Origin of the sequence: Nannocystis punicea (assembly GCF_026965555.1) — a bacterium.
GTDB classification, from domain to species: Bacteria; Myxococcota_A; Polyangia; order Nannocystales; family Nannocystaceae; genus Nannocystis; species Nannocystis punicea.
Genome location: NZ_CP114040.1, coordinates 5,059,010 through 5,174,352 on the forward strand (window position 1 = coordinate 5,059,010; position 115,343 = coordinate 5,174,352).

Here is a 115,343-nt window from a genome sequence, read left to right on the forward strand (position 1 = left end):
CAAGCAGGCGGCCCTGCGATCGATCGCGCGGAACGAGCTGGGGCTCGAGACCTTCGGCTACCCGGCGCGGTGCCGTAGCGAGTACGCGCGGATCTTGCGAGAGAAGTACAAGGTGGAGCTGCACACAGTCGCGGGCTGCGTGATCGACGAGACGATCCTCGAGCACGCCCGCGGCTACAACGAGGTGATGGAGGCCGAGATCACGCGCCGCTACGGGGCGAGCGTGTTCAACAAGGTGAGCCGTCAGGCCGGTTGCTCCGAGGCGTGACGGGCGTTCGGGCCCGGCCACGAGCTGCCTCGGCGGCGACGACGAGGAGGCATCGCCGAGGTTCGACGGCGCCGAGCCGCTGGCGCTGGCAACGACGAGGACGGGAGTCGGCGAGCGAGCGGGTTCACGTCGGCCGCCGGCGAGGCGCTGACGTGGCTCGAGGGCAGGAGTCCCTACGGCGCCGACCCGCCGGTGAGCGGGAGGGCGGGCGAGCGTGCATGTCGCATTCGACATGCTCGATGAGACATGCGTGAAAGAACATGCCCTCTCGGGCATGTCCTTCCGGTCATGCCGGTGCGAGGACCAGGAGGAGGTCGCCGGCGTCGAGGTTGTCGCCGACGGCGACGGCGAAGCGGCGGACCACGCCGGGGTGCGGGGCGGCGACGACGGTCTCCATCTTCATGGCGGAGAGGACGACCAGCGGGGCGCCGGCGGCCACGCGGTCGCCGACGGCGACGCGCAGCTCGGTGACTGCGCCGGGCATGGGGGCGGCGACGGCGGCGGGGTCGTCCGGGGCGGCGCGCTCGCGCTGCTTGACCGTCTGGGCGGCCGACTTGTCGGGGATCCGCAGCGAGCGCGGCTGGCCGTTGAGCTCGAAGAAGACGTCGCGCTGGCCGTCGGGGCCCAGCTCGCCGACCGCCATCATGCGCACGATCAGCGTCTTGCCTTGCTCGATCTCCACGCTCAGCTCCTCGCCGATCTGCAGCGGGGCGAAGAACGCCCGCGTGGGCAGGCGCGAGACGTCGGCGAACTGGGTGCGGAACGCGAGGTAGTCGCGGAACACCGCCGGGTAGAGCGCGGCCGAGACGACGTCGACGTCGCGCAGGGGCATGGTGGTGAGCTTCTTCAGCTCGGCGGCGAGGGCGTCGAGGTCGAGGTCGGGCAGCTCGGCGCCGGGCCGGCCCTCGAAGGTCGGACGGCCGCGCAGCACCTTGGTGCGCAGCGGCTCGGGGAAGCCGCCGTGGGGCTGGCCGAGGTGGCCCTGGAAGAACTCGACGACCGAGCTGGGGAACGAGAGCGTGTCGGCCTGCGCCTGCACCTGGGCCTCGTCGAGGTCGTTCTGGACCATGAACTGGGCGAGGTCGCCGACGACCTTGGAGGACGGGGTGACCTTGATGATGTCGCCGAGCAGGCGGTTGGCGGCCGCGTAGGCGCGCTTGATCGCGGGCCAGCGCGAGGCGAGGCCGAGGGCGTTGGCCTGGAACTGCAGGTTGGTCAGCTGGCCGCCGGGCATCTCGTGCAGGTACACGTCGGCGCTGCCGCTGAGGTTGCCGGCCTCGAACGGGGCGTAGAGGCCGCGCGCCTGCTCCCAGTAGGTGCTGAGCGGCTGGATGTCGGCGATCGAGAGGCCGGTGTCGCGCTCGCTGCCGTGCAGGGCGGCGACGAGGGCCCCGAGAGCCGGCTGCGAGGTGACGCCGGCCATGGCGGTGATGGCGGCGTCGACGATGTCGGCGCCGGCCATCGAGGCGGCGAGCATGGAGGCGACGCCGGTGCCGGCGGTGTCGTGGGTGTGGACGTGGATCGGGACGTCGGGGTGAGCGGCGCGCAGGGCCTCGACCAGCAGCTTGGCGGCGCGCGGGCGCAACAGGCCGGCCATGTCCTTGATCGCGAGCACGTGGGTGCCCATCTCGACCAGCTCGCCGGCGAGGTCGACGTAGTACTGCAGCGAGTACTTGGTGCGCCCGGGGTCGGCGACGTCGCCGGTGTAGCAGAGCGCGGCCTCGATCACGCCGCCGGCCTCGCCGACGGCGTCGACGCCGAGCTTGAGGTTCTCGGTGTAGTTGAGGCAGTCGAAGATCCGGAACACATCGACGCCGCGTTCGGCCGACAGGCGGACGAACCGGCGCACGAGGTTGTCGGGGTAGTTGGTGTAGCCGACGGCGTTGGCGCCGCGCAAAAGCATCTGGAACGGGATGTTGGGGACGAGCGCGCGCAGGCGCTCGAGGCGGTCCCACGGGTCCTCGCGGAGGAAGCGGAGGGCGACGTCGAAGGTGGCGCCGCCCCACATCTCGAGGCTGAAGGCGGGGGCCAGCATGCGGGCGGTGGCCGGGGCGATGGCGAGGAGGTCGATGGTGCGGACGCGGGTGGCGAGCAGCGATTGATGGGCGTCGCGCCAGGTGGTGTCGGTGAGGAGCAGGCCGGGGTGGGCGCGCACGGCCGCGGCGAAGGCCTTGGGCCCGCGCTGGCGCAGGAGGTCGCGCCAGCCGGCCAGCGGGGCGTCGCCGCGGGTGTCGGGGAGCTCGGGATCGAGGCGCGCGGGCGGGGTCTGGGTGGCCCACGGGGTGGTGGGGCCGTTGACCGCGACCTCGGCGAGGAAGCGCAGCAGTCGCTGGGCCCGGTTGCGTCGCGCGGGCAGGTCGAACAGCTCGGGGGTGCCGTCGACGAAGCCGGTAGTGAGGTCGCCGGCGACGAACTTGGGGTGCGTGAGGACGTTCTGGAGGAACGGGATGTTGGTCTTGACGCCGCGGATCCGGAACTCGGCCAGCGCGCGCAGGAGCTTGTGCCGCGCGCCGTCGAAGGTGTTGCCGCGGGCGGTGACCTTGACCAGCAAGGAGTCGTAGTGCGGGGTGATGACGGCGCCGCTGTAGCCCGAGCCGCCGTCGAGGCGGATGCCCATGCCGCTGGCCGAGCGGTAGGCCTCGATCCGGCCGGTGTCGGGGCGGAACTGGGCCCGCGGATCTTCGGTGGTGATCCGGCACTGGATGGCGTGGCCGCGCGCCGCGATCGCGTCCTGGTGGAGGCCGAGGTCGTCGAGGGTGGCGCCGCCGGCGATCCGGATCTGCGCCTGCACGAGATCGACGCCGGTGATCTCCTCGGTGACCGTGTGCTCGACCTGGATCCGCGGGTTGACCTCGATGAAGTAGTGCCGACCTGTCTCATCGACCAGGAACTCGACGGTGCCGGCGTTCTCGTAGCCGACGGCGCGCGCGAGCGTGAGCGCGTCGGCGTGCAGGCCGGAACGTGTCTCTTCGGTCAGGCCGAGCGCGGGCGCCATCTCGACGACCTTCTGGTGGCGGCGCTGGACCGAGCAGTCGCGCTCGAACAGGTGCACGACCTCGCCGGTGCGATCGCCGAGGATCTGGACCTCGACGTGGCGGGCGGCGCCGATGTACCGCTCGAGGAAGACCGTGCCGTCGCCGAAGGCGGCCTTGGCCTCGCTGGCGGCGCGGGTGAAGGCCTCGTCCAGCTCGTCCTCGCGGCGGACGACCCGCATGCCGCGGCCGCCCCCGCCCATGGCGGCCTTGACGATGATCGGGAAGCCGTGCGCGGCCGCGAACGCGCGCGCCGCCGGGAGATCGGGGACGGGGCCGTCGCTGCCGGGGACGACCGGGACGCCGCTGGCGACGGCGAGGGCGCGCGCGGCGGTCTTGTCGCCGAAGCGGTCGAGGGCGTCGGCGGAGGGCCCGACGAAGGCGATGCCGGCGGCCGTACAGGCGCGCGCGAGGGCGCTCTTCTCCGAGAGGAAGCCGTAGCCGGGGTGGATGGCGTCGACGCCGTGGGCGGCGGCCAGGGCGACGATGGCGTCGACGTCGAGGTAGGCGCCGACGGGGCTCTTGCCCTTGCCGACCAGGTAGGCCTCGTCGGCCTTGTAGCGGTGGAGGTGGACGCGATCTTCGTGGCTGAAGATCGCCACCGTGCGGATCCCGAGCTCGGTAGCGGCCCGGAACACCCGAATCGCGATCTCGCCGCGGTTGGCACAGAGGAGCTTGCGGATCGGTCGGTTCGTCACGGCCATGGCCGTCGGAGATAGCAGAGCTCGCGCACGCGCGTGGGACGGGGTGCGATGGGGCGGCGCGCGGGCCGGAGAACCGGCCTGCGCGCGTTCTGGCGCGGGGCCTACGCGAGCCGCGCAGGTGGGGCGGCGGGCCGTCCGTGAGGTATGGTGCAGGTGTGACCGAGGAGCCGCTGCCGCGCCTCTACGGCGACTTCGAGCTGGCGCGCCTGATCTGCGCCAACGAGACGGGACGGATCTATCGCGGCTTCTTCCGGGGCTTCCGCGCGTCGAACGTGCGCGTCTTCAGCCGCCAGTACACGTGCGACGAGGCGGCGGTGCACACGTTGCGCGCCGACCTCCAGGCCGACCGCGTGATGCACAAATTCGTGACCGGCGGCTCGTGCTACCACCCGTTCCGGGTCGAACAGACGGTGCTGCAGGCGATGAGCCCGCGCGAGGGCGTCGACCTGGCGACCCGGATCGGCGCGCAGGGGCCGATGCCGTGGCCGGAGGCGCGGTCGGTGCTGCTCGACGTGTGCCGCGGTCTGGCCTACGCCCACGCGCAGCTGATCGTGCACGGGGACCTGAAGCCGGAGAACTGCTTCTGCGAGGAGCCGATGGAGGGCGACCCGGACCCCCACGAGCGCGTGCTGGTGATGGGATTCGGGCTGGCGCGAGCCTACCGCCGCGCGTTCCCGGAGTGGCGCCCCGAGCTGGCCGAGGTGTTCGAGCCGTCGACGGTGTTCCCGGTCTACATGTCGCCCGAACAGGTGGCCGGCGAGCAGCCGACTGTCCGCTCCGACATCTATGCGCTCGGCGTACTGATGATCCACCTGCTGACCGGCCACCGCCCGCGAGCCACCGGCGCACCCCCGGCCGTGGAGCGCGCAGGCACCCCGGGCCCGTACCGCGCCGACGAGGGCAAGTTGACCCGCGCTCAGGCCGAGGTGGCGCTCAAGGCGGTGTCCCGCGAGGCGAGCCGCCGTCACCCGACTGTCTACGAGTTCGCGGCCGCAGTGGTGGCGATCGACGGCGGCGACCCGGCGCAGGAGCTGGCCGACTTCCGCCCGCCGATCGGGCGCTGAGGTCGCGGCTGCGGGCGGGGCTCCGCTCGCGGCGGGTGCGAGCCGCGAGCGCCTGTACTGATGGTAATGTCTATACGGACATGTTTGAAAGAGCATGCCTGAAAGGGCATGTGCTTCGATGGCGAGCGGCCGGGCGCGGCGGGCGACGGAGACGTCGATCCGCGTCGGCGGTGCCGCGGCGCGTCAGAGGGCGAACCAGGCGATGGTGGCCGCGATCCCGCCGACGGCGGCGAGGACGGCGAAGACGAGCAGCGGGTGCGGGCCGACGGCCTGGGCGCGCGCCCGGGGGCCGGGCCGAGGGCTGGCCGAAGCGACAGGTGCGGGCGCGGCCTCGGGGACAGGGATGGCGGTGATCCTGGCGACGGGCGGGTAAACGCCGGAGGGGTTCTTGGGGACCGGGGGGTGGGCGCCGGAGATGTTCTTGGGGACCGGGGGGTGGGCGCCGGAGATGTTCTTGGGGACCGGGGGGTGGGCGCCGGAGATGTTCTTGGGGACAGGCGGGTGGGCGCCGGATGGGCTGGCCTTGGGGACAGGTGGATGCGCGCCGGAGGGGTTTGGGGAGACAGCCGGATGGGCGCCCGAGGGACCGGCGGAGCTGGTCTTGGGGACAGGTGGAAAGGCGCCCGACGACCTGGCCGGCGGGACAGGTAGCGGCGCCGGCTGCTGGGACCTGGCGCTCGGGACAGGCGCCGGCTCGGCGGCGGCGAGGGCCTTCGGGGCCGCGATGCCGCGCGGGAGGGTGTCGACGGTCTGCACGTCGCCGATCGGGGTGGTCGGCAGCAGGCGGGTGCGCGGGCCGGGGCGCTCGAACGGCAGCAGGGCCTCGGCGAGCGCGGCGGCCGAGGGCCAGCGCTGGTCGGGCTGCTTGCGCAGGCAGCGGGCGACGATCTCGGACAGGCCCGACGGGACGTCGGGGGCGAGGCCGTGGACCGGCGGCGGGTCGTAGCCGCGGACGGCGGCCAGCGAGTCGGCGACGGTGTCGCGGGCGAACGCCTGCTGGCCGGCGAGCGCTTCGTAGAGGATCGCGCCGATCGACCACACGTCGGCGCGGCGGTCGACTGCCCCGGCGCCGGTGATCTGCTCGGGAGCCATGTAGTTCGGCGAGCCCATCATGGTGCCGGCGCCGGTGCGGATCGAGTCGTTGAACTTGGAGATCCCGAAGTCCATGAGCTTGACCAGCCACTGGTCCCGGATCGCCCGGCACAGGTAGATGTTCTCGGGCTTGAGGTCGCGGTGGATGATGCCGGCCTGGTGGGCGGCGTGCAGGCCGTCGAGCGCCTGGCGGATGATCCACACCGCGAGGCCGGGCTGCAGGCGCTGGTAGGCGTCGATCAGGTCGCTGAGGGAGCAGCCCGAGAGCAGTTCCATGACGATGTACGGGCCGATGGTGCTGCGGCCGAAGTCGAGGACGTCGCAGATGTGCGGGCTGCCGATCCGGCCGGCGGCGGTGGCCTCGTTGCGGAAGCGGGCCAGCAGGTCGGCGTCCTCGGCGTAGCTGGCGTGCATCAACTTGATGGCGACGGGGCGCTCGACGAACACGTTGGTCGCCTGCCACACGGTGGCCATGCCGCCGTGACCGAGGCGCTTGTCGAGGCGGAACTTGCCGTCGAGCAGGCGGCCCTCGAGCGGCAAGGTGGCGCCGTCGTTCGGACACAAAAGGAGGTCCTCGCGAAAGCTCTCACCGCACGTGCGACACGCGGCTGGCCTCGGCGGGCGCGATACGACCATCTGCGGCGGACTATATCACCGGCGCTCGTTCGGCCAAGTCGAGCGCGTGGTCGCGCGAGGCCGCGAGGCGCGGGGCGTCGGGGCGTCGGGGCGTCGGTGGAGGATGTGTCGGTGAGAGCCGGCCGGGGTGTGAGGCGGGTCCGGCCGGGGCGCCGTGAGGGAATGGGGGCGACGCGCGGCGACACGGGCTGGAAAAACGGCCGCCGGCACGCGCGGCTACGGGGCGACGTCGTAGCGCTGCTGGCGGTGGCGGAACGCCTCGCGGCCGCCCTCCATCAGGCGCAGGATGTGCTGCTTCACCGACTCGACGCTGCCCTGCGCGACCTGCCGGGCGTTGCGGCCGTCGGCCTCGAGCACGATGACCTGCGCGGCCTCGCCGAGGACCGGGAGGTTGGGGTTGTGGGTGATGAAGACGAGCTGCCGCCGGCCGCGGCTGGCCGCCAGCTGCGGGATGATGGCGTCGGTGATGAAGCTGTTGTCGAGGTTGTCCTCGGGCTGGTCGACGAGCAGCGGGGCCTCGCTGTCCATCAGAAGGATCGGCAAGATGGCGGCGCTCTTCTGCCCGGTCGACAGCTTGTCGCTGCTGCGCCAGTCGCCCTGGACCTGCAGCTCGATGCGCGGGACGTCCTCGAGCTCGAGCACGTCGAGCTCGAACCGCTTGTCCGGGGCCTCGCGCAGGGCCTTGAGCAGCGACTCGGCGAACTCGGGGTTGATCTCGGCGGTCGCCGCCAGGGCCGCGTGATCGTCGCGGTCGACGAACTGGCCCAGCTGGACCGGGGTGACCTGGGCGACGAGCCGCTCGATCGGGGCGTTGTACTGCTTGCCCGAGCGGCGCATCACCGCGACCAGGAACTCGCGGTAGGCGGCGACGTCGGCGGCGGCGGCGAGGATGATGCGGACCTTGCCGCCGAGGTGGGCGCTGACGTTGCCGGCGGCGGCGCTGCGGCGGGCGTGACGATCGCCGCGCAGCCGCTGCAGCTCGTCACGCAGCTCGCCGCGGGCCCGCAGGGCCTGATCGAGCTCGGCCTGCAGCTCGCCGAGAGCGCCCTTGCTGGCCGACAGGCGCATGACCTCGCGCGCGGCCTCGTCGCGGGCGGCCAGGCGGGCCCCGCTCTTGGCGGCGACGGCCGCGAGCTCGGCGTAGCGGGCCTCCTGCGGGGCGTGGGCGGCCGCGAGGGCGGCGGTGGCGTCGTCGACCGAGCGCTCGAGCAGGGCCAGCTTGTCGAGCGGGGAGGAGACGTAGAGGTCGATCTCGACGATCTTGCGGTGGATCTCTCGGGACAGGTCCGCGAGGACATGTCCGTTGGGACCTTTGAGGAGGCTCTCCGGCAGCGCGGCGGACAGCGCCTTGACCTGCGGCAGGACGGTGTCGCCGATGAGGCCGCGCAGCTTGCTGGTGGCGGCGCGGACGCGGTCGAGCGCGGCCTTCTCCTGCTCGCGCAGGGCCTTGTGCTCGGCGGCGGCCTGCAGCCCGTCGGCCAGGCCGCCCTCGCCGAGCGCGGCGTTGGCGGCGGCCAGCTTGCTCTCCCAGCTCGAGAGGTCGATGAGGTCGCGCTGGGCGGCGTGCAGGCGGGTGTGGAGGGCGATGATCCGCTGGGCGTTCTCGCGCAGGTGCGAGACGGTCTGCGCCAGCTGGGTCTCGATGGCGTGGCTCTGCTGGCCGCACAGGCGATCGATGAGCTCGCGCTGGGCGACCGGGCTCTGGGCGATGTCCTCGATCTGGTTGTGCGAGAAGATGGCGGCGTCGACGAGGACGGAGGAGCCGAGCACCTCGGGTCGCACGGGCTTGCCGGCGGCGTCGGTGACGTGCGGCGGCTCGTGGGCGCCGCGGCGGATCTGGTAGACGAGGCCCTCCTGGCTCTCGAACTCGAGCTCGACGTAGCCGCTGGTCCCGAGGTTGGCGGCGAGCAGGGTCTTGAGCCGATCCTCGGCCGCCTTGGCGGCGGCGGTGCCCGATCGCGGGGCGCGATCGAGGGCGTGGCGGATGAACTCGAGGACGGTGGTCTTGCCGCTGCCGCGACCGCCGATGATGCAGTTCAGGCCGTCGGCGAAGCGGATGTCGAGCTTGTCGAGGAAGCCGCCGTAGACGCGGAGACGACGCAATTTGTGGTGAACCACGCGGGACCCTCCGCAGCTAGGTTAGGGGCCATGCGCGATCTCGTCCAGAGCGTCGAAGACGCATTCGCTGGGCCGGATTAAGCCCGATCGAGCGCATGCGGCGATGGCGCCCGGGGCGAACCTGGGGGCCGGTGCGGGTAAATTGGCCCGCAAGACGATAGAGATGGGGAGCGTGGGCAGAATCAGGGCGTGCGAGCGAGGAATTGCGGCGACGCGGCCGGGTGCCGGGGCGGCGCGCGGTGCGGGACGTGGTGCGCGGGAGCCCGGGACGGTAGGGTCGGGCGTGCTCCGTGCCGCGCCGTGGCTCGCGCTGTTGCTGTCCGCATGCGAGGCGATGACGGGCCGTGAGCCCGCGCCCACGGCCGCGCCCGTGGCCGCGGCGACGCTGGCGGAGCCCGGGCCGCTGCGGGCCGCGATCGCGGCGGGGGTGCGGCGGCGCAGCGAGAACGAGGCGAGCTACGAGGTCGACGCGTTCGTGGCCGCGCTGGCGGTGGAGGAGCTGGCGAGCGGCACCGGCGGGGTGCGGGTCGAGCCGGCGTTCGAGCGCGGGGCGCAGGTCGGGTACCGGCTGAGCGAGGTGGTGCCCGGCTCGGTGTACCAGCTGGTCGGGCTGCGCACCGGCGACGTGGTCGAGGCGATCGGCGAGGTCCGCCTCGACAGCCCGGGCCGCGCGGCCGGAGCGCTGGCGGGGCTGGAGCGCGGGGCGCAGCTGGCGGTGACGCGCGACGGGGTCGGGTTCTCGCTCGACCTGCGGCTCGCCGGCGGGCTGGCGTGGTCCGAGCTGCTGCGCTCGCGGACAGGTTCGCAAGGACAGGTCGCGGGGGACATGCCCGCAGGGACAGGTCCGTTGGCACAGGCGCTCGGGGACAGGTTGCTGGCGCCGGACGACGGCGAGCTGCCGGCCGGGCCGCGCGACGGGGAGGCCGGGGGGACGCCGGTGGTGCCGTCCGGCGGGGTCGCCGGGGGCTCGCCGGCGGGGCCGACGGGGTCGCGGCCGACGAGCGGGACGAAGGCCGGCAACAACGGCGGGAGCACGGGCGTGGGCGGCGGCGTGACGGGCTCGGCGGGTTCGTCGGGCGGCGCTGCGGGCAAGACGGGGGTGCAGTGCGCGTCGGCGTCGAGCTGCACGCTCGACAAGAAGACGTTCGACGCGGCCATCGCCGACCCGAGCAAGCTCGAGCGGCAGGCGTCGATCTCGCCGGCGCGCGGCGGCTACAAGCTGACCCGCGTGGCGCCCGGGAGCGCCGTGGCGGCGCTGGGGTTCCGCGCGGGCGACCTGATCGTGTCGGTCAACGGGGCGCGCCTCGACGACGACATGGCGGCCCTGGGGCTGTACATGGGCCTCGAGAGCACGCGCAGTTACAACGTGACGTACGAGCGCAACGGGGCGCGGGCGAGCAAGTCGATCGCGGTGCGCTGAGGGGCGGGGCGCGGGCCTGGGTGGGGCGCTGCGAGCGTGCGTGGAGCACTGTGTCGACGCGCTAGTCGCCGCGAAACGCCGCATCGCGGCCGCCTCGGCCGATCGAGGTGCCCGCGCGATCGACGAGCAACGCGGCGAAAATGGCCGGGGTGGGGCCGACGAGCGAGGCTCGAGGGAGCGTCGATAGCGGCCGCTACGGCTGGCCGGCGCGCCGGCGGCGACCGGCGTCGGTGAGGGCGACCCGGAAGCCGCGGGCGAGGTAGTGGGCGGTGGCGAGGCCGCGGTCCTGCATGTCCTCGCACTCGCGCAGCAGCCTGGCGTAGCGCTCGTCGCCGACCTCGCCGGCGGCGACGAGGATGCAGCCGTGCTCCACGCAGAGGTCCAGCAGCTCGTAGTCCCGCTCGGTCATGGCGAGAGGATCGCAGGTGGGCGGGGGAGGTCCATCGGGGAGCCGCCGTGGCGCGGCCGTGCGCGGGCGCGAGCCGGGCGGTTCGGAGCATGGCGTCCGGGACAGGTCGATGAAGACATGTCCGAATCGACAGGCGAGGAGCGGGCGGTCAGCCGAGGTCGCCCTCGCGGCTGGCGAGGACGACGGTGTAGCCGTCGCGGTCGCGCAGCCAGATCTCCCGGTGGCCGGCGTTGGGGTTGACGTGCGGCGCGAGGACGACCTCGGCGCGCAGCTCGGCGGCGCGGGCGACCGCGGCGTCGAACTCGTCGGTCTCGAACCACAGCAGAACGCCGTTGCCGTGGGGGCGCGCGTCGGGGTCGCCGATCGGGCCGTGGTGGTGCTCGACCTCCCAGCGGTGCAGCTGCAGGATCAGGGCGCCGCGGTGGACGAGCTGCTCGTATTCGCGGCCGCCGTGGCCGCTCTCGCAGCCGAGGAGGCGCTGGTACCAGCGGCTGCTGGCCTCGACGTCGGCGACGGCGATCAATGGTTGGGGGCGCATGGGGACGGGATGCCGCGCGCGGATCGGGGCGTCAAGGCGGACGCGGCCGATGGACGGGGGTCGGGTGCCTCGGTGCGAGGCAGAGCGCAGCGGGGTCGGGCGCGGCTCGGCGGATCCGCGGGCGGCGCGGACCCGTGACGGGGATCACGGCTGAGGCCGGTGCACGAATCGCTGGCATCGGCGAGCGTCGCTTTCGTGGGGGGTCGCCCCGAGAGTGCTTATGCCGAAAGCTGCTCGCTGGTTCGCGTCGCTGCCCGTCGCCTTCACGCTGCTGTCCGCCGGTTGCCATGCGCGGATGATGGTGGACCCGGCCCTCACCGCGAAGGCGCCGGAGCAGCCGGTGAGCGGGGTGGCGTTCGCGACGTTCCGCAAGCCGGTGACGTTCGGGGTCTACACGGCGAAGGTGACGAAGGGCGGCTTTCAGACCACCAGCCGCACGTCCCTGGGACCCTACGAGCGGGAGACGAAGAAGCAGGCGTTCGAGTACTCGCTGGCCGGCGGGGCGCCGGCGAGCTGGGCCAACTCGTGCGCGTACGGGTCGAGCAAGCAGGGCGCGCTGTTCGCCATCAGCAACGATGCGGGGCTGGTGTGCACGATGGTGCCCGAGGGCGCGGGCGGGTGGCAGCTCGAGCTCAAGAGCGCGGGCAAGCTGTACGGGCCCAACTCGCTGTCGGGGTCGATGACCGACGGGACGACGACGCTGTCGATCAAGATGGTGCACCAGCTGCAAGGCCGGAGCTTCGCCAGCGCCGAGCCGGTGGGCTACGAGATCCGCGACGCCGGGGGCGCGGCGGTCGCAGCCGTGCAGATCTTCGCGCCGCACCACGTGTGGATCGACCCCGGGCTGCCGGTCGAGCTGCAGACCGCGATCGCGGCCGCGGCGGCCGGCTTGCTGGTGTCGGCGCAGTCGACGTCGGACTTGAACGACCGCCAGCCGAAGACCTCGTTGCGGTGAGGGCTGGGGCCGCGCGGCGAAAGGTCCTCGAGGGCATGTCCTCTGCGACATGTTCTCGAGGCCCTGTCTGGAAGGACATTATCCGGAGAAGCGCGCATGCTCCGTCGCAGGCCGACGGGGCGTCGCCGGAGCGTGCCAGCGCGTGGCCAGCATGCGGTCCTACCTCGCGCGGGCACAGCTCGACCAGCGCTCGCGGCTCAGCGCGACCAGCCGCGGGCGGAACTCGGGGCGGCTCGGTGGTGATGCAGAGCGGCGCGCGGCCTCGTTGGGGTCGAGCGCGCGGGTGAACTGCTCGACCAGGGCACCGAAGGAGCGCCGGAGCTGGTGTCCCGCGGGGCATGTCGCTCACGACATGCCCCGAGGGACATGGCTAGACGAGCATGCCCGTGAAGTCAGGTTCGCCGTCCGGCTCGGGGCGCGGCTTCCGGGGGGCGAAGGTCGGGCCGAGGGCGCGCAGGCTGACGAGGGCGTCGCCGGAGCGGGCGAGCAGGCGCTCGCGGACCAGCTTGTGGTCGGGGACGACGGCGCCGACGAGCGCCTGGACGACCTCGCGCGGGCGGGCGCCGGGGGCGTCGGAGCTGAGGCGGACGCGGAAGCGGAGCAGGCCGGCGTCGACGTCGACGTCGGCGTGGAGCAGGGCGGCGCCGACGTCGACGGCGGTCGCCTCGCCGACCGGGCGCTTGAGGCCGCGGCCCGACTTGGCCTTGCCGGCGCGCTCGACCTGCAGCGGGCCGGCGAGGCGCGCGGGCAGCTCGGCGGCGACGGTCGCGGCCAGCTCGGGGCCGAGGTCGACGGCGTAGTCGGCGGCGGCGACGAGCTCGCCGAGGCGGCGCTCGCCCTGGACGAGGACGCGGACGTCGAGGATGTCGATGCCGGGCGGGGCGGCGACGGCGAACCTGTCGCGCAGCAGCAGGGCCTCGCGCAGGCGGTCGTCGTCGCTCCACAGGCCGGCCATGTCGGCGTCGCTGCGCGGCAGCAGGACGTCGAGGTCGACGACCTCCTCGCGGGCGCCGACGCCGAGGGCCAGAGCTGGCCCGAAGGACATGCGCGGGACCGGGTTGAAGCCGCGCGAGAAGGCGGCCTCGACGCCGGCGCGCCGCAGCATGCGCGGCAAGACGCGGGTGAGGTCGAGGTGGCCCATGAAGCGCATCGGGCCGGTCTTGGCGAAGAACACCCGCACGCGCGTGAACGGGGCCTCGGCCGCGGCCTTGAAGGCGCTGTCGTCGGCCAGCTTGCTCGGGTTGAGGCGGCCGCGCAGGCGCTCGAGCGGGACCAGGTCGGCGGCGACGGCCCGCTCGCGCTCGCGGACGACCTCGTCGTCGCGCTCGCGCTCGTGTCGCTCGACCTTCATGCCGGCGAGCCGGTCGAGGGCGACCATCCGCTCGCCGCGCATCTCGGACATGTCGCAGGCGATCCCGCAGTCGTAGCAGACGAGGCGGCGCGCGTCGGCCTCGGCGGCCTCGCGGCTGATCGGGTGGACCTTGGCGCCGAACGGCTTGCCGCACGGCGGAGAGTTGCGGCCGCGCAGGGCCTTGCGGTACTCCTCGGCGAGGAAGCCAGGCTCGAGGCCGATGTCGATGTGGTCCCACGGGAGGCGGGCGTCGACCGGGATGGTGCGGGTGTAGCGGGCCGGGTCGACGCCGACGGCCGCGATCGCGGCGGTCCAGCGGGCCATCGAGAAGCGCTCGCGCCAGCCGTCGAAGCGGGCCCCGGCGGCGTAGGCGTGGCCGAGGACCTCGCCCATGTCGCGGTCGCCGCGGGCGAACAGGCACTCGAGCCAGCTCTCGGTCTGCGAGTGGGTCTTGAGCTCGAGGCGGTAGCGCCGGGCCAGGTCGCGCAGCATGTTGACCTTTTGGGACAGGTCCGAAAGGCCATCCATGGCCGCCCACTGGAACGGGGTGTGCGGCTTGGGCACGTGCTGCGAGACGCTGACGGTGACGGTCGGCATGCGCTGCAGCTTGAGCTCGCGCGCGACCTCGCGGACCTTGCGGCCGGTCTCGGCGATGCCGACGACGTCGGCCTCCGTCTCGGTCGGCAGACCCATGATGAAGTACATCTTGATGCGGTCGTAGCCGCGCTCGAAGATCCGCCGCGCCGAGGTCAGAATGTCGTCGTCGCTGACGTTCTTGTTGATGACGTCGCGCATCCGCTGGGTCCCGGCCTCGGGCGCGAAGGTGAGGCCGCTGATGCCGACGCTCTTGATCTCGTCGAGCAGGCCCTCGTTCAGGCCGTAGGCGCGCAGGCTGGCGATGCCGAGCTTGATCTTGCGGCGCTTCAGCTCGGGCACCAGCTCCTTGATCAGCGGGTCGATGCACGAGACGTCGGCGGTCGACAGCGCGGTGAGGCTGGTCTCGGAGAAGCCGGCCGCGTCGACGCCGTCGAGCACGGCCTTGACGATCTGCTTGGGGTCGCGCTCGCGGACCGGCCGGTAGATGATGCCGGCCTGGCAGAAGCGGCAGCCCTCGGTGCAGCCGCGGGTGATCTCGACGCTGGCGCGGTCGAAGATCGCCTCGGCGTAGGGGATCGGGAAGCGCGTGGGGAAGGGGAAGCGATCGAGATCGCGCACGTACACGCGGCCCACGCGCTCGGGCACGCCGAGCGCGCGACCCTCGTCGGTGGGGCCGGTGACGACGAGCAGCTCGCTCCGCTCGTCGCGCTCGACGGCGTAGAAGGCGGGCGCGTAGATGCCGGGCGTGCGCGCGGCGGCGGCGAGGATCTCGCGCCGCGATCGGCCCTCGCGGCGCATGCGACCGATCGTGCGCAAGAGGTCGGGCAGGACCTCCTCGGCCTCGCCGACGAGGAAGAGGTCGACGAAGGCGGCCAGCGGCTCAGGGTGCGTGGCCGTGGGGCCGCCGGCGAGGACGATCGGGTCGGCGTCGCCGCGCTCGGCCGAGCGCAAGGGGATCCCGCCGAGGTCGAGGTTGAGGAGGACGTTGGTGTAGCTCAGCTCGTACTGCAGGCTGAAGCCGACGACGTCGAACTCACGCAGCGGGGTGGCGGTCTCGAGGCTGACGAGCGGGAGACCGCGCGCGCGCAGCTCGGCCTCCATGTCGGTCCACGGGCTGAACGCGCGCTCGCACACGAGATCGTCGTGGCCGTTGACGAGGTCGTAGAGGATCCTCGTGCCCAGGTGGCTCATGCCGATCTCGTAGAGATCGGGGAAGGCGAGGACGAAGCGACACGCGAGACCGGCGCCCGACTTGCGGATCTGCTGCTCCTCGCCGCCGAGGTAGCGCCCGGGCTTCTCCACGCGCCCGAGGAATTCGGCGTAAGGATGTTCTTCCATGACGAGCCGCCCTTTTAGCCGAAACAGGGCGCCGGCACCACTGTGGCCGCGCCGGGCGCACCGCCCCCTTGCCGAGGGCCGCGTGTGACCCAAGAATGCCTGCCGTGAAGGACCTGTACTCAGTCCTGGGCGTGCCGCGCACCGCCGACGAGAAAGAGATCAAGCGGGCGTTCCGCAAGCTGACTCAGCAGCTTCACCCGGACAAGAACCCGGGCGACAAGAAGGCGGAGGAGAAGTTCAAGGAGGTGTCCGGCGCCTACGAGGTGCTGGGCGACGCGCAGCGGCGCAAGAACTACGACGAGTTCGGCGACATGAGCCTGACTCAGGGCTTCGACCCGGAGCGCGCCCGCGCGTACCAGCAGGCGACCCGGGGCGGCGGGCGCCGACGCACGGCCGGTCCGGCCGGGTTCGGCGGCGGCGGGTTCGACGCCGACGGGCACTTCAACTTCCAGAACTTCGGCGACGCCCGCGGGGTGTCGTTCGACGACCTGCTGTCGCAGCTGTTCGGCGGCGGCCGCGTCGTCGACCCGGCCGCGCGCGCGGGCCGGCGCCCGGTGAGCACACGCGGCCACGACATCGAGGGCGAGATCACGATCGACTTCTCGCAGATGCTGCGCGGGGCCGTGATCCCGCTGCGCATCGAGTCGCAGGAGGGCGGCTCGCGCACGCTCGACGTCAAGGTGCCGGCCGGGATCGCCGACGGCAGCAAGCTGCGCCTGCGGGGTCAGGGCGGCCCGGGCGACCCGCCCGGCGACATCATCCTCACGGTGAAGGTGGCGTCCCACCCGCGCCTCAAGCGCGAGGGCAACAACCTGCAGATGAGCCTGCCCGTGACCGCGCTCGAGGCGGCGCGCGGCGGACCCGTCGACGTGCCGACCCCCGCGGGGACGGTGACGCTCAAGCTCAAGCCCGGGAGCCAGAACGGGCAGACGCTGCGGCTCAAGGGCAAGGGCATCGCGCCGCCGAGCGGCGAGCCGGGCGACCTGCTCGTGACCCTCGACGTGCGCCTCCCCACCGGGTCCGATCCCGAGCTGGTGGCGGTGCTGGAGCGGCTGCAAGGGCACGAGAACGTCCGCGCCGACCTCGAGCTGTAGAGGCGGCCGCGTGCTATGCCTTGCGCGTGACCGTTCGCCTGCCGATCGTTCAAGCCGAGGCCGAGCCCGCGCCCGCGCCGCGCAAGCGCCACCCCGAGTGGTTGCGCGTGCCGATGCCCGGCGGTGACGGCTATCAGGCGCTGCGCCGCATGGTCAAGGAGCTCGGGCTGCACACGGTGTGTCAGAGCGCGAGCTGCCCGAACATCGGCGAGTGCTGGAACCACCGCGCGCTGACGATCATGATCCTCGGCGACATCTGCACCCGCTCGTGCCGCTTCTGCGACGTGGCGACGGGGCGGCCGCTGCCGGTCGATCACGGCGAGCCGGCGCGGGTGGCGACGATGCTGGCGGCGCTCGAGCTGAACCACACGGTGATCACGTCGGTCGATCGCGACGACCTGCCCGACGGCGGCGCGGGGATCTGGGCCGAGACGCTGCACGCGTGCCACGCGGCGGCCCCGGACATGACGATCGAGGTGCTGGTGCCCGACTTCAAGGGCGACCTCGGCGACGTCGACACTGTCCTCGACGCCGGGCCCGACGTGTTCGCCCACAACCTCGAGACGGTGCCGCGGCTGTCCCGCGAGGTCCGCGTGCAGGCCCGCTACGACCGCTCGTTCGCGGTGCTCCGGCGGGCTCGCGAGCGCGGGGCGCTGGTCAAGACCGGGCTGATGCTCGGGCTCGGCGAGGAGCTGGCCGAGGTCCGCGAGGTCGTCGAGCAGCTGGCCGGGCTCGGCCTGACGATCCTGACGCTCGGGCAGTACCTGCAGCCGAGCAAGAAGCACCTGCCGGTGCACCGCTACGTCCACCCCGACGAGTTCGCCGAGCTGAAGCGCCTCGCCCTGGCCGCCGGCATCGTCCACGTCGAGAGCGGTCCGCTGGTCCGCAGCAGCTACCACGCGGAGGGCCAGGCCGAGCTGATCCGCCGCCTGCAGGCGGGGGCGGGCCAGATCGGGTTCGCCAGCCTGCGCCCGCCGGCGGCCTGAGCATGGTTTTCGGGACATGCGCGAAGGCGCATGTCCTTTCAGACATGTCGTGAGATCCGGAGGAACCCCGATGCAGCTCGAGCTGATCAGCCACGCCCTGTGCCCGTTCGTCCACCGCGCCTGCATCATGCTGCGCGAGAAGGGGGTCGAGTACACCCGCCGCGACGTCGACCTCGAGAACAAGCCGGAGTGGTTCCTGGCCCTGTCGCCGCGCGGCAAGGTGCCGGTGCTGGTGGCCGACGGGGCGCCGCTGTTCGAGTCGGCGGCGATCGTCGAGTTCCTCGACGAGACCCACCCGCCGCCGGTGATCCCCACCGAGCCGTTCACGCGGGCGCGCCAGCGGGCGTGGGTCGAGGTCGCCAGCGACCTGCTGATGGCCCAGTACCGGGTCTACATCGCGGCGACGCAGGCGGACTTCGAGGCGGCGGCGAAGGCGGCGACGGCGGCGCTGGCCCGCTACGACGAGGCGCTGAACAAGGGCGACCTGGCGAGCGACGAGTTCAAGCTGGTCGAGGTGGCCACGGCGCCGGCGATGTACCGCTTCGCGCTGCTCGAGGCCCGCACCGGCTGGGCGTTCTGGCCGGCGGGCTCGAAGGTCGAGGCGTGGGCGCGGCGGTTGGCGAGCCGGCCGTCGGTGACGTCGTCGGTGGCCGAGGACTTCCCGGACAGGTTCATGAAGTTCTTGACCGAGAAGGGCAGCTACATGGCCACAGTGCGGCCGAGCTGAAGGGAGCGCCGGGATGCACATCGACGTCGTGTCCGACATCGCCTGCCCGTGGTGCTTCATCGGCATCGAGCGGCTCGAGCGCGCGCTGGCCGAGACGAAGGCCGCCGCGACCGTGACGCTGCACCCGTACCTGCTCGACCCCGACGGGCCCGACAGCGGGACCGACCTCCGCGCGCGCCTGCGGCAGAAGTTCGGCGGCGACCCGACGCCGGCGTTCGCCAACGTCGAGCGCGCCGCGCGAGAGACCGGCATCCCGCTCGACTTCGAGAAGGTGCGCATGGGCTACCCGACGCTGCGCGCCCACACGCTGCTGCGCCACGCGGAGGCCCGGGGGACCCAGCGGGCGCTGTCGCGGGCGCTGTTCGCGGCGTACTTCCTCGAGGGGAGGAACATCGCCGACCCGGCAGTGCTGGCCGGGATCGCGGCGCCGCACGGGTTTTCGGGCGAAGAGGCGATGAAGCTGACGAGCGACCCGCAAGAGCTGGCGCAGACCCGCCAGGAGGCCGAGCACGCGGCCCGCAGCGGGGTCCGCGGGGTGCCGCTGTTCATCTTCGACGGACGCACTGCGATCTCGGGGGCACAGCCGGAGGCGGTGTTCCGCGAGGCGATCCGCAAGGCCGCGGGCTGAGGGCGAGGCGGCCAATATCGTCGACGGCGGCGGGGTCGCTCGAGCCTTCGGGCGAGGCGGCCGACGGATGCGTCCGCGCCCTGTGACCGGGGCGCTTCGCGCTGCCTCGCTCGTGCACCGCCGCGCGGGCGCCGTCGCGCTTCGTTCACGCCCCGGCGCGCTCGCGGTGCCGGCCGTCGTTTCCGGATGTCCGTGAGAGCATGTCGTTTGGGACATGCTCTCCAAAGAATGTCCGTCGGGACATGCTCTTCAGGTCAGGCCATGCGCTCGAGGTCGCGGCTCAGGGCCGGGTCCAGCGCCGCGGTGACGTCCGGGCGGTGGAAGTCCGGGCGGGTGCCTCCGGCGGGGAGGGCCGAGAGGTAGCGGCGGGCGTCGCCCTGGCCGTGGATCGCGTGGGCGTTCCAGCGGGCGAGGTCTCGCGGCAGGAGGCCGGACGGGACGCGCGCCTCGCCGGTCCAGCGCCCGCTCGCGGGGGGGTCGGCGCGGAAGTCGATCTGGACGGTGGCGACGAGCGTGCGGACGCCGTGGAACTGCAGCGCGAGGGAGTGGCCGTGCGGGCCGAACTCCAGCTCGAGGTAGCGATCGCCGGGCGCGTGCAGGAACAGCTCGACGACCTCGAAATTCCACAGGCCAGGGGTCGAGCCCGGCGGTGATGGCGGCGGAGGATCGCCGTGGAACGGGGCGTCGACGGCGATCTCGAGCGCGCCGTCGCGAGCGCGGAGGTCGAGGGTGATCCGTTCGGCAGGCGCCGCGGGACGGTCGTCCCACAGGCGATCGATGACGATGTGCACGGGGCGAGCGTACCCCGTCGCTCGCCCGTCGAGGACGGTCAGCGAGGCGGCTGTCGAGGACTGAGGCGATCGTCCCACTCGGTACCGCGAGGAGGCCGAGTCGCGGGCGTCAGGCAGGGCACGGCGCTGTGCTCGAGGCGGCGCTCGAAACCCGCGAGCGTCTCGCTCACTCGGCGAGGGCGGCGTCGCCGAGGATCGCCGAATAGAGCGTGGGAGCCGGGTCGAGGGCGGTCGCGGGGGCGGCCAGGAGGAGCACGGCGCGGCCGTCGAGGCGGCGCTCGACGAGCCGCGCGATCGTCTCGCCGTTGCGCTGCAGGGTGTAGTTGACGAAGCCGGCGAACTCGGGGGCGGGGGCGTCCTCGGGGCGGACCACGAGCTCGCGCGCGAGGGCCGGGGCGAGGGCGAACATGGCGCTGCCCTCGGCGGGGGCTTCGGGGACGATCACGAACTGGACCAGGTGACCGCCGCGCAGCGCCTGGGTGTCGAGCCAGCCGGGGAACACCTGCAGCAGCGGGTGGCGGCGGTCGTCGGCGTCGACGCGCTCGAAGCTGGCCGGCAGCGCGAGCGCGACGCCCTGCTCGACGACCCGGCGGTCGCGGTGAGCGACGGCGAAGGCGATCGGATCCTCGCGCGCGACCTGGAAGGCGCCGAGACCGACGAGGCCGATCGCAGCCAGGCACAGGGCGGCCAGCGGCCGGCGGGTCCAGCCGGGCAAGGTCGGCGGCAGCAGCAGGGTGAGCGCGGAGGCGACGAACGCGGCTGTCCCGAGAGACAGGGGCGTGGAGCGCAGGCCGTAGGCCCCCGGGATGCAGGCGAACACGTGCGCGCCGAGCAGGAACAGGAGGGTGAGGACGACGCTGCGGCGGACCGTGGACAGCAGGCCCGGGGTGCGCGCGGGCAGCAGGGTCCACAGGGTCGCGACCAGCACGGAGACGGCGAGGGCGTTGCCGCCGCCGATCACCTGGGCCGGATCGGGGTCGGCGACGGCGGCGGCCCACATGCCGGCGGCGCTGCCGAGGATGGCGATCAGGCCGGTGCGGGCCCAGCCGTGGATGCGCTCGAGGACATGTCCTGCGAGCCAGATCGAGTAGCAGTCGAGCAGCAGGCCGACGAGGTCGGCGTGGACGAACGGGGCGGTGAAGATGCGGCCCCAGCTGCCGGCGCGCCACAGCTCGCCGGTCAAGGCGCCGGCGCGCAGGAGGCCGACGCCGGCCCAGCCGGCCGCGAGCGTGATCGCGTACCACCCGGCGGAGACGGCGATCAGGGCGGTGGTCATGACCAACGGCTGCAGCCGGCGGGTGCCGCTGCGCTCGCGGACGGCGTCGCGGAAGCGTTCGCCGACGGCCTGGACGAAGCCGTGGAGCGCGTCGTCGAACACCGGCGGAGGATCGTCGACGTGGGCGCGGGCGGTGCGGGCGGCGGCGGCGAGGCGCGTCTCGCTGCGCTTCGCCAGCCCGGGGACCTGCTGCAGCAAGGCGTCGGCGCGCAGCGGGTCGCCGGCGCGGGCGGCGGCGATGCCGAGGAACAGCGTGGCTGTCCCCGGGGACAGGCCGAGCCGGCGCCCGCGGTCGCGCGCGAGGGCGTCCTCGACCACGCCCAGCGCGCCGGCGTGGGCGAGGAAGGTGAGGCGCGCCTGGGCCAGCAGCTCGGCGGCGCCGGTCTCGCTGCCGAGCGGGCCGTCCTCGATCGAGCGCAGCAGCGCGGCCGCGGCGTCGTGGCGGCCGAGCTCGCCGAAGGCGCGCAAGATCCCGAGCGCCAGAGTGGGCCGCACCGCCGCGTAGCTCGGGTGGAAGTGGCTCTCGTAGTGCGTGACCGCCTCGCTCCAGCGGTGGTCGAACAGCAGCATGGCGACGATCTGCTCGTGGATCACCGCCAGCTCGGCCGGCTCCTCGGCGGCCGCGACGAGGCCGCGGAAGTAGGCCAGCGCGGCGTCGACGCCGTCGCGGTCGAGGAGGGCGAAGCCGCGGAGGATCTGCTGCTGGCGACCGAGGCCGGCGCCGGGCATCAACATGGCCCGAAGGCCAGACAGGCGCACGGCCAGGCGCGGGCGCCCGAGCGCGAACATCTGCCGGGCCGCGCGCTCGAGCACGGCCGGGGCGATCACCGTCAGCGCGCACAGACAGATCGCGATTGTCCCGAGGTACCTGTCCTCGTAGACGATCGCGGTGAAGGTCAGGACGAGCTGCAGCGCCAGCACCGCCGCGTAGCCGCGCGGGCCGCCGGGGCGGCGGATCGTGCGGAGCAGGACCATCGCGAGGATGAGCCCCGCGAGGACCAGGAGGTTCTGATAGAGCGCCACGCCGACCTTAAGCCTGCATCTCCACGTGACCCATGCGCCGGAACTTGGCGTAGCGCCGCTCGAGCCGGTCCTGGACCGAGAGCGCGGCGAGCTCGCCGTAGTGGCGGCGGAGGGCGTCGTGGAGCGCGGCGGCGGTGGCGGGGAGCCCGCGGTGGGCGCCGCCGAGCGTCTCGGGCACGACCTCGTCGCAGATCCCGAGGCCGACGAGGTCCTGCGCGGTCATCTTGAGCTGCTCGGCGGCGGTGCGCTCGGCCTCGGCGTCCTTCCACAGGATCGAGGCGCAGCCGCGCGGCGAGATGACCGAGTAGACCGCGTGCTCGAGCATGAGGATCCGATCGGTGACGCCGATCGCCAGCGCGCCGCCCGAGCCGCCCTCGCCGATCACGACCGAGATCGAGGGCACGCGCAGGCCGGCCATCAGCTCGAGGCAAGTGGCGATGGCCTCGGCCTGGCCGCGCTCCTCGGCACCGATGCCCGGGTAGGCGCCGGCCGTGTCGATGAGGCACAGCAGCGGCAGGCCGAACTGGTCGGCCATCCTCATCAGGCGCTGGGCCTTGCGGTAGCCCTCGGGGCGGGCCATCCCGAAGTTGCGGTGGAGGTTCTCCTTGGTGTTGCGGCCCTTCTGCTGGCCGAGCACCACCACGGAGCGGCCGTCGAGGCGGGCGATGCCGCCGACGATCGCCGGGTCGTCGCCGAAGGCGCGGTCGCCCTTGAGCTCGACGAAGTCGGTGAGGATCTCGCCGATGTAGTCGAGCGTGTAGGGCCGGTCGGGGTGCTTGGCCAGCTGAAGCTGCTCCCACGGCGTGAGCGCGGCGAACCGCTCGCGCTGCAGCTCGGCCGCCCGCTGCTCGAGCTTGGCGATCTCGTCGGCCATCTCGCCGCTGGCGCTGGACAGATCCTTGAGCTCGCGGATCTTCGTCTCCAGCTCGACGATCGGGCGCTCGAACTCCAATACTTTGCCGCTCATGTCAGGCCCCCCGCGAGGAACGCCGCGGCTTCGGCGGCGATGGTGTCGGCCTCGCGCTCCAGTTCGACCTGGCTCAAAGGCCAGATCGGTCGCGAGACCGCGATCGTCCGCTCCGCGCCCAGCTGGTTGCGGAAGTAGGTGCGCTGGCGCCGGGCGTAGCGCCGCGTCTCCTGCTTGATGGAAGCGACGGCGTCGCCGAGGCTCTGGCCGGCGAGGTGATCGAGGATCTGGCGGTAGCCGAGGCTTCGCATGGATCGATGGCGCGAATCATACCCAGCGGCGACGAGGTTGGACACCTCGGCGACGAGGCCGGCGCGGATCATCGCGTCGCAGCGGTCATCGATCGCGCGGTCCAGAGCGGCGAACTCGGGCTCGAGGACGACTGCGGCGAGGCGAGCTCGCGCACGCTGCGGATCTTCGGCGCGGACGAGGCTCACGGGTCGATCGTGCGCTTCGCACAGCCACAGCGCTCGCAGGGCGCGCACGACGTTGCGCGGGTGAATCGCGGCTGCGGCCTGGGGATCGCGGCGCTGCAGTTCCGCGTGTACGGCGCCCGCGTGCTCGCGCTCGTGTGCTTCCCACTGCGCAGTGAAGGCGGCGCGCCGCGGATCGCTGGCAGGAGCGTCGGCGACCGGATCGGCGCCGCTGTGCGTGTGCGTGACGGCGTGGAGGTAAAAGCCGGTGCCGCCGGTGAACAGGCCCGCGCCGCGCGCGAGCAATTGCCACGCGGCCGACTGGAAGTCTCCGGCGCTGAAGTCTGCGTCGGGATCGACGAGGTCGAGCAGGTGGTGCGGCACTCGCTCGCGCGTGGCGGCGTCGACCTTGGCCGAGCCGATGTCGAGGCCGCGATAGATCTGCACCGAGTCGCAGCAGAAGATCGGCAGGCGCAAGCGCTCGGCCAGGGCGATTGCGAGGCGTGATTTTCCAGACGCGGTCGGGCCGACGACCGCGAGCAGGCGCGGAAGATCGTCCGCGCGATCCGTCGCCGCGACGTCCGCGATCATCATCCCCCTCCGAGCAGCGCGCTCGCGGTCCAGCGGCGGATCCCCGGCACCGCGTCGAGCGCGGCGCCGGCGTCGACGAGCTCGGCGAGCCAGCGGCGGGCGAGGCGGGGCGCCGGATCGCCGCCCGAGGTGGCCGCGATCGCGTCGAGGAGGCCGCGTTCACGCGCGGCCCGGTCGTCGTCGCTCGAGCGGATCCGCAGCCACGGGACGATCCGGGCCACGAGGTCGGCCGCGTCGGCATCGTCGACGCAGTGGCGCAGGTGGGCCGGCACGCCGCGGACGACCACGGCGTCGTCGCCGAACACGTCGAGGTCGACGCCGAGGCCGAGCAGCTCGGTGCGGGCGGCCTGGATCAGCGCGACGTCGGCGGCCGGGCGCTGGACCACGGCGGGCGACAGCAGGCCCTGCACTGCGACGGCGCGCCGTCCGACCAGGTCGCGCTGCAGGCGGAGGTAGACCAGGTGCGAGCGGACGCGCCGCAGGTCGACGGCCAGCAGGGCGTCGCGGTCGGCGAACACGGCCACCGGGCCCGGGAGACAGGCGAGGAGGGCCGGGATGTCGGGGCGCTGCGGCGCGGTCGCCGGGGCCGCCTGTCCGCTGGGACCGGTCTGTTCGCGCATGTCCCGAGGGCCAGGAGCAAGGCCGGGGACGTCGTTCGGCAGCAGCTCGAGCGACCCCTCGCGCTCGGGCTCGACCGGGCGGGGTGCGGCGCCGTCGGGGCGGAGCGCCGCCGCTGCTTCCATGACCGCGCGCTTGTGGCGGTCGTAGCCGTGGTCGAGGGCGCGGGTGCTCAGACGGTAGGCCCCCGGGCGCCGCTCCTCGGCGGGCGCGGGCGGTGGCGGCGGCGGGTCGGGCTGGCGCTCCGACCAGCGCAGCAGCGGGTCGGCGCTGTCGCGCAGATCGGCCGGGAACTCGCCGCCCGCCCGCTCGACCCACGCCGCCGCGCGGTCGCGGGCGGGGTCGTGCTCGCTGACGGCGCCGGCGCGGGTCAGCCAGGCGGCGGAGGCGTCGGTGTCCGGCGAGTCGTGCTCGCCGGCGGGCGAGCGGGCGCGGAGGGACATGTCCCGAGAGACATGCTCACCGGCCCGGAGCTCGGGGGGCGAGGCCGAGTCGGGGTCGAGCGACATGTCCCGAGGGGCAGGTTCTTCGGCGCTCCCGTCGGTCGCCGCGCGGAGGGACATGTCTCGGGGGCCATGTGCGCCGGCGCGGACGGACATGTCCCGAGCTACATGTTCGTCGGCGTCCGAACGAGTCGAGGCGCCGCGGTACGTGTCCCCGGGGCGATCGGACGAGCCGGTGCCGTCGCCTGCGCGATCCGCCGAGGCCGGACCGGGGTCGAAGGACATGCCTTGAGAGTCATGTTCGACGCCCGAGCTCGCCGCGGTCGCTTCGGCGCGGAGGGGCACGCCCCCGGGCGCAGGCGCTCCGGTGGGAGCTCGAGCGGACGCGGGTGAGCCGCCGCTCGTCGACGCCTCTGCCCGCAAGGCCATGTCTGAAGAGGCAGGCGGCCCGCCGCCCTCCGGAGCGGGCGCGAGCGAACCTCCGCGAGAGCGTTGGTGGCCGCTCGTCGGCGCATCTGCCCGAAGGGCCATGTCTGAAGAGGCAGATTGTCCGATGGGCCGAGCGGACGCGGCCGAGCCGCCGCTCGCCGGCGTATCTGCCCGGAGGGCCATGTCTGAAGAGGCACGTTCGCCGCTGCGCGTACGCTCGTCGCCTGCGCCAAGGGACATGTCTCGAGAGGCAGCTGGTGAAGCGGCCAGATCGAGATCCCACCCCGGGTCGCCCGCCGGAGTGGCGGCGGTGAGCGGGCCGGAGCGGGGGCGGGGCGGGGGCGTCGACGGGCTGCGATCCGTCTCGACGAGCGGGCGGCGGGCGGCGTCGATCGAGGCCTCGGCGCGGCTCAGCCAGGCTTCGGCCTCGGCGCGACGGCCGGCCGCTGCGGCTGCGGCCGCCTGCTGGGCGCGACGGACCGCGGGGCCGGGGCCGTCGTCTTCGCCCGGTAGGTCGTCGGCGAAGGCGGGCGACAGGCCGTCCTCGTCGCCCTCGTCGAGCGGTGGCCGGCGGCCCGAGCGGCGCGAGTGGTCACCCTCGTCGTCGAGCGGTTGCTGGCGGCCCGAGCGGCGCGAGTGGTCACCCTCGTCGTCGAGCGGGGGTCGGGGGCTCGCGAGCCGCGCGTCGTCGAGGGGTCGGCGGCTCGCGGGCGGCGCGTCGTCGTCCTCGTCTGCCTCGTCGCGACCGGCGCGACGGCGAGCGCTGGCGGTCGGCCGGGTCGCGCCGCTGGGCTCGTCGTCCTCGCTACCGACACGCGCCGGCTCGCCGACGCGGACCGGCGCGAAGCCGATCGGGATCGCGCCGCCCCGGCCCGGGGGCACGCCGACCGGCGCGCGGGCCTCGTCGGCGGCTGGCCGATCGGACATGTTCGTCGCGCCCTGTCCCGAAAGACCGGCGATCTCGCCGGCCCACGGGGCGGCGGCGACGGCGGCGGCGAGGACCCGGCGGACGGCCGCGTAGACCTGCTGCGGCTCGCTGAAGCGGACCTCGGCCTTCTGCGGGTGGACGTTGACGTCGACCGCGCCGGCGGGCGGCTCGACGAACAGGCAGGCCGAGGGGGCCTCGCCGCCGAGGCCGTAGGCCTGGGTGAGGATCTGCGCGAGGCTGCGCTCCCGCACGACGCGCTGGCGGGTGACGAGGTAAGGGCTGCCGCGACCGCGGGCGGCGGCGGTCGGGTGAGGCAGATGGGCTTCGACGCGGATGCCGTCGTCCTCGCCGGAGAAGACGAAGAACGGGCCGGCGACCCGGCGCTCGAGCACCTGGGCGACGCGACCTTCGCGGGTGGCGCGCGGCAGGTTGAGCAGCTCGCGCTTGCCGTGGCGCAGGGTGAAGTGCACGCCCGGGTGGACGATGGCGAGGCGCAGGAGGGTGTCGCTGCAGTGGCCGACCTCGGTCGCCTCGGCGCGCATGAACTTGCGCCGCGCCGGCAGGTTGGCGAACAGCGCGTGGACCTCGATCTGCGTCCCGACCGGCATGCCCGCCGGGGTGAGGGTGGGGGCCTCGCCAGGGATGCCGTGCAGGTGGACGCCGACGGCCGCGCCGGGCTGGCGGCTGCGGAGGTCGACGCGCGCGACCGCGGCGACGCTGGCGAGCGCCTCGCCGCGGAAGCCGAGGGTGGTGATGTCGGCGATGTCGGCGGCGTGACGCAGCTTGCTGGTGGCGTGGCGGGTGACGGCCAGCAGGAGGTCGTCGGGGTGGATCCCGCGGCCATTGTCGCGGACGGAGATCCGGGCCATGCCGCCGTCCTCGAGCTCGACGTCGATGCGCGTGGCGCCGGCATCGAGGCTGTTGTCGACCAGCTCCTTGACGACCGAGGCGGGCCGCTCGACGACCTCACCGGCGGCGATCTGGTCGATGACCAGGGCCCCGAGCACGGCGATCCGTCCGGAGGCGGCAGGAGCGGGCGAATTCACGCGGGATAGTTAGGCCGACCGGAGGCCGCCGCGCAAGGCCCCGCGCGCGAGCGCGCACACCGCGGCCCGGCAGCGCTATGGTCGCGGACCTGCCTCCGGTGCCCGCCATGGATCTACGCGCGTTCTTTACGACCTTCGGCCTCGTGTTCCTCGCCGAACTCGGCGACAAGACCCAGCTCACCACCATGAGCATGGCCGCGTCGAGCGGCCGGCGCTGGCTGGTGTTCGCCGCCTCGGCCCTGGCGCTGGTGCTGTCGAGCCTGATCGCGGTGCTGGCCGGCGAGTGGCTGCGCGCCCGCGTCGACCCGGTGCTGATCGAGCGCGTGGCCGGCGGCCTGTTCGTCGTCCTCGGCGGCTGGATGCTGGTGTCGACGTTCGTCGGCGAGGGTTGAGCCGCGGCTCCTTGCGCATGCACGGAAGTCGCGGCCGGCCGGTCGGTGCGCAGGCGCGTTCGCGGAGCCGGGCAGGCGACGGCACGCGCTCGTTCGGTGCGCATGCTTCGACGTCGCAGTCGTGGCCGATCGCCCGGCTCGCGTCGGCCGGCCGGTTTCAAGTCAGCCGGCGACGACGCGCTTGCGGACCGGTTTCAAGTCAGTCGGCGACGACGCGGTTGCGGCCGGTCTGCTTGGCCTTGTAGAGGCGCGCGTCGGCCTTCTTGATCAGGTCGTCGTAGGTGGCGATGTCCTGCGTCAGCTCGGCCACGCCGATCGAGATGGTGACCGGGATGTGACGGCCCTCGAACATGAACTTCGACTCCGCGATCATGGCGCGGATCTTCTCCGAGAACTGGGTCGCGCCGCGGATGTCGATCTCGGGGAGGATCATCGCGAACTCCTCGCCGCCGTAGCGCGCCAGGACGTCGACCTTGCGGGCCCGCTCGCGCACGACGTCGGCCACCTCGCGCAGGACGAAGTCGCCGGCGCGGTGGCCGAAGGTGTCGTTGCAGGCCTTGAAGAAGTCGATGTCGAACATCACCAGCGCGAGCGGGCGGTCGTACCGGCGGGCCCGCGACAGCTCGCGCTCGAGCGTCTCGAGGAAGTAACGCTTGTTGAAGATCTGCGTCAGGCCGTCGACCGTGGAGAGGCGGTAAATCTCCTCGTGGTAGAGGCTCTCGACGTTGTCGCCGCTGAGGAACTTGAAGATGGCGCGGCCGATCTTGATGAGGTCGCCGTCCTTGAGCCACGCCTCGTGGATCTTGTGGTCGTTGACGTAGGTGCCGTTGGTCGACTCGTTGTCGCGGAGCTTGACGCCGTGATCCTCGACCCGCAGAGTCGCATGGGTGCGCGAGACGCTGTCCTGGCTGACGCAGATGTCGTTGAGGGTGCCGCGACCGATCGTCATCTCGCGTCCGTCGATGTGGTACTTGCGGCCGAGCTCGGCGCCGTAGATAACGACGAGACAGGCCTCCTTCTTGGGGCCCTTGCCGCCGCCCTCGTCGCTCTTGTTGATGACTGTAACGATCGTCTCGTCCCGCATAAGCCCGCGGCAGTCCTCGAGGGGCGCCCCCTCTGCGCCGGTCAAATTACCAGAGCCGGGGAACGACGCGGAGCGCGGGGGGTGATTCTGGTGCGACGCGGTCCGGAGATGTAGGCTCGTTATGGCGCCTTCAGGCCCGCACCCCCCGTCTCAGGTCACGCTGCGTAAGTGCACGAGATGCTAGAATTTTTCGGCATTCGTCGCGGCTCGCGCGCGAGCTCCGTCGAGGCAGCGATCTCGCGAAATTTTGCCGAGCCCGCAGGGGCGCTGCTATGACCCTCCGACATGTCGGCCCCCAACACCCGACTCAGCGGACTCGGCGCGCTCTTCTTCGTCGGAACTCTCGGCGCCATCGCGTTCTACGTGCAGCGCCAGGAGGTCCCGGAGACGCACGACGTGGTTCGCACCGCGGCGACGGGTACGCAGGCGGCGCCGGAGGAAGCGCCGGTCGCCGCGCTGCCGTGGCAGGACCGACTCGACCTCGCGGCCGCGACGCCGGCCCCGCTCGGGCCCGACGCGCCGACGCCGGCCAAGGCGGCGAAGACCGCGGACCCCGACTTCCCGTCGCTCGCCACGGATCTGGCCCGCACGCGCCTGGTCCAGGAGCTGAGCGACGGCCACCGGATCCTCTACACGCTCGACCCGGTGCTGCAGGACGCGGCGCTGCAGATCTTCCGCAACCGCGAGGTGCCGTACGCGGCCGCGGTGGTGCTCGACGTGCGTGACAACGCGGTGCTCGCGCTGGCCGGCCACTCGAGCATGGACCCCGAGGTCGACCCGCTCGAGATCGTGACGACGGCGTGGGCGCCGGCGGCGTCGACCTTCAAGCTGGTCACCGCGGCCTCGCTGCTGGCGAACAAGCACGTCAACAACAAGACGCGGGTGTGCTTCAGCGGCGGCCTCCACGGCATCACCGACGACCTGCTGCTCGACGACCCGCGCCGCGACGAGCGCTGCGACGACCTCGGCGGCGCAGTCGCCCACAGTCACAACGTCGTGATCGCCAAGCTGGCGCTCAAGCACCTCAGCGCCGACTCGCTGCAGGCGACGGTGCGCTCGTTCAAGTTCGACAGCGACATCCCGTTCGAATTCCCGGTCGAGCGCTCGCCGGCGCTGATCCCGGCCGACGCGAAGGAGCGGGCCAAGGTCGCGGCCGGGTTCTGGCACGTCGACATGAGCCCGCTGCACGGCGCGCTGCTCGCCAGCGTGTTCGCCCGCGACGGCGTGTACCAGGCGCCGCACGTGATCTCGCAGGTGCTCGGGCCCGACGGCACCGACCGCACCCCGTCGCTGCCGAAGACCGAGCGCGTGCTGTCGAAGGACGTGGCCGAGGCGGTCGGCGCGATGATGGTGCGCACGACCACCGAGGGCACCGCCCGCGCCAGCTTCGTCGACCGCCAGGGCAACTCGTACATCGCCGACGTGCAGGTCGCCGGCAAGACCGGGAGCCTCACCGGCAAGCGCGCCCCGGGCCTCAACTACAACTGGTTCGTCGGCTACGCGCCGGCCGACCGCCCGGAGATCGCGTTCGCGGTGCTCCTCGCCAACGAGCCGAAGTGGCAGATCAAGGCCCACTACGCGGCCCGCCGGTTGGTCCAGATCTACTTCCAGCGGCGCGACTCGATCGCCGATCACCGCGTCGCCAAGCTGACGAAGAAGGGCGTCGAGCTGCCGGTCGAGGGCAAGAAGCCGGCGCCCGCCGCCAGCCCGAGCAAGCCCGCGCCGCCCGAGGCCGTGGCCGCGCGCAAGGCCCCGGCCGCGCGCCCCGACCCCGACGCGCTGCCGCCCGTGCCCGGTCCTGTGGCAAGGCCGCAGGCCGCGGGCGGCAAGGCGCCGAGCGGCGTCTGAGCGCGCGACCGCGTGCACGCTTGCGCCCGGGCCCGCCGCGCCCGAAGATGGCGCCGTGCGAGCCAGCGCCGCTGCCGTCTCCCGCGCGTCTCGTACGTGTCGTTCAGGCCATGTCCGATGGGCCCTGTCCCTCGGGCTAGGTCTATCGATCTGTCTCTTGGGACAGGCGGCTCCCGCGGCCCCGGCCCCCGCGGCGACCGAGGCGCGCGCGGCGTTCGAGGCCGGGGCCAGGGCGTTCGCGGCCGGCGACTACGAGCGGGCGCTGGCGGAGTTCGAGCGGGCGATGGCGCTGCGGCCGTCGCCGAAGATCCACTACAACATCGGCGTGTGCCGCCAGCAGCTGATGCTCGCGGCCCGCGACCGCGGCGACGGCGAGGCCGAGTCGCTGCACGCGGCCGCGGCGGTCGAGGCCTACAAGGCCTACCTCCGCGAGCTGCCGGACGCGGAGGATCGCGTCGAAGTGGAGGCGACGATCCGCGACCTCGGCGGGACGCCGCTCACGCAATTTCAGCTCAAAGCGATCCCGTTCCCGAAGGGCGACGCAACACCTGCCGATCGCGAAGATCCGGCGACGTCACCCGCACCTGCACCTGCGCCGCCGCCGGTGCCTGTCCCCGATCCGGAGCCCGTGACTCCGCCGCCGCCCCGGGCGGACGCGCGCGACTCGACGGCGCGAGCGCCCGGCGTAACGCCGTTGTTCCGCGGTCGCGTGGGTGCAACCTTCGGACTTAACGCGCAGCCGCAAGTCGGCACGTCGCGGCTCGACGGCGCGGTGCAGGGCTTCGCGATGGCGCGGCTCGGCGGCTTCGTCGGCGCGCGCCGTCGGGTCTACATCGGCGGCGCCGGGCTGCTCGCGGGCGCGGCGGTCACCTCGAGCGACAAGCTCGCCCTGCAGATGCAAGCGGTGCTGTTCGACCTCGAGTACGGACATCCGGTCGGTCGCGCGCGGCGAGTCGAGATCGTCACCGGCGGCTTCCTCGTCGGCGCGCGCGAGACTCTGCGGATCCGCGCGGATGCACAACGTCCGACCTGTGCCGCGCATTCCAGCGGTGCGCTCGTCAGTCAACGGGGCGGGGCGGGCGCGGGTGGACGCGTCGGTCTTCACGTGCTACTTGGAGCGCGCAAAAACCACGAGATCGGCGTGCGACTCTCCACCGCAATTCTCGGCTTCGGACAGGGCACGGCGGCCACCGGCTGCGAGCCACCGTTCTCTCAGCTCGATGTCCCGAGAGCCAGGTGGCTCGTCCTCGTCGATTCGGGTTACTCGTTCCGATTCTAGGTCGAACATGGTGTACACACCGCGACGGCGTGGCGCCTGGAGGCGGCACGCATGACCGCCTCCGACGCCGGACAGTTCTACCGCTGGCTCGAAGAGGCCGTGCCGCGAGCGGGCAGTCAACGCTCGCTCGACAGCCAGGACACGACGCTCAGCCGCCGCGGCCTCATCATCCGTGCCGACAAGCGGGCGCGCGAGCTGGCCGGCCTCAAGGTCGGGGCCGGCGACGTGGTCGCGCTCAGCATGGGCAACGTGGCCGAGTTCGTGATCCTGCTGCTCGCGGTCAGCAAGCTGGGGGCGATCGCGATGCCCGTCGATCCGGCCAACGGCGACCGCAGCTTGCTCGCGGCGGCGCGGCGGATCCCGATCCGCGCCGTGCTCCGGCGCCCGCGCGGGCTCGAGAACTCGCCGCTCGAGTACCCCGGGGGGTACACGCTGCACTCGCGGCGCAAGCTCAGCGGCTCGCTGCTCGAGGTCGACGTCCTCGATCCGCCGACCGACCTGCGCTCGGCTGTCCCCGGGGACACGGAGTTCATCCTCGAGGCGGTCAGCCCCAACGGGGCGGTCCACGACATCTTCCGCAGCGGCGCGCACCTGCGCTGGATCGGCGAGACCGCGGCCGCGCGGCTCGAGCTCGGCGCCGGCACCCACCTGGCCTGCTCGCAGGCGTTCACCAGCCCGCGCTTCTTCGACGCAGTGGTGCTCGGCTGGCTGGCCTCCGAGGCCCGCCTGGCGATGGCCGACAACCCGACGCTCGAGTCGGTGCTGCCGCCGCTCGGCACCTACGAGCGCCTGGTGGTGGTCGACCTCCTCTACTCGCTGCAACGGACCGCGCGCGCGCTCAAGGCCGCGGGGGCCGAGCGCGAGCTGCTGGCCGTCATCCCGCAGGCGACGATCGCCACCTCGCACGGCAAGCTGCTCAAGCAGGTGTTCGGCGCGCCGCCGGTGCAGCTGCTGTGCCTCGAGGAGATCGGGATCCTCGGCACCCGCGTCATGGCCCGCGGCGAGCGCTTCGAGCCGTCGCCCGGCGTCGAGCTGCGCCCCGGCAAGGCCAACGACGGCGGTCACGAGGTGCTGGCGCGCTCGCCTCACCCGGTGCGCACGCGCCCGTTGCTCGCGGCCGGCGAGCCCGGCGGGCCGGTCGCCGGCGAGACCGCGTGGATCCACACCGGCTACGCCGGCCACTTCGGCGCCGCCGGGTCGCTGGGCGAGGTACCTGGCCGAACGGACAGCCTGGTCAACCTCGAGGGCCGGCGCGCCAGCCTGCGCAGCATCGAGGCCGCCATGCGCAAGCACCGGCGGATCACCGAGGCCGAGGCCGAGGTCGAGTACGACGTCGACGGCAACCCCTTCGTCCACCTCCGCTACCGCGCGACCGGCTCGACCGCCCTCGAAGACCTCGAGGAGTTCATGGTCGCCGAGCTGCCGCCGTACCTGGTCCCGCGCCAGCACACCCGCCTCGACCCCCCGCCGCCCGACGCCGACGACTGAGGCTCATCGCCTCGCGCGCGCGCTATCGCCGGCGAGGTCGACCAGCGACCGGTCGGTCGCCTGCCCGATCGAGCGGTACGACGAACTCCTGCGGCGCTGGACCTCAGGAGCGCGAGTCGTCCATGTCCGATGGGACATGTCGCCTCGGCGAAGAAGCGCGACGTCTCGAGCAGAGAGGCGCGATCAGCCCGCAGCCGGCAGGGCCTTCTCGATGGCCGATGTGACCTCGGGCGCCAGCGGGTCGACCGGCGACTCGAAGCGAGCGACCACGTGGCCGTTCGGATCGATGAGGAACTTCGTGAAGTTCCACTTCACCTCGCCGCGGATCCCCTCGGGGGTCTCTTCGGTCAGCGTCTTGTAGATCGGCGCGATCTCGGGGCCCTTCGCGTGGACCTTGTTCATCATCGGGAAGTCGACCGCGAACTTGCTGGCGACGAAGTCCTTGATCTGGGCCGCGTCGCCCGGTTCTTGCCCGCCGAAGTCGTTCGACGGGAAGCCGAGGACCACCAGGCCGCGATCTTTGTAGCGGCCGTAGAGCTCCTGCAGCTTCGCGTACTGCGGCGTGAAGCCGCACTCCGACGCGGTGTTGACGACCAGGATCGCCTTGCCGCGGAGCTCGGTGAATTTTTGTTGGCCGCCGTCGAGCGTCTCGACCGTGTGCTCGATGACCGGGCCGTCGGCAGCGGCCGGGCTCGGCTTGGGCTCGGCGGGAGCGGCCTTGGCGGCCTCGGCCTGGGCGGGCTTCGCGGGGGTGGTGGAGGACGAGTCGCAGGCGACGGCGACGAGGGCGAGGAGCGCGAGCGAGCGGAGCATGGGAGGCAGCATAGCGGAGGTGTGCGCTAAAGTGATGGGCATGGCAGCCGATCGGCACACGCTCGCGCGGGCCCTCGAATTCGCGGCGGTCGCTCACGGCGACCAGACGCGCAAGGGCACCACGATCCCGTATGTCAGCCACCTCCTGCAGGTCAGCGGGCTCGTCTTGCAGTGGGGTGGCGACCTCGAGCAGGCCGCCGCGGCGCTGCTGCACGACGTCATCGAGGACACGCCGGTGAGGCTCGCCGAGGTCTTCGAGCAGTTCGGCCCCGAGGTCGGCGCCATCGTCGCCGACTGCACCGACACCGGCGCCGACGAGACGCCCGGCGCGAAGCGGCCGTGGGTGGTCCGCAAGCGGGCCTACGTCGCGCGGCTACAGACCATCGGCCCGCGCAGCGCGCTGGTCATCGCCTGCGACAAGCTGCACAACACCTCGACCTTGCTCGTCGACCTCGAGCTCCAAGGGCTCGGCACCCTCGCGCGCTTCAACGCGCCCGCGCCGAAGCAGCTGTGGTACTTCCGCTCGGTCGCCGTGGCCCTGCGCGGGCGCGTGCCCGACGGGCTGCAGGCCGAGCTCAGCGCCCACGCGGAGCGGTTCGCGGCGCTGACGGGGGCGGTCGAGTGGCGCGAAGACCAGGACGCCTGACGCGAGGGCGGCGGGAGGTCGTCGGGTCGACGCCGACTTCGCCGGGCGCGGAGCGGTTTGCGGCGCTGACGGGGGCGGTCGAGCGGCGCGAGCGCGGCGGGAGGTCGTCGGGTCGACGCTAACTTCGCCGGGCGCGAGCCGCTGCCGGGCGTGTACACGGGAGCTACGGGCGGTGCGTGGACAGGAACGAAGAGACATGGTGTTTCATGCATGTCCATGAGAGCATGCTCTTTAGAGCATGTTCGCAAGGCCAGGGCAGGAGAACGAGCTCCGGGCGGGCAGGCGATGCGCCGCGAGCCCGGGCGGCTCTGTCATGGACCCGATGGGCCAGCGATGCCGTCGCCCCCTGGCGGAGCCGGCGCCGGACAGCCGGGCGCGAGCCCGCGAGTCAGCGCTGGAACGCCAGCGCGGGCACGCCGCCGAGCTCCAGCTCGAGGAGTCCGAGCAGGCGCAGCGTGTAGAGCAGGGCCAGCAGCTCGTGCTCGTCGGCGTCGAAGTCGTCGAGCAGATCGGCGAGGGGGCGCGTGCCGTCGAGCCGCGCCAGCCAGGCGGACTCGCTCGGCTCGAGCATGAGCGACGCGGTGAGCTCGGCGCGCCCGTCGTCGGTGCGGTGCTCAAAGGCGAGGCGGGGCAGCTGGTGATGGTCGCCGATGGCGTCCCACAGGCGGCGCAGGGGGATCCGGTGGCGGGCCGCGCTCATGATGATCGCGGCGGTCGAGCGGTCGAGGACGATGCGGTCGGCGCACGACCCCGGCTCGAGCTGCCAGCTGCCCTCGCTCCACGAGAACATCGACTCGATCATGCGCAGGATCTGCTCGCCGAGCGCCTCGTTGAGCTCGCGCTCGCGGATGAGGCCGTTCTCGAGCAAGACCTCGCCGATCCGCTTGCCGCTCGAGCTCGCAAGCAGGTCCTGGGCCTGGTCGTACTGCGAGCGGGTGAGCAGGCCGCGGGCCAGGAGGCGGTCGGTGAGGCGATCGCCGGCCTCGTTGCTGCGGGCGAACACCGGCATGCCGGCCGACAACCACAAGGTCTTCTCGAGCGCGCCCTTGCGCAGGCGCAGGCATCCGCTTCGGCCTTCGCTGTGGAACTGCCACAGCAGCTCGGGCAACGGGAAGTCGCGCAGGCGGCCGCTCTCGGGGGGGCCTTCGAGGCCCGAATCGAGCGCTCGTGCGGGGGAAGCAGACTCTGCGCGGCTCGGATCGTGCGTATCCATGTCTCGGCTTCGTCCGTCTGCGCCGGCGGCGCGTGCTACCAAGATAGATTACCTCGCGAGGTCGGGTGGCGGCAGCAGCGACGGGCCTCGCGGCGCAGGTGGGTGTACAGCGGTGTGCGGGCGCGCACGTGAGTCAGTGCGGGGTTAGCGAAGTCGGCGTCGGGGGGCGCGGCGACGATAGCCTGTCTGAAAGAACAGGTTCCATGCGCTATGTCCGAAGGGACAACCGGGGCGCCGGCGCGCCGGACCGCTCGCGGGTGCAGGCGGCTTGCTGGGCCGCGCGCGACCGGGTTAAAACCGCCGGCCATGAGGCTCGCTCCCGTCGCCGCGCTCGCGCTGTCCGTCGCCGCTTGCACCAAGCCGGAGGCCGAGCCGGTCAAGGAAGCCAGGCCCGAGACTGCGCCTGCGGACGGCGGCGGGCCGCTCAGCGCGGCCGGCGGCGCTGGTCCCGGAGTCACGCGCGTGACCGAGTGCCCGCGGACGCTCGGCGGGGCGGAGTCGCAGATCGATCGGGTGATCTCGAAGGACTGCGGGCCGGTCACGGTGGTCGAGGACTACCGCGTCGACAGCGGCTCGCTCACGCTCGAGGCCGGGGCGACGCTGCAGTTCAAGGACGGCGCGGCGCTGATCGTCGGCGGGTCCGACACCGCGAAGCTCGTGATCGCCGGCACGCCCGAGGAGCCGGTCACGCTGACGTCGGCCAGCGACAAGGCCGCGGGCGCGTGGCGGGGAGTGGAGCTGTGGGACAAGGCCGCTCGCTCGCAGATCAAGGGGGCGGTGATCGAGTTCGCCGGTACGGAGGAGCGCGCGCTGCTGGTCGCCGCGGCCGAGGTCGCGTTCGAGGGCTCGACGATCCGCGAGGCCCGCGGGCCGGCGATCCGCCTCGAGGGCGCGGGCAGCCTGGCCGCGTTCACCGGCAATACGCTGCGCAAGCTCGGCAGCAAGGCTGCGATCGTGGCGCCGCCCGCGGCGGTGGTCGGGATCGCCGGCGGCAATCGCTACGACGGCGAGGCGGTGATCCAGGTCCTCGGCGGCGACCTCGGCCAGGCGACGACCTGGCCCAACCCGGGCGTGCCGCTGCGGCTCAACGAGGAGGTGCGGGTCGACGCGGTCGGCCCCGAGCGAGCGGTCCTCAACCTGTCCCCGGGGACAGAGCTGCGGTTCGGGCCCGACGGCCGGCTGTCGATCGGCGGCAGCGCCCACGGCGGGCTGGTGGCCCGCGGCACCGCCGACGCGCCGATCACGTTCACCGCCGGCGATCGCCGCCAGGCGGGAGGGTGGGGCGGCCTGCGGATCTGGGCCCGCGGCGAGGCCGAGCTCGAGCACGCGGCCTTCGAGTTCGGCGGCGGCGGCGAGGAGGGCAGCGCGGCGCTGGCGGTCGAGGACGGGGCGCTGTCGCTGCGCGAGGCGACGTTCCGCAGCAACAAGGCCGGCGTGGTGGTCCGCGGCAACGCGACGCTGCGAGCGTTCGCCGACAACCGCTTCGCCGCCACGGCGCGGGCGGTCGAGCTGCCGGCGAACCTGGTCGGTACGCTGGGGGAGGGCAACGCGTTCGACAGCGACGGGCGCATCATCGTCACCCCGGGCGCGGTCACCACCAACGCGACGTGGGCGGCCCACGGCGCGCCGCTCGAGCTGACCGGCGAGGTCCAGGTCGGCGCCGAGCTGACCCTCGAGGCAGGTCTGCGCGTGCTCGCCGGGCCCGAGGCGCTGCTCAGCTTCGGCGGCGACGCGCCGGGGACCTTGCTCGCGCGCGGCACCGCCGACGCGCCGATCCGGTTCTCGGCGACCGCCGGGGTCTGGCGGGGCATCAAGCTGTACGGCAAGTCGCTCGCCAGCACGCTGCAGCACGTGCTGCTGTCGCAGACCGGCGCCGAGCCGGCCGTGTGGGTCGACGCGCCCGTCGAGCTCCGCCTCGACAATGTCACCTGCTCGCAGTGCAAGGCGGCGGTGGTCGGCTGGCAGTGCGGCGCCGTCGTGTCGCAGTCGGCCGTGCTGGCGACCGACGGCACGCCGGCGATCGACGCGCCGCCGCAAGGCTGCTAGCGGCGCGACCGGGGCTTCGAGCCGCGTCGCTCGTTCGTCATCACGCTGGCCTGGGCTCTCGGGCCCATGGCAGTCGAGCGCACGACGCTCCGGCGACTCATGACCGCGCGCGTCGCCGGCCTGCCGAAGCTCGGTGCGCCGGCTCGGTCGAGATGCCTTCAGGACATGTTCAATAGAGCATGTCTCATTGGTCATATAAAAGCGCGAGCCGGGAGCCGGCCTCGATCGAGGTGACCGTCAGGACATGTTTGATGGAGCATGTCTAAAAGACATGTCCAGGATCGCGCGCGACTCGGCGCGAGCATGTCTCATAGGTCATGTCTCGGCAGCGCGCGCCTGCGCAGCGTGTCCGAACGAGCATGTCTCATCGGCCATGTCGTTGCGCGCCGGCGTATCGCCGCGGCCGTGCGCGAGCTGCGGAGCGCGGGCTTTCGGCCGGGGGCGGCCGGCGCGGATCACAGGATGCCGAACTTCTCCGGCTGGACTTCGCGCAGGACGTCGCGGATCCGCGACTGGAGCAGGTCGTCCTCGTAGGGCTTCATCACGTAGCCGTGGGCGCCGTTGCGCAGGCCCCAGTAGCGGTCGCTCTCGCGGGCCATGGTGGTGACGAACACGAACGGGGGCACCTGGCCTGGAGGCAAGGTGGCGCGCAGGCGGCGGAGGATCGACAGGCCGCTCAGGCCCTCGAGCAGCACCTCGCTCAGCACCAGCGCCGGCTTGCGCTGCTCGATCAGCGCCAGCGCGACCTGGCCGTCGCTGGCCGCGTGGACCTCGAGCGAGAGCCCCAGCTCCTCCGCGGGCACGCGCAGGAGCTCCTGCACGCGGGCCCGCTCGCGCGGGTCGGGGTCGGCGACGACGACGTGGCGCGGCTCGCTCATGCTCGCCTCACACCGTCACCGGCATGACCCGCTTGCGCACCAGGTTGGCCTTGGCGTGGCGGTAGAGCACGCGGGCGACGGCGAAGGTGCCCGTGCGGGTCTTGCGCGCGATCTCTTTGACGCTGTTGCGACCGTTGACCAGCTCGAGCACCGCGAGCTCGTCGCGCGGCAGCGCCTCGCGGCTCAGCTTGGCGACCTGTTCGTCGATGCGCAGGTACACGTCGTCGACGTCGGGGATGTGCGGGCCCATGAGCGCCTGCTCGTCGAGCAGGCGCAGGCCGTCGAGCAGTGCGTCGGCGATGGTCAGCTCGGCGCGGCCCTGGGCGGCGGCGGCGGTGGCCATCGGGTCGAGCTCGACGGTCGGGGTGAACGTGAACGTGCCCTGCTTCCACGCCAGCAGGTGGGAGATCAGCGCGCGGGCCTGGTCGACGAGGATCTGCGCCAGCTCGGCGGGGCTGAGGAAGCCGCCTTCGACCAGGCGCGAGCCGAGCGGCCGCTGCTCCGGGTCCTTGCCGACGATGAACGCCTCCAGCTGCTCGTCGCGCATGAAACCGCCCTCGACGACGAAGCGGCCGAGCTTGAGGTCCTCCTCGGTGCCCTTGACCTCGGCCAGGCGGATCCGGCCGGCGTCGAGGTGCAGCTTGCCCCACGACGAGCCTTGCTCGACCTTCAGCACCCCGCGCACGCCGGAGTTGCCGAGCATCTCGAGCACCGCCTCGAGGCGGACCCCGCCGAGCGAGCCGCGGATCGCCGGTTTATCGGCCTGGACCGCGAATTCCTCGTCGGAGCGCAGCGCCTTGACGAAGTGATCGACGTCGGCGTCACTGAACTCCTGGCCAGGAAAGTGGTCGCCCAGCAGGTGCTTGAGCCGGGTCACGGCCGGGTCCTGCGGGGTCTGGGCCGGCGCCTTGGACGCCGGGACGTGGCCCTCGAGCGCCTCCTCGACGATCTTGATCAGCGCCGGGGTGCTGAACGGCCGCCGGAGGGCCGGCAGGTCCTCGGCGCCGGGGATCGGGTTGGGGTTCGAGCGGCTGACGAGCAGGATCCCCGGGAGCTGCGCACCGCCGGGGATCTGGACCAGCGCCCGCAGCACACCGGCCGAGGCGGCGGGGTCGGCGGCGGCGTCCAGCAGCAGGGCCATGATCGCCCGATCCCCCGCCGGACCGTGCCGCTTGCACAGTTCGACCGCGTCCTGCTGCGTGTGCGCGTTGAACACCTGGTAGCCGGCCAGCCGCAGGCCCGCCGTCGCCAGCTTCGCCGTGGTCGTATTCGGGTCGTAGTACAGAATCCCGGGCTGGGACGGGCCGGACGGGGCTGGCATGGATGCGGCAAAGGATACTCGGAAAGTTCCGAGTCGTGGTAGCGTTTGGCACACACATGGTCATGGGCGAGATTGAGCGACTGAACCCCCCCCGCCAGCTGGGCAACGTGACCCTGCTTGCTGCGCTGGGAGAGGGCGGGATGGCGACCGTTTATCTCGCGTCGCTCGGCCTCGGGGCGTCCGCCCGTCTCGTCGCCGTCAAGCTCCTGCGACCCGGGCTGCCCGACCACGACTACCGCACGCGCTTCCTCGACGAGGCCAAGCTGGTGCTGCGGCTGCACCACCCGAACATCGTCGAGGTGCGCGAGGCCGGGGAGTTCGAGCAGCAGCTCTTCATCGTCATGAGCCTGGTCGAGGGGCGCGATCTCGCCGACATCTGGGACCGCTGCGCGGCGGTCGGGAAGGCGTTTCCGGTCCCGATCGCGGTGCACATCATCCGCGAAATCCTGCGGGGTTTGCACTACGCGCACACGTTCCCGGGGCTCGGGCTCGTGCACCGCGACGTCTCGCCGTCGAACATCCTGATCGACTGGACCGGCAGCGTGCTGCTGGCGGACTTCGGCCTGGCGACGTCGACGCTCAAGGGCAGCCTCACCGTGCCCGGCGTGGTGTTCGGCAAGGTCGGGTACATGTCGCCCGAGCAGGCGCGCCACGAGACCCTCGACGGCCGCGCGGACGTCTACGCCTGCGGCGCGGTGCTGTGGGAGCTGCTGACCGGGCGGCCCCTGCGCGGAGGGGACGGCGTCGACACCGAGGACGTGTCGCACTTCACAGCGCCGCCGCCCTCGACGTACTCGAGCCGTGTCGACCCCGAGCTCGACGCGGTGGTCATGAAGGCGCTCGCCCGCGACCGCGAGGACCGTTACCTGTCGGCGCACGAGTTCATGGAGGCGCTGGGGGGTTGGCTGCAGCGCAACTACCCCGGCTTCACCGGCCAGGAAGCGGCGGCAGACTTCATGGGCATGCTGTTCGGCGACGCCGCCGCCCGTGAGGCCGAGAACCGCGAGTACCTGCTGATGGAGCTGGCCGGCACCACGCAGGCCGCGTCCAGCCGCGACGACAACAAAGACACGCTGGTCGACGAAGAGGAGTTCGAGCTGGCGCTCGACAACCTCGACGAGGGCGCCGACGTCAGCATGGGCGGCAAGAAAATCATCCCGCTGCCGCCCGACCGCGCCCAGCCGCCCGCCGCCGCCGTCGCCGCCGCGGCGGCCGCCAACCGCCGCCCGCGCGAGAAGAACAAGGACGACGACCCGGTCAACGACATCGAGTACATCCAGCCCGGCACGATCATCGCCGACCGCTACTGCGTCGTCAGTCGCATCGGCCGCGGCGGCATGGGCACGGTGTACCTCGGCGAGCACACGACCGTCGGTCGCCGCGTCGCCATCAAGGTCCTCACGCACCAGTGGAGCCGCAACGAGCTGGTCGCCAAGCGGTTCCGGGCCGAGGCGCGGGCCGCCAGCGCCGCCGGTCACCACAACATCATCGAGGTGTTCGACGCCGGCCAGCTGCCCGACGGCCGCCTCTACCTGGTGATGGAGTACCTCACCGGGCGCAATCTCTACGACGAGATCCAGGAGCTCGGCTCGCTGCCGGTCGGCCGCGCCGTCCGCATCATCCGCGACATCTCTCGCGCGATCCGGGCGGCCCACGACGTCGGCATCATCCACCGCGACCTCAAGCCCGACAACGTGATGTTCGTGCCCATGCCGGAGGGCGAGGGCGAGTACGTCAAGGTCCTCGACTTCGGCATCTCCGCCGGCGCCGAGCGGGTCGAGGGCGAGGCGCGGCTCACCATCCCCGGCCACGCCCTCGGCACGCCCGAGTACATGGCGCCCGAGCAGGCCAAGGGCAAGGACGCGACCGAGTTCTTCGACATCTACGCGCTCGGCGTGATGCTGTTCGAGTGCCTCGTCGGCGAGCCGCCGTTCGTGTCGAACAACATGGTCGAGATCATGGCGCGCAAGGCCACCGAGCGCGCGCCGTCGCTGGGCGACCGGCGGCCCGACCTGCCGCGCCAGCTGATCAAGCTCGTCGACGACTGCCTCGAGATCGACCCGGGGATGCGCCCGCAGTCGGCGCGCGAGTTCCTGACCCGCCTCGAGGAGGTCATCCGCCTCCTGCCGCCCGACGAGCACGACCTCGACGCCGACGACCCCGGCGCCTCGCTGGTGGTCGCGCCGGTGCGGCGCGAGAAGCTGATGTCGGCGCCTGGCCCTTCGGCCATGGTCAAAGAGCCAGACAAGGTCGCGGCCACGGTGCCGATGCCGACGCCGCCGCCGCCGACCGGCATGACCTACGAGCGCCAGCGCCAGCTCAGCATGGCCGCGATCGTGGTGTTCGCCGCGTCGCTGCTGTGGATCGCGCTGCGCTGGGGCCCGAGCAACGAGGAGGGCGCCGGCGACGAGGGCGGCGAGGTCGCGGTCAAGACCGAGCCGGTGAAGCCGCCGCCGGCCACCGACCCGTCGGTCAAGAAGAGCAACCCGCAGTGGGGCGCGGTGGTCGTCGATCCCAAGCTGCTCAACCCGCCCGAGACCAAAGAGAACGACACGAAGGGCGGCGACACCGAGGGCGAGACCAAGGACGAGAAGGTCGACAAGGACCCGGGCAAGAAGGGCGGCGACCCGCGGCCCGGCCGCGACCCGAACAGCGAGTTCTGCAAGCAGACGCTCGACAAGGTCAAGTCGGCCCGCGCCGGCGGCAGGCCGGCCGAGATGCTCCGCTACCTGAACGCAGAGCCAGGTTGTTGGAAGAGCAAGGCCGAGTCGGCCAAGCTCAAGACCTACGCGTACAAAGAGCTCGAGAAGTGGAGAGAGTGCGCCCGCGCGGGTCGCGGACAGACCGACACCGACGTGGTCAAGTGGGTCAAGTTCTGCGAGCGCCGCGAGGCCGGGTAGCGCGCAACTCCGTGCCTGCGTGATCGCGCCGGGATCAAGGCGCGAACGCGCGCCGGCCGGCGCCTCTGAGAAGTGGACGCGCGGGGAGGAGTGGGGCCATAATTGAGGCCTCCCTTGTCAGAATGGGCCAGGTGGTGTCACCTTAGCCCGCCGTCCCCGGCCCTTTGGGTCCCCCCCGCGCTCATGTACGCCTCGATCCTGGTCGCCCTCTCGCTCGTCCTCTCGCCTGCGCCTGGGGTCTGCCGTAGCGCGTCGTCGCAGCCGGCGGAAGCCGAACGCGTCTTGCTGCCGCCGGCCTCGCGCGGCGTGCCCAAGCCGCCTCCCGCGAAGCGCGAGCGCCTGGCCGCCTCGGCCTCCGTCGCCATCGACACCGCGGCCGCCGGCGAAGAGGGCCAGCTGATGAACCCGCGGATCCAGGCGCGGGTGGTCGACGCCATGAAGGCGTTCAACATCACCGAGGGCAAGGACTCCGGCCTGCCGCAGGTCGCGATCAAGGTCAGCGCGCTCGGTGGCGACGCGATCGGGTGGAGCTACACGATCGACGTGCGCCACGGCAGCGAGCAGGCCATCTCGGGCGGCAGCCTGCGCGGCGAGTGCGTCGACTGCATCGAGAAGGAGCTGGTCGAGAAGGTCGGCACCGACGCTCGCCTCGCGCTGCAGCAGCTGCGCGTCTACATCGACGAGTACAACGCCAAGGTCGACGCCGACAACAAGCAGGCCGAGGCCGCGGCGACGCCGACCGGCACCGAACCCGCCGCGACGCCGGGTGCTCCTGCGGCGGCGGTCGGCCCCGCAGCCGACGGCGCGCCGATGCACTCGCTGTGCAAGGCCGGCATCGGCCTCATGGCCGCCGGCATCGTCGGCGTGGGCGTGGGCGTCGGCCTCGCGGTGCTGCCCGATCGCCAGATCGATCCGAACATCGGCTACGAGCTTCGCAGCACCACGGTTCCGGGGTACGTGACGCTCGGAATCGGCGGCGCGGCCGCGCTCGCCGGCGTGGCGCTGTTCGTCGTCGGCCACCGCAAGTCCCGCGCGCCGCAGACCGCGGTCGTCCCCAGTTTCGGCGGGGGCGTGGTCGGGCTGCAGTGGTCCGGCCGCTTCTGATACCCTGCTGGGTCGAGGTTAGAGGTGTTTATGTCGCAGCTTGGTTTGCGTGGTCTCCGCCGGACAGCCGGGCGGTCGCACGCCGGCGTGTTCGGGTCGACGTCGGCGCAGGTCGTGCCCTCGCGGCAGTCGAGGTGCACCAGCCGCACTCGACCGTCCGCGACGCAGTACTGCTCGCCGCACAGCGGGTCGTTGGGGTCCGAGGCGGCTGGCTCGGGCAAGTGCGTCGAGTGCACGCCGGATCAGGCGCAGCAGTGCTCCGGCAACACGCCCGCGTGCGACCCGGAGACCCATACCTGCGTGCCCTGCACCGAGCACTCGCAGTGCCCGAACTCGGCCTGCGACATCTTCGAGGGCAGCTGCTTCCCGGAGGGCGAGGGGGCGGTCTTCTACGTCCAGGGCAGCAACGTCGACTGCCCGGCGAAGACGGGCCTGAGCGAGGACAGCCCGTTCTGCAAGCTGACGAACGTCCCGCTCCAAAATGTGTCGAAGGCGACGATCCGCCTGATGTCCGGCTCCCAACCCCCCGGCGGCCTGACGATCGGCGAGGGCAAGGCAGTGGCCATCGTCCGCCACAAGACCCTGGTGTCCGAGCTCAACGGCGGCGCCATCCTCGGCCCGATCCTGACGGTCAACGGGGGAGCCCGGCTGTACCTCTGGGACGTGAAGCTCCGCTCCGGTCAGCAATCCATCGTCAAGTGCACGTCCGGCAGGTTCTATGCGCATGAGGCGTGGTGGGACGGCAACAACCTCACTTCGCTGCTCGCGCTCGATGCGTTCGAATGCGACGTCTTCGTCCACCGCTCGCAAATCACGCGCCTCGGCGCTGCGATGCAGCTGACCGGGGGGAACCTCTGGATCGAGAACAGCTTCATCCTGGAGAGCGGCGGGAATAACTCGCTCGCGGCCTTCAACTTCAAGGGCGGCGCGAAGGGCACGATCACGTACTCCACCATCGCGCACAATCGTGTGGTCAACGGCGTGTCGACGTTCCAGTGCGAGGGGGTGCCCGAGCTCGTCGTCCGCAACTCCGCCGTCGTCGGCATCGCCGACGTCGTGGAGGCGGAATGCGAGCCGGGCGTGTCGTTCGTGAACGGCCGCATGGAAGAGGTCCCGGACAAGGCCGCGGCCGACGTCGTGATGACCAAGTGGTTCAACGCTCCGGTCGAGGACGTGTACACGCCGAAGAAAGGCGCCGACACGCTCGAGGGGACGGCGACGTGGCAGGAAGGCGATCCGCGGAAGGACTTCTTCAACATGACGGCGATCCCCACCGACGAGCCCAGCTTCGCCGGGGCCAGGCAGCCGCTCTAGAGGTGGGTGCGACGAGGCGCAGGGCTTTCCGGCCGGCGCTGCGGTCAGAGCCCTCGCAGGCGCCTGATTGTTCGTTCAGTTGTGTGACGTGGAGACGTGGTTCCGGCCGGCCGCTGTGAGGAGAGCGGTTGTCCGGCACCCGAGGGTGAGCGATAATCGAACTTGCCATGCGTTCACCCCGTGCCTGGTCTTATGTGACGTACCTCGCCTCCACCGTCGTCCTCGGCGCGTGCCCGACCACGCCGGTGGCGACGGATACCGACAGCGACCCGACCACGGGCTCACAGACTCAGACGCCCAGCAGCGACACGGACGAGTGCCCGGTCGGCGATCTGGGTTGTCCCTGCACGCAGGGCGGCGGCTGCAACCCTGGCCTCGATTGCTCGCCCGACCAGACCTGCGTCCCGTCCGAGCCGACCACCACGGTCGGCCCGGAGGCGACGACGACGACCAGCACCACGGATGAGCCCGGCACCACAGTGACCGGCGGCGACCCGTCGACGACGACCGGCGAGCCCACGTCCTGCGATCCTGCGGGGAACCAGCCGAACCAGGGCTGCCTGGAAATCGACCCGTCCCGGCCGTTCTGCTCCGAGTCGCAGGTGTGCGGCGACTGCACCGTCCTGCCGCCGGACGGCTGCGCGCTCGTCGATCCGGACAAGCCGCTCTGCAACCCCGACGACGGCCAGTGCGTCGCCTGCACGCTGGACGATCAGTCGCTGTGCACGGGCGCCACGCCCGCCTGCAACCCGGCCAACAACACCTGCGAGGGCTGCTTCGAGCACAGCCATTGCCCCGACAGCGCGTGCGACATCCTGAAGCGCGAGTGCTTCCCGCTCGACAAGGTGCTCTACATCCGCCACGGTCTCGAGTCCGGGGGCAACTGCACCAACAACGTGATCGAGGGCGGCTACAAGGACGCGCCGCACTGCAACGCCAACCTGGCCATCGAGCGCGCGCAGTCCCAGGGGCCGACCAGCGGCTGGACCTTCAAGTTCCTCGTGCCCATCGACGCGATGGGCTACCACGGCGACATCACGATCCCCTCGGTCGACGTCGACGAGCCGATCAGCTACGCGTTCATCCACGAAGGCTCATTCTCGCAGGAGGAGCTGAGCCAGCAGCAGCACACGCGGTTCCAGTCGAGCGACGCAGTGCTGACCGTCGGCGCCAACATCGTCGCCTACGTCAACAACTTCGCCCTCTACAGCGTGAGCAACCAGGACGACAACGCCGTCGGCGTCGGCTGCCTGCAGAACTCGACCGTCTACCTCGACGACAGCTTCATCCGCGACACCCGCGGCTCAGGCATCCGTTCGCTCGGCTGCGATGTGTACATGCGCCGCTCGAGCGTCTTCAAGAGCCGGACCGAGGGCATCGAGCTCAATTGTGCCGACCACGCGTGCGAGCTGCACATGAGCAACAGCTACGTCTCCGACAACCAGTACGTCCAGGGCGACGGCGGCGGCGGCATCGTGGCGGAGAACGCGACCCTCGACATCGTCTTCAGCGGGATCATCGGCAATAACGCCGAGTTCGACCCGAACGACATGGCCGCGCGCGGCGATTCGATCTTCTGCCCCAACGGCAACGTCGAGGGGACGATCCGCAACTCGGTCATCGGTCGCAAGCAGCTGGGCAACATGTACTCGATCAAGTGCCCCGGGATGTTGGACGTCCAGACTTCGTTGATCGACAGCGACGGCTTCAAGATGAACAACAAAAAAGCGGCTGGGGAGGACATTCTCGGGTACTTCCTGACCAACGGGGTTACCGGTGCGCGGCCGATCAATCCTGACCCCAAGGACGAAATGGACCCGGACAAGAAGCCGGGGGACCTTCGGTTCGCGGTCTGGAAGAAGGGTGATCCGGTGGTCGACTACGACGGGCAGCCGCGTGAGGCCAAGGACGACCAGATCGACTACGTGGGCGCGGACATCATGGGCAATTGAGGCCGCGTGCGTCGTCGTGCGCGGGTGCGCAAGCGCTTGCGCACGGGCGCGCGGACGGCTCGCGTTGCGGCCCGCGAAACGCTTGGAGATACTGCAGGGACCATGCGTATCTCCTTAATTTGTCGGGGCCTCGGGTTCGGCCTCGGCCTCGGCTTCCTCGCGGCCGCATGCACGCCCAGCGGCCCGCAGACCGAAACTTCGTCCGAGGGCGACAGCGAGTCTTGCCAGCCGGGCTCGCTCAACTGCGTGTGCGAGGCCAACGGCTGCGACCCGGGCCTCGTGTGCGCCTCGGGCTACTGCGTCGAGGACAGCAACGCGACCGACGACGTGACGCTCACCACCAGCTCGTCGATGCCGACCACGGCGACCGAGACCGAACCGGGCACCACGGACCCCACCGAGGGCTCGATGACCACCGAGACCCCGCAGTGCAGCGACGGCCCCGGCCTCTCGCAGCAGTGCCCCGAGACCGCGCCGTACTGCCTCGCCGAGGGCGTGTGCGCCGACTGTTCGGCCCTGACGAGCTGCGCCGACATCGACGCGGCCACCCCCGCGTGCGACGCCGCCTCGGGCCTGTGCGTCGAGTGCACCGCGAGCGACGCCTCGGCCTGCGGCGGCAACACGCCGGTGTGCGACCCCGACGCGAGCGCCTGCACCAGCTGCGTCGCCCACGAGCAGTGTCCGAGCGGCGCCTGCAACATCGCCACCGGCGCCTGCTTCGAGGACGCGCTGTGGGTCGATCGCCAGGCCGCCTGCGACGGCGACGGCAGCGAGGAGGCCCCGTTCTGCGAGATCCAGGACGCCATCGCCTCGCTCGCCACCGACACGCCGACGCTCGTGCGCGTGCGGCCGGCGCCGTCGCCCTACAAGACCAAGATCGACGTCGGCAGCAACTTGATCGTGGCGATCGTGGGCGAGGGCGGGGCGCCGGCGATCGACGTCGACCAGGACGCGCTGCTCGTCAACGACGACGCCCGCGTCTACCTCAAGGGCCTGCGCTTCGTCGGCAGCTCGATGGCGGCCGGCAACGGCCTGGTGTGCCTCAACGCCGAGGTGTGGACCGACTCGGTCGAGTTCTCGTCGCGCGAGTCGGTGGCGATCGACGCGATCGGCTGCACGCTGCAGATCCAGCGCTCGCGCGTCTACGCCAATCCGGGCGGCGGGATCAAGATCGACAAGGGCAAGACCCGGCTCGAGAACACCTTCGTCACCTCGAACGGCGGCAACTTCTCGCAGTACGCCGGCGTCCACGTCGTCAGCGGCGGCGAGCTCGAGATCGTCTACACGACCATCATCGGCAACAACAGCGACGCCAACGCCGACTCGATCCACTGCAGCGACCCCGGCCCGGTCAGCCTGCGCAACGTGGTGCTGTTCGGTCAGTCGCCCGCGACGTCGGTCAGCTGCGACGGCGCGACCGCCAGCGACAGCATCGTCGACAGCGACCTGCTCGCCGGGCGCAACGTGACGGTCGAGGCCGCGGCCCAGTCGGCGTGGTTCAAGGACGCCGCGAGCGGCGACTTCCACGTCAAGGCCGGGGCGCCGTTCGCAGAGCAGGGGCGCTGGCGCACCGGCGATCCCGCGGTCGACTACGACGGCGACCCGCGGCCCGACGTCGACCTCTCGCCCGACTGGGCCGGCGCCGATCGCCTGCCGTGAGCGACGCGTCGATCGTGCGAGCGTCGCCTCCACGTCGCACTTCGTTCCATGAGCCGCCGGTCCGCGAGCCTCGGCCGCGCTCGGCCGGCGGCGCGTGAGCGCGCACGCGCGCGTCTCCAAAAAATGTCCCGAGAGACAGGTTGCGACCGGGCCGGCGAACGGGAATACTCGAGCGAATGATGCGGCTCTCGCCAGCGCATTTCGCCTCGTGGCTCGGATTCGGCGTCCTCCTCGGCGTCGCGTGCACGAACCCCACCGCGACGACCACGGAGGGCAGCGGCACGACCACCGAGGACCCCGAGTGCCCGATCGGCAGCGTCGGCTGTGCGTGCACGCCGGGCGGCACCTGCGACGGCAACCTCGTGTGCGCCTCGAAGCTCTGCGTGCCCCTCGACGAGACCAGCACCGGCGTCACGGAGACCGTCACGGAGACCGGCCTGCCGACCACCGCGACCGACACCTCGGCCGGGGAGTGCGCCCCGGCGAACGGCCGGCCCAACGAGGCCTGCGGGTCCGAGGAGCCCTACTGCAGCACGCAAGGCGAGTGCGTCCCGTGCTCCGGGATCGCCAGCTGCGCGGCGGTCGATCCGGCCACGCCCGCCTGCGACGCCGTCGGCGGCCTCTGCGTCGCCTGCACCGAGAGCGACGCCTCCGGCTGCACCGGCGCCACGCCGGTCTGCGACCCCGTACAGCAGACCTGCCACGCCTGCACGCAGCACGACGAGTGCACCGGCAGCGCCTGCGACCTCGCCACCGGCGCGTGCTTCCCGGCCGGGGACGCGCTGTGGGTCGACGGCGCCGGCGCCTGCGAAGACGGCGGGAGCGGCAGCGAGGCCGAGCCGCTGTGCACGATCGGCGAGGCGCTGACGCGGGTCGAGGCCGGGGCGCCGCGGGCGATCCTGGTGCGCGCCGCCGTCTACGACGAGGCGCTTGCGGTGCCCGACTCGAGCGTCGTCGCCATCCTCCGCGCCGGCGCGGGCGACGTCGAGATCACCGGCACCGGCGAGGCGACGCTGGCGATCGGCGGCGGCGCGCGCGTCTACCTCGACGGCCTCGAGCTCCGCGGCAACGACGTCGGCAACGGCGTGGCTTGTGACGCCGGCGAGCTGTGGATCGATCGCTCGCTGATCCGCCAGCACCACATCAGCGGCGTCTCGGCGGTCGGCTGCGACGTCCGGGTGCGCGCGAGCACCCTGAACAAGAACCTCGGCGAGGGCCTGTTCGCGTCGGGCGGCTCCGTGCGGCTCGAGAACAGCTTCATCACCGAGAACGGTGACAAGGCCAACGCCGACAACCCGCGCGGCGGCCTCGCGCTGGCGGGCGGGGCCGCGGCCACTCTGGTCTACGTCACGCTGGTCGGCAACAACGCGTACACCGGCGGCGGGCTGTCGATCGAGTGCGAGCCCGACGCGGCCGAGGAGTCGGTCAGCCTGCGCAACTCGATCGCCTTCAACGCCGTCGGCTACAGCACCTTCAACTGCGAGGGCGTCGAGGTCGTGACGCACTCGGCGTACTCGGCCGCGACCGACGAGCCCGACGACGACAACGTCGGAGTGGCGACCGCCGAGGTGCCGATGCTCGTCAGCGCCGACATGGCGATCCCCGGCGTGTACCGGCCGCTGCCTGCCACCAAGCTCGACGCGGTGGCGATGTTCGAAGGGGGAGACCCTGACGTCGACTTCGAGGGCGACCCGCGGCCGACAGACGAATCGAGCTTCCCCGGTGCGGATCAGCCCCCGCCGTGAGCGCGAATGCTCGCGCCCTCGCCGCGGTCGCCGGGCCGGAGGCGAGTTTTTGCTGGTCCCGACATGGCTTTGTGGACAACTCGCGTGGCCCGGTGCATCCTGGCCGCGATCCCCTTTGTGCACTAGGAGTTACCGATGACCCGACAGTACTGGACCGTCGCAATCTTGGCCTGCGCGCCGCTGGTCGCCGGCTGTCCGCCGACCTACACCCCCGGGGAGACCGAAGGCGGGACCGAAACCGACACCGAGGCGACCACGTCGACCTCGACGGAACCGGAAGTGACGTCGTCGACGACGACCTCGGACATGCCGACCACCGGGCCGGAGCCGTCGACGACCACCACGAGCACGTCGACCACCGGGCCGACCACCGGCAACATGGGCTGCGCCGGCGACGGCGACTGCTCCGACCCTGCCAAGCCGTTCTGCGTCGAGCAGGCGTGCGTCGGCTGCGACGGCACTCCCGACCCGGATGCGACCTGCGCCGAGATCGACGCGGCCACGCCCGTGTGTGACATGGACGCGGGCGCCTGCGTCGTGTGCACGCCGGAGAGCAAGGCCCTCTGCACCGACTCCACGCCCGTGTGCGACGCGGCCACCAACGAGTGCGTCGGCTGCGTCGAGCACGCCGACTGCCCCGACAGCGCGTGCAACTCCGAGTCGGGGGCCTGCTTCGCGGTCGACTACGTCATCTACGTCGACAGCGCCGCCCAGTGCGACGTCGGCGACGGCACCATGGCGGCGCCGTTCTGCCAGATCACGCAGGCGCTCGACAAGGTGGCGATGAACGACCCGTCGCTCGGCTGGACCATCAAGGTCAAGACCGGCAACTACATCCAGCCCACGCTGGTCGTGCCCGAGTCGAGCAACGTGGCGATCGTCGGCGACGGCGGCGTCGCCAAGATCCGCGCGAACAACGGGCCGACGCTGCAGGTGAACCCGTCGTCGAAGCTCACGCTCGGCAAGATCAACTTCGCCAGCAACGCCGACGACACCGGCCTCACCTGCACGGGCTCGCAGATCATCGGCACCGACCTGACCTTCACCCTCAACCGTCAGGGCTACGTCGGCACCGACTGCACCGCGAACTTCAACCGCAGCGTGTTCTACAAGAACGTCTCGGGCGGCCTGTCGACGTTCGGCGCCGGGGCGACGGCGGTCGTCAACAGCTACGTCTCCAACAACGGCGCCAGCGCCGAGTCCAACTACGGCGGCCTGCTCACCGGCCAGGGCCACGAGCTCAGCCTGGTCTACTCGACGGTGGTCAACAACCTGTCCGAGGTCGGCGCCCGCTCGCTCCAGTGCATGCCCGACGCCGGCCCGACCACGGTCCGCAACTCGGTCATCATCGCCTTGATCGCGCCGTCGATCGACTGCGCCACCGTGACGTTCGAGAACTCCGCCATCGACGAGGGCCAGATGGACGGCGACACCAACATCCCCGCCGTCATGGCCGACGCCATGGCGTGGTTCGATCCGCAGGTCGGCGGCGTCTACAAGGCCAAGGCCGGCACGCCGCTCGCCGATCTCGCCGTGTGGAAGGACGGCGACCCCGCCACCGACTACAACGGCGACCCGCGCCCGACCACCAACGACGCGACCGACTACGCCGGCGCCGATCGCCCGGCTCGCTGAGCTGTCCCCGAGAGCAGGTCCTTCGGGACCTGTCCTGAAGCGCGAGAGGAGGCCTCCGGCCTCCTCTCGTCGTTGGTCGGGGGAGGAGCCCGTGGGGGCGAGCGCCGGACGCTCGAGCGCGTCAGAAGCGGGCGAGCAGGCCGACCCCGAGCGGGCTCCACGTCGGCGCCCAGGCAGCGCGCCTGGCCGCGCGGGTCGACGGCAACAGGCCCACGCCGGCGCCGAGGGCCAGCCCGAGCCCGGCCCCGAGCAGCGACGCGGCGACCGCCCGTCGATCGAACCACGGCCCGACGCGGGCCGCGTAGTCGTCCTCGAGGCCGCGAGGGTAGGCCGCGCTCTCGGCCGCCAGCCACACGGCGCCGAGGGTGAGGGTCGCGCCGCCGACGATCGCCTCGACCAGCCACACGCGGCGCGGCACGGGTATCGCCGCGGTGACGCCGGCGACGACGAGGCCGAGGCCGGCGCCGATGAGCCCCGCGCCTGCGGCTCCGTAGCGGGCATGCGCGACGATCGCCGACTCGCTGCACAGCGGCTGCGTCGGCCCGAGCGCGCAGCTGCCGACCTGGCGCTCGAAGCTGCGAGTGCGCAGCACCACCAGCGCCGAGCCGGTGGCGACGAGCGGCAAGGACAGCGCCAGGAGTGCGCCGCTGCGACGGGCGCGGGCTCTGGCCGGCAGCGGTGCGGAGGAGGTTCGAGCTGCGTACGCGCGGGCCGGCGCGACGCGTGTGGGGTCGCCGTCGGTGCTCGGGGACGTCGCGGGCGGGGCAGCGACGGGCCGTGGCCACGACCCGGCCGCTACGGCGCGAGGTTGGTCGTGTTCCCGTCGAGTGGACGTCGCAGCAGCCGGTGAGCCGGCGAGCGACAGGCCGAGCAGGACCGTCTCGAAGGCCATGCTCGCGGCAATATGGGCGACGGCGCGGACAGGGACGAAGGGCCCGGCCTCGAGCGCGCCGGACAGGCGGGACGCGCTTCGGTTTGGGCGTCGAGCAGGGCAGGGCGGTGCGAGCGCCCAAACAAGCCGGAGCCGTCCTCCGCGAAGCCGGCTGCGGCGCCACGGTCCACGCGGGCGTCGCCGGCGAGCGGCGAGGAGCGCGCGGACGGCCGTGCGCGCGCGCGGCCCGGCGCTGCTGGCGTCGGCGCGGTCGCGTGCTAGCGTCGGCAGAGATGAAGATCTGCTGCCCGATCTGTCACAAAGAGCAGGAGGTACCCGACGACTTCGCGTACCGGCCGTTCTGCTCGCAGCGCTGCAAGACGATCGACCTCGGCAACTGGCTCGGCGAGGCGTACCGGATCTCCCGGCCGATCACGGCCGACGACGAGGAGCCGGGCGTCCGCGGCGCCAACTGACGGCCTGCGCCGGGGTCTCTGGTCGTCGCGTCGTTGTTGGTCGGGCGCGCCGGAAGCCGGCCAGGTCGCAAACCGGCGGCCGAGCGCCGGAATCCGGCCAGGTCGCAAACCGGCGGCCGAGCGCTCGTGCCACACGCCTCGCCGCCTGGTCGAGGGGTGCCGACTTCCGAGGAGCCACGAGAGCTCGCGGTGAAGTGCTCGCCGACTGCCGCTGCGAGCCGCAGGCGCTCGAGGCGAAGCGCTCGAGCTCGCCGGCTGCGGCTCACGGTTCATCGAGCCGACTGGCGCTGGCGAGCGCCGCGTGAACATGCCCGCGAGAACATGTCCGCGCCGACATGAAAAAGGCGCCATGTCCATGGCGCCCTGTCCGAAAGGACCTGCCCTTACGAGCAGCTCACTTCTTGTCGCGGTTCTTGCGGCGGGCCAGCTTCTCGGCGCGGCGCTTGTCGGCCAGGCTCTTGTAGTCGACCTTCGACGGCGAAGTGCGGGGGGCCGGGCCGCCGCCGCCGGGGTTCTGCTGCCCGCCGAGGCCGGGGAAGCCGCCCATGCCGGGGAAGCCGCCCATGCCGGGCAGGCCGCCCATGCCGGGCAGGCCGCCGCCGCCGCCGCCCATGCTGTTCATCAGCGAGCCGAGCGCGTTCGGGTCGGACATCATCTTCCGCATCGCGTTCATCTGCTTGAGCATCTTCATGCCCGGGACCTTGTCCATCATGCCCTGGGGCTTGGCGGGCATGCCGGGGATGAGGCCGCCGAACATGTCGCCGAGCATGCCGAACATGCCGCGCATGGTCATGAAGCGGCCGACGAGGCCGCGGACGTCGTCTTCGGTGCGGCCGGAGCCGCGGGCGACGCGGGTGACGCGGGCGGCCACGAAGTCCTCGGGCCGCAGGTCGTTGGGGTCCTTCTCCTTGGCCGACTTGTGGATCGACCGCTTCTGCCGCCGGCTGCCGCGGCCGCTGTTGCCTTCGTCGTCGAGGAACACCTCGGGGTTGCGCCGCTCTTCCTTCGTCATCGAGCGGATCATCGCCTCGACGCGGACGAGCTCCTTGTCGTCGGCGGCCTTCTCGAGCGCCTCCGGCGGGATGTTGGCGCCGAACATCTGCCCGAGCGGCATCTTCTCGAGGATGTCCTTCATGCTGCCCATCGACTGGATCGTCTTGATCTGGCTCAGGAAGTCATCCATCGTGAAGGATCCCGAGAGCATCTTCTCGGCGTCCTTCATCGCCTGCTCCTCGTCGACGACCTCGGTGAAGTCGTTCATCAGGCCGACGATGTCGCCCATGCCGAGGATCCGGCTGGCCAGGCCCTCGGGCCGGAACTCGTCGAGCTTGTCGAGCGACTCGCCGATGCCGAGGAACTTGATCGGCTTGCCGGTGACCGCCTTGACCGACAGCGCCGCGCCGCCGCGGGCGTCGCCGTCGAGCTTGGTGAGGATCACGCCGGTGACGTCGAGCCGCTCGTCGAAGGTCTTGGCGGTGGTGACCGCGTCCTGGCCGATCATCGCGTCGATGACGAGGAAGATGTTGGCCGGCTGGACCCGCGACTTGATGTCGTCGAGCTCCTTCATCAGCGGCTCGTCGATCGTCAGGCGGCCCGCGGTGTCGTAGATGACGAAGTCGAGGCCCTCGGCCGCCGCGTGGTCGGTGGCGTCGGCGCAGATGTCGACCGGGTTGGCGCCGTCGACCGAGAACACCGGCACGCCGATCTTCTGCCCGAGCACCTTGAGCTGGTGCACCGCCGCGGGGCGATAGATGTCGGCCGCGACCATCATGACCTTGTAGCCGGCCTTCTGCAGCTTGCGCGCGAGCTTGCCGGCGGTCGTGGTCTTACCCGAACCCTGGAGGCCGACCATCATGATGCCGGTGCAGCCCTTGCGCGCCCGGTTCAGCGAGGTGTCGACCGGGCCCATCAAAGCGATGAGCTCGTCGTGGCAGATCTTGACGAAGTGGTCCTCCGGCCGGACCCGCATCGTGTCGCCCTGCTTCTTGGCCACCAGCGTGACCTTCTCGCCCAGCGCCTTCTCCTTGACCGACTGCAGGAAGCGCTTGACGACGTTGAACTCGACGTCGGCCTCCAAGAGGCTCAGGCGGACGTCCTTGAGCGCCGCCGCCACGACGTCGTCCGTCAGCTCGCCCTTGCCGGTCAGGCGCTCCCGCGCCGCGCGAAAACCCTTCGAGATCGTCTCAAACACAGCCCGCGCTTTCTACCACGGCCCCCCCCGGTGCGCCGACCCGCGCGCGTGCGCGGCGAAGCTCACAAGCCCGGCCGGGCCCGACGCCCGTTCCCCACCGGGCGCTGGTGAATCTCGCGCCGGAAGGCTACGTTCTCGGGCCATGCCGAAGGCCAGCGCCGCGCCCGGGGAGCCCTGTGGCTGGGGGATCCGCCTCTCCTTCCTCGGGCGCACGGTGGCCCAGATCGCGGCCGACGACGCGACCCCGGTCGCCCTGGGCGAGCGTAAGGACTGCGATCTCGTGCTCCCCGGCCTCGGCGAGCGCACCCTGCTGACCGACGGCGCGACCCTCGTCGTCCCCGCCGGGCTCGTCGGCGAGGTCCACGTCGGCGAGCGCACGCAGGCCGCGGAGGGCAGGGTGGGGCTGTCCCCCGGCGACCGGGCGTCGCTGCGCGTCGCGGCCTTCCCGGACATCGCGCTCGAGATCCAGCGGGTCACGCGCGAACGGCTGCCGTGGTCGGCCCGCTTCCACGCGCGCGACCTGGCCCATCAGGTGGTCACCGGGGCGGCGCTGGTCGCCCTGGTGGCGCTGCTCTGGCGGGTCGAGAAGGTCGAGAACATCCTCAAGCTGCGCGGCGAGCCGACGGCCGAGGACGATTCACCGCTGATGCGGGTGATCTTCGCGCCCACGGTCGAGCCCGTCGAGGTAGTCCGGGCCCGAGAGCTGTTCGCCGCGCACTTGCCGCCGTCGCCACCACCGGCGCCGCCGCCCCCGCCTCCCGCCGAGCCCGGTCCCGACCTGGTGACGAGCGGCCCGACGGCGATCCCCATCGCCCAGGAAGGCCCGATCGAGGTGGTGGTCGCTCCGGACCACGCCGACGAGGCCCCGATCGAGGTGCCGCGCCCGAGCAAGAAATCCCGCCGCAGCAAGCGCGCGCCGGCCGAGGCCGACGGGTACGCGGTCCTCGGCGCGTTGAGCAACGAGCACAAGATCAGCGTTCTGTACGGGGAGTTGGAGGACAGCGCCCTCTACGGCGGCGTGATCGGGACGCTCCAGGGCGGCAGCATCGGCGAGGAATTCGGCGCGGGCGGGCTCGGGGTCGTCGGCGGGGTGGAAGGCGGGGTCGTCGGCGGGGTGGAAGGCGGGGTCGTCGGCGGGGTGGAAGGCGGGGTCGTCGGTGGGGTGGAAGGCGGCGTGGTCGGCGGCGTGGTGCTCGACAGCACTCTGTCCAAAACGCCAGGTCCCGAAGTACCTGTCCCTCCGGCCATACCTCTCGAGACAGTCGCGGGCGGCGGGCCCAGCTCGCACGGATCGACCGGGGCCGAGGCCACGCGGGGCGAGCGCGACGGCCTGGCGGCTGCGGCGGTCGAGGCCTCGTGCGCCGACCCGGCGGTCGTGCGCAAGCAGCAGATCGACGTGGTGTTCGCGGTCGATGTCTCGACGACGATGAACTTCATGCTCGGCAAGATCGCGCGTGAGATCGCCGCGGTCGACGCCACCGTGCGCGCCCACAACCTCGACGCCCGCTACGGCCTGGTCGTGTTCGTCGACGACGTGATGGTCACCCAGGGCGGCAAGCCGTTCGCCGACCTGGCGGCGCTGCAGCAGGAGCTGGCGAAGTGGCAGCAGTTCACCGCCAGTAACCGCGAGATCGTGGCGAGCGAGGCCAACCTCGACTGGCCGGAGAACACGCTCGACGCCCTGCACGCGGCCGCGACCCAGTTCGCCTGGCGCGACCCGGCGACCACCCTGCGCGCGGTGGTCCACGCCACCGACGACGACTTCGGCGAGGCGCCCGCGGTGCAGAGCGGCCAGCGCGTGCAGCACACGTACCGCGAGACGGTCGCGGCCCTGCGCGCGGCCGAGGTGCGGGTGTTCAGCTTCGCGGCCAAGGTCGGCGGGCAGTGCGAGTGCCTCGACGTCCGCGGCGGGCTGTTCACGGCCTACCACGGGCAGCAGGCGATCCCGGCGGCGACCGGCGGGGCGGTGTTCGACATCGACGAGGTCGCGTCGGGCGCGCTGAACTTCGGCGCCGCGGTGTCGGGCGCGCTCCAGTCGGCGGTCTGCACGCACTACCCGCTGTCGCCGTTCGTCGGCAAGTAGCCGCCGATCCCGCGTTGCCGGGGCTTCTCAAGCAGCGCCGACCGGGGTTAAGGTGACGGCCGGTGGCGGGCGACGTGCAAAAGCAGCTCGGCGAGCTCGAGCAGCTGGCGAGCAATCTCGGGGTCCGGGTCTGCTACGAGTCGATGACCGGTCTGTCGCAGGGCAGCGGCGGCCTGTGCAAGGTCCGCGGCGAGTGGCGGGTGATCATGGACAAGCGGCTCAAGCCGGCCGAGCGCCTGGAGGTGCTCGCCAACTCGCTCAAGGGCTTCGACACCGAGGCCCACTTCGTGTCGCCGCAGGTCCGGGCGCTGCTCGAGGCGTGACGCGCGAGCGCGGGACGTTCGGCGACGGAGACGGCGAGCGAGCCGGGCGAACGCGCCCCGGCTTGCCGCGTGCGAGGTGGAGGCGGGTGATTCCTGCCCGCGACGGCGGTTCGCCGGTGCGCCTCGCAGGGTCGCGCCGGCCGGGGTAACGACCTGTCCTCGAGGTCAGGTTCGAAGCGACCTGTCCTTCGGGGCATGTCGACCATGCGCCTGTCCTCGAGGACATCTCGAGGCCGTCGTCGGCTCGCAGGTCGCCCACGCGCGCGACCGGCTGCGTGCGCGCGAGAAGCCGTCAAAACCCCGCGGTCGGCACTAAATCGGGGCCAAGAGATCGGCCAGCGCCGGATCGTCGGCGAGGAGCGCCGAGACCTCACGTTCCACGGCGGCCCACGCTTCGGGGGAGACGCGGGCCGGGCGCTGGGCCGCGACCGTCGCCGCGACCAGGCGCTCCGCCGCGACCGCCGGGTCGAGGTCGCCGGCGGCCACAGCCGCTGCGAGCGCCTCGCCGGGCGTCACGTGGCCGGCCGACGCGGTCGCCGCGACACCCTCGGCCGCAGTGGGGCCGACGCTCGGCGCTGCTTCGGCGCGGGTGATGCCCGCGACGGTCGTGGGGTCGTCGGCGATGGGCCGCATCGGTCTCGTCGGCGAAGGTAACAGGTCCGGCCATCACTGTCAGGGGCGCGCGGCTCACCTTCGCCCGGCGAGGACGGCGCGCGACCTGCGAGCCGCCCGCGGCGAGGTCACCCGGCCGAGCGGTGGCCGGCGCCGCGACGAGCCGTCGCGGTGCGCCCGGGAGGTCGCGGTCCAGCGCTGACCCAGACGGTGCCAGTGACCGCCGCGGAGGCGCGCGGGGGGCCGCCGGTGCCGGCCGATTGACTTTCGCTCGCACCCGGGGTCACATGGCGGGGCCCTGCTTCCTCGCGTGCACGGGCCGGAGTTCGCGTTGAATCAGATCACCCAATTTGGCCCCTACAAGCTGATGGAGCGCATCAGCGTGGGCGGCATGGCGGAGGTGTACAAGGCCGTCGAGCAGGGCGTCGAGGGCTTTGAACGGATCGTCGCCGTGAAGCGGATCCTGCCGCACATCGCCGAGGATGACGAATTCATCACGATGTTCAAGGACGAGGCCAAGATCGCCGGCCAGCTCCAGCACGGGAACATCGCGCAGATCTACAACCTCGGTCAGCAGGGCGACAGCTTCTACATCGCGCTCGAGTACGTCGCCGGCAAGGACCTCCGCAACATCTTCACCCGCTGCCAGCAGCAGGGCAAGCCGATGCCGCTCGCGCAGGCCTGCTTCGTGGTGATGAAGGTCTGCGAGGGCCTCGACTACGCCCACAACAAGCGCGACAAGCACGGCCGTCACCTCAACATCGTCCACCGCGACGTGAGCCCGCCCAACATCCTCGTGTCGTACGAGGGCGAGGTGAAGCTCATCGACTTCGGCGTGGCCAAGGCCGCCGGCCGGGTCTCGCGCACGCAGGCCGGCATCCTCAAGGGCAAGTTCGGCTACATGTCCCCGGAGCAGGTCCGCGGCATGCCGCTCGACCGCCGCAGCGACGTGTTCTCGCTCGGCGTGGTGCTCTACGAGGTGCTGGTCGGCAACCGCCTGTTCCAGGGCGAGACCGACTTCGCCACCCTCGAGATGGTGCGCACCGTCGACGTCCCGGCGCCGAGCTCGAAGAACCCGGAGATCCCGAAGGACCTCGAGAACATCATCATGAAGGCGCTCTCGGGCGAGCCCGAGACCCGCTATCAGACGGCCATGGAGCTCCACGACGACCTCCAGGCCTTCATGTTCGCGCACGGCATGTTCTACAGTCGCAAGGATCTGGCGACGTGGATGCGCAAGCAGTACGCGCGAGAGATCGAGCTCGAGAAGGGCTCGGGCAAGGCCCCGCCGGCGCCGGGGCAGCGGCCCGCGCCGCCCGGAGCTCCGCCGCGCAAGGCCCCGCCGCCGCGTCCGCCGGGCAACAAGACGGTGCCGCCGCAGGCCGCGGCGAGGCCCGCTCCGATCCCGACAGCGGCGGGCCGTCCGGCTGCGCCCAGGGGCGAGGACCCGCTGCAGCCGAGCGAGGAGCAGCTGGTGGCCGCCCGCAAGCGGTCGAAGACGATGTTGATGTCGCCGTCGAACCGGCCGTCGACGCTCAAGCCCGGCACGCCGGCGACCGGGAGCGTGCCGACGCTGCCGCCCGGGGTCGGCGGCCCGAAGGACCCGCTCAAGTCGACGATCGTGCCCGGCGGGGCGCCGCCGCAGCCGGCCAAGGCCGCCACAGCGCCCCCGCGTGCGGCCGCAGCGCCGGCGGCCGCCAAGGCTCCGCCGCCGGCCTCCGACCTCGACTGGGACGACGACGAGCTCGAGACCAAGTTGTTCGACGATCCGGTCGGTGCCCCCAAGGCCAAGCGGCCGGAGAACGAGGGGCCGATGCGGCCCGAGCCGCCGCCGCAGGCCGGTCAGATCGAGTCCGACGCCGACGAGGGCTCGCCGACGGTCCAGATCCCGCCGAGCGCCGCGGCCGTGATCCTGGCGGCGTCGGTGGCCCAGGGCCCGTCGCAGGCGATGCCGGCGCCGCCGCCGGGCGCGACGCTCGGCCCGCCGTCGTCGAGCATGGCCCGCGCGCCGGCGCCGATGGCCTCGCCGTCGGTCACCGGCCCGCGCCCCGTGGCGCAGGCGCAGACGCACGCAGTCACCGCCGAGGTCGAGGTCGAGGACACCGAGACGGGCAAGCGCACGCCGCCGATCGCCCTCTACGCGGCGGCCGGCGTCGGCGCGCTGCTGCTTGTCGTGGTCGTCGTCATGTTCGTCACCGGCGGCGACCCGGCCACGCCCACGCCGGCGCCGACCGACCCGGTCGCGGTCGCCGACACCGCCGCGCCGCCGCAGCCGACCGCGACGGTCGGCACGATCCAGCTCGACGTGAAGCCGGCCGACGCGCGCGTCACCGTCAACGGCGTCGAGTACCCGGGCAACACGCCGCGCCTGATCTCCAATCTCGGCCCCGGCACCCACAAGCTGGTGGTCTCGCAGGACGCCGGCTTCTTGCCGTTCGAGCAGGATGTCCCGATCGCCGCCGGCCAGCAGCTCACGCTGCCGGTCAAGCTGCAGGTCCGCGACGTCACGCTGACGATCAACACCAAGCCGCCGGAGGCGACCGTCAAGCTGCTCGAGACCGGCGCCGCCCCGCTGCCGGTCGGCAAGGGCGGCGAGAGCTTCAAGCTGTCGCGCAAGCCCGGCGCGTCCTACAAGGTCCTGGTCGAGGCGCCCGGGTTCGACCCGAGCGAGGTGCCGCTGAGCTTCAGCGGCGAGGCGTCCGACAGCGCGGAGGTCGTGCTCGTCAAGGCCAAGGGCCCGACGCCGCCGGCCGAGAACACCACCGTCACGCCGCCGGCGAACAACAATACGACCACGTCGCCGAAGCCGCCGAGCGACAAGCCGAAGCCGCCGGCCGACAAGCCGAAGCCGAAGGCCAAGACGGCCGAGCTCAAGATCGGCAGCGCCCCCGGCCGGCCGCCGGCCACCGTGTGGGTCGACAACCAGAAGCAGGCCAAGCCGACCCCGGTCGTCGTCATGGTCGCCCCCGGGGCGCACACCATCAAGTGGAAGTACCCCGACGGCAAGACCGAGACCCGCAAGATCACCGCCGCCGACGGCGCGCAGGTCATCAAGGGCACGCCCTGAGCAAACCTGCCCGATCGGGCAGGTCCTCTCGCACATGCTTCATCGGACAGGACCCGAAGGCCATGGCCTTCGGGTCCTGTGCTTTCGGGCAGGTCAAGATCGGCGAGGGCCGCGGACGACGGCCAGCGCGAGCGGGCGACGTCTTGCGGCCCAGGCGAGGGTCCGCCGACACGAAGCGGTGAGGCGAGCGCGAGGGCCGTTCGACATCGGGCCGGGTTGAGGGACGCTCGGCGGGCGACCGCGCGGGTGCGCGCCCGGGCTGCGGGTCAGCCGGCGAGGTGAGGGGGCGAGGCGACTTCCTGGCTCTTCGGACAGCTCGACGACGCACTGCTGGCGGACGATCGTCCGCTGGCGAGTTCGCGGTCCGACCTCTGGGGGTGGGCCCGATGGACTCTGGTCTATCGGACATGGCCCGAAGGCCCTGGTCCCCAGGCCATGTCCTCCGGGCAACGCAGACGTCAGCGGGCGAGCGCTTCGGGGCAGGCCTGGAGCGGGCCCGCGATCACGCCCTCGGCGGTGGCGACCCCGTCGCGGCGGAACTCGTTGCAGGGGTCGTCCTCGTCGTCGCCGCGGACGACCACGGTGAACCGGCACACCCCGTGGTCGTCGGGGTTGCTGTTGTGCGTGACCAGGTTGTAATGGTGCGCGTGCGGGGTGGTCTGCACGAACCCGAGCGCGATCCACATCGGGTGTGCGGTCCATGCAGTCAACGGATATGCCCCCGGGATGTCGCTCGCACCGGGGGTGCAGGCGCCGCCGGCGGCGTCGCTGCAGACGACGTCGAGGCCCGGAGTGAAACCTGTTTCACCGCCTGCGGGCGCGCCCCGGGGGTGCGGGCAGCGGTGCGGCGCCTCGGCCCCGTCGTCGGTGAAGCTCGGCCGGCGCTCGTGGTAGTAGGCCGCGGTCGCGTTGAACAGCTCGCCCATGACCGTCACCGCCTCGTTGTGACGCTCGTGCCGCTTGATCGCCGCGTGCTCCCGCACCGCGAGGGTGGCGAGGATCGCCGCGATCGCGACCACGAGCAGCGAGTCGAGTGACGACAGGCCGCGGCGCGCGCGACCGGAGCGTGGTGGGGGAAGCGGGCGATGGGAGTCGGGGGACATGTTCACGTCGGTGGAGCGGCCGAAGGCCAGCCGGTGGGGGAGGGCTGCTGGGTCTGTCGGCGTGACACGCGGCTCACGAGGGCTGGCCGCTTCACTTCCTAGGTAAACGCTATTCAAAATTCGATCACACTCGGCTCCGATGCAAGGATCCAGATTCGCACAGGGCTCCAGGGGTATCTCGCGCGCTCCTGTCCGGCAGCCTCAAGGATGCGCGATCCGACCCGCGTTGGGGTCGGGCTTGCGCAGAACGGCGAGCAAGTGCGCGCCGAACTGGCGCAGAAAGCTGTCCCGGGCCCACCACTCACCGGCCGCCAGGACGCGGCCGAGGAGCGGCAGCGAGAGGATCCGGGAGATCGGCACGAGCACGCGGATCCCGTACACGCGCACCAGCTCCAGCTCGCGGGGGGCGAGCTTGAGCAGGCGGCCGAGCGAGTCGTAGCGGGTGACGTGGTGGTCGCCCTCGACGAGCACGCCGCCGGCGGCGACGATCGTGATGGGGTGACGGATGCCGTGGGCGAGGCCGCGGAGGCTGCGGGGGTTGTTGATCTCGAGCAACAGGATCCCGCCGGGCGCGGTCACGCGGACGGCCTCTTGCAGCAGCGAGCGCACCAGCGCCAGCGAGCTGTCCTCGTCGCGGCCCAGGTGCGCCAGCGTACGCAGGCAATAGACGGCGTCGTAGGTCGCGTCGGCGGCGGGGATCTGCAGCGTGTCGCCGTGTTGGTCGAGTTCGGCGAGCGGCGCGACCGAGACCGTGCTGGCGACGCGGCGGGCCCACTGGGTGATCTCCGGCGCCCCGTGGCCGAGATCGAGGACGCGGCGGCCGGCCACGTGGCGGAGCACGGCCTCGCCGGCGAGCGCCTGGGTGAGCTCGGACGCGCTTGCGGCCGGGTCCGTCATCGCCGGCACGGGAGCGCCCCACCAGGTCTGTTCGCTGGACAGCGGAGGCGGTGCGGCCGCGCCCTGGCGGCCCTTCGCGCCCGACGACCGTGGATTCGTTGACCCGCTCACTTCCTCCATGGTACCCCTTGGACCCTCGAAGGAGCCTCGATGCCGACCAAGATCCTCGCGATCGACGACAGCAAGACCATGCGCCTCGCCATCAAGATCACCTTCGCGGCCGAAGACTATGACGTGGTCGCGGTGAGCAAGGGCTCCGAGGCCGTCGCTCGCGCCAAGCAGATGCCTGCGGACGTGCTCATCGTCGACGCCGCGCTCGCCGCCGGCGAGCCCTCGGGGTATGAAGTGGTCAAGGCGGTGCGCGCCGACCCCGACACAGCGCACATCCCTGTACTCCTCCTCGTTTCGAATCAGGTCGGCATCGACGAAGCCCAGGTCCAGGCCTGCGGCGCCAACGGGGCGATGACCAAGCCGTTCGACACGCAGGAAATGCTCGAGAAGGTGACGGCCCTCGCTCAGGGCAAGTCGATCTCGAGCGGCAAGTCGGTGCCGAAGGCCGCGCCTGCGCCGCAGCCCACCGCCGCCCCGGCTCGCCCCGCGGCGGCCGCCGCGCCGTCGCCCGTGGCCGCCGCCCCGACGCCGGCGGCAGCCCGCCCGGTCCAAGCTCCCTCGACGCCTCCGGCCGCGGCGCCCAAGCCCGCGGCGACCCCCGCAGCGGCCGCACGGCCCGCGGCGGCCCCCGCGAGCAGCGGCAACAAGAATTTCCCGGCAGCTTTCGCCTCAGGAGAGGATATGGCCAGCAAGATCCCGATCGCGACTCCCATCCCGTTCGCTCCCGCCGATGCGCCGACCGCCGGCATGCTCAAGCGCCTTCAGGCGGCCGGCGGGGCCGGCACCGGTCTCGACCCCAAGGCGGTCCAGGCGCTCCTGTCGCTCAGCCGTGACGTGATCGAGCAGGTCGTCTGGGAGGTCGTCCCGGACATGGCCGAGCAGATCCTCGCGCGCGGGCAGCAGGCCCGGCACTGAGCGCCGTCCCGGGGGACCGCCCCGGAGCTTGAATTTCGATGGCCGCCTCGCGCGATCTGGATCGCTCCCAGGTCGATGCGTGGCGGCTTTGCCGTGTTCGCGTACGGGCCCACGACGCGGCGAAGAAGGTGCGCGGTCGCCGAGACGTGACAGAGTCTCGGCGGCATGGGCCGGACGAGTGCGAGTCAAGATGCCGCCCCGATGGGGGCCGGAGGGAGCATGGAGAAGCTCAACAGTGTCTACGAGCCGCAGGCCGTCGAGGCGCGGCTCTACTCGTGGTGGCGTGACGCCGGTTACTTCCAGCCGGCGCCCGGCGACCGGCCGACCTTCACGGTCGTGCTGCCGCCGCCGAACGTCACCGGCCGGCTGCACATGGGCCACGCGCTCACGGCCACGATCGAGGACACGCTGGTCCGCTGGCGCCGCATGTGCGGGGAGGCGGCGCTGTGGCTGCCCGGCACCGATCACGCCGGGATCTCGACGCAGGTGATGGTCGAGCGCCAGCTCGTCAAGGAGGGCACCAGCCGCGATCAGGTCGGGCGCGACGAGTTCATCCGCCGCGCGTGGGAGTGGACCCGCGAGCACGGCGGCATCATCGATCGCCAGCACGAGGCGCTCGGGGCCTCGCTCGACTGGTCGCGCTACCGCTTCACCCTCGACCCGGTGTCGTCGCGCGCGGTCCGGGAGGCGTTCGTCCGCCTGTACGAGGACGGCCTCGTCTACCGCGCGTTCCGCCTGATCAACTGGGACTGGGCCAGCCAGACCGCGCTCAGCGACCTCGAGGTCGAGCACCGCGAGTCCGACGGTTCGCTGTGGCACCTCGCGTACCCGGTCGAGGGCTCGGACGACGTCCTCGTGGTGGCGACCACCCGGCCCGAGACGATGCTCGGCGACACCGCGGTGGCGGTGCACCCCGACGACCCGCGCTACCGCCACCTCATCGGCCGGCGCGTGATCCTGCCGCTCACGGGGCGCAAGGTCCCGATCGTCGGCGACCCGATCCTCGTCGACATGAACTTCGGGACAGGCGCCGTCAAGGTCACGCCGGCCCACGACTTCAACGACTTCGAGGTCGGCAAGCGCCACGACCTCGACCTCGTGGTCGTGATCGACAAGCAGGGCAAGCTCAACGAGAACGCGCCGGAGCGGTTCCGCGGGCTGTCGGTGGCCGAGGGGCGCGAGGCGGTGGTGGCGGCGCTCGCCGAGGCCGGCGCGCTGGTCAAGGTCGAGCCGCACAAGCTCAACCTCGGCTACTCGCAGCGCACCGGCGTGGTGTGCGAGCCGCTGCCGTCCGACCAGTGGTTCGTCCGCACCAAGCCGCTCGCCGAGCCGACGATCGAGGCCGTCCGCAGCGGGCGCACCAAGATCCTGCCGGAGCACCGCGAGGGCGACTACTTCCGCTGGATGGAGAACATCCACGACTGGTGCATCTCGCGGCAGCTGTGGTGGGGCCACCGGATCCCCGCGTGGCACTGCGCCGCGTGCGGCCAGATCACCGTCGGCCGCGAGGACCCGACCGCGTGCGCTCACTGCAGCTCGACGGCGATCGAGCAGGACCACGACGTCCTCGACACGTGGTTCTCGTCGGGCCTGTGGCCGCTGACCTGCCTCGGCTGGCCCGAGCAGTCGGCCGACCTGCAGCGCTTCTACCCGACGGCGCTGATGGAGACCGGCTGGGACATCCTGTTCTTCTGGGTCGCCCGGATGATGATGTTCGGGATGTACTTCGGCGGCGACGTGCCGTTCCGGACCGTGTTCCTCCACAGCATGGTGCTGGGCGAGGACGGGCGGAAGATGGCGAAGATGCGCGGCAACGTCGTCGACCCGATGGAGCTCATCGAGAAGTGCGGCGCCGACAGCCTGCGCTTCTACCTGTCGACGATGGCCGGCCAGGACCAGGGCATCGTCTTCAGCCGCGCGCGCGTCGAGGGTTACCGCAACTTCTGCAACAAGCTGTGGAACGCGGCCCGCTTCGCGCTGATGAACCTCGAGGACTTCGGCGCCGACGAGCTCGCGGCCTACCGCGCGCAGGTGATCGAGCAGGCCGACGTCGGCCCGCTGTCGATCGCCGACCGCTGGATCCTCGCGCGCGCGCTCGAGACCGCGATCGCCGTCGACGACCTGTTCTCGCAGTACCGCCTCGACCTCGCGGCCCACACCGTCTACCAGTTCGTGTGGTACGAGCTGTGCGACTGGTACCTCGAGCTGGCCAAGAGCAACCTCCGCGAGGGCGCGCCGCCGGCGGATCGCCGGGCCACGCAGGGCACCCTGGCGACGGTGTTCGACCTGGTGATGCGGGTGCTGCACCCGATCATCCCGTTCATCACCGAGGAGATCTGGCAGCGCCTGCCGCGTCCGGCCGACGCGCCCGCGAGCCTGATGCTGGCGGCGTTCCCCCGCCCGCGCACGCGCGACGGCGAGACGGTGCTCGAGCTCGACGGGCCGGTGCAGCGCGTGGGGGCGATCCTGGCCGAGGAGGGCACGCTCCGCGCCCGCGAGGACATGACCGCGCTGGTCGAGCTGACCACCGCGGCGCGCAGCCTCAAGGCCGAGTTCAAGCTGCCGCCCACGAAGCGGGTCGAGGTGCTGGTCCGCAGCGACGATCCGGAGGTGCGCGCCCGCGTGGCCCGGCTGCACCCGCTGGTGGTCCACCTGGCCAAGCTGCAGCAGCTGCGCCTGATGGAGCCGCACGAGGCCGCGCCCAAGGAGGCGGCGACCGAGGTGGTGCGCGGGGGCGAGGTCATCCTCCCGCTCGCGGGCCTGGTCGACTTCGCCGCCGAGCGCACGCGCCTGTCGAAGGATCTGGAGAAGGCGCGCAAGGAGGCCGACGGCCTGACCGCGAAGCTGCAGAACCCGGGCTTCCGCGAGAAGGCGCCGGCCGACGTGGTCGCCAAAGGCGAGGCGCGTCTCGTCGAGCTGAAGGGCGACCTGGAGCGCCTGCAGGCGACGCTGGGCCGTCTCGGCGGCTGAGCGCCGTGCAGTCATGTCGACAGGCTGCTAGCCTGTCGACATGACTCGTTTAAGCTTTTTATGTGTAGCAATGACGTGGATGGTGCTGCCGGCCTGCGGGGGCGAAAAGGGCGGCGAGACCGAAGGCGAGACCGGTACGAGTGACCCCGGTACGGGCGAACCCGGCACGGGCGAGACGGATCCGGGCGAGACGGATTCGGGCGAACCTGGCACGGGCGAGACGAGCCCGGGCGCGACTGAGACCGGCGAGACGGGTGAGACCAGCGAGACCAGCGAAGCGCCCACGGGGACGACGGGAGACGAGCCGCTGCTCGAGACCTGCGTGTTCGACCCCCCGTGCTTCCACGAGATCGACCCCGACTTCACCAACTCCGAGCAGGCGGTGTACGACGGGCTGGTGTGCGCGTGGTCGCGGCTGCGCGACGCGGCTCCGTCGCGCGTGGACCTGACCTTCGCGGGCGACGATCCGACGTCCTTGATCCCGCTCGGCGACCCGGGCCGCTCGGTGCTGGTGGTGAAGAGCCCCGGCGGCGTCGAGGCGGTGCAGCGCTGTACTCTGGCCCCGGTCGCCTTCTTCGCGGCCTGCATCGACGACGGGCCGCAAGGGCTCGACGAGGGCTGCGCGTTCGGCCTCAGCTGGTACGACGGCTGTGTCGACGAGCCGGCGCCGGTCTGCCCCGGGTGAGGCGGAGGGTTCGCGTTCGGCGCGACCGGGTGCCTGATGAGGCCGTGCTCGTTCGAGTGCGGAGGTATTTAAGGCATGTCGTGGAGGACATGCCGAAACAATCATGGTCTGATGGACATGCCCGATCGGGCATGTCCGATCGGGCCCGTCACTCCGGCGGCGCGCAGCCGACCTCGGCCTTGGGCGGGTCGTCGTCGTCGGCGCGGGCGGCGATGAAGGCGCGCAGGCTGTCGGCGTCGTTCGGGAGAGTGTCGCGCCAGCGGACGACGCGGCCGTCGAGGCCGACGGCGACGACGCTGCGGCCGTCGGCCTCGATGGCGAGCGAGACGACTTGCTTGAGGCCGCGGAGGCGGCGGAAGTCGCGGCGCGACGCCAGCGGATCGGGCCCGTCGCCGATGTCCCAGAGCAGGATTTCGCCGCCGGTGACGGAGACGGCGACCCGGCTGCCGTCGTGGGACAGCGCGGCGATCGGATCGACCAGGTCGGGTGGCGCGAGCTCGATGCGCAGCTCGTGGCTGACGCGGTCGAACACACGCACGATGTTGTCGCGGCTGACGGTGACGATCCAGCGGCCGTCGCCCGACACGCCGACCTCGCCGACCTGCAGGCGATGTCCGCGCAGCTGGCCGAGGCGCTGGCCGTCGAGGCCGACGTGCTCGACGTGGTCCTCGGCGGCGAACACGAGCTCGCGCGTGCCGGGGATCGCCACGGTCACCGCGATCCGGTTGCGCACGCGCAGGAGCTCGCGCAGGCCGGCGTCGCCGTCGTGGCGCAGCAGCTGGCCGTGCGGTCCGCCGATCACGATCGCGGGCTCGCCGGGGATGAACAGGGTCGGCGGGGCCCCCTCCACGCGCCCCAGCTCGCGGACCGGCTCGCCCGCGGCGAAGTCGACGAGCAAGATCCGGCCGTCCTCACAGGCGAGGGTGAAGCGCGGCCGCGACGGGTCGACGCCGGCGCGCAAGCCTTCGCAGCCGGGACCGACGTGGGTGCGAAAGGCGATCGCGCCGGCGGGCAGCGACACGCCGAGCAGCTCGCCGTCCTCGTCGAGGACCAGGCCGTGGCGCCCGTCGTGGGCGATGGCCACGCGCTCGATCGGTCGCTCGATCGGGATCGCGGCCAGCGAGCGCATGCCGGCGGTGTCGACGAGGTGGAGCGCCGCGGCGCCGCCGAGCAGGACGCGGCCCGCCGCCGGCGCCATCGCGATGGCGTCGTGCCCGATCGGCTCGGGGGCGATGTACTGCTCGCGCTCGAAGACCGAGGCCGGCCACACGAAGACGCGCGGGTCGTTGCCGACGGCCGCGATCCACCGGCCGTCGGGCGAGAACTGGGCGTCGATCATGTGCACGGGCACGGCCAGCGGATAGGAGGTCGCGGTCGGTACGTCCCAGATCCCGACGCGCGCGTCGCCGCCGACCGAGGCGACCTTGGTGCCGTCGGGCGAGAAGCTGGCGCGGCGGATGTAGCCGGTGTGCGGCGCGAGCAGAGTGCCGCGGTCGCGGACGAGGTCGTAGTGGCGCAGGTAGGTGGTCGAGGCCGGGGCGACCAACTGATCGGAGGCCGGCGAGAAGCGGATCTCGCGGAGCGAGCCGAGCCACACGTCGGTCGGCGCCTGCGGCCAGGTGAGCCGCCGCCCGGCGCCGGCGCGGGTGTCGTACAGCCACACGCTGCCGTCGGCGATCGTGGTGGCGAACCACCGCCCGTCGAGCGAGAGGCCGCCGGCCTGCTGCATAACGACGTCGCCGGGGCGCACGACGGTGCGCGCGCCGGTGGCGAGGTCGTGCAGGTAGGCCTGGTTGCTGTCGACGTCGATGCAGCCGATGTGCCGGGCGTTCCACGGGACCGTGTTGGCGTAGCAGCGGTCGATGACCTCGCCGACGCCGGTGTCGAGGTCCCAGCGGCGCAGGGCGAGCGCGTCGTCGGCGGTGTAGAGGCGGCGGCCGTCGGGGCTGAAGACGACGTTGCGCACGCCGTCGGTGTGGCCGACGAGGACCTGCGGCGCGCCCCCGTGCAGGTCCCACACGCGCACCGTGTGATCGCGGCTAGTCGAGGCGACGCGGCCGCCGTCGGGCGAGAAGGCGGCGCGCCAGACGTCGCCGGTGTGGCCGCGGAAGACGCGAGATGTCCCGGAGGACATGTCCCAGACGCGCAGGGTGCAGTCGTCGCTGGTGGTGGCGAGGAGGTCGCCGCTCGGCGAGAAGGCGGCGCGGCTGATGGCGGCCCGGTGGCCGCGGAGCACGCGAGGCAGGCCGCGCGCGTCGAGGTCGGCGGTCAGCTGTCGGGCGCGCCGCCAGTCGGCCGCCGGCGAGAGGTTGTCGAGCAGCCGCAGGGCCTCGATCGGGTCGCTGTCGAGGAGGAGGCGGGCTTGCTCGAAGGACAGGTTGTCGGCGCGCCGCTCGGTCTCGACCTGGGCCGCCTGCGCCCGTCGCTCGGCGTCCTCGGCCCGGTCGCGCGCGCTCTCGGCGAGGTCCCGCTGCTCGCGGACCTGGACGAAGCTCAGCGCGGTGACGCCGACGATCAGCGCGACGCTGACGGCGGCCAGGCCGAGCAAGGCGCGGTGGCGGCGGACGAACCGACGCAGGCGCTCCCACGCGGTGTAGCGGTGCGCGCCGACGATCTGGCCGGTCTGGAACCGCCGCAGGTCGTCGGCGAACTCCTTGGCGCTGGGGTAGCGGCGCCGGCGGTCGCGCGCCATGGCCTTGTCGACGATCGCCACCAGCTCGTCGGGCGCGTCGGGCTCGCGGCTGCGCAAAGGGACAGGTGACTCGTAGACTGTCTTGTAGATCATCTCCATCGCGTTGCCGGCGTCGTGCGGCAGCTGCCCGGAGAGGACGTGGTAGAGGATCGCGCCGAGGGCGTAGACGTCGGTGCCGGTGTCGACCTCGGCGCCCTCGGCCTGCTCCGGCGACATGTAGCCGGGCGTGCCGATGACCGCGCCGACGAAGGTGAGGTCCTTGCCCGGAGTGACGGGGGTCGGTTCGCCGGCGCCGAGGTCGGCGACGTCGAGCTCCTTGGCCAGGCCCCAGTCGATGACGACGGTCTCGCCGAAGGCGCCGACGAGCACGTTGTGCGGCTTGAGGTCGCGGTGGAGGATCCGCTGACTGTGTGCGTAGGCGACGGTCTCCGCGATCGCCAGCACGTGCGGGAGCAGGGCCAGGCGCGCGGCGAGGCTCTTGGCCTCGGCGAGGACCTTGTCGAACGAGCGGCCCGAGACCAGCTTCATGGCGAAGAACGGCTCGCCCGTGGGCCAGCGACCGGCGGCGTAGACCGGGACGATGCCCGGGTGCTGCAGGCGCGCGGTAAGGAGGACCTCGCGGACGAACCGCTCCTCGTCGACGGGTCGGCCGCGGACCAGCAGCTCCTTGAGCGCGACCTGACGGTCGAGGCTCGGGTCGTGGGCGCGCAAGATCCGGCCGATGCCGCCCTGCGCGAACTGGCCGGCGATCACGTAGGTGTCGCGCTCGATCTGCGGCAGGCGGCTGGTCGCGAGCGTCGATGGGGCCGCGGGCGGCGGCGTCTCGGACGGCGGCATCGTGAGGATCTCGTCCTCGACGGGCGGCGTGGCGGCGCGGGTCGGCAGCGCTGCGCTCGCGGACAGCGTGTCGTCCAGGCGGCCCGCGCTCATGGCTGGCGCGGGGCGAGGAAGCCGGCGTCGAAGGCCAGGGGCAGGAGATCGCGGACCCGTGAGCGCAGGAGGGCGCCGCCGGTGGTGGCGAGCACCAGGTCGGCGTCGGCGGCGAACTCGAACAGGATCTGGCGGCAGGCGCCGCACGGCGGGGCAGGGGTGTCGGCGCCGGTGACGACGGCGACGGCCTCGATCGCGGCGGCGCCGTGGGTCAGGGCGTAGAAGAGCGCCACCCGCTCGGCGCACAGGCCGAGGGTGTAGCTGGCGTTCTCGACGTTGGCGCCGGTCCAGATCGTGCCGTTCGCGTCGCGCAGGGCGCAGCCGACGGCGAAGCCGCTGAAGGTGCAACGCGCGTGCTCGCGGACGGCGGCGGCGGCCGCGACGAGCGCGGCCTCTCGTGGGTCAGCTGCCGTCATCCATCACGTCTTCGATCTCTTCGATCTCTTCGACGAGCTCGGGCTCGGCCTTGGTGAGCTTGGGGATCACGAGGCCGCGCGGGTTGGTCTCGACGAACGACTCGGTCTCGTCGGTGTCGACGTCGACGCCGACGTCGGCGTCGGCGTCGGGCTCGGTCTCGCTGACGTCGACGACCATGGTCCGCTCGCTGTTGTCGCCGATGGCGTGGGCGAGCTGCGACTGCGAGTCCTCGAGGCGGCGTCCGAGCTCGGTGGCGAGGCTCCACAGCAACCTGGAGGCGAGCGCGTGATCGCGGCGCATCAGCTCTTGCAGCTCGCGGCGGCCGATCCGCAGCAGCTTGCCGTTGGCTTCGACGGTGATGGTGATGCGCGCGGAGTCGGTGCCGACGAGGTCGGTCTCGCCGAGGAGGAAACCGGCGTTGACGGTGACGAGGTGGTGACCGCCGCGCGAGAGGGTGGCGCGGCCGTCGAGCACGACGAACATGTCGCCCGCCTCCTCGCCCTCGCGCACGAGCACCTCGCCCTTGTGGCAGGCCTGGACGCGCGAGATGTTCATCAGCTTGCACAGCTGCTGGTAGGTCAGGCCCTCGAACAGCTTGACGCGGCGCAGGGTCTCGACGGTGAACTGCAGCTGGGCGACGCGCGTGGCGTCGCCGCGGACCTGCACTGCGAGGGCGGTGACGTTGTCCTTGCCGCCGCGGCTGTTGGCGAGGTCGATGAAGCGGCCCGGGATGTCCTCGATGTTGGAGAGCGCGAGGTTGCTGGCGATCTCGGCGTCGTCGAGGTAGTCGTAGAGGCCGTCGGAGCACAGCAGGAACGCGTCGCCCGGCAGGATCTCGAAGTCGAGGATGTCGACCTCGACGTGCTCGTAGACGCCGACGGCCCGCGTCATCGCGTTCTTGAAGCTGGCGTACGGGCTGACCGCGAACTCGTCGGCGCGGACCTTGCCGCTGCGGATCAGCTCGTTCATCAGCGAGTGATCCTCGGTCAGCGGATAGACCACGCCGTTGCGGCTGAGGTAGATCCGGCTGTCGCCGACGTAGGCGATGAAGCCGCGCTGGCCGATGATCAGCAGCGCGACCACGGTCGTGCCCATGCCGCGCTTCTCGGGCTCCTGCTGGGCCTTGAAGTAGATCCGCTCGGACGCCGAGTGCACCGCGTACTCGAGCAGCGTGCACAGCTCCATCTGCGCGGTCGCATCGAAGTCGCCGATGCGCGTCAGCAGGTCGCGCTCACGGCTGACGACGTCGCGGATCGTGTGCACCGCGAGCGCGCTCGCCACTTCACCGGACGCGTGGCCGCCCATGCCGTCGGCGACGATGAAGAGGTTGAGGTTCTTGTCGATGAGGAAATTGTCCTCGTTGTGCGACCGCTTTCGCCCGACATCGGTCGCTGCCCAGTGCTTGATCTCCATCGCCATGGACCTCATCGCGGCCGGACCTCAGGGCTCCGGCGCCGCTGCCGAGAATACGGCATCGAGCGGGCGCTGGGCGGCGTCGGCTCCTGCGAGCCTGGCGGCGAGTGCGTCGAGATCGCTCTGGCCGACGGCGGCCCCGTCGAGCCATACGCCCTCGGGCAAGGCGGTGATGCCTCCAGGCCCCCGTTCGAGCTCGGGTTCGCCCAGCTCGCAGGTCTGCGCCTCGGGCGCCTCGTCGAGCCGGGCGATGAAATCGGCCGCCGCGGCGCTCCGCGGCTCCCTGCGCGCGCCTTCGCCCTCGCGCGCGAGGATCCGCAGGTACTCCAGCTGCAAGCCGAGCTTCTCGGCCACGCAGGTGCGCACCCGCAGCTGCCGGGCGCCGGTGGTGGTGCCGCGGGCGATGACCTGCACGGCCAGGACGCCGGGGTTGTGCCGGCGAAACTCGAGAACCGGGGCGAGTAGCGAGAAATTGGGGTGCTCGTCGTGCTCGGCGAACACGACGAGGCGATGGGGGAGGCCGACCCCACCGACCAACATGCCGGCCTGCACCGGCGGGCGCATGAGCCGCTGGCTGACACCTCGCCGCGGGGCCATCACCGGGCGCACGAGCGGTCGATTGCCGCGGATCCGCTGGCCCTCGCGGGCGAGCTCGCCGCGCACGCGCTCGAGGCCGACGCCGTCCTCGAAGGCCGCGGCCTGGCCGACGACGAAGATCGGCGGGCGACCGAGGTAGCCGCCCGCGGCCTGGTGCAGGCGCTGGAGCTCGGCCTTGCCGGCGCGCACGGCGGCGTCGATGCAGCCATCGTCGAGGATCAGGGCGAGATCCTCGGGGCTCAGCCCGAGCTCGCCGGCGAGGACGGCGCGCGCGGCGGGATCGGCGAGGCGGACCGCGAGGCGATCGCGGCCGTCGCGGTCCAGCACCCGCAGGGCGGCCTCCTGTCGGCCGCGGACGCCGGCCCCGAGCAGGAGGCGGAGGATCCGGGTGTCGCCCACGTTCTCGACCATGGTGGTGGCGATCGGGACGACGCGGACACCGACGAGGCCCTCGTGATCGGCGACGAGACGCCGCAGATCGAGCCACAGGCCGAAGGTGGTGGAGGCGAAGGGGTCGAGGAAGGCGGAGATCGCCAGGGGGGCGTCGACGGGGCCGACGTGGAGGGCGAGCGGGGCGCAGTCCTGGACGCGCACCGCCGGCGCAGCGAGCAGCACGGCGGCGAGCGCGGAGGCGACGAGCACGCGGCCACTGTGACCCGCCGCCGCGGTTTGTTCAAGGCGAGGGCGTGGTAGTCTCGCGGCCCGTGCTGCGCGCCGCCCTGCATGTCCTGGTCAGTGGGTCGCTCCTCGCCGGCCCGCCCACCACGCGCGAGTACACCGGCGACGACGCGGTGATCCACGCGCCGAGCGCCGGCGGGACGACGCCCGCGGTCCCGGAGCCGCCAGCCGCGTCCGAGCCCCCGCCGTCTCAGCCCCCGCCGGGCGCGGTGACGCCGACCGGAGCGCCGGCGTCGACGGAGGGCACGAGCTCGGAGAGCGCCACGTCGCCGTCGGCGTCGACGCCGGAGACCACGCCGCCGCCGACGACGGCCGCGCCCGTGCAGCCCGAGGGGCCCGTCGAGGACGAAGAAGAGGACGAGGGCGAGGTGCCCTACGATCCGCTCGTCGACAGCCCGGAGGCCCAGCGCGCCCGCAGCTGGGTGCGCAGCGGGGCGGTGTTCCTCGGCATCGGCGCGGTGCTGACGGGCGGCGGGATCGCCATGTCGCAGGCGAAGGTCAACACGCTCGACGAGCAGGAGGCCTGCGATCCGCGCATGGACCACGCAGGCAACGGTTGTCTGGAGAACGCGCGAAATCGCGCTACGGCCGCGCTGCTCATTCCGGGGGTGCTCCTGCTGGCCGGCGGCATCGCCATGCTGACGGTCGGCAAGTTGCAGCAGAAGCGGCTGCGGGCCGACCTGCGGGCGAGCCGGCGCGAGGTGGTGCTCGGGCTGCAGTGGTCGTTCTGAGGTGGCCTTTGAACCTGTTCGTCGAGTCAGGTCATCCGGACGCCGGAGCGCCGCTGCTGCTGGCGATGGCGCGGGCATGGGCGGTGATGGGCGCGGAGGTGGTGATCGCCGCGGGCGACGACAACCTGATCCGGACCCGCCGCGCGGATGACCCCGGGGACAGGCCGTTCGTGGTCGTGGCGGCCGGGCTGCCGAACCTGGTCCACGAGTTCGCCCACGCGATCCAGGCCGGGTACCTGGCCGACGACCACGGCTTCGACTACGGGCTCATCCCGCTCGACCTGCGGGTAGCCGAGCAGCGGGCGCTGCTGTGGGGGGAGCTGGCCTGCTCGGTGCTGTCGTGCGCGTACGCGCCGGCGGGCGGGGATGTCGACGCCTGGTTCAAGGAGCAGGTCGAGATCCAGGGGGTGTTCTACGGGGTGAGCGAGGGGGCGGAGTTCGCGGCGCTGGTCGACGCCACGCGAGCGGCGCACCCGGGCGAGCTGCCGGCGACGGTCGAGGCGGCTTACCGGGCGGTCGCGCAGGCTTTGCGCGCGGTGGGGGCTGCGGATGCAGAGGCAGAGCCCCCCGAGCACCTCAGCTTCGAGGCCCTGTGGGCGCGATATCGCCGGCATTTGCCTGCATCGCCGCTTGCCTCGGGCTGAAACCGCGGGGACCCTGGTCGGGTCGTACGAGGGTCGATGCTGCGCACCTTCTTGTCATCCCTGGACTACGGCGGGTTCGGCCTGCACATCGATGATCTGGTCGAAGGCGCCGCGATGGCGACCCGCGGGTGTTTTACCCGCATCGGCTCGTTCTGGTGGGGCGGCCCGAGCGGGCCGAGCGGCGGCGCGGAGGTGTGCGCGTCGTCGGTGATCGTGGACGTGGCGTTCCTCGCGCTGCTGGTGATCGCGGTGATCGCGGTGGTGAGGATCCGCCAGCGCGGCGAGGAAGGCCGATTCGAGCTGGCGCGACGCTACCTCGAAAAGGGCATGGATCCCCCGCACGATCTGTTCCCGTCGTCGGCCCAGGGCGACCTGCGACGCGGGATCGTGCTCATCTTCGCTGGCCTCGGCCTCCTGGGCGCGTCGGTCGGCATGCCGGGCCTCGGCCCCACGGGCCTCATCCCCGGCTTTATCGGTCTCGGCTATCTCGCTTCGTTCGCCGCGTCGCGCAAGAGGAACTCATGAGCAAGGTGTCCACAGCAGCGCTCTCCTGGCTCGGGTTCGGGCTCCGCAAGACCCAGAACCTGGCCGATCTCAGTGACGACGCGCTGGTCCAGGCGGCCGGCCGGGCCGACGGCGAGAAGGCGTTCGGCGAGCTGCTCCGGCGGCACCAGGGCAAGGTCCGCGGCCTGCTCCTGCGCCTGACGAGCGACCGCAACCTGGCCGACGACCTCGCGCAGGAGGTGTTCCTCCGCGCCTATCGCGGTCTGTGCGGCTTCGAGGGCCGGGCCCGGTTTTCGACCTGGTTGTACCGGATCGCCTACAACGTGTACCTGAACCACCGCGCCCGCGTGCGCGAGCTGGCGGCGCTGCCGGAGAACTTCGAGGCCGGCGCGATGGCCCCCGAGACGTCGACGAGCGCGAGCCGCTGTGACATGCGCAAGGACCTCGACGCGGCGATCGGCGCGCTGCCCGAGCGCTACCGGGCGGTGGTGATGCTCTACTACCTCGAGGACGTGTCGTATCCCGAGATCGCGGAGATCCTCGAGCTGCCTCTCGGGACAGTCAAGACGCATCTCCATCGCGCCAAGCGGATGCTGCGCGAGCACCTCGATGGTTGGGGTTCGGGCGAGGTCGAGGCCGAGGATGCCTGAGTCGTCGCCATCGATCGCCCGGCTGCGCGAGTTCCTCGAGCTGCTCGACGTCCCGTCGAGCACGCTCAAGCGCGACCCTCGCGGCCAGACGTGGCTGCCGCCGGAGATGCGCGCGCTGGTCGAGGCCGACGCCGAGTGCCGCGCCGAGCTCGTCCGCTTCGTCGACCGCGAGCTCGAGCTGTTCGACAGCGTGCGCCAGCGCAACGATCCGCTGTTCGCCAAGGACGTGCTGAACGCCACGCATGCGGTCGAGATCGCCGGCGCCGGGCTCGATCCGCGGGTGCGCAGCTGGATCCTCGGGCTGTTCTACGCGCTGGCGACGATCGCCGGCTACGCCACGCTCGCGCCGCTGTTCGGGCTGTCGGAGCGGGGCAGCGTGCTGGCGCAGGCCCGGGCCGCGCTCGGCCTGGCGAGCGAGGCGACGAGCCCGAGCGCGTGGGGCCTGGCCGCCGTCGGCGCCGCGGTGGCGCTGGCGCTGCTGCTCGCGTTCATGCCGAGCCGGCGCCCGAGCTCGCGCGCGTGACCAGCGAGTGCGATCGACTGCGCTTGCGAGGATGAGCTCGAGCGGCACGCGACGATCGTCGTCGGCCGTCGGCGATTCGACGGTGCGCGTCCATCGTCGACGATGATGATCCTCGTGCTCACTGGACTGTGCTGGTGATCACTCGCAGGCCGATCTCGATGGCTCGCGCAAGGTCGCGGGGCGTGAGTTGGCGGACGCCGAGCGGGCCACGGTCGAGCTCGGCCATTCGCGCTTAAACGCCAGCGGGCGGCCCGCCCGCACGAGATTTCGCCCCGGCGGCGAGACGGTGCATAGTTCAGACACAGGCCCGTCCAAGCGCGCCAGGAGACAACATGCCCGTTTCACGCAGACTCGCTTCCATCGCCCTCGCCGCCGCTTGCTGTGTCGCCGCCGGGACGGCGACCACGACGGCCAAGGCGGGTGATGGCGCCGTCAACGTGCTGGTGGTCAAGGAGCACGGGGTCGGCAGCGCGGCGCAGGCTCAACCCTTGATCGACAAGCTCATCGCCGTGGTGGCGAAGCAGAACGGCTGGACCGCGAGCGCGGGCAAGTACCTCACGAGCCGCGAGGCCGCCGAGACGCAGATCCACTCGATCGACCCGCACTACGGGATCATGTCGCTGGCCGCGTTCCTGGCCCTCGGTCCCAAGCACAAGCTCGACGTCATCGGCCAGGCCGAGGTCGCACAGGCGGGCGGGCGGCAGTATCACATCATCAGCAAGACCCAGGCGGACCTCGCCGGCTGCAAGGGCAAGACTCTGGCGAGCGACCACGCCGACGACCGCAAGTTCATCGACAAGGTGATCGGCGCCGGCAAGTTCTCGCTCGCCGACTTCACTCTGGTCGAGACCAAGCGGCCGGTGCAGACGCTCAAGAAGGTGACGAGCGGCGAGGCCGAGTGCGCGCTCATCGACGACGCGCAGCTGGCCGAGCTCGGCAAGATCGAGGGCGGCGCCGCGGTGAAGTCGATCTGGGCGTCCGAAAAGCTGCCGCCGATGGTGGTCGTGGCGTTCCCGTCGGCGCCCGCGGCGGAGCGCAAGGCGTTCCAGAGCAGCCTCGGGAAGATCTGCGCCGGCGACGGCAAGGCGACCTGCCGCGAGGCCGGCCTGTCGGCGTTCAAGACCGCGAGCGCGGCCGACTACGCCAGCGTGACCGCGGCCTACGACAAGTGACCGCGTGGCGAGCGCCGTGGTATTCCTGCCGGCGATGCGCAGCTCGCTCCTCGCCGTCATCCTCGTCGCGCTCGCCGGTTGCCGCCCGCACGGCAACACCCAGAACCCCAAGTTCGCGGCGGCCGCCGAGACGCACGACCCGATCGCCGTGTACGAGGCGCTCGAGGCCCAGATCGACGCCCAGACCGACACCCCGTCCGACCGCGAGGACGCCTACGCGCTGATCACCAGCTGGGAAGAGGACACCCCGGCCTACGCGTTCGCCCGCGCCGCCATCGCCGGCCGGCTGGCGGAGAACCGCGGGTTGCAGGCGGGCGGCCTGGTGACCGAGGCCGAGGCGTACGCCCGCAAGGTCCGCGAGAAGGAGCCCGACTTCCGCGAGGGCGCGGCGACGCATCTGCTCGGCTCGCTGTATGTGGCGGCGCCGTCGCGGCTGCTCAAGCACGGCGACTCGGAGACGGGGATCGAGCTGCTCGAGAAGGAGGTCGAGGCGCACCCGGAGCGGCCGATCGGCCAGCTGCGCCTGGCCAGCGGCTACATCACTCTCGGCGACGCGGACTCGGCCAAGGAGCCGCTGTGCGCGGCCAAGGGCATGGAAGAGCGGCTCGGCGCGGGCGACCGGCGGTTGCTGGCCAAGCTGATCGAGGAGGCGGGCGGCGCGGCGGCGCTGGCCTGTCCGGCGCCGGTCGGCGGGGCCGGGGAATGACGACCGCCGCCGGCGGAGGCGGCCCGCGCCGGTCCGATCGGACATGGCGGAAAGCGCTGGTCGCTTGGGCCATGTTATTTGGGACAGGTACGGTGGCGTGTCACTCGCGCCTGCCGCGGCTGTCCGAGCAGGGCCGCCATGAAGAGGTGGTGGCGCGGGCCGGGCAGGCGCGGATCTTGCCGCGCGGCAAGGCGGCGCGGGCGTGGGCCCGCTCGCTGGTGGCGCTCGGGCGGCCGGAGGAGGCGCGGGCGGTGCTGCTCCGCGACTTCCGCAAGCACGCGGAGCTGCCGTCGCTGGTGGCGCTCGCCGATCTCGAGGCGGCCGAGGGCCTGACCGGGCTGGCGGCGGCGCACTACGCCCGCGCGGCCAGCCTCGAGACCGATCCGCTGGCAGGGCGGAGCGACGTCTGCGAGCTGTTCCGCCGGCGGGCGGCGCGGTTTCTGGCCGAGGGCGAGGCGCTGGCGGCCGATCTCGACCTGCGGCGGGTGGCGATGATCTGTCCCAAAGGCAAGTCGAGCGCCGACGAGGTGCAGTGGCGAGCCGACCGCGCGCTGCACGAACAGGTGGTGGCGGCGGCGAAGATCCAGGCGCGCGCCCAGCGGACCCTGGCCGGCTGCGAGGGCGAGCGCTGCCGGCCGCCGTCGCTCGATGCGCGCACGCAGGCGCTCGCGCAGGCGCTCGCGCAGGCGCGAGAGGCCGGGCCGGCGGCGCTGCGCGAGGCGGCCGGCCGCCTGGCGGTCCAGCTCGAGCCTGCCGACGTGGCCGACCTGCTGGCGGCGGAGCTGCGCGGCGAGCTGGGGCTCGACCTGGTCGACCTCGACGAGCTGCGCGGGTGGATCGGCGAGTCGGCGGCGGCCGACGTGGTCGCGGCGGCCGACGCCCGGGTGTCGCAGCTGGCGCGCGACTACGTGCGGCTGCGGCTGGCGCAGCTGGGGCCCGGCTACGAGCTGCCGGGGGACGACGCGGCGCGGTCGACTGCGAGCATTGTGATCCGCCTGCTCGACGCGGCCGACGACGACCCGGGGGCCGCAGCGATGAGCTGGCGGGTGTTCGTGCTGCTCGGAGATCTGCCGAGCGCCGAGATGGCGCTGACGGGCAGCCTCGGCGGCCGCGCCGCCCCGGGACGCGCGGCGGCGGTGGCCGACGACCTCGCCCGCGAGACGGCCGGCGGCGCGAGTCTGTCCTCTGGGACAGGCGAGCCGGCGAGCGGAAAATCAGGCGCGAAGCGTTCTCCGGGGACAGGCGGTCCGGCGAGCGGGAAGTCGGCTTCGGGGAGTAAGAGCCTGTCCCCTGAGACAGGTACAGCCGCGAGCGAAAGGGCGGGCGCGGGCGTGAGTCTGTCTCCTGGGACAGGTGGTCCCGCGACCGGTCCGTCGAGCGGGGCAGGCAGTGGCTCGGCGCAGCGGGCCGTTCCGCCGCCCGCGCTGTGGTCGGCGCGCGTGGCCGTCGACGCGTCGACGTTGCCGAGGCTGTTGCAGCTGGCCCGCCTGCGCGGGGCAGCCGGGCGGCACGATCAGGCGGTGTCGATCGCCGCGTGGGCGCTGGCCGAGGGGCAGGCGCGCGGGGTGACGGGGATCGCCGAGCTGGCCGCTGCCGAGGCCCGACACGAGCTGGCCGGGGGTCGGCCGTGGGCGGCGCTGAGCCTCGCCACTGTGGTCCGTAGCGCGCCGACCGACGACGTCGTGCGCGCGGCCGGCTCGGCGATCGTGCTCGAGCAGGCGGCCTGCGGCGGGCGCTGCGGCGACGCCGACGACCGCGCGGCGGTCGTGCAGGTGTTCGGAGAGACATGGCTCTCGGAGCAGGAGCGGCGCGCGACCGAGGCCGCGCACGCGCGCGCGCCGGCGAGCCCTCGGGGGGCCGCGTGCCCGCTGCTGGCGGAGTCGCTGGCGCCGGGGGCGAGCGGCCCGCTGGCGGCGACGCTGCGGCGCGCGCGGACCGAGGGCCTCGGCGCGCCGGAGCTCGGCGAGGCGCTGCGGGAGGTGATCGAGGCCGACTTGACGCTCGACTGCGCCGGGCGGGTCGCGGTGCCGCTGATGTACGCCGCCGACACGAGGGTGGCCGCGGAGGCGCTGGCGGACAACCTGGCCCACGTGCCGCAGGAGATCGCCGCGGGGCAGCTGGCGCTGCAAGCGGAGCTGGCGCTGATCCTCGGCCGGCGCGATCACGCCGATCAGCTGGCCCAGGCGGCCGGGGCGGCGTCGGCCGATCCGCGCGCGGTGTGGCGGCGAGCGGCGCGGATGGCCGCCTGGATCGACGCCCGCCACTACGAGCTGCTGGCGCTGCGCCAGCTGCTGCTGCACGGGGCCGAGGCTGGCGAGGCCGACGAGGTCCGGCTGCGCCTGGCCGTGCGAGCGGTGCGGGACGCCAACGACGCCTGGGCGCCGCGCCGGTCCGAGGCCGGCCGAGAGGCGCTGCTCCGCGGGGTCGAGAGCTTCCTCGCCGAGGTCCCGCCGGCCCGCCGCTGGCACGCCCGCGAGGCGCTGGCGCTGGCGCTGGCCGAGTTCGAGTGGACCGACGAGCAGGCCGCCGCGCTGGTCCGCGCGGCGGTGTGGCCGGAGCTGTCGGTGGTGCTCACGCACCCGGCGGGGTTCCGCCAGCTCGAGCGGGCCTTCGGCGGCGACGTCCCCGGGATCACCGCGCCGGCGCTGGCCCCGGCGCAGCTGGCGGCCGCGCTGGCGCCGCTGAAGCCGCTCGGCGATCCCCGGCTGGCTGGCGCGAAGGACATGTCTTCAGGGACAGGTTCTAAAAGGCCTGGCGCGAAGAGCATGTCTGAAGGGGCAGGCAAGCCTGGCGCGAAGAGCATGGCCGATGGCGCAGGGGCGGCGAGCGGCGCTGGCGCGAAGGACATGGCCGAAGGGGCAGGCAAGCCCGGAGCGGCGGACGGCGCCGCCGCGAGCGCGCTGCCGGTCGAGGCCGAGGCGTTCTGCGCCGTCGACGCGCTGCAGCCGGCGAGGCTGGCTGCCCTGCGCGGGTCGAGCGGCCCGGCGAGGGTGCGGGCGGCCGCGGCCCTGGCCGTCACCGGCGACGCGGCGACCCGCAAGCAGGCGCTGCAGCTGCTGGTCGCCGGCCTCGAGCCGGCCCGTCGCGCGGCCGTGCTCGACGCGGTGAGCGTCGGCCTGGCCGCCGCGCCCGGACGCGAGGCGGCGCCGATGGTGGTGGGCGACGACGACCTGCTGGCGATCGTGTTCGGGCTGGTCCGCGACCCCGCCCGCCGGCCGCGCGAGATCAAGGGGCAGGACGGATGACGGGCGGCGCTCGCCCATGTCGTTCACAGCAGGAACCTCGGGCCATGGACTTCGGGCCAGATCGACGCGAAGACGGGGCGCAGGGCGCCGCGGGCAGAAGCGACGCGAGCGGCCTTCGCGGCCCGCCTGGGCTGGACGTGGCGAGTTCGGTGGGCCTTCCGTGCGCGGCGAGCTCGGGTAAGCCCTCGAGGACATGCTGGAAAGAGCATGTGCTTCGGGGCATGTTTTTTATGACATGTCTCTTCGGACCTGCCTGCGAGGCCACCAAGTCCGAGCCCGCGCCGGCCCCGACGGCGGCGCCGCGGCCGGCCGCGCCGGCGCCGGTGGCCCGGATCGTGACGGCCGACCTGTGGCAGGACCTGATCGCGCAGCGGCCGGGGGCGCTGACGCTGGTCGACGGGCGGCTGGTGGTCGAGCTCGGGCGGGTGCAGGCGCGGGCCAACCTCGATCTCGGGACGGGCGCGGCGATCCGGCTCGGCGAGGAGTTCGGCGAGGAGCGCGGGGCGCTGGTGTTCGGCGCCGGGGGCACGCTGACGCTGCCGCTCGACGGCGAGCTGGCGCCGAAGCTGCACCCCGACAGCGACGGCCAGCCGGGGCTGGCGATGGCGGTGACGCTGCGGTCGATGGTGCCGGGGCAGGCGGTCACGGCGCTGTGGAACGAGCAGCCGCTGGCGCACCTGTCCATCGGGGAAGAGTGGGAGCGGCGCACGTTCTCGCTGCCGCCGGCGCTGGTGCGCGCGGGCGAGAACCGGCTGCGGCTGCACTTCTCGCGCCTGGGCCGCGGGGGCCAGCCGAGCGCGGCGATCCAGCGGGTCGAGGTGGGGCCGCGCGCGGCGATCGTCGCCGGACCGGCGCCCCAGGCCGGCGGGTACCGGGTGCACGCCGGCGACGGCGACGAGGTCTCGCTCGACCTGGCCCAGGGGACATCTCTGGTGTTCTACGCGCTGGCGCCCCGGCGCGGGCGGCTGCGGGTCGAGGGCCGCGGCGAGCTGGCGGTGCTGGTGAGCACCGACGCCGAGCACCGCGAGGGCCGGCCGCCGGCGCTGCTGCTCGACGGGGCGCTGGGGCCGGCGGGTCGCGACCTCGACCTCTCGGGCTACGGCGGGCAGCCGCTGCGGATCGAGGTGCGCGCGCCGGCGGGCGGGGAGGGGGCGACGCTGCGGGTGCTGCAGCTGGTCGCGGGCCGCTCGCGGCCGGTCGATCGCCGCGAACGCAAGCCGCGTGACCTGATCGTGCTCGCGGTCGAGGGCGCCCGCGCGGACGATTTGCTCGGGGTGCTGCTCGGCGGGCCGCGGTTCCCGGCGGTCGAGCGGCTGGCGGCCGAGTCGCTGGTGTTCGAGCGCGCGTACGCGGTGTCGCCGTGGGCGGTGCCGACCCACGCGGCGCTGCTGTCGTCGGTGCCGCCGCCGGGCCACGCGACGGTGCGCGGGACGTTCGTCGCCGACGGCCAGGTGCTGCTGCCCGAGCTGCTCGATCGGGCAGGTTATTACGGGGTCGGGGTCGCGGCCAACGCCGACTTCAACGCCGAGCGCGGTCTGGTCCAGGGCCTCGACTTCGTCCGTAATATGACCCAAGGGACAGGTGCGGGGAAGGACGCGCGATCGGTGGTGCGCGCGGCGCTCGAGGCGATCGCCGGCAAGCCGCCGCCGCGGTTCGTGTACGCCGACGTGGCCGATCCGCAGGCGCCGTACGATCCGCCGCGCGAGCACGTCGGCGGGCCGCCGCCGCCCGACGCGCCGCTGCCACACCTGACTCATTTGTGGCTCGGACGGGTGCGCGCCGGCCGGGTGGTGGCCGAGCCGGCGCAGCGGGACTACGTGCGCCGGCTGTACCGCGGCGAGCTGCAGGTGGTCGACGCGGCGCTCGCCGATCTGCTGGCGGCGATGGAGGAGCAGGGCGGGCTCGACGAGGCGGCGCTGGTGCTGGTCGGGCTGCACGGCGAGGAGTTCTTCGAGCACGGCGGGGCGCTGCACGGGTTCTCGCTGCACGAGGAGAGCCTGCGGGTGCCGCTCGTCATCCGCGCTCCGGCCCTCCTCGCGCCCGGCCGGGTGACGGCGCCGGTCGATCTGCTCGACCTGGCGCCGACCCTGGCCGACCTGCTGGGCCTGCCGTTCCCGCCGCAGTGGCAGGGCGACAGCCTGGTGCCCCTCATCGACGACCCCCAGCCGCCGCCCCGGCTGGTGGTGGCGTACCTGGGCGACGGGGCGCGCGCGGCGGTCCTCGGCGACTACAAGCTCATCGTCGGCAGCGGCCGCGACGCGCAGCGCCTGTACGACCTCGCGGCCGATCCCGGGGAGACCCGCGACCTCGAGGTCGACGGCGGGATCGCGCTCCGGCTGACCCGCACGGCCCTGGCGTGGGAGATGGCGGCCGAAGGGCGGTGGAAGCGGAGCCGCTGGGGGACCGGCGCGGACCTCAAGCCGGCCTTTGCGCTCGACCACGGGATGTAGTAATCGCCGCGCATGGCATCCGGCCCCGCTCTCCTCGAGTCGATCCCCAAACTCGTCGCCGCTCGTGACGCCGCGGCGCTCGTCGCCCTGCAGGACCACGACGACAAACAGGTCCGCAAGGCCGCGCGCAAGGCGATCCACACGCTGCGCAGCAAGGGCGTCACGATCCCCGAGGCCGAGGCCCCGCGCGGCTGGTCCGCCGGCGACCTGAACGACCTCCGCGGCGACCTCGCGACCGTCGCGGTCGTCGACACCGAGAGCACACCGGGCCTGTGCCGGGTGATGATCAGCGCGCCGCAAGAGGAGCGCAGCTACCTGTGGGTGGCGGCGATCAGCGGCCGCGACCAGATCGTCGACTTCGCCACCTACGTGCAGACGGATGGCCAGCGCACGCGGATGATCCGCGACTGGGACCGCGGCAGCGACCGCCGCGTGCCCGCCGACTGGGCCCGCGCCCGGATCCGCTGGGCCCGCGAGCAGACGCTGTCGTCCGGCTTCGCGGTGCCGCGCCAGCTCGACGACATGCTCGTCCACCTCGGCGAGGCGCCGGCCAGCCGCCCGACCAGCTTCCTCGACGGCGTGCTGCCCCCCGTCGACTTCGCGCCCGACAAGGACAACGTGGTCATGGTCCTCGCCAACGCGCGCGTGAACCTGTGGCCGCCGGTGATCGACGTCGAGCCGATGATGCGCCGCGTCAACGAGCAGAACCCCGATCTCAACGAGCAGAGCCCGGAGGACGCCCGCTATGACGCGCTGCTCGCCGGCGCCCGCGGCGACGAGACGCTGCGCGCCGACCTCAAGGCCCAGATCGCCAACCTGCTCGAGGACTCCGCAGTGACGCTGTGGCTGTCGGGCAACAGCGACGTCGAGGCCGCCAAGGTCCGCGTCCTCGCCTCGGAGATCCGCGCCGCCGCCGAGCCCGAGGCGCTGCCGTGGATCGGCCGCCTGCTCGGGTTCCAGATCGCCAGCACCTTCGCGTATCTGTCCCGCCAGCAGCAGCTCGGGCAGTGAACCTGATCCTGCTGCACCCTGACGAGCTCGCGCCGATCGACGCGGGCTCGCAGCGGGCTGTCCTTTCGGACAGGCGACTGCAGCACCTGCGCGAGGTCCTGCGCGCGCGCGTCGGCGACGAGGTCGGCGTCGGCGTCGAGGGCGGGGCGATCGGCCGGGCCACCATCGTCGCCCTCGACGCGCACGCAGCCGAGCTGCAGGTGCACCTCGCCGAACCACCGCCGGCCGCGCTCGACGTCACTCTGGCGCTGGCGCTGCCGCGCCCGCCGACGCTGCGCAAGGTGCTGCAGCAGGCCACTGCGCTCGGGGTCAAGCGCTTCGCGCTGTTCCGGGCCGAGCGAGTCGAACGCAGCTACTTCTCGAGCCACGGCCTGCACGCGAGCGCGATCGCGGAGGACCTCCGCCTCGGCCTCGAGCAGGCCCGCGACACGATCGTGCCGACGGTCGAGGTCCACCCCGAACACTTCGGCCGGTTCGTCCGCGAACGCCTGCCGGCGCTGAGCGAGGGCCGCACGCTGCTGGTGGCCCACCCGGGCGCTCCGACGCAGTGCCCGCGGACGCCGATCGGGCCGACGACGCTGATCGTCGGCCCCGAGGGCGGGTTCATCCCGGCCGAGGTGGCCGCGCTGGCGTCCGTGGCCCAGGCGATCGACCTGGGGCCGCGGATCTTGCGAGTGGAGACGGCGGTGGTGGCGCTGCTGGCCCGCCTGTCGCCGTGACGACTGAGCGAGCGCCGTCCCGATCGGCGCGACGGTCGACCTCCGAAGTTGCGGGGAGCGCCGCCGACCGAGCCCGAAGATCGTCGATGGGCGACTTCCGAAGTCGGCGGGACGGCGGGCCGATCGAGCGGGTCGGAGGTCGTCGACGTGGCGGTCGACCTCCGAAGTTGCGGGGAGCGCCGGGTCGGGCCTCCTGATGCGCGGGAGGCCGTGGCATCGTCGGCGCGCCGGTCGGCCTCGACACGCGCGGGGCGCCGGTCTAGCGTGCCGGGCGGGTGATCGCGCTCCGCACCAACCCCGCGACCCGCTGGCTGCTCGGTGCGGCCGTGCTGGCGAGCCTGGCCCTCGGCGCCAACCCGGCCCGCAAGGCGTTCGTGCGCGCGCTCGTCGGGCGCGATGGACAGGTCCCGATGGACATGTTCCTCGGGACATCCTCGGGCCCGGGCCTGGCGCCGGCGCAGCACGTGCGGGTGGTGCTGCTCGACGGCCTCGGAGCGGCGACCGCGAGCGGGTTGCCGGCGCTGTCGGCGGTGTGCGCCGCGGGCCAGGAGCTGCGGATCGACGTCGGCTTCCCGACGGTCTCGCTGCCGGTGCAGGCGGCCCTGTGGACCGGGCGGACGCAGCAGCAGTCGGGCCTGCAGTACCGGGCGACGCAGCTCGAGGCGCCGCCGGCCGGCGCGACGCCGTCGCAGGTGCCGGGCAGCGTGGCGCTGGCGGAGTCGCACCCCGAGATCGTCCGCTCCTTCGGCTTCACCAGCACGCGCCCCGATCCGGCCCGCGATCCCGAGGACCCGGAGGCGTGGCGGGCCGCGTTCCCCGAGCAGGCGGTGCAGGCGGTGGCGTCGTCGTCGCGACTCGTGCATGTGCACGTGCTGCGCGTCGACGAGGCCGGGCACGCGGCGGGCGCGGCCTCGTCGGCCTACACGGAGGCGGTGCGCGGCGCCGACGAGCTGCTCGGCCGCCTGCGAGCGGCCTCGCCGGCCGATGCGCTGTGGGTCGTGCTCGCGGATCACGGGCATCGCCCCGCGGGCGGGCACGGGGGCGAGGAGCCGGAGATCCGGATCGTCCGCGGCTGCGTCGCCGGGCCGGGGATCGCCCCGTCGCCGACGGTCGCATCGATCCACCTCGTCGACCTCGCGCGGGCTCTCGCCGACGCTCTGGGGGCCGAACTCCCCAGCGACGCTCGCGGTCGACGGTGGTCCGACGCGCTGGCCGACCCGGCTCCCGGGGTGACCCTGCCGCGTCCGGGGGCGATGCGCGTCGCGATCGCAGGCCTGCTGGCGATACTGGCGATCGGCTGGGGTGTGCGATCGGACAGGTCGAGCCGGTGGTGGCCGCGGGTGCCGTGGGCGCTGCTGGTGGCCCTCGTCGGGATCGGGGTGATGCACGGGTGGCCCTCGCTGTCGGACCCGCCGGTGTTCGCCCCCCGCGGCCTGCAGCTGTGGCTCGCGTGCGTGCCCGCGGCCGTGCTCGCGCTGGGGCTCGGCCTCGCAGGGCAGTCGCCGCGGGCCCAGCTCGCCCCGGCGCTGGGGCTGTTCGCCGCGGCGCTGGTGCTGTGTCGCGCCCCGGAGGCGTGGCTCTTGCCGGGCCTCGGCCTCGGCGAGGCCGGTCCGCCGTTGATGCCCCGCTGGAGCGCGACGGTCAGCGTGTTGTTCGTGGTGGTCCGCAGCGTCGCCGAGGGCGCTGCGCTGGCGTGGCTGCTGCGCCCGCTGGGCACGCGGCTGCGCTCGCGGACGCGGGCTGGTGCATGACGCGGGGTGTATGGCCACACGGGTCGCAAACTGGGCCCTGCATCGGTGAAGCATCCGCGGGCGATCGTGCTTGACGCTCCCCGCGCGGGGTGGGATTGCTTGTTCTGGCGCGACAGATGTCGTGCGCGGAGGTACGACGGCGATGCTTTTCCAAGGTGGCTTGCGAGTGGTGTTGTGTGGCGGGCTTCTCGTTGCGACCGCCGGCTGCGGCGACGATGACAACCAGACCACCGGGTTCTCCGGGTTCGTGACCGCCAACCCGACCAGCGCGACGAACCCGAACACCACCCCCGGCAACACCACGCCGGGGACCAGCGAGACCACCAACGATCCGTCGGGCGACCCCGGAACCAGCACCGCGCCGGTCGATCCGAGCACTGGCGTCGAGCCGACCACCTCGACCACCACCCCGCCGACGGCGACCAGCGAGCCGCCGGCGACGACCGCGGAGGAGACGACCGACGAGACGACGTCGAGCTCCTCGTCGAGCTCCAGCTCGTCCTCGAGCTCGTCCTCGAGCTCCAGCTCGACGACCGACGACACGAGCTCGAGCTCGAGCTCGAGCACGACGATGATGATGACGACCGACCCGCCGCCGACGAAAGATCCGCAGCCGGCCACGGGCCTGTACTCGAACTGCTTCCCCAGCGAAGTCTGCAACGGGCTCAACGGCGGCGGCTGCCTCAGCCTGCAGGACGCGGACATGGTCGCGTTCGACGGCTTCTGCACGGTCCTCTGCCAGACCGAGGCGCAGTGCACGCCGAAGCCCAACAGCCCGGCGGTCACCAAGTGCCTCAACATCGACGCCATGCAGAAGGCGTGCTTCCTCGAGTGCGTGACCGACGCCGACTGCCCGACCGGCATGTCCTGCGAGCTGGTCGGCCTGCCCAACGGCGACGGCAGCTACTGCTGGTGAGCCGGCGCGGTGACATGACTCAAGGGCCAGGTCACCGGCCCCCGCCGCCTCGCTCGGCTATGCTCCCGCCCGCGTGAACGTCCCCGCCAGCGCCGCCGCGCCCGAGTCCGTCGATCTGGCGCTGACGGGGATGCGCTGTGCCAACTGCGCGCAGACGATCGAGCGCGCGCTGGCGCGGGTGCCCGGCGTGGCGGCGGCGCAGGTCAACTTCGCCAGCGAGACCGCCTCGGTCGCGCTCGCGCCGACGAGCCCGGCGACCCGCGGCGCGCTGGTGGCGGCGGTCGAGGGCGCGGGCTTCGGGGTGATCGCCGGGGCCGACGCGACCGACCTGTCCGCAGAGACAGCCGCGCGCGCGGCTGAACTCAAGGCCAGCTGGCGTCGCTTCGCCGTGGGCGCGGCGTGCACGGCCCCGCTCATGGCGATCAGCATGGCCCGCGACTTCGGGGCGCTGGCGGACCGGCCGGCGCTGCCGTGGGTGATGCTGGCGCTGACGCTGCCGGTGCTCTTCTACACCGGGGGCCCGAACTTCCGCGGGGCCGCCCGGGCGCTGGGCGCCGGCCGGGCCAACATGGACGTGCTGGTGGCGCTCGGGGCCGGGGTGGCGTTCGTCGCCAGCGTGCCGGTGGTGCTCGCGCCGGCGGCCGGGCACCACCTGTACTTCGAGACAGCCGCGGCGATCGTCACCCTGGTCGCGCTCGGCCGCCTGCTCGAGGCCCGCGCCCGCGGCCGCGCCGGCGAGGCGTTGCGCTCGCTGCTGGCGCTGCGACCGCGCAAGGCCCGGGTCATCCGCGACGACGTCGAGGTCGAGCTGCCCGCCGAGGCGGTCAAGGTCCGCGACGTGGTGGTGGTCCGCCCCGGCGAGGCCATCCCCGTCGACGGCCGCGTGCTCGAGGGCGAGTCGGCGGTCGACGAGAGCATGCTGACCGGCGAGAGCATGCCGGTCCGCAAGGCCGTCGGCGACGCGGTGGCCGGCGGGACGATCAACGGCCCCGGGCTCCTGCGCGTGACTGCGACCCGCGTCGGCGCGGCCACTGCGCTGTCGCAGATCGTCCGCCTGGTGCGCGCGGCCCAGGCCAGCAAGGCGCCGGTGCAGGCGCTGGTCGACCGGATCGCGGGAGTGTTCGTGCCGGTGGTGGTGGCGCTGGCGCTCCTGACCTTCGGGACATGGCTCCTGGTCTCCTCGCACGGGGCCGCGCACGCGCTGATGCGGGCGGTGGCGGTGCTGGTGATCGCGTGCCCGTGCGCGCTCGGCCTGGCGACGCCGACCGCGATCGTGGTCGCCACCGGGGTCGCGGCGCGCCGCGGGGTGCTGTTCAAGAACAGCGCGGCGCTCGAGGCGATGCGGGCGGTCCGCGTGGTGGTGTTCGACAAGACCGGGACGCTGACGCTCGGCCGCCCGGAGTTGCAGGCGATCACGCCGGCGCCGGACGTCGGCGAGGACGAGCTGCTGGCGCTGGCGGCCTCGGCCGAGCAGGGCAGCGAGCACCCGCTGGGGCGCGCGATCGTGGTGGCCGCTCGCGCCCGCGGGGTGGGGCTGTCGGCGCCGACCGGGGTGCGAGCGATCGGCGGGCGAGGGCTGCGCGCGCTGGTCGACGGCGCGGAGGTGTGGATCGGGACGCAGGCCTGGATCGAGGCGCAAGGTGTCTCGTTGGACATGGCCGAAGGGACGGGCGATGGGTCAGGCCTCGGGTCGAAGGGTGCTGGCGGGAACTCGAGTGTCTCTCAGGACATGTCTCAAAGGTCCGGCGATGCAGCGATGCCTCGGCCGCACGGCGCCGGCGCGCGTGTCCCTCGGGATCTGTCTGAAGCGGCCGGTGACGCGGCGAGGCTCGCCGAGGAGTTGAAAAGTGTCTCCCAGGACAGGTTTGAACAGGCTCGCGATGTGGCGAAGCGTGGCGGAGATAGTGTCTCTCGGGACATGTTGGAAAAGACCGATCCGGAGATCTGCGGGGCGTCGGCGGCAGGGCGCGTAGATGTCTCTTCGGACATGTCCAAAGGGGTAGACGAGCAGCCGGGCCACACGCGCGTGCACGTGGCCCGGGGCGGCCGCTACCTCGGGGCGATCGCGCTGGCCGACGCGCCGCGGCCGGAGGCGCGCGAGGTGGTGGCGGCGCTGCGCGGGCAGGGGTTGCGGGTGGCGCTGCTGACGGGCGACCGGCAGGCGACGGGGCGGGCGATCGCGGCGGCGGTCGGCATCGACGCGGCGGAGGTGTTCGCGGAGGTGCTGCCGGCCGATAAGGCAGCCACCGTGGCGGCGCTGCAGCGCTCCGGGCGGGTGGCGATGGTGGGCGACGGGGTCAACGACGCGCCGGCGCTGGTGCAGGCGGACGTCGGCGTGGCGATCGGCAGCGGCACCGACGTCGCGGTCGACGCCGCCGACGTGACGCTGCTGCGTAGCGACCTGCGCGGGCTGCTCGACGCGCTGACCATCGGCAGGGCGACGGTCCGCACGATCCGCCGCAACCTGTTCTGGGCCTCGGCCTACAACCTCGTGCTGATCCCGATCGCGGCCGGCGCGCTGTACCCGCTGAGCGGCTTGCCGCAGTGGCTGCGCGCGCTCGACCCGGCGCTCGCGGCCGGCGCGATGGCGCTGTCGAGCGTGACTGTGGTGCTCAGCAGCCTGGCTCTGCGCCGGGTCGTCGCGGACCGCTGAGCGCGGGCCGCACCTCGAGCGTGACTGTGGTGCTCAGCAGCCTGGCTCTGCGCCGGGTCGTCGCGGACCGCTGAGCGCGGGCCGCACCTCGAGCGTGACTGTGGTGCTCGGCAGCCTCGCCCTGCGCCGGGTCGTCGCGGACCGCTGAGCGCGGGCCGCACCGCCGTCGAGCGTGACTGTGGTGCTCGGCAGCCTGGCCTTGCGCCCGGTCGCCGCGGAGCGTCGAGCGCGGGATCGGCGATGACCGCCGACTCGCAGGGGCGAGGCTCGCGGATGTACACGGGGCCGCTCGTGGGCCCGAAGCCGCCGCGTCCGATGCGAACGCGCGGCGATCCGTGCTACGGATCGCGTATGTTCTTCCAGGAGCCGCCGGGCCGCCCCGATCTGTACGCCAGCGACGAACCCTTGCACGCGCTGCTGCGCCGGCGCCTCCCGCCCGGGGTGCTGCAGGAGATCCGTCCGCAGTACGAGGCGCTCGGCCGGGCCACCAGCGGCGAGCTGTGGGACTGGATGATCCGCGCCGAGGCCGAGCCGCCGGTGCACGTGCCCTACGACCCGTGGGGCCGCCGGGTCGACGAGATCCGGACCTCGCCCGCGTGGGAGGAGCTGCGCAAGTTCTCGGCCCGCCACGGCCTGGTGGCGACCGGCTACGACGAGCGCCTCGGCGAGCACCGGCGCGTGGCGCAAGCTGTCCTCCTGTACCTGTTCTCGGGGACATCCGCGACCTACTCGTGCCCGCTGGCGATGACCGACGCGGCGACGCGGGTGCTGCTCGACCTGGCGCCGGGCGACCTGCGCGACCGGCTGGTCGCCGGGCTGACCTCGCGCGACCCCGACCGGTTCATCACCTCGGGGCAGTGGATGACCGAAAGGACAGGCGGCTCGGACGTCGGCAACAGCGAGACGATCGCGCGGCCGTCGCGGCTGGTCGGCGACGAGCGGCGCTACACGCTGCACGGGGTCAAGTGGTTCACGTCGGCGACGACGTCGGAGATGGCGCTGACTCTGGCGCGCATCGACGACGGCGGGACGACGCCGGGCTCGCGCGGCCTGTCGCTGTTCTGCGTCGAGATCGGGCGGGAGCCGGGGCGCGGCTGGAACGGCATCCAGGTCAACCGGCTCAAGGACAAGCTCGGCACCAAGGCGCTGCCGACGGCCGAGCTGACGCTCGACGGGGTCGAGGCGACGCTGATCGGCGAGCCCGGCCGCGGGGTGGCCAACATCTCGGGGATGCTGAACGTGACGCGCCTCTACAACGCGATCGCGTCGGCGTCGGGGATCCGCCGCGCCTGCGCGCTGGCCCGCGACTACGCGACGCGCCGCTCGGCGTTCGGGGCCCGGCTCATCGATCTGCCGCTGCACCAGACCACGCTCGACGACATGGACGCCGAGGCCGCGGCCGTGCTCGCGCTGGTGCTCGAGGGCGCGGCGCTGCTCGGCCGCACCGAGGCCGGCACCGCCACCGAGGCCGAGCGCCGGCGCCTGCGCGCGCTGATCCCGATCGCCAAGTTGACGACGGCGAAGCAGGCGGTGTCGATCGCCTCCGAGGCGCTCGAGTGCTTCGGCGGCGCCGGCTACGTCGAGGACACCGGCATGCCCCGCCTGCTCCGCGACGCCCAGGTGCTGACGATCTGGGAGGGCACGACCAACGTGCTGTCGCTCGACGTGCTGCGCGCGGAGGCCCGCGAGGGCGCGTTCACGGCCCTGGTCCAGGACCTGGCCGCCCGCGCCGAGCGCTCGTACGCCAACGTGGCGCCCGGCGACCTGGCGACCCTCCGCGCCGGCGTCCGTAGCCTGATCGCACAGGTCAAGACGAACATGTCCCGAGGGGAAGCCGCGATGCAGGCCGGCGCCCGCAAGATCGCCCTCGCCACCGGCTACCTCACCGAGGCGCTGCTGCTCGCGGAGGCTGCCGACGCCGAGCCGATCGCCGGCGAGCACCTGGCCCGCTTCGTGGCGCACCGCCTGCGCGGGCCGTTCGAGGGCTGAGCCTAGGGTGTGCCGATCCGGCGGCCTGTTCTTTGGAGCAGGTCGCCGTGGCCGTGCGCGGCGGTCGGTCGCGGCAGGCTCCTGTCCTTCGGAGCAGGTCGCGCGACGAGGGCCGCGAGGTCAGGCGACCAGCCGCTTGGCCAGGTCGAGTGGTTCTCCTGTCCCTTGGAGCAGGTCACCGAGTCGGCGGTGGAAAGGTCGGAGCAGGTCGCCTGGGGAGGCCCAAGAGGTTGGCGGCGCGAGTCGGGTGGAAGGCCGCGTTGGTTCCTGTCCTTCGAGCAGGTTGCCGAATCACGAGGTTGGCGGCGCGGGTCGGGGGATGAGAGGTCGCAGAGGATTCCTGTCCTTTCGAGCAGGTTGCCGAATCACGAGGTTGGCGGCGCGGGTCGGGGGATGAGAGGTCGCGGAGGATTCCTGTCCTTGCGAGCAGGTTGCCGATCACGAGGTTGGCGGCGCGAGTCGGCGGATGGGAGGTCGCGGGAGGTTCCTGTCCTTTCGAGCACGTGGCCGAATCGCGAGTTGGCGGCGTGAGTCGGCGGATGGGAGGTTGCGGGGTCCTCTGTCCTTCGGCAGGCTTACCCATCGGGCAGCGTCGAGGGGCGGGGAGGTCTCGAGGTCGGGTGCGAATCGGCCGGCGGAGGGTCACAGGGGCACCTGTCCTTCGGAGCATGTCGCCCGGGCAGGGCCCGCGAATGCGGCAGCGTCGAGGGCCGCGGCTGTGCTGGTCTTCGGAGCAAGTCACGGGTCCGCATCCGGTCGGGGGTCGGGGGCCGGCTCGCTTCCTCACGTGCGGGCGGTGAAACCTCGGACGTCCGTCGTCGCGTCTGCGGAGGGGCGTTCTGCTCGCTGCAGAGCGGTCCGATCGGGGAGCGGACCGTGCGGCCGCGACTTCGCCTACGATCGACCTGTCCATGCCGAACCGCGTCCGTCACCGCCCTCGCAGTGCCGTCCTGGCGACGGCCGTGCTCGTGGGCGCACCGGTGCTCGCGGCCGCGGTGCCGCAGACGGCCCGCGCGTTCGAGAACGCGGGCCTGAACGGCGCGGTGAAGGACAAGCAGACCGGCGAGCCGATCGCGGGCGTCCTCGTGATCGCGCAGTGCAACTGCCTGCAGGGCACGCGCGAGGCGCAGACCAACGCCGACGGCATCTACGCCTTCCGCGACCTGCCGCCCGGCATCTACACGGTGCAGGCGCTGTACCGCCAGAACGACCTCAGTCGGATCGTCGAGCTGGTGCCGGGGGCGAAGGTGCGGATCGACTTCCAGCTCGCGCCGGAGGGGCGGTGGGTCGAGACGATCGTCGTCGACGCGGCGCCGATCCGGACCGACGGCGCCAGCGTCACCAAGGTCGACGTCGAGCGCATGCGCAAGATCCCGGTCGGCGGCACCAACCGCGACTACACTGCGGTCGTCGACATCGCCCCGCTCGCCAGCAAGGACGCCGGCGGGATCCGGATCGGCAGCGCCACCAGCGGCGAGAACAAATACGTCGTCGACAGCCAGAACTCGACCAGCCCGGCATTCGGGACGGTGGGCGCCAGCATCGTCCAGGAGTTCGTCGACGAGGTCGAGGTGGTCGAGGGGGTGTTCGACGCGGAGAACGGCGGGGCCAGCGGCGGCCTGGTGCGCGCGCGCCGGATCGGCGGCACCAACAAGTGGCGCGGGCAGGTCTTGTTCCGCTTCACGCCGCGGATCGCCCCGCCGCGCTTCATCGACGCGACCGACGAGTCGCTGCGCGTCGCCGAGATCTACAACTACGAGATGCAGGGCGTGGTCACGCTGGCCGGCCCGATCGTCCGCGACAAGCTGTTCTTCGCCGTCGGCGTCGCGCCGGGCGGCAGCAACAACTCGCTGGTGCAGTCGTTCTACCGCCGCCGCGACAAGGACCTCTCGGGCGGCTACGAGACCTGCCCGTACGCCAACGGCGTCAACGACTGCGCGGCCAACGGCAACTACATCGACACCGTCAAGTTCGCCGAGCAGAAGTTCCCCACCGGTCGCTTCGACCTCGGCTGGACCGCGAGCCTCGACTGGCAGATCACCGCGCGCCACCGCCTGCGGCTGTCCGGCGGCGGCGGGCCGAACTTCCGCCGGCGCAGCTTCCGGCAGCCGCCGGGGTCGGAGCCGAACGCGTTTGGGACCAACCCCAACGCGACGCTCGGCGGCGCCTCGCGGGTCGCCTCGGGCGTGGTCAACGACAGCTTCGGCGTCGACTACGGCAACAGCACCGGCGTCGGCCTCGAGTACGAGGGGCGGGCGCTGAACGACAAGCTCGAGCTCGACGGCTACCTCTACTACACGCGGCTGCGCAGCCAGCAGGCGTGGAAGCTCGACCACGAGGTGATGCGCGAGATCCCGCTGACGCAGGAGCGCGACACCCAGGGCCGCAACCTGTACGACCTGCTCGACCGCGACGACGCCGTGCGGCTGGTCGGGGGCGTCGGCGACGCGTGCAACGACTCGAACCTGCCCGGCCTGACGTGTCCCACTCGAGTGTGGCTGTCCGGCGGCATCGGCTCGCACTCGAGCACGCAGCAGGACCGGATCGGCGGCGGCTTCGCGCTGACGCACTTCTTCTCGGGCAAGCGCGCCGGGGCGCACCAGCTCAAGTACGGGCTCGAGATCGACGGCTCGCAGATCCGCCAGCGCTCGGCCTACTCGGGCGGCAACGACCCCGACTTCTACGCCAACTGTCCCAGCGGACAGGTGGGCGGCGGCGAGTACTGCTACGACCCGGCGAGCGGCGACTACACCATCAACACCGCCAATCGGGTCAACAACAACCGCGCGATCGTGGTCCAGTCGGACAACCCCGATCAGCGGCAGACGCTCGGCTTCGGCCGCGTGCGCTACGAGGAGCAGGATCTGCGGGCGATCGCCACGCCGCTGGGCGCGGGCGTGCGGGTGCCGGCCTACGCGTCGTCGCTGTCGAGCCAGAACTACGCGTTCTTCGTCCAGGACAAGTGGTCGATCCTGTCGAACCTCTACCTGTCTGGCGGGGTGCGCTGGGAGATGCAGGAGCTGCGCGACGTGTTCGGCCGGCGCGGCCTGCTGATCGCCGACAACGTCGCCCCGCGCGCGAGCCTGGTCTACGACTGGACCGACGAGGGCAAGAGCCGGCTGTACGTCAGCTACGGGTGGTTCTACGCCCAGATCCCGGCGATCCTCGGCAACCGGATCTTCGGCGGCCTGGTCAACGTCAACCGGACCTACCGCAACTCCGACTGCGAGACGCCGGTGACGATCGGCGGCGAGACGCACGACCGGCTCGAGAGCGGCGCGCCGACCGAGTGGTGCACCGACGGCAACCAGAACACCAGCGGCCTGACCTTCGGCGCGGTCGTACCTGACCTCAAGGGCATGTACGTGCAGCGCTTCAACGCCGGCTACGAGCACGAGGTGGTCGAGGACCTGCTGGTCGGGGTGCGCTGGCAGCACGACGGGCTCGGGCGGGCGATCGAGGACGTGTCGCCCAACGGCGGGCTCAACTTCCTGCTGGCCAACCCGGGGGAGTCGGTGTCGCGGGCCGATATCGCCCGCCAGGAGGAGCGCTGCGCCCAGCTGCAGGCCCAGGCCGACGCCACCGACGCCGACGATCCCGCGCGGCAGAACGTGATCCGCGAGCTCAATCGCTGCGACTTCCTGGCCTCGTCGTTCCGCGAGGTCGGCAGCATGTACTCGCGCCCGATCCGCAACTACGACGCGTGGGTGTTACAGATCACCAAGCGGTTCGCCAAGAACTGGGTGTTCCAGGGCAGCTACATCTACAGCCGGCTGATCGGCAACTACGACGGCTTCGTCGACCGCAACACCGGGGCGATCAACATCGGCGCGAGCACGACGTACGACATCCCCGAGCTGGTGCGCAACAGCTACGGGCCGCTGTGGGACAACCGGCCGCATCAGCTCAAGCTCGACGGCTACTACACCTTCGACCTCCGCCGCGGCGGCCGGCTCACCCTCGGCGTCAACTTTCGCTTCCAATCGGGCTCGCCGATCAGCGTCTACGCCGACAACAACCGCTACGCCGGGCTGTCGCTGGTGTACGTGCTGCCGCGCGGGGCCGGCGGGCGGCTCGAGCCCAACTACTTCGCCAACCTGGGGATCTCGTACGCCTACCCGCTGCCGGGCGAGCTCGAGCTCGAGGTGGTGGCGCGCCTGGTCAACCTGACCAACTCGAAGGCGGTCCTGCGCGTCGACGAGACCTACTCGTTCTCGCAGAGCCGGGCGATCGCCGGCGGCGACTTCGACGACCTCAAGCACGCCAAGGTGCAGGCAGCCAACGCGCCGACCGCCTACTTCCAGCGCACGATCCTGCAGGCCCAGGGCAACTTCGGCGTGCAGACCCAGTTCCAGCAGCCGATCGGCGCCCAGTTCGAGGTCCGCCTCCGCTTCTGAGCGGCGTCGCGGGACGTGCTCGGACGGGCATGTCCGTTCGAACAGGTTTGAATCGCTAGGTCGCTTCGGACATGCCCCGAAGGACAGCCGCGAGCGCGGCGGCGTCGAGGGCGTCGAGGCGGTCGCCGAGCTCGACCTGGCAGCCGCCGGGCCACACGCGGGTGCGGTGGTCGGGGAACGGCGCGAGGGCCAGCAGGAACGACTCGGGCAGGCGCTCGAGCCGGCGGGCCTCGCCGCGGGCGCGGTGACCGGCGACCAGCGGGTGCGGCTCGTCGCCGGCGCCGCCGGGGACGAGCTCGACGTCGGGCGCGCCGCGGCCGAGCACGCCGGCCTGGAGGACGATGTGCCAGGCGCCGCGGTCCTGGCGGGCGCGCAGGTCGACGGCGACGCGCTCGACCTCGCCGCGCAGGGCGATCACCGCGCCGCGCTGCTGCTCGAGCACCGTGGGCGCGGGCAGGCCGAGGAGGCCCGCGGCCTCGCCGACGATCGCCTCGATCGGGCGCGGCGGCGCGACGACCCGCGGGGCCGGGGCCGGGGCGCCGGCGACGGTGTCGAAGGCCAGCAGCAGGCCGGCGCCGGTCATCAGCACCAGCTGCGGGGTCGACAGGCCGAGGCCGGCGCACAGGAGGATCGCCAGGCAGAGGCCGCGCACGTGGTCGCGGCGCGACAGCAGCGAGGTGGTCGTCAGCGCGAACACCACGAACAGCGCCATCATGCCGCCGACGATCCGCCAGCCCGGGAGGTAGCCGGGGTAGGGCAGCTCGAAGCCGAGGAGCGAGCGCGCGAGCTGGCCGACGGCGGCCTCGAGGTCGCCGAAGCGCTGGGTGTAGCCGCGGTGGAGGGTGAAGCAGGCGACCGCCGACAGCGCCAGCGCGGCGCCGTGGAGGCCACGCTCGGCCCGGGGCCGCATCAGCGCCACGCCGAGCAGGGCGGCCACGCCGGTGGTGACGAGCACCGGGGCGGCACCCTCTGTCCCGAGGGGCATGCCCGAAAGGACAGACTTGCCGCCGAGCGCGGTGCGGACCGTGAGCGGCACCAGCAGGACGAGCGCGCCCCAGCGCAGCGCGAGCGGCTGGAGGTGCGACCACAGGGCGGCCAGCGCGAGCGGGGCGGCGAGGAGCAGGCTGGCCGTTCCGACCTGTCCGAAGAGACCGACGGGCGAGTCGGGCGCGCGCGACAGGTGCTCGGCCAGCAGCAGCGCGGCGCCGGCGACCGCCGGGACCGCGGGGAGCAGGCGCAGGCGGCCGAGCCCCGGATCGACGGCCCAGCCGATCGTCACCGCGACGCAGGCCGCGGCGCACAGGACGGCGAGGAAGTGATGCAGCAGCAGCTCGCCGTGGTAGGCGAGGCCGAGCAGCGAGCCGCCGAAGCGGACCAGCAGGGCGGCGACGAGCAGGCCGGGCAAGGCGAGGGCGACGCACACGAGCAGCGGCCGGCGGCGCTGCCACACCACCACGCCGGCGCCGAGCGCCAGCGCGGCCGCGGCGAGCAGGTAGATCGTCGGGCCCTCGCGAGCGGCGCGCATGACGGCCGCGTCGCTCGACAGCGACAGCTCGAGCGTGGCGACGAGCTGAAGGATGCCGGCAAGGGCTGCGGCCGCAGCGAGGGAGTGAGTCTTTGGCGTGCGGCCTGTCACGCGACTCTGTGCGGCGTCATGAGGTCGAGACACGCGGCGAATTGCCGTGCGTGGAACCCGTGCAGGGTAGCACGCCGGAGGCCTCGCACGGACTGCGGCGACAGCCGGCGCGGGCGAGCGAGCACGCACGGACGAGCGGCGGGCGCACCGACCTCCGCAGGAGCGCCGGCGGCACGTCGGGGACGCACGGACTGCGCCGCGTGCCCGCGCCCGCGGGTGCCGCCCGTGGGCGGCGAGCCCAGGGAGTGCCGCGCGCACGGCTGGCGATCGCAAGCCACGTCGAGGCCCCTGGCCGGCGCGCTCGCGGCGAGCCCAGAAAGCTCGGGCGCCCCACGAGCCGGGAGGCTGTGGGGCGCTGAACTTGCTCGACTTGCTCTTCGTAGGGCGATTAATGGGATTCGAACCCATGACCTCTCGGACCACAACCGAGCGCTCTAACCAGCTGAGCTATAATCGCCGTGTTGCTTGTGCGGTTCCCCGGGCGACCGGGGAGGCGGTGTGTAACACAGGCCGCTGGGGTTGGCTAGCCCGATTGCGTCGGTTTTGCGGGGCGGTCCTCGCGAGGGGGTGGGGGCGGCGCGAGCTGCCCGGCGGCGGGGTGGTCCTTGCAGACGCGGAGCCACAGCGGCACCACCTCGGCCAGGTCCTCGGCGACGGCGCGCGGGACGACGCAGTGGGCCAGGCCGTGATGGCTCATGTACGCGACGATCGCGGCCCGACCCGCGGCGATCTCGTCGTGCAGCTCGGGCTCGAGGGTGAGGCGGCCGAGCGAGCCCTTGTCGGTCGGGAAGTGGAACGCCGAGGCGCGCTCGCTCGGCAGGCCGCCGACCGGGTCGAGTCGCGTGCGATCGACGACGCGGCGGACGGTGTCGTAGATCTCGCTCTTGGCGGCCTTCTTGAGGGCGGCGACGTCGAGGCCCGAGCGCGGCTTGGCCGGGGCGGCGGGCGCGGGCTTGGCGGCGGGCTTGGCGGCCGCCTTGCCCGCCTTCTTGCGCTCGGCGGCGGCGACTTGCTCCTGGGTGACGAGGCCCGCGGCGGCGAGCTTGGCCTTGAGGTCGAGCATGGGCGGCGATCTATAGCTCAGGCGGCGCTGCTGAGCATCGCCTGCAACAAAGTGGTTTCGAGCTCGGTGAGGCCGACGAAGCGCAGGCCGAGGCCGGGGAAGCGACCCTCGCGGGTGCCGCCGACGCGCACGACCTCGGCGTCGAGCACGAGCGGGTTCTTGGCGTCGCCGCGATCCATCGTCAGGCGCACCGCGGTGCCGACGGCGACCGGACGCGGCGTGGTGACGAAGGCGCCGCCGGCCGAGAGATCCAGGGTTTGTCCGCGCACCGGGCCTTCGGGCGTGCTCACCAGCGAGTCGATGCGGACACGCACGCGCGGGAAGGCACGGCGCTCGCGACGAACGGTCAGATCTCCCATGGCCTTCACCCCACCTGTTTTTCTTGTGCATCAATTCGCGGGGCGCGCCAGAGCGAGAGCAGCCGCGCGTGTGTCCGGTCGCACCCATCGGCCGGCTTGACCGTCCGCGCGGGAGCGGTCCATCCTTGCCGCCGCTTTGAAGGTCCACCTCATCGGCATCGGCGGCACCGGTATGGGCGCGTTCGCAGGGCTTTTGCAGGAAGCCGGGCACGACGTCCGCGGGTCCGACACCCAGTTGTTCCCGCCGATGTCGACCCAGCTCGAGGCGGCCAAAATCCCTGTCTTCGAGGGGTTCAGGCCCGAGAACCTCGACTGGGAGCCGGACTTCGTGGTCGTCGGCAACGTGTGCGGCCGCGAACACGTCGAGGTGGTCGGCGCTCAGGAGCGCGGGCTCGCGCTCGAGAGCTTCCCGTCGCTGCTCGAGAAGGTCGTGCTGCCCGAGCGTCGCGCGCTGGTGGTCGCCGGCACGCACGGCAAGACGACCACGTCGTCGCTGCTGACGTGGATGCTGCAGGTCGCGGGGCAGCAGCCGAGCGCGCTGGTCGGCGGGGTGCCGATCAACCTCGGCCGCGGCTACCTGTTCGGCCGCGGGCCGGCGATCGTGCTCGAGGGCGACGAGTACGACACCGCCTTCTTCGACAAGGGCTCGAAGTTCTTCCACTACCGCCCGTTCCGCGCGATCGTCACGAGCGTCGAGTTCGACCACGCCGACATCTTCGCCGACCTCGACGCGGTCAAGGCGGCGTTCGTCCGCTTCGTCGAGCTCATCCCGCCGGAGGGCGACCTGGTGGTCTGCGCCGACGATGCCGGGGCGATGGAAGTGGCCCGCGCGGCCCGCTGCAAGATCACCACGTACCGCGTCCTCGGCGAGAGCGACGACCCGCGCTCCGCCGACTACACCTGCCGCGTCGAGGCCAAGCGCGGCCGCGGCTTGATGGTGTTCGAGGTGTTCGAGCGCGGCACCAGCCTCGGCGAATTCCAGACCACCCTGGTCGGCACCTACAACCTCGGCAACGTGCTCGCGGCGCTGGCGGTGGCCCGCCAGGAGGGCGCGTCGGTCGAGGCGCTGTACGACGCGGTGCGCCGGTTCCTCGGGGTCAAGCGCCGCCAGGAGCTGCTCGGCATCGCCAGCGGGATCCGCGTCGTCACCGACTTCGCCCACCACCCGACGGCGGTGCGCCTCACCACCACCGCGATCCGCCGCCGCTTCCCCAACGGCCGCCTGTTCGTGTGCTTCGAGCCGCGCTCGGCGACGTCGCGCCGGGCGGTGTTCACCGACGGCTACGCCGAGAGCTTCGCCGCCGGCTCGCGCGTGCACGTGGGCCCGCTGTTCCGCCCGGAGAAGATCCCGCCGGACCAGCGCCTCGACCCGCAAGCGCTGGCGAAGGCAATCAACGCCCACGGCATCGAGGCGACGGCCCACGCCGACATCGACGAGCTGGCGCAGGCGGTGCTGTCCGAGGCGGCGCCCGGTGACACGATCCTGCTGCTCACGTCGGGCTCGTTCGGCGGGCTCGGCGACAAGATCCTCAAGGCGCTCGGCGACGCGGTGATGTTCGCGACCCCGGAGGACCTGGCGGCAGTGCACGCCCTGTGCGCCTCGTACGGGCTGGCGCCGACGATCCCCGGCGACACCACCGAGACGCTCATCATCCGCGAGCCGGAGGGCGCGGTGGTCGGCTGCGTGTCGCTGCGCATGGTCGGCGCGCAGGCGCTGCTGTTCAATCTGGCGATCGACCGCGAGCGCCGCGGCGAGGGCCTGGGGTGGATGCTGGCCGACGGGATCCTCCGCCGCGCACGCATGCTCGGGGTCCAGCAGGTCTACCTCGTCACCACCGACGCGACCGACTTCTTCGCCGGCAAGCTCGGCGCGACGCCGGCCTCGGTCGAGGAGATCGACCCGCAGATCCGCCGCGACCCGAACTTCGTGCTCGGCGACCGCGCGGTGTGCATGAAGATCGATCCCAGCTACAAGCGGGGGTCATGACGATCGCCCTGTTCGCGGTCTTCGCCGCGGTCGCGCTCGCGGCCGGCGTGGCCGCGGTGTGGCGGGCGCCGACGTGGGCGCCGGTGGGCCTGGCGCTGGGGCTCGCCGGCGTGATGCTGCTGTACGAGGCCACCGGCCTGGCGCTGCTCACGGTCGCGGCGGTGGGCGCGGCCGCGCTGGTGATGAGCGTGGCGCGCGGCCAGGCGCGCGGGGGCGCTCCCGCGGACGGTGCGACCAGGCCGGCGGCGCTCGGGGCGAGGCGGATCGCGGCGGCGGCGGGGGTGATCGGCGGGCTGTCGTTCGTGCTGGTCGGCACGTGGGCGCGCCAGTTCCTGTGGACGGGCCGCGAGCTGGCCCCCGGCTCCGGCTGGGGCGAGCTGCCGGGGCTCGCCGGCGCCCTCGCGGGCGCTCCGGGGCTGCTCGGCGTGGGGCTCGTGATCGTTGTGGCGGCGGCCGCGTGCGCCGGGCCGCCGCGGCATCGGATATAAGACCGCGCGTGCCCATCACCCACGTCTACTACCTGGCCAGCGGGTTGTGGCTGCTCGGGCTCGCGGGCGTGCTGCTGCGCCGCGAGGGCTGGGCCCGGACGCTGGCGCTGGTGGTGATGCTGGTCGGCGCGGCGACTGTGCTGGTCGGGGCCGCGCGCACGTGGGGGCTCGCCGACATCCACGGCCTGGCGGCGCTGCTGCTCGCGCTCGCCGGCGCCTACGCGGTGGTGCTGGCGACCCTGCAGCCCGAGCCGGACCAGGAAGGCCCGTGATGGGCGCGCTGGCGGCCACCCTGGTCCCGGCGGCGGTCGGGCTCGCGCTCCTCGGCCTGGTCGGGCCGCTGGAGCGCCGCTGGGGCAGGGCGGCGGCCGGCGCGGCGGCGGCTCGCGCGGCGCTGGTGGCGGCGGTGCTGGCGGCGCTGGTGCTGTGGCAGGCGATCCAGCGCGACCAGCTCGAGCACCGCTTCGAGTGGATCCGCGTCGGCCGCACGACCACGATCGACTGGATCGTCCAGCTCGACGGCCTCGGCCTGGCGCTGGGGGTCGTCGCCCTGGCGGCGCTCGTGCTCGGGGTCGTGGCTGACCTGGCCTTCGGGACAGCCGCCGGCGGCCGCCCGGGCGCGCGCATGCCCCTCGTCGCCGGCGGCGCGCTGGTGCTGGCGAGCGGCGGGACGCTGGCGCAGCTGGCGATCGGGGTCGGGCTGATCGTGCTGGCCCTCAGGGCATGGCCGAGCGACCATGTGTCTTCGGACATGCCCGATCGGACATGGCTCCTGGGGCTGATCGGCACGGGGCTGGCGCTGGCGGGGCTGGCCTGGCTGGCCGCCGCCGGGGACCTCGACCTGATGCGCCTCGAGCGGGCGGCGTTCGGGCAGGAGCGCTCGGAGCTGGTGCGCGGGCGGATCGGCGGGCCGCTGTTCGGGCTGCCGCCGGGGGCGGTGGCGACGGTCGCTGCCGGGGCGGCGGCGCTGGCGTGGGCGCTGGCCTGGCCGCGGCTGCTGGCGCGCGCGTGGGCCGAGGGGCCGGGGCCGGCGCTGGTGGCCACGTGCGTGGCGGGGCCTGCCCTCGGAGTGGTGCTGCTGCGGACGCACGTGGCGCTGGCGATGGCCCCGACGGCGCTGGCGATGCTCGCGGCCGCGGCCGCCGGTGCCGCGGCGTGGGCCGGATCGCAGGCGGCTCGGGCCCGCACGAGCGCGCGGGCGCTGACGGCGGGGACGACTGCGACTCTGGCGATCGCGGCGGCGACGATCGCGATCGGCGAGCCGGTGGCGGCGACCCAGCTGCTGATCGCGGGCGGGCTGGCATGGGCGGCCCCGATCGCCGGGCTGTCGGCGCCGCGGCGGCTTCGCGCCGGGATCTTCGCGGTCGCGGCGATCGGGTGGGTGGCGGCGCTCGGAGCGGCCGTGGCGGCGCTGTGGAACGACCTCAGCGCGTGGTCGTCCGGGATCAACGTGCTGGCGACGGCGCTCGCGCTGGTCGCGGTCGGCGGAGTTGCCGGTGGCATTCGGCGTGTCCTCGCGGACAGGACCGATGCGCCAGGTTGGCCGCGACCGGAGGCGCCGCCGCTGCTGCTCGGGGTCGGCGGGGTCCTGGCGCTGGGCGCGGTGGCGGCGGGCTTGTGGCCGCTCGGGCCGCAGATCTGGCCGCTGTTCGTGGCCGGGCGGATGTTCGAGGGGGACTACGCGTTGGGCCCGCGACCGGGGGCGCTGCTGCTCGGGCCGGCCGTCGGCGCGGGGCTGGTGGCGGTGGCGGCCATCGTCGGGCTGGTGCTGGCGCCGCGGATCCAGCCGGCGCCGGCCCGCAGCCGGTCGCGCGCGGCAGGGGCCGCCGGTCCGACGATCCCGCGGCTGCTGCGGCTCGGCGAGCGGCTGGTCGGGCGCCTGACCTTGTGGCCAGGTGACGAGCGGGTGACCGTCGCGCCCGGCCGCTTCGACGTCCGCGGGCCGCTGCTGCTGGCGACCGCCGGCGCGGTGGCGATCCTCGGCTCGGTGTTCTGCAACCCGGACGTGGTGGTGCTCGGCCCGACCCGCGTGCACCCGGTCGACCTCGGCGGCCTCGACGCAGCGATGGTCGGTGCCCGCCGCGCCGCGACCGAGGCGCCCAAAGAGAGCGTCCGCGCGCCCCAGGCCTCGCTGGAGGGGCAGGGCGAGGACATCGGCAGGGCGCCGCTCGGCGGGCCGGGCGCAGCTCAAGCTGGCGGAACGGACATGCCCGAAGGGGCAGGAGCTCCGGGGGCCGCGGGGCAGCCGGAGGCTGGCGGAACGGACATGCCCGAAGGGGCAGGAGCTCCGGAGGCCGCGGGGCAGCCCGCAACTGGGGCTGGCGGGATGGACATGCTCGAAGGGGCAGGAGCTCCGGAGGCCGCGGGGCAGCCCGCAACTGGGGCTGGCGGGATGGACATGCTCGAAGGGGCAGGTTCTCAGAGACCTGGCGGAACGGACATGCTCCCAGGGGCAGCTTCGAGTGCAGGGTCCGAGCCCGCGGGAGGGCGGCCGTGAGCGCGCTGGCCGATCTGCGGATCGTCGCGGCCTTGCCGTGGCTGGGGGCGCTGGCGGTGCTGCTCCTACCGCCGCGGGCGGCGCGGGCCTGCGCGCTGGCGGCGGCGGCTGTCGGGGTGATGGCGGCGCTGGCCTGCTCGGAGGGTGCGCCGGCGATCGAGCTGCCGTGGCTCGGTCGCGGGGTGGCGGTCCGCCTTGCGATCGGCCCGCTGTCGGCGCTCGGGCTGGTGGTGACGGCGCTCGCGGGGCTCCTGGCGGTGCTGGAGGAGGAGACGCGTCGCCGGGGCCGGCTGGCCGGGCTGCTGGCGCTGCAAGGGACCGTGCTGGTCGGGCTCCTGGCCGACGACGCGCTGCTGCTGGCGGGCGCGTGGGCGCTGGCGCCGGCGCTGGTGCTGGGGCTGCTGGGGGCGCGGGCGAGCGAGGCCGAGGGGCGGATCGCCGGGCGGGCGCTGGCGCTGTTCCTGTCCCTCGGGGCAGGTGCGGTGCTGCTGGTCGGCGCCGGCCTGGCGGTGGCGCACCACGGGGCGAGCGGAGGATTGTGGAGCGCGGCGCTGGGTGAGCTGGCGATCGTACGCGTGCCTGCGGGCCCGGCGGCGGCGCTGGCGGCAGCGTCGGCGCTGGCGGCGGCGCTGGCGGTCGGCCTGTGGCCGCTGCACGCGGGGCTGGTCGAAGGGACAGCCGTGGGCTCGCGCGGGACGGCCCGGCTGCTGGCCGGGCCGGTCCGCTGGCTGGGCCTCGACGCGCTGCTCCGGCTGTGGGCGCCGCTGGTGCCGCTGGGCGCGGCCGCGACGGCGCCCTGGCTGGCCGGGCTGGCGACTCTGGGCGCCGTCTATGCCGGGCTGTCGGCGCGCGTGGAGGCCGAGCCGGACCGCCGCGCGGCCCGGATCGCGCTGGTCGGCTGGAGCCTCGCGGTGGTCGGGGTGGCGACCTTGACGCACGAGGGGCTGTGCGGGGCGCTGCTCCTCGCCGTGCTCGCCGGGCTCGCGCAGCCGGGGCTCGCGCGGGCGGCCGCGATCGTGCGCGTGGTGCTGGGGCTGGCGAGTGCGCTGGCGGGCGCGCTGGTGGTGAGCGCGGCCCTGCACCCGGCCGATCTGACGCTCGGGGCGCTCGGGCCCTGGTGCGCCTGCGGGGCGGCGCTGGCGCTCGGCCTGGCCGGCTCGGCGATGGCCCATGGGACAGGGTCGAAGGAGCATGTCGTCGGGGACATGGGCAAAGCACCAGGTCTGAACGGACATGTCCCGACGCGCTGGTCGGCGGCGGCGCTGGCGGCGGTGGTGGCGGTGGCGATCGCGCGGCCGAACCTGGTGCTCGGGCGCCTGGCCGACGCGGGCGAGGCGTGGGTCCGTGCGAGCGCGCTGCAGCGCTGCCTGGCGCTGGTCGATCCGCGGATCGTGCCGGTGCTGCTGCCCGCGGTGGTGCCGACCCGCTGCGACTCGCCGCTCGCGGGCCTGCGCGCCGGTTTGGTCATCGCCGAGGAAGGGCGGGTGAGCGGTGAGTGAGGCGCAGGAGCTCGCGCGCTCGTGGTCGAGGAAAGGCCGGTGCGCGATGAGTGCGGCGGGGTCGACGGAACCGCGGCGACTCGTCGCGACCGAGCCTGGGCTCTTCGCGGCCGCGTGTGTACGGCAGGGCCGCGGCCGCGGCGCGTGCGGGAGGGCGAGCGATGGGTGAGGCGCTGGTGCCGTTCGCTTCGGCGCTGATCGTCGGGCTGTGGGGCGTGCTCAGCCTGCTGGCGACGCGCGCGGGGCAGCCGGCGGCGCTCGGCCCGCTCTCGCTCGGACGGGTGGTGCCGGCGGGCGGGCTGGCGTTCGCGCTGGCGACGGCGCTGGCGGGGCTCGCGGCGCCCGAACTGGTCGGCGAGCTGCAGGCGCGAGGGGCCCTGGTCGGCGATCGGCTGGCGGCGCTGTTCGACGCGCTGCTGGTGACGGTGCTGCTCGCGGCGGTGATCGCCGATCCGCGGCCGGGCGCCGATCCGCGCGCGGCGTGGGGGCGCGGGATGCTGCTGCTCGCGGGCGCGGGGGCGATGCTGACGGTGCGGGCGGCCGACTGGGCGAGCCTGTGCGTCGGCCTCGAGCTGGCGACCCTGGCGAGCGGGCTGTGTCTGGCGGCCGGCCGCGAGGGGGAGCCGCGCGAGGGCGCCGAGGCGGCGGGGCGCGAGTCGGCGCGGACCTGGCTCTTGGGACAGGGCGTTGGCGCGGCGCTGCTGTGGCTCGGGGTCGGGCTGGTCGTCGCCGCGACTGGCACCGTCCGATTGCACGAGCTCGGGGCGCGCATCGGCGCGGTGTTCCTGCGCTGGGGCGCCAACACGACCCAGGCTGCGGTCGACGTGCTGCAGGCGAAGGAGGCGATGCCGGCCGGGCTCATCGCGCACGCGCGCGACGCGGCGGTCGAGGGCATGGCGCCGGCGGCGTTGTATATCCCGGGGGCGCTGCTGGTGCTGGCGGGGCTGCTCGTCCGCGCGGGGGTGTTCCCGCTGCTCGCCGGACGCACGCGGGTGGCCGGGCGCGCGGGGCTGTGCGGCTGGGTCGCGACCGAGCTGGTCGTGAGGACAGCCGCGGTGGTGGCGCTGATCCGCGTGTTCGTGGCGGCGCTGCACACCCCGCGGGTGGTCTACGCGCCGTACGGCTGGGGTACCGCGGCGGCGGTGGTCGGCGGCGTCTCGGTGGTGGTGTGCGGGATCCGTGCGGTGCGGGCCGCCGATCTGCGGCGCCTGCTGGCGTGGGCCGGCGCGGCGCAGGTCGGGCTGACGCTGCTCGCGATCGCGGCGGCCGCCAACTTCGTCGCGCACGCCGGGCTGCGCGCCGGTGGGCTCGAGGTCGCCGATCATTACTTGTGGGGCCACACTGCGGCGGAAGCGGCGGTGGCGGCGGCCGTGTTCGGGTACGTGGTGTTCGTGGCGGCGGCGACGGCGGCGATGGCCGCGGCCGCCTCGGTGCACGCCAACCGCGGGCTGGTCGACCTGGCCGGGGCGGTCCGCCGCAGCCCGGTGCTCGCGGCCTCCCTGGCGATCTGCGCGCTCACCCTGGCCGGGGCGCCGCCCACGGCCGGGCTGCCGGCGCGCTGGTGGCTGTTCACGGCTGTCCTCGAGGACAGCAACGTCCTGGTCCGGGCGATGGCCGCGGTGGCCGCGCTCGGCGTCGCGCTGGTGAGCTGGGCCTGCCTGCGCCCGCTGCTGGCCGCGCTGACGCCGTCCGCCGGCGCGGCCCACTCGCCGGGGCGGCCGCGGCGCGGGGCGCTGGTGACAGCGGCTATCCTCTCGGGCATGCTCGTCGGGGCAGGTCTCTGGGCACAGGGCGCCTGGAACATGGCCGAAGAGGCAGCTGCAGGGATCGCCTTCCAGGCCGGCAGCAAGGGCCGCCGCGAGTGGCTGAGCCGCGCGGCGCAGTGACCGCTGCTGTCCTCGAGGGCATGCTCTTCGGGGAATGTCTCTGGGAACAGGGCGCCTTGAACATGGCCGAAGAGGCAGCAGCATGGATCGCCTTCCAGGCCGGCAGCAAGGGCCGCCGCGAGTGGCTGAGCCGCGCGGCGCAGTGACCGCTGCTGTCCTCGAGGGCATGCTCGTCGGGGAATATCTCTGGAACAGGGCGCCTTGAACATGGCCGAAGAGGCAGCAGCAGGGATCGCCTTCCAGCTGAGCCGCGCGGCGCAGTGACCGCTGCTGTCCTCGAGGGCATGCTCTGCGGGGAATGTCTCCGGGAACAGGGCGCCTTGAACATGGCCGAAGAGGCAGCTGCAAGGAGCGCCCTCCAGGCCGGCAGCAAGGGCCGCCGCGAGTGGCTGAGCCGCGCGGCGCGGTGACGGGCTGCTCGTGACCCACGAGCGAGGCCCGCGGGCGCGGGGCGCCGGCGGGCCTCGGGGTCAGGAGCGACGGCTCACTCGCAGACGCTGCCCATCGCGCCGCCCTGACCGAGCGAGCCGGGGGTGCAGGTGCCGTTCATGCAGTCGGCGTCGGTCTTGCACTCGCCGCACACGCCGACGGTCAAGAAGCCCATGATGTCGACCTCGCCGCACTTGCCGGAGGCGCAGGCGGCGTCGGCGTCGTCCTCGCCGAGCGGGCACAGGGCGCCGTTCTCGACCGAGCCGGGCTCGACGCACTTCTTGGCGCCGCTGAACGCCTGGATGTCGAGCTCGGGGCTGCAGATCATGCCCATGTCGCAGTCGGCCGACTCTGCACATTCGCCGCAGGTGTCGGGGAGGATGCCCGGGATCGGGATGTCGATGGCGGGGCCGCAGACGAGGCCGTCCTGGCAGGCGTCCTGCGACATGCACTGGTTGCCGTAGCCGCCGGCGGCGCAGGTGGCCCCGCTGGGCCCGAGCGAGCAGGAGATGCCGGTGCCGGCGCGCACGCAGTCGGAGTCCTCGTTGCACTCCGAGCAGATGCCGCCCTCGAACAGCGGGCTCGTGTAGCAGTTCGCCGACTCGCAGTCGTCGTCGCTCTGACACATGCCGCCGTTGGGCTGCGGCATACCCGGGCCGGTGGTGCCCTGGGTGGTGTCGGTGGTGATGAAGCCGGCCGACATGTTGGTCGTGGTCGGCGTGACGTCGGTGGTCGAGTCGTCGCCGGTGGTGGAGCTGGCGTCGGTGGTGGTGCCGGTGGTGGTGGGCGTGTCCGTGCCGGTCGTGGTGCTCGTGCCGTCCCCGCTGGTCGAGGTTTCGGTGCTCCCGGTCGCGCTGGTCAGCGGATCTTCGCCGCGACAGGCGGCGAGGGCGAGGGTGGCGGTGAGGACGAAGGCTGCGTGCTTGGCGAGGTTATGCGCGAGGGTCACGATGAAGCTCCGGAACGGTCTGCGCGCATCATCCATCGCCCGATCGGAAGTTGTCTAGACGTCGCGGGAGCGCGAGATCCATGGCCGCGAACCGCTGCGCGACGCGGAACTCGCCGCAGTGCTGCGCGAGCTCCTGCGAGGGCTCGACGACGTCGCTTCGCAGCAGCGCTGCGGTGATCGAACTCACCGGATCGACTCCGTACAGGAGCAGCGGCATGCTCGCAGGCGTGCGCGCGAGCAAGGCCGCGACCGCAGCCACGGGCTCGATGCCTCGCGCGACGAGCATTCGCTGCACCAGCAGCGCTCGACCCTCGCGCGAGACGTGGGCCCAGACGCCAGGCATCGGCTCCAGCGTGGCGGCAAGCGCCGGCGGCGTGCGAGCCCACGCACCCGGACGCCACGCGCAGACCTCGAGCGGGTCGCCGTTCGTGGGGGCCGGGGACCACGGCTGCTTGGCCTGGTCGGCGAGCTCACGGTCCCATCGGACATGCGAGATCGGGCATGTCCCATGGGCCAGGAGCGTCAGGCGTCGGGCGGTGACGACCAGGCCGAGGCGGGCGTAGAAGGCCTCGCGCTCGGGCTCGGCGAGCACGCGCAAGGCCTCGTAGCCGGCCGGGGCGAGGCGGACCGCCGCGGCCTCGACGAGCGCGCGACCGAGGCCGCCGCCGCGCCGCGCCGCGATCACGCCGAGGCCGGCGGAGTGGGCGATCCGGTCGGAGGGATCCTGGCCGAGGAGGAAGTACCCGAAGAGCATGTCCTGAGGGACAGGTTCGGTGGCGCCGGCGGCGACGGCGAGGACCGAGAGGTCGAGGTCGACGCCCTCGCGCTCGAGCTTGCGCGCGAACCACCCCGGCGCCCGCTCGCCGCGGCCGAAGACGGCCTCGGCGAGGCTCGCCAGCGCGTCGGTGGCGACGCCGCGCAGGCTGCGGAGCTCGAAGTCCATGGGCGCGGCCGAGTCTGACAGAGCCGCGTGGTGACGGCGAGGCGCGGTCGGCGAGACGATGCTCGCGCCAGTGGCGATGGCGGGTGGCGAGTGCTCCGGGCGCCGGCCGCGAGGCGAGCGCGAGCTATCGGGGCGAGGTCGAAGCCTGGGCGGCGAGCGTGCGACCGGCAGGGCCTCGGCGAGCGAGCTAGCTAGCTATCTGTTGGCGGCCACATCTGCGAGGCGAGCCGAACTGCGAATCGGTGTCACTGGCCCCAGGCTCGGGCGAGGCCGACTGCGACGAGAGCGGCAGAGCGCGCCGAACCGAGACGCGAATGCTCGCGCGGTGGATCGGCGCCGAATCGAGATGCGAGTGCTCGCGCGGCGCTCGGGTGAGGCTGGCGATGCGGCGGACGCGGCGGATCGGCGCCGAATCGAGATGCGAGTGCTCGCGCGGCGCTCGGGTGAGGCTGGCGACGCGGCGGACGCGGCGGATCGGCGCCGAATCGAGATGCGAGTGCTCGCGCGGCGCTCGGTTGAGGCTGGCGATGCGGCGGCCACGGCGGAGCGGCGCCGAGTGCTCGCGCGGCGCTCAGGTGAGGCCGACGGCGCGACGGCAGCGGTCGATGGTCGCGCGGGCGATCGGGCGGGCGCGCTCGGCCGAGCTGCGGAGGACGGCCTCGACCTCTTCGGGGTGCTGCAGCAGGTGCTCGCGGCGAGCGCGGGCGGGCGCGAAGTGGGCGTCGATCTTGTCGGCGAGCAGCATCTTGGCGTGGCCGTAGCCGAACGGCTGGCCGTCACGGGCGCCGGCGCGGTACCAGCCGGCGATCTGCGCCAGCTCGGCCTCGTCGCTGAAGAGCTTGAGCAGGGCGTAGACGTTGCACGTGCCGGGGTCGAGCGGCTGGCCGAGCGGGGTCGAGTCGGTGACGATCTGGCCGACCAATTTGCGCAGCTTCTTGCCCGACTCGAACAGCGGCAGGAGGTTGCTGTAGCTCTTCGACATCTTGCGGCCGTCGAAGCCGGGGACGATCGGCGCGATGCCCAGGAGCGCCTCGGGCCGGACCAGCAGCGGCGGGCCGCCGGCGGCGTAGGCCTCGTTGAGGTAGGTGGACATGTCCTGGGCGAACTCGACGTGCTGCAGCTGATCCTTGCCGACCGGCACGAGGGTGCCGTCGTAGATCAGGATGTCGGCGGCCATCAGCAGCGGGTAGTTGAACAGGCCGGCGTTCGGCTTGATGCCCTGGGCGATCTTGTCCTTGTAGCTGGTGGACCGCTCCATCAGGCCGACGCCGGTGACGCAGGCGAGCAGCCAGGCGAGCTCGTGGACCTCGGGGATGTCGCTCTGGCGGAACAGCAGCGACTTGGCGGGATCGAGGCCGAGCGCGAGGTAGGTGACGGCCGCGTCGAACACGTTCTGCCGCAGCGCCTCCGCGTTCCGCAGGGTCGTCAGCGCGTGGTAGTCGGCGATGAAGTAGTAGGCCTCGCCCGGGTAGCGGTCCTGCAGGGCGATGTGCTGGGCGATGGCGCCGAAGTAGTTGCCGAGGTGGAGCACGCCCGAGGGCTGGATGCCCGACAGCACGCGCGGAGCAGGGGATGGCGTTGCGGACATGGCGTTCGGTACCTGTCGAAAAAGACCTGTCGCAAGGGACCTGTCGGATAAGACCTGGCGGGACGTTCAGGCGCGGCGGCGCGGGCCGATCACCGGCTTGCCGACCAGCGGCTGCAGGACCTCGGGGA

At 72.9% G+C, this 115,343-nt stretch carries 83 protein-coding genes and 1 tRNA gene (2 of these 84 running past the window's edge); 51 read left to right on the plus strand and 33 right to left on the minus strand.

Translation table 11 applies throughout. The features are described 5' to 3' along the window. A protein-coding gene (locus tag O0S08_RS19590; protein WP_269040716.1) for a hypothetical protein crosses the window boundary here: on the plus strand, positions 1-268 show its final stretch. The gene continues 269 nt to the left of window position 1, outside the view; the window shows 268 of its 537 coding nt (coding positions 270-537); its start codon lies off the left edge, out of view; it ends in the stop codon at positions 266-268. A gap of 286 nt (positions 269-554) precedes the next feature. On the opposite strand, the gene pyc is transcribed toward O0S08_RS19590, so the two are convergent. Beyond that, positions 555-4,004 carry a pyruvate carboxylase gene (gene pyc / locus O0S08_RS19595; protein ID WP_269040717.1) on the minus strand — a complete coding sequence of 1,150 codons (3,450 nt, stop codon included), beginning with the start codon at positions 4,002-4,004 and terminating at the stop codon, positions 555-557. A gap of 155 nt (positions 4,005-4,159) precedes the next feature. Here pyc and O0S08_RS19600 point away from each other — a divergent pair, with 155 nt between their 5' ends. Further along, positions 4,160-5,068 carry a serine/threonine protein kinase gene (locus O0S08_RS19600; protein ID WP_269040718.1) on the plus strand — a complete coding sequence of 303 codons (909 nt, stop codon included), beginning with the start codon at positions 4,160-4,162 and terminating at the stop codon, positions 5,066-5,068. Positions 5,069-5,251: 183 nt separating this feature from the next. Here the strand turns inward: O0S08_RS19600 and O0S08_RS19605 are convergent, their stop codons facing one another. Together O0S08_RS19605 and O0S08_RS19610 are read right to left on the minus strand one after the other, a co-directional pair. Continuing rightward, positions 5,252-6,724: a serine/threonine-protein kinase gene (locus O0S08_RS19605; RefSeq protein ID WP_269040719.1), complete on the minus strand. Its 1,473-nt coding sequence runs from the start codon at positions 6,722-6,724 to the stop codon at positions 5,252-5,254. A 288-nt stretch (positions 6,725-7,012) separates the two neighbouring features. Beyond that, positions 7,013-8,914: an AAA family ATPase gene (locus tag O0S08_RS19610; RefSeq protein WP_269040720.1), complete on the minus strand. Its 1,902-nt coding sequence runs from the start codon at positions 8,912-8,914 to the stop codon at positions 7,013-7,015. Positions 8,915-9,197: 283 nt separating this feature from the next. Between O0S08_RS19610 and O0S08_RS19615 the strand changes: the two genes are divergently transcribed. Beyond that, positions 9,198-10,334, plus strand: coding sequence for a PDZ domain-containing protein (locus O0S08_RS19615; protein WP_269040721.1), 1,137 nt, complete (start codon positions 9,198-9,200; stop codon positions 10,332-10,334). A 193-nt stretch (positions 10,335-10,527) separates the two neighbouring features. Here the strand turns inward: O0S08_RS19615 and O0S08_RS19620 are convergent, their stop codons facing one another. Next, positions 10,528-10,743 carry a hypothetical protein gene (locus O0S08_RS19620; RefSeq protein ID WP_269040722.1) on the minus strand — a complete coding sequence of 72 codons (216 nt, stop codon included), beginning with the start codon at positions 10,741-10,743 and terminating at the stop codon, positions 10,528-10,530. Between the two features lie 148 nt (positions 10,744-10,891). After that, positions 10,892-11,281 carry a VOC family protein gene (locus O0S08_RS19625; protein ID WP_269040723.1) on the minus strand — a complete coding sequence of 130 codons (390 nt, stop codon included), beginning with the start codon at positions 11,279-11,281 and terminating at the stop codon, positions 10,892-10,894. Positions 11,282-11,501: 220 nt separating this feature from the next. Between O0S08_RS19625 and O0S08_RS19630 the strand changes: the two genes are divergently transcribed. Then, a complete protein-coding gene (locus O0S08_RS19630; RefSeq protein WP_269040724.1) occupies positions 11,502-12,236 on the plus strand; it encodes a hypothetical protein in 735 nt (244 codons plus the stop codon). Between the two features lie 370 nt (positions 12,237-12,606). On the opposite strand, the gene O0S08_RS19635 is transcribed toward O0S08_RS19630, so the two are convergent. Then, positions 12,607-15,522, minus strand: coding sequence for a TIGR03960 family B12-binding radical SAM protein (locus O0S08_RS19635; RefSeq protein ID WP_269040725.1), 2,916 nt, complete (start codon positions 15,520-15,522; stop codon positions 12,607-12,609). 104 nt (positions 15,523-15,626) lie between these two features. Between O0S08_RS19635 and O0S08_RS19640 the strand changes: the two genes are divergently transcribed. The 4 genes from O0S08_RS19640 (at position 15,627) to O0S08_RS19655 (ending at position 18,957) form a co-directional block, all read left to right on the plus strand. Continuing rightward, entirely contained in the window at positions 15,627-16,616 is a 990-nt protein-coding gene (locus O0S08_RS19640; RefSeq protein WP_269040726.1) for a DnaJ C-terminal domain-containing protein, read from the plus strand. Positions 16,617-16,642: 26 nt separating this feature from the next. Continuing rightward, positions 16,643-17,602, plus strand: coding sequence for a lipoyl synthase (gene lipA, locus O0S08_RS19645; protein ID WP_269040727.1), 960 nt, complete (start codon positions 16,643-16,645; stop codon positions 17,600-17,602). A gap of 70 nt (positions 17,603-17,672) precedes the next feature. Then, complete coding sequence (locus O0S08_RS19650; protein ID WP_269040728.1) at positions 17,673-18,329, plus strand: glutathione S-transferase family protein; 657 nt, start codon at positions 17,673-17,675, stop codon at positions 18,327-18,329. A 13-nt stretch (positions 18,330-18,342) separates the two neighbouring features. Next, positions 18,343-18,957: a DsbA family oxidoreductase gene (locus O0S08_RS19655; RefSeq protein ID WP_269040729.1), complete on the plus strand. Its 615-nt coding sequence runs from the start codon at positions 18,343-18,345 to the stop codon at positions 18,955-18,957. Positions 18,958-19,211: 254 nt separating this feature from the next. On the opposite strand, the gene O0S08_RS19660 is transcribed toward O0S08_RS19655, so the two are convergent. From O0S08_RS19660 to mutL, 5 genes are all read right to left on the minus strand, one after another. Beyond that, positions 19,212-19,748 carry a DOMON domain-containing protein gene (locus O0S08_RS19660; RefSeq protein WP_269040730.1) on the minus strand — a complete coding sequence of 179 codons (537 nt, stop codon included), beginning with the start codon at positions 19,746-19,748 and terminating at the stop codon, positions 19,212-19,214. A gap of 166 nt (positions 19,749-19,914) precedes the next feature. Next, positions 19,915-22,047: a rhomboid family intramembrane serine protease gene (locus tag O0S08_RS19665; RefSeq protein WP_269040731.1), complete on the minus strand. Its 2,133-nt coding sequence runs from the start codon at positions 22,045-22,047 to the stop codon at positions 19,915-19,917. Between the two features lie 7 nt (positions 22,048-22,054). Continuing rightward, on the minus strand, positions 22,055-23,014 hold the full coding sequence (locus O0S08_RS19670; RefSeq protein WP_269040732.1) for an acetyl-CoA carboxylase carboxyltransferase subunit alpha: 960 nt from the start codon (positions 23,012-23,014) through the stop codon (positions 22,055-22,057). Further along, positions 23,011-24,018, minus strand: a complete 1,008-nt coding sequence (gene miaA / locus O0S08_RS19675) for a tRNA (adenosine(37)-N6)-dimethylallyltransferase MiaA (protein ID WP_269040733.1) — start codon at positions 24,016-24,018, stop codon at positions 23,011-23,013. The genes O0S08_RS19670 and miaA overlap by 4 nt, the downstream gene beginning before the upstream one ends. Continuing rightward, positions 24,018-27,482 (minus strand): DNA mismatch repair endonuclease MutL, encoded by a 3,465-nt coding sequence (mutL, locus tag O0S08_RS19680; RefSeq protein ID WP_269040734.1) that lies wholly within the window; start codon positions 27,480-27,482, stop codon positions 24,018-24,020. The genes miaA and mutL overlap by 1 nt, the downstream gene beginning before the upstream one ends. A 107-nt stretch (positions 27,483-27,589) precedes the next feature. Here mutL and O0S08_RS19685 point away from each other — a divergent pair, with 107 nt between their 5' ends. Continuing rightward, positions 27,590-27,874, plus strand: a complete 285-nt coding sequence (locus O0S08_RS19685; RefSeq protein WP_269040735.1) for a TMEM165/GDT1 family protein — start codon at positions 27,590-27,592, stop codon at positions 27,872-27,874. Positions 27,875-28,073: 199 nt separating this feature from the next. Here the strand turns inward: O0S08_RS19685 and O0S08_RS19690 are convergent, their stop codons facing one another. Then, entirely contained in the window at positions 28,074-28,958 is an 885-nt protein-coding gene (locus tag O0S08_RS19690) for a GGDEF domain-containing protein (protein ID WP_269040736.1), read from the minus strand. Between the two features lie 285 nt (positions 28,959-29,243). Between O0S08_RS19690 and O0S08_RS19695 the strand changes: the two genes are divergently transcribed. The 3 genes from O0S08_RS19695 (at position 29,244) to O0S08_RS19705 (ending at position 33,573) form a co-directional block, all read left to right on the plus strand. Further along, positions 29,244-30,806, plus strand: coding sequence for a penicillin-binding transpeptidase domain-containing protein (locus tag O0S08_RS19695; protein WP_269040737.1), 1,563 nt, complete (start codon positions 29,244-29,246; stop codon positions 30,804-30,806). A 157-nt stretch (positions 30,807-30,963) separates the two neighbouring features. After that, a complete protein-coding gene (locus tag O0S08_RS19700; RefSeq protein WP_269040738.1) occupies positions 30,964-32,085 on the plus strand; it encodes a tetratricopeptide repeat protein in 1,122 nt (373 codons plus the stop codon). Between the two features lie 51 nt (positions 32,086-32,136). Continuing rightward, positions 32,137-33,573 carry an AMP-binding protein gene (locus tag O0S08_RS19705; RefSeq protein ID WP_269040739.1) on the plus strand — a complete coding sequence of 479 codons (1,437 nt, stop codon included), beginning with the start codon at positions 32,137-32,139 and terminating at the stop codon, positions 33,571-33,573. Between the two features lie 183 nt (positions 33,574-33,756). Here the strand turns inward: O0S08_RS19705 and O0S08_RS19710 are convergent, their stop codons facing one another. After that, the gene (locus O0S08_RS19710) at positions 33,757-34,386 is read right to left on the minus strand and encodes a glutathione peroxidase (protein WP_269040740.1); all 630 of its coding nucleotides are present in this window, start codon (positions 34,384-34,386) and stop codon (positions 33,757-33,759) included. A 40-nt stretch (positions 34,387-34,426) separates the two neighbouring features. On the opposite strand from O0S08_RS19710, the gene O0S08_RS19715 reads away from it, so the two are divergent. Further along, complete coding sequence (locus O0S08_RS19715) at positions 34,427-35,032, plus strand: HD domain-containing protein (protein ID WP_269040741.1); 606 nt, start codon at positions 34,427-34,429, stop codon at positions 35,030-35,032. A 388-nt stretch (positions 35,033-35,420) separates the two neighbouring features. On the opposite strand, the gene O0S08_RS19720 is transcribed toward O0S08_RS19715, so the two are convergent. Beyond that, positions 35,421-36,245, minus strand: coding sequence for a DUF4388 domain-containing protein (locus O0S08_RS19720; RefSeq protein ID WP_269040742.1), 825 nt, complete (start codon positions 36,243-36,245; stop codon positions 35,421-35,423). 306 nt (positions 36,246-36,551) lie between these two features. Between O0S08_RS19720 and O0S08_RS19725 the strand changes: the two genes are divergently transcribed. Continuing rightward, the gene (locus tag O0S08_RS19725) at positions 36,552-38,291 is read left to right on the plus strand and encodes a hypothetical protein (RefSeq protein ID WP_269040743.1); all 1,740 of its coding nucleotides are present in this window, start codon (positions 36,552-36,554) and stop codon (positions 38,289-38,291) included. 455 nt (positions 38,292-38,746) lie between these two features. Here O0S08_RS19725 and O0S08_RS19730 read toward each other — a convergent pair whose 3' ends face one another. Continuing rightward, positions 38,747-39,169, minus strand: coding sequence for a response regulator (locus O0S08_RS19730; RefSeq protein ID WP_269040744.1), 423 nt, complete (start codon positions 39,167-39,169; stop codon positions 38,747-38,749). A 7-nt stretch (positions 39,170-39,176) separates the two neighbouring features. Continuing rightward, on the minus strand, positions 39,177-40,490 hold the full coding sequence (locus tag O0S08_RS19735; RefSeq protein WP_269040745.1) for a DUF4388 domain-containing protein: 1,314 nt from the start codon (positions 40,488-40,490) through the stop codon (positions 39,177-39,179). 62 nt (positions 40,491-40,552) lie between these two features. Here O0S08_RS19735 and O0S08_RS19740 point away from each other — a divergent pair, with 62 nt between their 5' ends. From O0S08_RS19740 to O0S08_RS19770, 7 genes are all read left to right on the plus strand, one after another. Next, positions 40,553-43,390, plus strand: coding sequence for a protein kinase domain-containing protein (locus tag O0S08_RS19740; protein ID WP_269040746.1), 2,838 nt, complete (start codon positions 40,553-40,555; stop codon positions 43,388-43,390). Positions 43,391-43,573: 183 nt separating this feature from the next. After that, on the plus strand, positions 43,574-44,494 hold the full coding sequence (locus O0S08_RS19745) for a hypothetical protein (RefSeq protein WP_269040747.1): 921 nt from the start codon (positions 43,574-43,576) through the stop codon (positions 44,492-44,494). A gap of 30 nt (positions 44,495-44,524) precedes the next feature. Then, entirely contained in the window at positions 44,525-45,808 is a 1,284-nt protein-coding gene (locus O0S08_RS19750; RefSeq protein WP_503827483.1) for a hypothetical protein, read from the plus strand. Between the two features lie 167 nt (positions 45,809-45,975). After that, entirely contained in the window at positions 45,976-47,760 is a 1,785-nt protein-coding gene (locus O0S08_RS19755; RefSeq protein WP_269040749.1) for a right-handed parallel beta-helix repeat-containing protein, read from the plus strand. Between the two features lie 102 nt (positions 47,761-47,862). Continuing rightward, on the plus strand, positions 47,863-49,419 hold the full coding sequence (locus tag O0S08_RS19760) for a hypothetical protein (RefSeq protein WP_269040750.1): 1,557 nt from the start codon (positions 47,863-47,865) through the stop codon (positions 49,417-49,419). Between the two features lie 179 nt (positions 49,420-49,598). Beyond that, positions 49,599-51,164, plus strand: coding sequence for a hypothetical protein (locus O0S08_RS19765; protein WP_269040751.1), 1,566 nt, complete (start codon positions 49,599-49,601; stop codon positions 51,162-51,164). Positions 51,165-51,299: 135 nt separating this feature from the next. Then, entirely contained in the window at positions 51,300-52,799 is a 1,500-nt protein-coding gene (locus tag O0S08_RS19770) for a hypothetical protein (protein ID WP_269040752.1), read from the plus strand. A 121-nt stretch (positions 52,800-52,920) separates the two neighbouring features. Here O0S08_RS19770 and O0S08_RS19775 read toward each other — a convergent pair whose 3' ends face one another. Then, a complete protein-coding gene (locus O0S08_RS19775; RefSeq protein WP_269040753.1) occupies positions 52,921-53,424 on the minus strand; it encodes a hypothetical protein in 504 nt (167 codons plus the stop codon). 539 nt (positions 53,425-53,963) lie between these two features. Here O0S08_RS19775 and O0S08_RS19780 point away from each other — a divergent pair. Further along, positions 53,964-54,146: a DNA gyrase inhibitor YacG gene (locus O0S08_RS19780; RefSeq protein ID WP_269040754.1), complete on the plus strand. Its 183-nt coding sequence runs from the start codon at positions 53,964-53,966 to the stop codon at positions 54,144-54,146. Positions 54,147-54,540: 394 nt separating this feature from the next. On the opposite strand, the gene O0S08_RS19785 is transcribed toward O0S08_RS19780, so the two are convergent. Further along, positions 54,541-56,337, minus strand: coding sequence for a signal recognition particle protein (locus O0S08_RS19785; protein WP_269040755.1), 1,797 nt, complete (start codon positions 56,335-56,337; stop codon positions 54,541-54,543). 142 nt (positions 56,338-56,479) lie between these two features. On the opposite strand from O0S08_RS19785, the gene O0S08_RS19790 reads away from it, so the two are divergent. Together O0S08_RS19790 and O0S08_RS19795 are read left to right on the plus strand one after the other, a co-directional pair. Continuing rightward, positions 56,480-58,420, plus strand: coding sequence for a vWA domain-containing protein (locus O0S08_RS19790; RefSeq protein WP_269040756.1), 1,941 nt, complete (start codon positions 56,480-56,482; stop codon positions 58,418-58,420). Positions 58,421-58,482: 62 nt separating this feature from the next. After that, positions 58,483-58,743 carry a hypothetical protein gene (locus O0S08_RS19795; protein ID WP_269040757.1) on the plus strand — a complete coding sequence of 87 codons (261 nt, stop codon included), beginning with the start codon at positions 58,483-58,485 and terminating at the stop codon, positions 58,741-58,743. Positions 58,744-59,055: 312 nt separating this feature from the next. On the opposite strand, the gene O0S08_RS19800 is transcribed toward O0S08_RS19795, so the two are convergent. Next, positions 59,056-59,376 (minus strand): hypothetical protein, encoded by a 321-nt coding sequence (locus O0S08_RS19800; protein WP_269040758.1) that lies wholly within the window; start codon positions 59,374-59,376, stop codon positions 59,056-59,058. 310 nt (positions 59,377-59,686) lie between these two features. On the opposite strand from O0S08_RS19800, the gene O0S08_RS19805 reads away from it, so the two are divergent. Beyond that, positions 59,687-62,422 (plus strand): serine/threonine-protein kinase, encoded by a 2,736-nt coding sequence (locus tag O0S08_RS19805; protein WP_269040759.1) that lies wholly within the window; start codon positions 59,687-59,689, stop codon positions 62,420-62,422. A gap of 458 nt (positions 62,423-62,880) precedes the next feature. Here the strand turns inward: O0S08_RS19805 and O0S08_RS19810 are convergent, their stop codons facing one another. Further along, positions 62,881-63,441 carry a hypothetical protein gene (locus O0S08_RS19810; RefSeq protein ID WP_269040760.1) on the minus strand — a complete coding sequence of 187 codons (561 nt, stop codon included), beginning with the start codon at positions 63,439-63,441 and terminating at the stop codon, positions 62,881-62,883. 285 nt (positions 63,442-63,726) lie between these two features. Continuing rightward, positions 63,727-64,422, minus strand: coding sequence for a class I SAM-dependent methyltransferase (locus tag O0S08_RS19815; protein WP_269040761.1), 696 nt, complete (start codon positions 64,420-64,422; stop codon positions 63,727-63,729). Between the two features lie 150 nt (positions 64,423-64,572). On the opposite strand from O0S08_RS19815, the gene O0S08_RS19820 reads away from it, so the two are divergent. The 3 genes from O0S08_RS19820 (at position 64,573) to O0S08_RS19830 (ending at position 69,103) form a co-directional block, all read left to right on the plus strand. Beyond that, entirely contained in the window at positions 64,573-65,448 is an 876-nt protein-coding gene (locus O0S08_RS19820; RefSeq protein ID WP_269040762.1) for a response regulator transcription factor, read from the plus strand. Positions 65,449-65,667: 219 nt separating this feature from the next. Beyond that, entirely contained in the window at positions 65,668-68,418 is a 2,751-nt protein-coding gene (locus O0S08_RS19825; protein ID WP_269040763.1) for a valine--tRNA ligase, read from the plus strand. 79 nt (positions 68,419-68,497) lie between these two features. After that, entirely contained in the window at positions 68,498-69,103 is a 606-nt protein-coding gene (locus O0S08_RS19830) for a hypothetical protein (RefSeq protein WP_269040764.1), read from the plus strand. 148 nt (positions 69,104-69,251) lie between these two features. Here the strand turns inward: O0S08_RS19830 and O0S08_RS19835 are convergent, their stop codons facing one another. Genes O0S08_RS19835 through O0S08_RS19850 form a run of 4 tightly spaced genes read right to left on the minus strand, consistent with a single transcriptional unit; the run spans position 69,252 to position 75,794 of the window. After that, the gene (locus tag O0S08_RS19835; RefSeq protein ID WP_269040765.1) at positions 69,252-72,725 is read right to left on the minus strand and encodes a WD40 repeat domain-containing serine/threonine-protein kinase; all 3,474 of its coding nucleotides are present in this window, start codon (positions 72,723-72,725) and stop codon (positions 69,252-69,254) included. Then, positions 72,722-73,141 carry a cytidine deaminase gene (gene cdd / locus O0S08_RS19840; protein WP_269040766.1) on the minus strand — a complete coding sequence of 140 codons (420 nt, stop codon included), beginning with the start codon at positions 73,139-73,141 and terminating at the stop codon, positions 72,722-72,724. Before cdd ends, O0S08_RS19835 begins: the two co-directional genes overlap by 4 nt. Next, a complete protein-coding gene (locus tag O0S08_RS19845) occupies positions 73,128-74,561 on the minus strand; it encodes a protein phosphatase 2C domain-containing protein (RefSeq protein WP_269040767.1) in 1,434 nt (477 codons plus the stop codon). Before O0S08_RS19845 ends, cdd begins: the two co-directional genes overlap by 14 nt. 21 nt (positions 74,562-74,582) lie before the next feature. Next, positions 74,583-75,794 (minus strand): thioredoxin domain-containing protein, encoded by a 1,212-nt coding sequence (locus tag O0S08_RS19850; protein ID WP_269040768.1) that lies wholly within the window; start codon positions 75,792-75,794, stop codon positions 74,583-74,585. A gap of 62 nt (positions 75,795-75,856) precedes the next feature. On the opposite strand from O0S08_RS19850, the gene O0S08_RS19855 reads away from it, so the two are divergent. From O0S08_RS19855 to O0S08_RS19930, 16 genes are all read left to right on the plus strand, one after another. Then, complete coding sequence (locus O0S08_RS19855) at positions 75,857-76,561, plus strand: hypothetical protein (RefSeq protein ID WP_269040769.1); 705 nt, start codon at positions 75,857-75,859, stop codon at positions 76,559-76,561. Positions 76,562-76,569: 8 nt separating this feature from the next. Continuing rightward, positions 76,570-77,205, plus strand: coding sequence for a hypothetical protein (locus tag O0S08_RS19860; RefSeq protein ID WP_269040770.1), 636 nt, complete (start codon positions 76,570-76,572; stop codon positions 77,203-77,205). A 36-nt stretch (positions 77,206-77,241) separates the two neighbouring features. Then, positions 77,242-77,730: a DUF6249 domain-containing protein gene (locus tag O0S08_RS19865; protein ID WP_269040771.1), complete on the plus strand. Its 489-nt coding sequence runs from the start codon at positions 77,242-77,244 to the stop codon at positions 77,728-77,730. Beyond that, on the plus strand, positions 77,727-78,359 hold the full coding sequence (locus tag O0S08_RS19870; RefSeq protein WP_269040772.1) for an RNA polymerase sigma factor: 633 nt from the start codon (positions 77,727-77,729) through the stop codon (positions 78,357-78,359). Before O0S08_RS19865 ends, O0S08_RS19870 begins: the two co-directional genes overlap by 4 nt. Further along, positions 78,352-78,882, plus strand: a complete 531-nt coding sequence (locus O0S08_RS19875) for a hypothetical protein (RefSeq protein ID WP_269040773.1) — start codon at positions 78,352-78,354, stop codon at positions 78,880-78,882. The genes O0S08_RS19870 and O0S08_RS19875 overlap by 8 nt, the downstream gene beginning before the upstream one ends. Positions 78,883-79,214: 332 nt before the next feature. Further along, positions 79,215-80,054, plus strand: coding sequence for a PhnD/SsuA/transferrin family substrate-binding protein (locus O0S08_RS19880; RefSeq protein ID WP_269040774.1), 840 nt, complete (start codon positions 79,215-79,217; stop codon positions 80,052-80,054). A gap of 34 nt (positions 80,055-80,088) precedes the next feature. Beyond that, positions 80,089-80,760 carry a tetratricopeptide repeat protein gene (locus O0S08_RS19885; RefSeq protein WP_269040775.1) on the plus strand — a complete coding sequence of 224 codons (672 nt, stop codon included), beginning with the start codon at positions 80,089-80,091 and terminating at the stop codon, positions 80,758-80,760. Between the two features lie 71 nt (positions 80,761-80,831). Beyond that, complete coding sequence (locus O0S08_RS19890; protein WP_269040776.1) at positions 80,832-84,005, plus strand: hypothetical protein; 3,174 nt, start codon at positions 80,832-80,834, stop codon at positions 84,003-84,005. Between the two features lie 221 nt (positions 84,006-84,226). Beyond that, positions 84,227-86,455, plus strand: coding sequence for a sulfatase-like hydrolase/transferase (locus O0S08_RS19895; protein ID WP_269040777.1), 2,229 nt, complete (start codon positions 84,227-84,229; stop codon positions 86,453-86,455). A gap of 12 nt (positions 86,456-86,467) precedes the next feature. After that, a complete protein-coding gene (locus tag O0S08_RS19900) occupies positions 86,468-87,466 on the plus strand; it encodes a hypothetical protein (protein WP_269040778.1) in 999 nt (332 codons plus the stop codon). Then, positions 87,463-88,185: a 16S rRNA (uracil(1498)-N(3))-methyltransferase gene (locus tag O0S08_RS19905; RefSeq protein WP_269040779.1), complete on the plus strand. Its 723-nt coding sequence runs from the start codon at positions 87,463-87,465 to the stop codon at positions 88,183-88,185. The genes O0S08_RS19900 and O0S08_RS19905 overlap by 4 nt, the downstream gene beginning before the upstream one ends. 275 nt (positions 88,186-88,460) lie before the next feature. Further along, positions 88,461-89,936, plus strand: coding sequence for an alkaline phosphatase family protein (locus tag O0S08_RS19910; protein WP_269040780.1), 1,476 nt, complete (start codon positions 88,461-88,463; stop codon positions 89,934-89,936). Positions 89,937-90,078: 142 nt separating this feature from the next. Continuing rightward, a complete protein-coding gene (locus O0S08_RS19915; RefSeq protein ID WP_269040781.1) occupies positions 90,079-90,852 on the plus strand; it encodes a hypothetical protein in 774 nt (257 codons plus the stop codon). A gap of 73 nt (positions 90,853-90,925) precedes the next feature. Next, the gene (locus O0S08_RS19920) at positions 90,926-93,505 is read left to right on the plus strand and encodes a heavy metal translocating P-type ATPase (protein ID WP_269040782.1); all 2,580 of its coding nucleotides are present in this window, start codon (positions 90,926-90,928) and stop codon (positions 93,503-93,505) included. Positions 93,506-93,856: 351 nt separating this feature from the next. Beyond that, positions 93,857-95,494: an acyl-CoA dehydrogenase family protein gene (locus tag O0S08_RS19925; protein WP_269040783.1), complete on the plus strand. Its 1,638-nt coding sequence runs from the start codon at positions 93,857-93,859 to the stop codon at positions 95,492-95,494. Positions 95,495-96,405: 911 nt separating this feature from the next. Continuing rightward, the gene (locus tag O0S08_RS19930) at positions 96,406-99,891 is read left to right on the plus strand and encodes a TonB-dependent receptor (protein ID WP_269040784.1); all 3,486 of its coding nucleotides are present in this window, start codon (positions 96,406-96,408) and stop codon (positions 99,889-99,891) included. Positions 99,892-99,946: 55 nt separating this feature from the next. On the opposite strand, the gene O0S08_RS19935 is transcribed toward O0S08_RS19930, so the two are convergent. From O0S08_RS19935 to O0S08_RS19950, 4 genes are all read right to left on the minus strand, one after another. Further along, positions 99,947-101,416 (minus strand): hypothetical protein, encoded by a 1,470-nt coding sequence (locus O0S08_RS19935; RefSeq protein ID WP_269040785.1) that lies wholly within the window; start codon positions 101,414-101,416, stop codon positions 99,947-99,949. Positions 101,417-101,910: 494 nt separating this feature from the next. Beyond that, a tRNA-His gene (locus O0S08_RS19940) sits at positions 101,911-101,984 on the minus strand. A gap of 66 nt (positions 101,985-102,050) precedes the next feature. After that, positions 102,051-102,590: a DUF2058 family protein gene (locus O0S08_RS19945; protein WP_269040786.1), complete on the minus strand. Its 540-nt coding sequence runs from the start codon at positions 102,588-102,590 to the stop codon at positions 102,051-102,053. 17 nt (positions 102,591-102,607) lie between these two features. Continuing rightward, positions 102,608-102,949 carry a PilZ domain-containing protein gene (locus O0S08_RS19950; protein ID WP_269040787.1) on the minus strand — a complete coding sequence of 114 codons (342 nt, stop codon included), beginning with the start codon at positions 102,947-102,949 and terminating at the stop codon, positions 102,608-102,610. 136 nt (positions 102,950-103,085) lie between these two features. Between O0S08_RS19950 and O0S08_RS19955 the strand changes: the two genes are divergently transcribed. From O0S08_RS19955 to O0S08_RS19985, 7 genes are all read left to right on the plus strand, one after another. Then, positions 103,086-104,936 carry a GNAT family N-acetyltransferase gene (locus O0S08_RS19955; RefSeq protein ID WP_269040788.1) on the plus strand — a complete coding sequence of 617 codons (1,851 nt, stop codon included), beginning with the start codon at positions 103,086-103,088 and terminating at the stop codon, positions 104,934-104,936. Beyond that, positions 104,933-105,424, plus strand: coding sequence for a hypothetical protein (locus O0S08_RS19960; protein ID WP_269040789.1), 492 nt, complete (start codon positions 104,933-104,935; stop codon positions 105,422-105,424). Before O0S08_RS19955 ends, O0S08_RS19960 begins: the two co-directional genes overlap by 4 nt. 8 nt (positions 105,425-105,432) lie before the next feature. Beyond that, a complete protein-coding gene (locus tag O0S08_RS19965) occupies positions 105,433-105,696 on the plus strand; it encodes a hypothetical protein (RefSeq protein ID WP_269040790.1) in 264 nt (87 codons plus the stop codon). After that, complete coding sequence (locus O0S08_RS19970) at positions 105,696-107,921, plus strand: hypothetical protein (protein ID WP_269040791.1); 2,226 nt, start codon at positions 105,696-105,698, stop codon at positions 107,919-107,921. Before O0S08_RS19965 ends, O0S08_RS19970 begins: the two co-directional genes overlap by 1 nt. Further along, on the plus strand, positions 107,918-109,420 hold the full coding sequence (locus O0S08_RS19975) for a hypothetical protein (protein WP_269040792.1): 1,503 nt from the start codon (positions 107,918-107,920) through the stop codon (positions 109,418-109,420). The genes O0S08_RS19970 and O0S08_RS19975 overlap by 4 nt, the downstream gene beginning before the upstream one ends. Positions 109,421-109,581: 161 nt before the next feature. After that, positions 109,582-111,306, plus strand: a complete 1,725-nt coding sequence (locus O0S08_RS19980; RefSeq protein WP_269040793.1) for a proton-conducting transporter transmembrane domain-containing protein — start codon at positions 109,582-109,584, stop codon at positions 111,304-111,306. A 20-nt stretch (positions 111,307-111,326) separates the two neighbouring features. After that, positions 111,327-111,452: a hypothetical protein gene (locus O0S08_RS19985; RefSeq protein ID WP_269040794.1), complete on the plus strand. Its 126-nt coding sequence runs from the start codon at positions 111,327-111,329 to the stop codon at positions 111,450-111,452. Between the two features lie 338 nt (positions 111,453-111,790). Here O0S08_RS19985 and O0S08_RS19990 read toward each other — a convergent pair whose 3' ends face one another. From O0S08_RS19990 to serS, 4 genes are all read right to left on the minus strand, one after another. Then, entirely contained in the window at positions 111,791-112,684 is an 894-nt protein-coding gene (locus O0S08_RS19990; protein ID WP_269040795.1) for a hypothetical protein, read from the minus strand. 28 nt (positions 112,685-112,712) lie between these two features. Continuing rightward, positions 112,713-113,627 carry a GNAT family N-acetyltransferase gene (locus O0S08_RS19995; RefSeq protein WP_269040796.1) on the minus strand — a complete coding sequence of 305 codons (915 nt, stop codon included), beginning with the start codon at positions 113,625-113,627 and terminating at the stop codon, positions 112,713-112,715. Positions 113,628-114,198: 571 nt separating this feature from the next. Beyond that, positions 114,199-115,215, minus strand: a complete 1,017-nt coding sequence (gene trpS, locus O0S08_RS20000) for a tryptophan--tRNA ligase (RefSeq protein WP_269040797.1) — start codon at positions 115,213-115,215, stop codon at positions 114,199-114,201. Between the two features lie 66 nt (positions 115,216-115,281). After that, positions 115,282-115,343, minus strand: partial view of a serine--tRNA ligase gene (gene serS, locus O0S08_RS20005; protein ID WP_269040798.1) — the final stretch only. It continues 1,312 nt past the right edge of the window; the window shows 62 of its 1,374 coding nt (coding positions 1,313-1,374); its start codon lies beyond the right edge, outside the window — the gene reads right to left on this strand; its stop codon occupies positions 115,282-115,284.

Bases quoted from the DNA above. Each gene is read 5' to 3' on its own strand.
- pyc (WP_269040717.1), bottom strand. From the start codon at position 4,004: ATGGCCGTGACGAACCGACCGATCCGCAAGCTCCTCTGTGCCAACCGC.
- O0S08_RS19620 (WP_269040722.1), bottom strand. From the start codon at position 10,743: ATGACCGAGCGGGACTACGAGCTGCTGGACCTCTGCGTGGAGCACGGC.
- O0S08_RS19625 (WP_269040723.1), bottom strand. From the start codon at position 11,281: ATGCGCCCCCAACCATTGATCGCCGTCGCCGACGTCGAGGCCAGCAGC.
- O0S08_RS19630 (WP_269040724.1), top strand. From the start codon at position 11,502: ATGCCGAAAGCTGCTCGCTGGTTCGCGTCGCTGCCCGTCGCCTTCACG.
- O0S08_RS19635 (WP_269040725.1), bottom strand. From the start codon at position 15,522: ATGGAAGAACATCCTTACGCCGAATTCCTCGGGCGCGTGGAGAAGCCC.
- O0S08_RS19650 (WP_269040728.1), top strand. From the start codon at position 17,673: ATGCAGCTCGAGCTGATCAGCCACGCCCTGTGCCCGTTCGTCCACCGC.
- O0S08_RS19655 (WP_269040729.1), top strand. From the start codon at position 18,343: ATGCACATCGACGTCGTGTCCGACATCGCCTGCCCGTGGTGCTTCATC.
- O0S08_RS19670 (WP_269040732.1), bottom strand. From the start codon at position 23,014: ATGAGCGGCAAAGTATTGGAGTTCGAGCGCCCGATCGTCGAGCTGGAG.
- miaA (WP_269040733.1), bottom strand. From the start codon at position 24,018: ATGATCGCGGACGTCGCGGCGACGGATCGCGCGGACGATCTTCCGCGC.
- O0S08_RS19685 (WP_269040735.1), top strand. From the start codon at position 27,590: ATGGATCTACGCGCGTTCTTTACGACCTTCGGCCTCGTGTTCCTCGCC.
- O0S08_RS19690 (WP_269040736.1), bottom strand. From the start codon at position 28,958: ATGCGGGACGAGACGATCGTTACAGTCATCAACAAGAGCGACGAGGGC.
- O0S08_RS19695 (WP_269040737.1), top strand. From the start codon at position 29,244: ATGTCGGCCCCCAACACCCGACTCAGCGGACTCGGCGCGCTCTTCTTC.
- O0S08_RS19705 (WP_269040739.1), top strand. From the start codon at position 32,137: ATGACCGCCTCCGACGCCGGACAGTTCTACCGCTGGCTCGAAGAGGCC.
- O0S08_RS19710 (WP_269040740.1), bottom strand. From the start codon at position 34,386: ATGCTCCGCTCGCTCGCGCTCCTCGCCCTCGTCGCCGTCGCCTGCGAC.
- O0S08_RS19715 (WP_269040741.1), top strand. From the start codon at position 34,427: ATGGCAGCCGATCGGCACACGCTCGCGCGGGCCCTCGAATTCGCGGCG.
- O0S08_RS19720 (WP_269040742.1), bottom strand. From the start codon at position 36,245: ATGGATACGCACGATCCGAGCCGCGCAGAGTCTGCTTCCCCCGCACGA.
- O0S08_RS19725 (WP_269040743.1), top strand. From the start codon at position 36,552: ATGAGGCTCGCTCCCGTCGCCGCGCTCGCGCTGTCCGTCGCCGCTTGC.
- O0S08_RS19730 (WP_269040744.1), bottom strand. From the start codon at position 39,169: ATGAGCGAGCCGCGCCACGTCGTCGTCGCCGACCCCGACCCGCGCGAG.
- O0S08_RS19735 (WP_269040745.1), bottom strand. From the start codon at position 40,490: ATGCCAGCCCCGTCCGGCCCGTCCCAGCCCGGGATTCTGTACTACGAC.
- O0S08_RS19740 (WP_269040746.1), top strand. From the start codon at position 40,553: ATGGGCGAGATTGAGCGACTGAACCCCCCCCGCCAGCTGGGCAACGTG.
- O0S08_RS19745 (WP_269040747.1), top strand. From the start codon at position 43,574: ATGTACGCCTCGATCCTGGTCGCCCTCTCGCTCGTCCTCTCGCCTGCG.
- O0S08_RS19750 (WP_503827483.1), top strand. From the start codon at position 44,525: ATGTCGCAGCTTGGTTTGCGTGGTCTCCGCCGGACAGCCGGGCGGTCG.
- O0S08_RS19755 (WP_269040749.1), top strand. From the start codon at position 45,976: ATGCGTTCACCCCGTGCCTGGTCTTATGTGACGTACCTCGCCTCCACC.
- O0S08_RS19760 (WP_269040750.1), top strand. From the start codon at position 47,863: ATGCGTATCTCCTTAATTTGTCGGGGCCTCGGGTTCGGCCTCGGCCTC.
- O0S08_RS19765 (WP_269040751.1), top strand. From the start codon at position 49,599: ATGCGGCTCTCGCCAGCGCATTTCGCCTCGTGGCTCGGATTCGGCGTC.
- O0S08_RS19770 (WP_269040752.1), top strand. From the start codon at position 51,300: ATGACCCGACAGTACTGGACCGTCGCAATCTTGGCCTGCGCGCCGCTG.
- O0S08_RS19780 (WP_269040754.1), top strand. From the start codon at position 53,964: ATGAAGATCTGCTGCCCGATCTGTCACAAAGAGCAGGAGGTACCCGAC.
- O0S08_RS19790 (WP_269040756.1), top strand. From the start codon at position 56,480: ATGCCGAAGGCCAGCGCCGCGCCCGGGGAGCCCTGTGGCTGGGGGATC.
- O0S08_RS19800 (WP_269040758.1), bottom strand. From the start codon at position 59,376: ATGCGGCCCATCGCCGACGACCCCACGACCGTCGCGGGCATCACCCGC.
- O0S08_RS19815 (WP_269040761.1), bottom strand. From the start codon at position 64,422: ATGACGGACCCGGCCGCAAGCGCGTCCGAGCTCACCCAGGCGCTCGCC.
- O0S08_RS19820 (WP_269040762.1), top strand. From the start codon at position 64,573: ATGCCGACCAAGATCCTCGCGATCGACGACAGCAAGACCATGCGCCTC.
- O0S08_RS19825 (WP_269040763.1), top strand. From the start codon at position 65,668: ATGGAGAAGCTCAACAGTGTCTACGAGCCGCAGGCCGTCGAGGCGCGG.
- O0S08_RS19830 (WP_269040764.1), top strand. From the start codon at position 68,498: ATGGTGCTGCCGGCCTGCGGGGGCGAAAAGGGCGGCGAGACCGAAGGC.
- O0S08_RS19835 (WP_269040765.1), bottom strand. From the start codon at position 72,725: ATGAGCGCGGGCCGCCTGGACGACACGCTGTCCGCGAGCGCAGCGCTG.
- cdd (WP_269040766.1), bottom strand. From the start codon at position 73,141: ATGACGGCAGCTGACCCACGAGAGGCCGCGCTCGTCGCGGCCGCCGCC.
- O0S08_RS19845 (WP_269040767.1), bottom strand. From the start codon at position 74,561: ATGGCGATGGAGATCAAGCACTGGGCAGCGACCGATGTCGGGCGAAAG.
- O0S08_RS19865 (WP_269040771.1), top strand. From the start codon at position 77,242: ATGCTGCGCACCTTCTTGTCATCCCTGGACTACGGCGGGTTCGGCCTG.
- O0S08_RS19870 (WP_269040772.1), top strand. From the start codon at position 77,727: ATGAGCAAGGTGTCCACAGCAGCGCTCTCCTGGCTCGGGTTCGGGCTC.
- O0S08_RS19875 (WP_269040773.1), top strand. From the start codon at position 78,352: ATGCCTGAGTCGTCGCCATCGATCGCCCGGCTGCGCGAGTTCCTCGAG.
- O0S08_RS19880 (WP_269040774.1), top strand. From the start codon at position 79,215: ATGCCCGTTTCACGCAGACTCGCTTCCATCGCCCTCGCCGCCGCTTGC.
- O0S08_RS19885 (WP_269040775.1), top strand. From the start codon at position 80,089: ATGCGCAGCTCGCTCCTCGCCGTCATCCTCGTCGCGCTCGCCGGTTGC.
- O0S08_RS19890 (WP_269040776.1), top strand. From the start codon at position 80,832: ATGTTATTTGGGACAGGTACGGTGGCGTGTCACTCGCGCCTGCCGCGG.
- O0S08_RS19895 (WP_269040777.1), top strand. From the start codon at position 84,227: ATGTTTTTTATGACATGTCTCTTCGGACCTGCCTGCGAGGCCACCAAG.
- O0S08_RS19900 (WP_269040778.1), top strand. From the start codon at position 86,468: ATGGCATCCGGCCCCGCTCTCCTCGAGTCGATCCCCAAACTCGTCGCC.
- O0S08_RS19915 (WP_269040781.1), top strand. From the start codon at position 90,079: ATGCTTTTCCAAGGTGGCTTGCGAGTGGTGTTGTGTGGCGGGCTTCTC.
- O0S08_RS19925 (WP_269040783.1), top strand. From the start codon at position 93,857: ATGTTCTTCCAGGAGCCGCCGGGCCGCCCCGATCTGTACGCCAGCGAC.
- O0S08_RS19930 (WP_269040784.1), top strand. From the start codon at position 96,406: ATGCCGAACCGCGTCCGTCACCGCCCTCGCAGTGCCGTCCTGGCGACG.
- O0S08_RS19935 (WP_269040785.1), bottom strand. From the start codon at position 101,416: ATGCGCGCCGCTCGCGAGGGCCCGACGATCTACCTGCTCGCCGCGGCC.
- O0S08_RS19945 (WP_269040786.1), bottom strand. From the start codon at position 102,590: ATGCTCGACCTCAAGGCCAAGCTCGCCGCCGCGGGCCTCGTCACCCAG.
- O0S08_RS19950 (WP_269040787.1), bottom strand. From the start codon at position 102,949: ATGGGAGATCTGACCGTTCGTCGCGAGCGCCGTGCCTTCCCGCGCGTG.
- O0S08_RS19960 (WP_269040789.1), top strand. From the start codon at position 104,933: ATGACGATCGCCCTGTTCGCGGTCTTCGCCGCGGTCGCGCTCGCGGCC.
- O0S08_RS19970 (WP_269040791.1), top strand. From the start codon at position 105,696: ATGGGCGCGCTGGCGGCCACCCTGGTCCCGGCGGCGGTCGGGCTCGCG.
- O0S08_RS19980 (WP_269040793.1), top strand. From the start codon at position 109,582: ATGGGTGAGGCGCTGGTGCCGTTCGCTTCGGCGCTGATCGTCGGGCTG.
- O0S08_RS19985 (WP_269040794.1), top strand. From the start codon at position 111,327: ATGCTCTTCGGGGAATGTCTCTGGGAACAGGGCGCCTTGAACATGGCC.
- O0S08_RS19995 (WP_269040796.1), bottom strand. From the start codon at position 113,627: ATGGACTTCGAGCTCCGCAGCCTGCGCGGCGTCGCCACCGACGCGCTG.
- trpS (WP_269040797.1), bottom strand. From the start codon at position 115,215: ATGTCCGCAACGCCATCCCCTGCTCCGCGCGTGCTGTCGGGCATCCAG.